Source organism: Mycolicibacterium sp. SMGY-1XX (assembly GCF_059132455.1).
The window spans coordinates 804,607-917,180 of sequence record NZ_CP101139.1 but is presented as its reverse complement, the minus strand read 5'-3'; the positions used below and the strand labels follow the sequence as shown (position 1 = coordinate 917,180).

General features: G+C 67.1%; 116 protein-coding genes, 4 tRNA genes and 2 pseudogenes (2 of these 122 only partly in view). 52 read left to right on the top strand and 70 right to left on the bottom strand.

Annotation, left to right across the window (positions count from 1 at the left end; translation table 11 throughout):
* The 6 genes in view from NL241_RS04455 to NL241_RS04430 are tightly spaced (at most 8 nt apart) and all read left to right on the top strand, a layout consistent with a single transcriptional unit that may run on beyond the window.
* On the top strand, positions 1-19 hold the end of the coding sequence (locus tag NL241_RS04455) for an urease subunit beta (RefSeq protein ID WP_487696284.1). 674 nt of this gene lie to the left of the window's left edge; 19 of the gene's 693 nt are visible here — the last part of the coding sequence; the start codon falls outside the window, past its left edge; the stop codon is at positions 17-19.
* A 1-nt stretch (position 20) separates the two neighbouring features.
* The gene (ureC, locus tag NL241_RS04450; protein ID WP_494396878.1) at positions 21-1,736 is read left to right on the top strand and encodes an urease subunit alpha; all 1,716 of its coding nucleotides are present in this window, start codon (positions 21-23) and stop codon (positions 1,734-1,736) included.
* An 8-nt stretch (positions 1,737-1,744) separates the two neighbouring features.
* Positions 1,745-2,362, top strand: a complete 618-nt coding sequence (gene ureG / locus NL241_RS04445; RefSeq protein ID WP_494396877.1) for an urease accessory protein UreG — start codon at positions 1,745-1,747, stop codon at positions 2,360-2,362.
* Positions 2,359-3,147: an urease accessory protein UreD gene (locus NL241_RS04440; RefSeq protein ID WP_494396876.1), complete on the top strand. Its 789-nt coding sequence runs from the start codon at positions 2,359-2,361 to the stop codon at positions 3,145-3,147. Before ureG ends, NL241_RS04440 begins: the two co-directional genes overlap by 4 nt.
* Complete coding sequence (locus tag NL241_RS04435) at positions 3,144-3,620, top strand: urease accessory protein UreE (protein WP_494396875.1); 477 nt, start codon at positions 3,144-3,146, stop codon at positions 3,618-3,620. The genes NL241_RS04440 and NL241_RS04435 overlap by 4 nt, the downstream gene beginning before the upstream one ends.
* Entirely contained in the window at positions 3,613-4,299 is a 687-nt protein-coding gene (locus tag NL241_RS04430) for an urease accessory protein UreF (protein ID WP_494396874.1), read from the top strand. Before NL241_RS04435 ends, NL241_RS04430 begins: the two co-directional genes overlap by 8 nt.
* 4 nt (positions 4,300-4,303) lie before the next feature.
* Here NL241_RS04430 and NL241_RS04425 read toward each other — a convergent pair whose 3' ends face one another.
* The 3 genes from NL241_RS04425 to NL241_RS04415 all read right to left on the bottom strand — a co-directional run bounded on the left by NL241_RS04425 (position 4,304) and on the right by NL241_RS04415 (position 8,113).
* Entirely contained in the window at positions 4,304-6,208 is a 1,905-nt protein-coding gene (locus NL241_RS04425) for an HNH endonuclease signature motif containing protein (RefSeq protein ID WP_494396873.1), read from the bottom strand.
* A gap of 216 nt (positions 6,209-6,424) precedes the next feature.
* Positions 6,425-7,339: an LLM class F420-dependent oxidoreductase gene (locus NL241_RS04420; RefSeq protein WP_494396872.1), complete on the bottom strand. Its 915-nt coding sequence runs from the start codon at positions 7,337-7,339 to the stop codon at positions 6,425-6,427.
* Between the two features lie 18 nt (positions 7,340-7,357).
* Positions 7,358-8,113: a helix-turn-helix domain-containing protein gene (locus NL241_RS04415; RefSeq protein ID WP_487696276.1), complete on the bottom strand. Its 756-nt coding sequence runs from the start codon at positions 8,111-8,113 to the stop codon at positions 7,358-7,360.
* A gap of 167 nt (positions 8,114-8,280) precedes the next feature.
* On the opposite strand from NL241_RS04415, the gene cynS reads away from it, so the two are divergent.
* Positions 8,281-8,727, top strand: a complete 447-nt coding sequence (cynS, locus tag NL241_RS04410; protein ID WP_487696275.1) for a cyanase — start codon at positions 8,281-8,283, stop codon at positions 8,725-8,727.
* A 14-nt stretch (positions 8,728-8,741) separates the two neighbouring features.
* Entirely contained in the window at positions 8,742-9,587 is an 846-nt protein-coding gene (locus NL241_RS04405) for a formate/nitrite transporter family protein (protein WP_487696274.1), read from the top strand.
* Here NL241_RS04405 and NL241_RS04400 read toward each other — a convergent pair.
* From NL241_RS04400 to NL241_RS04390, 3 genes are read right to left on the bottom strand one after another with little or no spacing between them, the layout of a single operon-like run.
* Positions 9,571-10,020: an SRPBCC family protein gene (locus NL241_RS04400; protein WP_487696273.1), complete on the bottom strand. Its 450-nt coding sequence runs from the start codon at positions 10,018-10,020 to the stop codon at positions 9,571-9,573. The two genes, NL241_RS04405 and NL241_RS04400, sit on opposite strands and share 17 nt — an antisense overlap.
* Before the next feature lie 46 nt (positions 10,021-10,066).
* Positions 10,067-11,152 carry a CaiB/BaiF CoA transferase family protein gene (locus tag NL241_RS04395; RefSeq protein ID WP_487696272.1) on the bottom strand — a complete coding sequence of 362 codons (1,086 nt, stop codon included), beginning with the start codon at positions 11,150-11,152 and terminating at the stop codon, positions 10,067-10,069.
* A gap of 8 nt (positions 11,153-11,160) precedes the next feature.
* A complete protein-coding gene (locus NL241_RS04390) occupies positions 11,161-11,601 on the bottom strand; it encodes an SRPBCC family protein (RefSeq protein WP_494396871.1) in 441 nt (146 codons plus the stop codon).
* Positions 11,602-11,670: 69 nt separating this feature from the next.
* Here NL241_RS04390 and NL241_RS04385 point away from each other — a divergent pair, with 69 nt between their 5' ends.
* Positions 11,671-12,024 (top strand): UBP-type zinc finger domain-containing protein, encoded by a 354-nt coding sequence (locus NL241_RS04385; RefSeq protein WP_487696270.1) that lies wholly within the window; start codon positions 11,671-11,673, stop codon positions 12,022-12,024.
* Here the strand turns inward: NL241_RS04385 and NL241_RS04380 are convergent.
* The 12 genes from NL241_RS04380 to NL241_RS04325 all read right to left on the bottom strand — a co-directional run bounded on the left by NL241_RS04380 (position 12,006) and on the right by NL241_RS04325 (position 23,210).
* Positions 12,006-12,317, bottom strand: coding sequence for a hypothetical protein (locus NL241_RS04380; RefSeq protein WP_487696269.1), 312 nt, complete (start codon positions 12,315-12,317; stop codon positions 12,006-12,008). The genes NL241_RS04385 and NL241_RS04380 overlap by 19 nt on opposite strands.
* A gap of 74 nt (positions 12,318-12,391) precedes the next feature.
* On the bottom strand, positions 12,392-12,772 hold the full coding sequence (locus NL241_RS04375; protein ID WP_487696268.1) for a nuclear transport factor 2 family protein: 381 nt from the start codon (positions 12,770-12,772) through the stop codon (positions 12,392-12,394).
* A 68-nt stretch (positions 12,773-12,840) separates the two neighbouring features.
* Positions 12,841-13,890 (bottom strand): substrate-binding domain-containing protein, encoded by a 1,050-nt coding sequence (locus NL241_RS04370; RefSeq protein WP_487696267.1) that lies wholly within the window; start codon positions 13,888-13,890, stop codon positions 12,841-12,843.
* Positions 13,891-13,945: 55 nt separating this feature from the next.
* A complete protein-coding gene (locus NL241_RS04365) occupies positions 13,946-14,995 on the bottom strand; it encodes a substrate-binding domain-containing protein (RefSeq protein ID WP_494396870.1) in 1,050 nt (349 codons plus the stop codon).
* 50 nt (positions 14,996-15,045) lie between these two features.
* Complete coding sequence (locus NL241_RS04360) at positions 15,046-16,077, bottom strand: ABC transporter permease (RefSeq protein ID WP_487696265.1); 1,032 nt, start codon at positions 16,075-16,077, stop codon at positions 15,046-15,048.
* Positions 16,074-17,606: a sugar ABC transporter ATP-binding protein gene (locus NL241_RS04355; protein ID WP_487696264.1), complete on the bottom strand. Its 1,533-nt coding sequence runs from the start codon at positions 17,604-17,606 to the stop codon at positions 16,074-16,076. The genes NL241_RS04360 and NL241_RS04355 overlap by 4 nt, the downstream gene beginning before the upstream one ends.
* Positions 17,603-18,640: a zinc-dependent alcohol dehydrogenase gene (locus tag NL241_RS04350; RefSeq protein WP_494396869.1), complete on the bottom strand. Its 1,038-nt coding sequence runs from the start codon at positions 18,638-18,640 to the stop codon at positions 17,603-17,605. The genes NL241_RS04355 and NL241_RS04350 overlap by 4 nt, the downstream gene beginning before the upstream one ends.
* Positions 18,634-19,401, bottom strand: coding sequence for an SDR family NAD(P)-dependent oxidoreductase (locus NL241_RS04345; RefSeq protein ID WP_487696262.1), 768 nt, complete (start codon positions 19,399-19,401; stop codon positions 18,634-18,636). The genes NL241_RS04350 and NL241_RS04345 overlap by 7 nt, the downstream gene beginning before the upstream one ends.
* Positions 19,401-20,420: an NAD(P)-dependent alcohol dehydrogenase gene (locus NL241_RS04340; RefSeq protein ID WP_487696261.1), complete on the bottom strand. Its 1,020-nt coding sequence runs from the start codon at positions 20,418-20,420 to the stop codon at positions 19,401-19,403. Before NL241_RS04340 ends, NL241_RS04345 begins: the two co-directional genes overlap by 1 nt.
* Complete coding sequence (locus NL241_RS04335) at positions 20,417-21,079, bottom strand: beta/alpha barrel domain-containing protein (RefSeq protein WP_487696260.1); 663 nt, start codon at positions 21,077-21,079, stop codon at positions 20,417-20,419. The genes NL241_RS04340 and NL241_RS04335 overlap by 4 nt, the downstream gene beginning before the upstream one ends.
* A complete protein-coding gene (locus NL241_RS04330; RefSeq protein WP_494396868.1) occupies positions 21,076-22,536 on the bottom strand; it encodes a xylulokinase in 1,461 nt (486 codons plus the stop codon). Before NL241_RS04330 ends, NL241_RS04335 begins: the two co-directional genes overlap by 4 nt.
* Before the next feature lie 35 nt (positions 22,537-22,571).
* Positions 22,572-23,210, bottom strand: a complete 639-nt coding sequence (locus NL241_RS04325) for an SIS domain-containing protein (protein WP_487696258.1) — start codon at positions 23,208-23,210, stop codon at positions 22,572-22,574.
* Between the two features lie 173 nt (positions 23,211-23,383).
* On the opposite strand from NL241_RS04325, the gene NL241_RS04320 reads away from it, so the two are divergent.
* Genes NL241_RS04320 through NL241_RS04305 form a run of 4 tightly spaced genes read left to right on the top strand, consistent with a single transcriptional unit; the run spans position 23,384 to position 26,196 of the window.
* Positions 23,384-24,304 carry a sugar-binding transcriptional regulator gene (locus NL241_RS04320; RefSeq protein ID WP_487696257.1) on the top strand — a complete coding sequence of 307 codons (921 nt, stop codon included), beginning with the start codon at positions 23,384-23,386 and terminating at the stop codon, positions 24,302-24,304.
* Positions 24,305-24,345: 41 nt separating this feature from the next.
* Positions 24,346-25,083: a GolD/DthD family dehydrogenase gene (locus NL241_RS04315; protein WP_494396867.1), complete on the top strand. Its 738-nt coding sequence runs from the start codon at positions 24,346-24,348 to the stop codon at positions 25,081-25,083.
* On the top strand, positions 25,084-25,263 hold the full coding sequence (locus tag NL241_RS04310) for a hypothetical protein (RefSeq protein ID WP_487696255.1): 180 nt from the start codon (positions 25,084-25,086) through the stop codon (positions 25,261-25,263).
* Between the two features lie 3 nt (positions 25,264-25,266).
* The gene (locus NL241_RS04305; protein WP_494396866.1) at positions 25,267-26,196 is read left to right on the top strand and encodes a cation diffusion facilitator family transporter; all 930 of its coding nucleotides are present in this window, start codon (positions 25,267-25,269) and stop codon (positions 26,194-26,196) included.
* An 11-nt stretch (positions 26,197-26,207) separates the two neighbouring features.
* Here NL241_RS04305 and NL241_RS04300 read toward each other — a convergent pair whose 3' ends face one another.
* Positions 26,208-26,489: a hypothetical protein gene (locus NL241_RS04300; protein ID WP_487696253.1), complete on the bottom strand. Its 282-nt coding sequence runs from the start codon at positions 26,487-26,489 to the stop codon at positions 26,208-26,210.
* Between the two features lie 70 nt (positions 26,490-26,559).
* A complete protein-coding gene (locus tag NL241_RS04295) occupies positions 26,560-27,156 on the bottom strand; it encodes a TetR/AcrR family transcriptional regulator (protein ID WP_494396865.1) in 597 nt (198 codons plus the stop codon).
* 65 nt (positions 27,157-27,221) lie between these two features.
* Between NL241_RS04295 and NL241_RS04290 the strand changes: the two genes are divergently transcribed.
* Positions 27,222-28,031: an SDR family oxidoreductase gene (locus NL241_RS04290; protein WP_494396864.1), complete on the top strand. Its 810-nt coding sequence runs from the start codon at positions 27,222-27,224 to the stop codon at positions 28,029-28,031.
* Positions 28,032-28,059: 28 nt separating this feature from the next.
* Here NL241_RS04290 and NL241_RS04285 read toward each other — a convergent pair.
* From NL241_RS04285 to NL241_RS04275, 3 genes are all read right to left on the bottom strand, one after another.
* A tRNA-Phe gene (locus NL241_RS04285) sits at positions 28,060-28,136 on the bottom strand.
* Between the two features lie 32 nt (positions 28,137-28,168).
* Positions 28,169-28,242: transfer RNA gene (locus tag NL241_RS04280), tRNA-Asp, on the bottom strand.
* A gap of 49 nt (positions 28,243-28,291) precedes the next feature.
* Positions 28,292-28,364, bottom strand: a tRNA-Glu gene (locus NL241_RS04275).
* A 166-nt stretch (positions 28,365-28,530) separates the two neighbouring features.
* On the opposite strand from NL241_RS04275, the gene NL241_RS04270 reads away from it, so the two are divergent.
* The 3 genes from NL241_RS04270 (at position 28,531) to NL241_RS04260 (ending at position 29,961) form a co-directional block, all read left to right on the top strand.
* A tRNA-Lys gene (locus NL241_RS04270) sits at positions 28,531-28,606 on the top strand.
* 115 nt (positions 28,607-28,721) lie between these two features.
* On the top strand, positions 28,722-29,081 hold the full coding sequence (locus NL241_RS04265; protein ID WP_487696250.1) for a DUF732 domain-containing protein: 360 nt from the start codon (positions 28,722-28,724) through the stop codon (positions 29,079-29,081).
* Between the two features lie 10 nt (positions 29,082-29,091).
* Complete coding sequence (locus tag NL241_RS04260) at positions 29,092-29,961, top strand: DNA-methyltransferase (RefSeq protein ID WP_494396863.1); 870 nt, start codon at positions 29,092-29,094, stop codon at positions 29,959-29,961.
* Here the strand turns inward: NL241_RS04260 and NL241_RS04255 are convergent.
* The gene (locus NL241_RS04255) at positions 29,951-31,051 is read right to left on the bottom strand and encodes a serine/threonine-protein kinase (protein ID WP_487696248.1); all 1,101 of its coding nucleotides are present in this window, start codon (positions 31,049-31,051) and stop codon (positions 29,951-29,953) included. The two genes, NL241_RS04260 and NL241_RS04255, sit on opposite strands and share 11 nt — an antisense overlap.
* Before the next feature lie 319 nt (positions 31,052-31,370).
* On the opposite strand from NL241_RS04255, the gene NL241_RS04250 reads away from it, so the two are divergent.
* Positions 31,371-31,646 carry a DUF2510 domain-containing protein gene (locus NL241_RS04250; RefSeq protein WP_494396862.1) on the top strand — a complete coding sequence of 92 codons (276 nt, stop codon included), beginning with the start codon at positions 31,371-31,373 and terminating at the stop codon, positions 31,644-31,646.
* Here NL241_RS04250 and NL241_RS04245 read toward each other — a convergent pair.
* Entirely contained in the window at positions 31,625-32,644 is a 1,020-nt protein-coding gene (locus NL241_RS04245; protein ID WP_487696246.1) for an oxygenase MpaB family protein, read from the bottom strand. The two genes, NL241_RS04250 and NL241_RS04245, sit on opposite strands and share 22 nt — an antisense overlap.
* Positions 32,645-32,707: 63 nt before the next feature.
* Here NL241_RS04245 and NL241_RS04240 point away from each other — a divergent pair, with 63 nt between their 5' ends.
* The 5 genes from NL241_RS04240 to phoU all read left to right on the top strand — a co-directional run bounded on the left by NL241_RS04240 (position 32,708) and on the right by phoU (position 38,677).
* Positions 32,708-33,292: a TetR/AcrR family transcriptional regulator gene (locus NL241_RS04240; RefSeq protein ID WP_487696245.1), complete on the top strand. Its 585-nt coding sequence runs from the start codon at positions 32,708-32,710 to the stop codon at positions 33,290-33,292.
* 177 nt (positions 33,293-33,469) lie between these two features.
* A complete protein-coding gene (locus NL241_RS04235; RefSeq protein WP_487696244.1) occupies positions 33,470-34,474 on the top strand; it encodes an acyl-ACP desaturase in 1,005 nt (334 codons plus the stop codon).
* Between the two features lie 31 nt (positions 34,475-34,505).
* Positions 34,506-35,654: a tRNA dihydrouridine synthase DusB gene (gene dusB, locus NL241_RS04230; RefSeq protein WP_494398238.1), complete on the top strand. Its 1,149-nt coding sequence runs from the start codon at positions 34,506-34,508 to the stop codon at positions 35,652-35,654.
* 194 nt (positions 35,655-35,848) lie between these two features.
* Positions 35,849-37,909, top strand: coding sequence for an LCP family protein (locus tag NL241_RS04225; protein WP_494396861.1), 2,061 nt, complete (start codon positions 35,849-35,851; stop codon positions 37,907-37,909).
* A 99-nt stretch (positions 37,910-38,008) separates the two neighbouring features.
* Entirely contained in the window at positions 38,009-38,677 is a 669-nt protein-coding gene (gene phoU, locus NL241_RS04220; protein WP_487696242.1) for a phosphate signaling complex protein PhoU, read from the top strand.
* Positions 38,678-38,744: 67 nt separating this feature from the next.
* Here phoU and pstB read toward each other — a convergent pair whose 3' ends face one another.
* The 6 genes from pstB to NL241_RS04190 all read right to left on the bottom strand — a co-directional run bounded on the left by pstB (position 38,745) and on the right by NL241_RS04190 (position 44,538).
* Positions 38,745-39,521, bottom strand: a complete 777-nt coding sequence (gene pstB / locus NL241_RS04215) for a phosphate ABC transporter ATP-binding protein PstB (RefSeq protein WP_487696241.1) — start codon at positions 39,519-39,521, stop codon at positions 38,745-38,747.
* Positions 39,522-39,533: 12 nt separating this feature from the next.
* Entirely contained in the window at positions 39,534-40,448 is a 915-nt protein-coding gene (gene pstA / locus NL241_RS04210) for a phosphate ABC transporter permease PstA (RefSeq protein ID WP_487696240.1), read from the bottom strand.
* Complete coding sequence (gene pstC, locus NL241_RS04205) at positions 40,445-41,494, bottom strand: phosphate ABC transporter permease subunit PstC (protein WP_487696239.1); 1,050 nt, start codon at positions 41,492-41,494, stop codon at positions 40,445-40,447. Before pstC ends, pstA begins: the two co-directional genes overlap by 4 nt.
* Before the next feature lie 52 nt (positions 41,495-41,546).
* Entirely contained in the window at positions 41,547-42,689 is a 1,143-nt protein-coding gene (pstS, locus tag NL241_RS04200; protein ID WP_487696238.1) for a phosphate ABC transporter substrate-binding protein PstS, read from the bottom strand.
* Between the two features lie 176 nt (positions 42,690-42,865).
* On the bottom strand, positions 42,866-43,753 hold the full coding sequence (mshD, locus tag NL241_RS04195; protein WP_494396860.1) for a mycothiol synthase: 888 nt from the start codon (positions 43,751-43,753) through the stop codon (positions 42,866-42,868).
* Complete coding sequence (locus NL241_RS04190; RefSeq protein ID WP_494396859.1) at positions 43,750-44,538, bottom strand: winged helix-turn-helix transcriptional regulator; 789 nt, start codon at positions 44,536-44,538, stop codon at positions 43,750-43,752. Before NL241_RS04190 ends, mshD begins: the two co-directional genes overlap by 4 nt.
* A gap of 169 nt (positions 44,539-44,707) precedes the next feature.
* On the opposite strand from NL241_RS04190, the gene lmeA reads away from it, so the two are divergent.
* From lmeA to NL241_RS04150, 8 genes are all read left to right on the top strand, one after another.
* Complete coding sequence (gene lmeA, locus NL241_RS04185; RefSeq protein ID WP_494396858.1) at positions 44,708-45,499, top strand: mannan chain length control protein LmeA; 792 nt, start codon at positions 44,708-44,710, stop codon at positions 45,497-45,499.
* Positions 45,496-45,918, top strand: a complete 423-nt coding sequence (locus NL241_RS04180) for a thioredoxin family protein (protein WP_487696235.1) — start codon at positions 45,496-45,498, stop codon at positions 45,916-45,918. Before lmeA ends, NL241_RS04180 begins: the two co-directional genes overlap by 4 nt.
* A gap of 17 nt (positions 45,919-45,935) precedes the next feature.
* The gene (locus NL241_RS04175; RefSeq protein WP_487696234.1) at positions 45,936-46,040 is read left to right on the top strand and encodes an Ms5788A family Cys-rich leader peptide; all 105 of its coding nucleotides are present in this window, start codon (positions 45,936-45,938) and stop codon (positions 46,038-46,040) included.
* Positions 46,041-46,078: 38 nt separating this feature from the next.
* A complete protein-coding gene (locus NL241_RS04170; RefSeq protein ID WP_494396857.1) occupies positions 46,079-46,612 on the top strand; it encodes a DUF4395 domain-containing protein in 534 nt (177 codons plus the stop codon).
* 36 nt (positions 46,613-46,648) lie between these two features.
* The gene (locus NL241_RS04165; protein ID WP_487696232.1) at positions 46,649-47,482 is read left to right on the top strand and encodes a sulfurtransferase; all 834 of its coding nucleotides are present in this window, start codon (positions 46,649-46,651) and stop codon (positions 47,480-47,482) included.
* Between the two features lie 2 nt (positions 47,483-47,484).
* Positions 47,485-47,787 (top strand): DUF1416 domain-containing protein, encoded by a 303-nt coding sequence (locus NL241_RS04160; RefSeq protein ID WP_487696231.1) that lies wholly within the window; start codon positions 47,485-47,487, stop codon positions 47,785-47,787.
* Between the two features lie 244 nt (positions 47,788-48,031).
* The gene (locus NL241_RS04155; protein WP_487696230.1) at positions 48,032-48,682 is read left to right on the top strand and encodes a heme-binding beta-barrel domain-containing protein; all 651 of its coding nucleotides are present in this window, start codon (positions 48,032-48,034) and stop codon (positions 48,680-48,682) included.
* A 140-nt stretch (positions 48,683-48,822) separates the two neighbouring features.
* A complete protein-coding gene (locus NL241_RS04150; RefSeq protein ID WP_487696229.1) occupies positions 48,823-48,966 on the top strand; it encodes a hypothetical protein in 144 nt (47 codons plus the stop codon).
* Here NL241_RS04150 and NL241_RS04145 read toward each other — a convergent pair.
* From NL241_RS04145 to NL241_RS04130, 4 genes are read right to left on the bottom strand one after another with little or no spacing between them, the layout of a single operon-like run.
* Positions 48,963-49,766 carry an ABC transporter substrate-binding protein gene (locus NL241_RS04145; protein WP_487696228.1) on the bottom strand — a complete coding sequence of 268 codons (804 nt, stop codon included), beginning with the start codon at positions 49,764-49,766 and terminating at the stop codon, positions 48,963-48,965. The two genes, NL241_RS04150 and NL241_RS04145, sit on opposite strands and share 4 nt — an antisense overlap.
* 28 nt (positions 49,767-49,794) lie before the next feature.
* A complete protein-coding gene (locus NL241_RS04140; RefSeq protein WP_494396856.1) occupies positions 49,795-50,544 on the bottom strand; it encodes an amino acid ABC transporter ATP-binding protein in 750 nt (249 codons plus the stop codon).
* The gene (locus NL241_RS04135; RefSeq protein WP_487696226.1) at positions 50,541-51,368 is read right to left on the bottom strand and encodes an amino acid ABC transporter permease; all 828 of its coding nucleotides are present in this window, start codon (positions 51,366-51,368) and stop codon (positions 50,541-50,543) included. Before NL241_RS04135 ends, NL241_RS04140 begins: the two co-directional genes overlap by 4 nt.
* The gene (locus NL241_RS04130; RefSeq protein ID WP_494396855.1) at positions 51,365-52,231 is read right to left on the bottom strand and encodes an ABC transporter substrate-binding protein; all 867 of its coding nucleotides are present in this window, start codon (positions 52,229-52,231) and stop codon (positions 51,365-51,367) included. Before NL241_RS04130 ends, NL241_RS04135 begins: the two co-directional genes overlap by 4 nt.
* A gap of 134 nt (positions 52,232-52,365) precedes the next feature.
* Between NL241_RS04130 and NL241_RS04125 the strand changes: the two genes are divergently transcribed.
* The gene (locus NL241_RS04125) at positions 52,366-52,701 is read left to right on the top strand and encodes a hypothetical protein (RefSeq protein WP_494396854.1); all 336 of its coding nucleotides are present in this window, start codon (positions 52,366-52,368) and stop codon (positions 52,699-52,701) included.
* 231 nt (positions 52,702-52,932) lie between these two features.
* Here the strand turns inward: NL241_RS04125 and NL241_RS04120 are convergent, their stop codons facing one another.
* The gene (locus NL241_RS04120) at positions 52,933-53,811 is read right to left on the bottom strand and encodes an aminodeoxychorismate lyase (protein WP_487696223.1); all 879 of its coding nucleotides are present in this window, start codon (positions 53,809-53,811) and stop codon (positions 52,933-52,935) included.
* 79 nt (positions 53,812-53,890) lie between these two features.
* On the opposite strand from NL241_RS04120, the pseudogene ygfZ reads away from it, so the two are divergent.
* Positions 53,891-54,972 (top strand): annotated as a pseudogene (gene ygfZ, locus NL241_RS04115) (CAF17-like 4Fe-4S cluster assembly/insertion protein YgfZ).
* A gap of 140 nt (positions 54,973-55,112) precedes the next feature.
* Positions 55,113-55,292 (top strand): DUF3073 domain-containing protein, encoded by a 180-nt coding sequence (locus NL241_RS04110; protein WP_487696221.1) that lies wholly within the window; start codon positions 55,113-55,115, stop codon positions 55,290-55,292.
* 45 nt (positions 55,293-55,337) lie between these two features.
* Here the strand turns inward: NL241_RS04110 and purM are convergent, their stop codons facing one another.
* Positions 55,338-56,411: a phosphoribosylformylglycinamidine cyclo-ligase gene (purM, locus tag NL241_RS04105; protein ID WP_487696220.1), complete on the bottom strand. Its 1,074-nt coding sequence runs from the start codon at positions 56,409-56,411 to the stop codon at positions 55,338-55,340.
* 157 nt (positions 56,412-56,568) lie between these two features.
* Between purM and NL241_RS04100 the strand changes: the two genes are divergently transcribed.
* The gene (locus NL241_RS04100; RefSeq protein WP_487696219.1) at positions 56,569-57,876 is read left to right on the top strand and encodes an NAD(P)H-binding protein; all 1,308 of its coding nucleotides are present in this window, start codon (positions 56,569-56,571) and stop codon (positions 57,874-57,876) included.
* Positions 57,877-57,887: 11 nt separating this feature from the next.
* Here the strand turns inward: NL241_RS04100 and purF are convergent, their stop codons facing one another.
* Entirely contained in the window at positions 57,888-59,423 is a 1,536-nt protein-coding gene (purF, locus tag NL241_RS04095) for an amidophosphoribosyltransferase (RefSeq protein WP_487696218.1), read from the bottom strand.
* A gap of 337 nt (positions 59,424-59,760) precedes the next feature.
* Between purF and NL241_RS04090 the strand changes: the two genes are divergently transcribed.
* Complete coding sequence (locus NL241_RS04090; RefSeq protein ID WP_494396853.1) at positions 59,761-61,053, top strand: DoxX family protein; 1,293 nt, start codon at positions 59,761-59,763, stop codon at positions 61,051-61,053.
* Here the strand turns inward: NL241_RS04090 and NL241_RS04085 are convergent.
* Positions 60,998-61,435 (bottom strand): sterol carrier family protein, encoded by a 438-nt coding sequence (locus tag NL241_RS04085; RefSeq protein ID WP_487696216.1) that lies wholly within the window; start codon positions 61,433-61,435, stop codon positions 60,998-61,000. The two genes, NL241_RS04090 and NL241_RS04085, sit on opposite strands and share 56 nt — an antisense overlap.
* 65 nt (positions 61,436-61,500) lie before the next feature.
* Between NL241_RS04085 and NL241_RS04080 the strand changes: the two genes are divergently transcribed.
* Positions 61,501-61,941: a PPOX class F420-dependent oxidoreductase gene (locus NL241_RS04080; protein ID WP_487696215.1), complete on the top strand. Its 441-nt coding sequence runs from the start codon at positions 61,501-61,503 to the stop codon at positions 61,939-61,941.
* Here the strand turns inward: NL241_RS04080 and NL241_RS04075 are convergent.
* From NL241_RS04075 to NL241_RS04050, 6 genes are read right to left on the bottom strand one after another with little or no spacing between them, the layout of a single operon-like run.
* On the bottom strand, positions 61,928-62,557 hold the full coding sequence (locus NL241_RS04075) for an Rv0804 family intramembrane glutamic endopeptidase (protein ID WP_494396852.1): 630 nt from the start codon (positions 62,555-62,557) through the stop codon (positions 61,928-61,930). The genes NL241_RS04080 and NL241_RS04075 overlap by 14 nt on opposite strands.
* Positions 62,541-64,271, bottom strand: coding sequence for an alpha/beta hydrolase (locus NL241_RS04070; protein WP_487696211.1), 1,731 nt, complete (start codon positions 64,269-64,271; stop codon positions 62,541-62,543). The genes NL241_RS04075 and NL241_RS04070 overlap by 17 nt, the downstream gene beginning before the upstream one ends.
* 10 nt (positions 64,272-64,281) lie before the next feature.
* A complete protein-coding gene (purL, locus tag NL241_RS04065) occupies positions 64,282-66,588 on the bottom strand; it encodes a phosphoribosylformylglycinamidine synthase subunit PurL (protein WP_494396851.1) in 2,307 nt (768 codons plus the stop codon).
* Positions 66,589-66,597: 9 nt separating this feature from the next.
* A complete protein-coding gene (locus NL241_RS04060; RefSeq protein ID WP_487696210.1) occupies positions 66,598-67,800 on the bottom strand; it encodes a cation:proton antiporter domain-containing protein in 1,203 nt (400 codons plus the stop codon).
* Positions 67,801-67,828: 28 nt separating this feature from the next.
* Complete coding sequence (locus NL241_RS04055) at positions 67,829-68,191, bottom strand: VOC family protein (RefSeq protein ID WP_494396850.1); 363 nt, start codon at positions 68,189-68,191, stop codon at positions 67,829-67,831.
* Positions 68,192-68,206: 15 nt separating this feature from the next.
* Entirely contained in the window at positions 68,207-69,481 is a 1,275-nt protein-coding gene (locus NL241_RS04050) for a M18 family aminopeptidase (protein WP_494396849.1), read from the bottom strand.
* A gap of 51 nt (positions 69,482-69,532) precedes the next feature.
* Here NL241_RS04050 and NL241_RS04045 point away from each other — a divergent pair, with 51 nt between their 5' ends.
* Together NL241_RS04045 and NL241_RS04040 are read left to right on the top strand one after the other, a co-directional pair.
* Complete coding sequence (locus NL241_RS04045; protein ID WP_494396848.1) at positions 69,533-70,555, top strand: Dyp-type peroxidase; 1,023 nt, start codon at positions 69,533-69,535, stop codon at positions 70,553-70,555.
* Positions 70,552-71,352: a family 1 encapsulin nanocompartment shell protein gene (locus tag NL241_RS04040; RefSeq protein WP_494396847.1), complete on the top strand. Its 801-nt coding sequence runs from the start codon at positions 70,552-70,554 to the stop codon at positions 71,350-71,352. The genes NL241_RS04045 and NL241_RS04040 overlap by 4 nt, the downstream gene beginning before the upstream one ends.
* A 16-nt stretch (positions 71,353-71,368) precedes the next feature.
* Here NL241_RS04040 and purQ read toward each other — a convergent pair whose 3' ends face one another.
* The 3 genes from purQ to NL241_RS04025 are packed head-to-tail and all read right to left on the bottom strand — an operon-like array spanning position 71,369 to position 73,008.
* A complete protein-coding gene (gene purQ / locus NL241_RS04035; protein WP_487696205.1) occupies positions 71,369-72,043 on the bottom strand; it encodes a phosphoribosylformylglycinamidine synthase subunit PurQ in 675 nt (224 codons plus the stop codon).
* Positions 72,040-72,279: a phosphoribosylformylglycinamidine synthase subunit PurS gene (gene purS / locus NL241_RS04030; protein WP_487696204.1), complete on the bottom strand. Its 240-nt coding sequence runs from the start codon at positions 72,277-72,279 to the stop codon at positions 72,040-72,042. Before purS ends, purQ begins: the two co-directional genes overlap by 4 nt.
* A gap of 54 nt (positions 72,280-72,333) precedes the next feature.
* A complete protein-coding gene (locus tag NL241_RS04025) occupies positions 72,334-73,008 on the bottom strand; it encodes an ATPase (RefSeq protein ID WP_494396846.1) in 675 nt (224 codons plus the stop codon).
* 38 nt (positions 73,009-73,046) lie between these two features.
* Between NL241_RS04025 and NL241_RS04020 the strand changes: the two genes are divergently transcribed.
* A complete protein-coding gene (locus NL241_RS04020; RefSeq protein ID WP_487696202.1) occupies positions 73,047-73,685 on the top strand; it encodes an MBL fold metallo-hydrolase in 639 nt (212 codons plus the stop codon).
* Positions 73,682-74,281, top strand: coding sequence for a hypothetical protein (locus NL241_RS04015; RefSeq protein WP_494396845.1), 600 nt, complete (start codon positions 73,682-73,684; stop codon positions 74,279-74,281). Before NL241_RS04020 ends, NL241_RS04015 begins: the two co-directional genes overlap by 4 nt.
* 45 nt (positions 74,282-74,326) lie before the next feature.
* Here NL241_RS04015 and NL241_RS04010 read toward each other — a convergent pair whose 3' ends face one another.
* The 6 genes from NL241_RS04010 to NL241_RS03985 all read right to left on the bottom strand — a co-directional run bounded on the left by NL241_RS04010 (position 74,327) and on the right by NL241_RS03985 (position 80,836).
* The gene (locus tag NL241_RS04010) at positions 74,327-75,967 is read right to left on the bottom strand and encodes an FAD-binding dehydrogenase (protein WP_494396844.1); all 1,641 of its coding nucleotides are present in this window, start codon (positions 75,965-75,967) and stop codon (positions 74,327-74,329) included.
* A gap of 17 nt (positions 75,968-75,984) precedes the next feature.
* On the bottom strand, positions 75,985-76,689 hold the full coding sequence (locus NL241_RS04005; RefSeq protein WP_487696199.1) for a DUF2334 domain-containing protein: 705 nt from the start codon (positions 76,687-76,689) through the stop codon (positions 75,985-75,987).
* Positions 76,690-76,768: 79 nt separating this feature from the next.
* Positions 76,769-77,257: a glutathione peroxidase gene (locus NL241_RS04000; RefSeq protein ID WP_487696198.1), complete on the bottom strand. Its 489-nt coding sequence runs from the start codon at positions 77,255-77,257 to the stop codon at positions 76,769-76,771.
* Positions 77,258-77,268: 11 nt separating this feature from the next.
* Positions 77,269-77,832, bottom strand: a complete 564-nt coding sequence (locus NL241_RS03995) for a TetR/AcrR family transcriptional regulator (RefSeq protein ID WP_487696197.1) — start codon at positions 77,830-77,832, stop codon at positions 77,269-77,271.
* A gap of 20 nt (positions 77,833-77,852) precedes the next feature.
* Positions 77,853-79,946 (bottom strand): S9 family peptidase, encoded by a 2,094-nt coding sequence (locus NL241_RS03990; protein ID WP_494396843.1) that lies wholly within the window; start codon positions 79,944-79,946, stop codon positions 77,853-77,855.
* Complete coding sequence (locus NL241_RS03985; RefSeq protein WP_494396842.1) at positions 79,943-80,836, bottom strand: phosphoribosylaminoimidazolesuccinocarboxamide synthase; 894 nt, start codon at positions 80,834-80,836, stop codon at positions 79,943-79,945. Before NL241_RS03985 ends, NL241_RS03990 begins: the two co-directional genes overlap by 4 nt.
* Before the next feature lie 52 nt (positions 80,837-80,888).
* Here NL241_RS03985 and NL241_RS03980 point away from each other — a divergent pair, with 52 nt between their 5' ends.
* Positions 80,889-81,515, top strand: coding sequence for a hypothetical protein (locus tag NL241_RS03980; protein WP_487696194.1), 627 nt, complete (start codon positions 80,889-80,891; stop codon positions 81,513-81,515).
* Positions 81,516-81,611: 96 nt separating this feature from the next.
* Entirely contained in the window at positions 81,612-82,475 is an 864-nt protein-coding gene (locus NL241_RS03975) for a DUF559 domain-containing protein (protein ID WP_487696193.1), read from the top strand.
* 28 nt (positions 82,476-82,503) lie between these two features.
* Here the strand turns inward: NL241_RS03975 and NL241_RS03970 are convergent, their stop codons facing one another.
* Together NL241_RS03970 and purB are read right to left on the bottom strand one after the other, a co-directional pair.
* A complete protein-coding gene (locus NL241_RS03970) occupies positions 82,504-83,709 on the bottom strand; it encodes a cytochrome P450 (RefSeq protein ID WP_494396841.1) in 1,206 nt (401 codons plus the stop codon).
* A gap of 5 nt (positions 83,710-83,714) precedes the next feature.
* Positions 83,715-85,133 (bottom strand): adenylosuccinate lyase, encoded by a 1,419-nt coding sequence (purB, locus tag NL241_RS03965; protein WP_487696192.1) that lies wholly within the window; start codon positions 85,131-85,133, stop codon positions 83,715-83,717.
* A gap of 40 nt (positions 85,134-85,173) precedes the next feature.
* Between purB and relZ the strand changes: the two genes are divergently transcribed.
* Positions 85,174-86,880 carry a bifunctional ribonuclease/(p)ppGpp synthase gene (gene relZ / locus NL241_RS03960; RefSeq protein ID WP_487696191.1) on the top strand — a complete coding sequence of 569 codons (1,707 nt, stop codon included), beginning with the start codon at positions 85,174-85,176 and terminating at the stop codon, positions 86,878-86,880.
* Between the two features lie 9 nt (positions 86,881-86,889).
* Here the strand turns inward: relZ and NL241_RS03955 are convergent, their stop codons facing one another.
* The gene (locus NL241_RS03955) at positions 86,890-88,317 is read right to left on the bottom strand and encodes an APC family permease (protein WP_487696190.1); all 1,428 of its coding nucleotides are present in this window, start codon (positions 88,315-88,317) and stop codon (positions 86,890-86,892) included.
* A 155-nt stretch (positions 88,318-88,472) separates the two neighbouring features.
* Complete coding sequence (locus NL241_RS03950) at positions 88,473-89,093, bottom strand: TetR/AcrR family transcriptional regulator (protein ID WP_487696299.1); 621 nt, start codon at positions 89,091-89,093, stop codon at positions 88,473-88,475.
* A 94-nt stretch (positions 89,094-89,187) separates the two neighbouring features.
* On the opposite strand from NL241_RS03950, the gene NL241_RS03945 reads away from it, so the two are divergent.
* Positions 89,188-90,093, top strand: a complete 906-nt coding sequence (locus NL241_RS03945) for an alpha/beta hydrolase-fold protein (RefSeq protein ID WP_487696189.1) — start codon at positions 89,188-89,190, stop codon at positions 90,091-90,093.
* 102 nt (positions 90,094-90,195) lie between these two features.
* Positions 90,196-91,493: pseudogene (locus NL241_RS03940) on the top strand (amidohydrolase family protein).
* Between the two features lie 51 nt (positions 91,494-91,544).
* Here NL241_RS03940 and NL241_RS03935 read toward each other — a convergent pair.
* A complete protein-coding gene (locus NL241_RS03935) occupies positions 91,545-92,774 on the bottom strand; it encodes a cytochrome P450 (RefSeq protein WP_494396840.1) in 1,230 nt (409 codons plus the stop codon).
* Positions 92,775-92,832: 58 nt separating this feature from the next.
* The gene (locus tag NL241_RS03930; RefSeq protein WP_494396839.1) at positions 92,833-93,831 is read right to left on the bottom strand and encodes an LLM class F420-dependent oxidoreductase; all 999 of its coding nucleotides are present in this window, start codon (positions 93,829-93,831) and stop codon (positions 92,833-92,835) included.
* 68 nt (positions 93,832-93,899) lie between these two features.
* Here NL241_RS03930 and NL241_RS03925 point away from each other — a divergent pair, with 68 nt between their 5' ends.
* On the top strand, positions 93,900-95,387 hold the full coding sequence (locus NL241_RS03925) for an acyl-CoA carboxylase subunit beta (RefSeq protein ID WP_494396838.1): 1,488 nt from the start codon (positions 93,900-93,902) through the stop codon (positions 95,385-95,387).
* On the opposite strand, the gene NL241_RS03920 is transcribed toward NL241_RS03925, so the two are convergent.
* Both NL241_RS03920 and NL241_RS03915 read right to left on the bottom strand, forming a co-directional pair.
* On the bottom strand, positions 95,388-96,656 hold the full coding sequence (locus NL241_RS03920; protein WP_494396837.1) for an HNH endonuclease signature motif containing protein: 1,269 nt from the start codon (positions 96,654-96,656) through the stop codon (positions 95,388-95,390).
* Between the two features lie 51 nt (positions 96,657-96,707).
* Entirely contained in the window at positions 96,708-97,937 is a 1,230-nt protein-coding gene (locus tag NL241_RS03915; protein WP_494396836.1) for an amidohydrolase family protein, read from the bottom strand.
* A 58-nt stretch (positions 97,938-97,995) separates the two neighbouring features.
* Between NL241_RS03915 and NL241_RS03910 the strand changes: the two genes are divergently transcribed.
* Positions 97,996-98,757 (top strand): SDR family NAD(P)-dependent oxidoreductase, encoded by a 762-nt coding sequence (locus NL241_RS03910; protein WP_494396835.1) that lies wholly within the window; start codon positions 97,996-97,998, stop codon positions 98,755-98,757.
* Positions 98,758-98,775: 18 nt separating this feature from the next.
* On the opposite strand, the gene NL241_RS03905 is transcribed toward NL241_RS03910, so the two are convergent.
* Genes NL241_RS03905 through NL241_RS03895 form a run of 3 tightly spaced genes read right to left on the bottom strand, consistent with a single transcriptional unit; the run spans position 98,776 to position 101,113 of the window.
* Positions 98,776-99,648 carry an LLM class flavin-dependent oxidoreductase gene (locus NL241_RS03905; protein ID WP_494396834.1) on the bottom strand — a complete coding sequence of 291 codons (873 nt, stop codon included), beginning with the start codon at positions 99,646-99,648 and terminating at the stop codon, positions 98,776-98,778.
* Positions 99,649-99,692: 44 nt separating this feature from the next.
* Complete coding sequence (locus NL241_RS03900) at positions 99,693-100,739, bottom strand: TIGR03857 family LLM class F420-dependent oxidoreductase (protein WP_494396833.1); 1,047 nt, start codon at positions 100,737-100,739, stop codon at positions 99,693-99,695.
* Complete coding sequence (locus tag NL241_RS03895; RefSeq protein ID WP_494396832.1) at positions 100,736-101,113, bottom strand: ester cyclase; 378 nt, start codon at positions 101,111-101,113, stop codon at positions 100,736-100,738. Before NL241_RS03895 ends, NL241_RS03900 begins: the two co-directional genes overlap by 4 nt.
* 65 nt (positions 101,114-101,178) lie before the next feature.
* Here NL241_RS03895 and NL241_RS03890 point away from each other — a divergent pair, with 65 nt between their 5' ends.
* On the top strand, positions 101,179-101,808 hold the full coding sequence (locus tag NL241_RS03890; RefSeq protein WP_487694366.1) for a TetR/AcrR family transcriptional regulator: 630 nt from the start codon (positions 101,179-101,181) through the stop codon (positions 101,806-101,808).
* Here the strand turns inward: NL241_RS03890 and NL241_RS03885 are convergent.
* Positions 101,795-103,396 carry a flavin-containing monooxygenase gene (locus NL241_RS03885; protein ID WP_494396831.1) on the bottom strand — a complete coding sequence of 534 codons (1,602 nt, stop codon included), beginning with the start codon at positions 103,394-103,396 and terminating at the stop codon, positions 101,795-101,797. The two genes, NL241_RS03890 and NL241_RS03885, sit on opposite strands and share 14 nt — an antisense overlap.
* On the bottom strand, positions 103,393-103,836 hold the full coding sequence (locus NL241_RS03880; protein ID WP_494396830.1) for a nuclear transport factor 2 family protein: 444 nt from the start codon (positions 103,834-103,836) through the stop codon (positions 103,393-103,395). The genes NL241_RS03885 and NL241_RS03880 overlap by 4 nt, the downstream gene beginning before the upstream one ends.
* Before the next feature lie 89 nt (positions 103,837-103,925).
* Here NL241_RS03880 and NL241_RS03875 point away from each other — a divergent pair, with 89 nt between their 5' ends.
* Positions 103,926-104,924: an aromatic ring-hydroxylating oxygenase subunit alpha gene (locus NL241_RS03875; protein ID WP_494396829.1), complete on the top strand. Its 999-nt coding sequence runs from the start codon at positions 103,926-103,928 to the stop codon at positions 104,922-104,924.
* Positions 104,921-105,517: a cysteine hydrolase family protein gene (locus NL241_RS03870; protein ID WP_494396828.1), complete on the top strand. Its 597-nt coding sequence runs from the start codon at positions 104,921-104,923 to the stop codon at positions 105,515-105,517. The genes NL241_RS03875 and NL241_RS03870 overlap by 4 nt, the downstream gene beginning before the upstream one ends.
* On the opposite strand, the gene malQ is transcribed toward NL241_RS03870, so the two are convergent.
* From malQ to NL241_RS03855, 3 genes are all read right to left on the bottom strand, one after another.
* Complete coding sequence (gene malQ / locus NL241_RS03865) at positions 105,464-107,494, bottom strand: 4-alpha-glucanotransferase (protein ID WP_494396827.1); 2,031 nt, start codon at positions 107,492-107,494, stop codon at positions 105,464-105,466. The two genes, NL241_RS03870 and malQ, sit on opposite strands and share 54 nt — an antisense overlap.
* Positions 107,495-107,587: 93 nt before the next feature.
* On the bottom strand, positions 107,588-108,793 hold the full coding sequence (locus tag NL241_RS03860; RefSeq protein ID WP_494396826.1) for a cytochrome P450: 1,206 nt from the start codon (positions 108,791-108,793) through the stop codon (positions 107,588-107,590).
* Positions 108,790-110,271, bottom strand: coding sequence for an aldehyde dehydrogenase family protein (locus tag NL241_RS03855; protein WP_494396825.1), 1,482 nt, complete (start codon positions 110,269-110,271; stop codon positions 108,790-108,792). The genes NL241_RS03860 and NL241_RS03855 overlap by 4 nt, the downstream gene beginning before the upstream one ends.
* Before the next feature lie 315 nt (positions 110,272-110,586).
* Here NL241_RS03855 and NL241_RS03850 point away from each other — a divergent pair, with 315 nt between their 5' ends.
* On the top strand, positions 110,587-112,574 hold the 5' portion of the coding sequence (locus NL241_RS03850) for a DUF8189 domain-containing protein (RefSeq protein ID WP_494396824.1). It continues 652 nt past the right edge of the window; the window shows 1,988 of its 2,640 coding nt (coding positions 1-1,988); it begins with the start codon at positions 110,587-110,589; its stop codon lies beyond the right edge, outside the window.

Sequence of the window (112,574 nt, the reverse complement as noted above, 5' to 3'; positions counted from 1 at the left end):
CGACTCGAAGGGCTCCTGACATGGCCTACCGCATCAGCCGGGCCCGCTACGCCGAGCTGTACGGCCCCACCACCGGCGACCGGGTGCGCCTGGCCGACACCGACCTGCTGGCCCGCGTCGAGCACGACAGCACGGTGTACGGCGACGAGGCGGTGTTCGGCGGCGGCAAGACCATGCGTGAAGGCATGGCCGTGCACGGTGACATCACCAACGCTGACGGTGCACTGGACTTCGTGATCACCAACGCCCTGATCATCGACGCGGTGCTCGGAATTCGCAAGGCCGACATCGGAATTCGCGACGGTAAGATCGCCGGGATCGGCAAGGCCGGAAACCCCCGCACCATGGACGGCGTCGACCCCGGCATGGTGATCGGCGCCGGCACCGACATCCGCTCCGGTGAGGGCATGATCGCCACCGCGGGCGCCATCGACGTACACGTGCACTTCGACAGCGCCGGCCTGGTCGAAGAAGCCATCTCCAGCGGGGTCACCACCATGATCGGCGGCGGCCTGGGGCCGGTGACCGTCGGGATCACCTCATCGGGTCCGAACAACCTGGCGCGCATGCTCTCTGCGGCCGAAGCGTTCCCGATGAACTTCGGGTTCATCGCCAACGGCAGCTCCTCGAGCACCGCGCCGCTGATCGAGCAGGGCCTGGCGGGCGCCATCGGCTACAAGATCCACGAGGACTGGGGCGCCACCCCCGCGGCCATCAAGGCATCCCTGGACGCCGGCGACGAGCTGGATCTGCAGGTGCAGATCCACACCGACACCCTCAACGAGTCCGGGTTCTTCGAGGACACCATGCGTGCCATCGGCGGCCGGGCCATCCACACCTATCACGCCGAAGGCGCCGGCGGCGGCCACGCTCCCGACATCATGCGGGTGGTAGGTGAGCCGTATTGCCTGCCGTCATCGACCAATCCGACGAACCCGTACACGCTCAACACCTTCGACGAGCATCTGGACATGGTGATGGTGTGTCATCACCTCAATCCCCGGATTCCCGAAGATGTGGCGTTCGCGGAGTCGCGGATCCGGCGCGAGACCATCGCCGCCGAGGACGTGCTGCATGATCTGGGTGCCATCTCGGCGATGGGGTCCGATTCCCAGGGCATGGGCCGCATCGGCGAAACCATCGCCCGCACCTGGCAATTGGCCTCACACATGCGGGCCACCCGCGGAGCGCTTTCCGCCGATGAGGGCACCGGTGCCGACAACGCCCGCATCCTGCGCTACGTCGCCAAACTGACCATCAACCCCGCGCGGCTGTTCGGCATCGACCATGTGGTCGGGTCACTGGAGCCGGGCAAACTGGCCGATATCGTGCTGTGGGAGCCGAAGTTCTTCGGCATCCGCCCCGAGGTGGTGTTCAAGGGTGGCTTTCCGGCCTGGTCGGTGATGGGTGAGGCCAACGCCTCCTTGATGACGTGTGAGCCGCTGAAGTATCGCCCGCAGTGGGCCGCCTTCGGCAAGACCCCCGCCGATGTGTCGGTGAACTTCGTGGCCCAGGCGGCCGCGTCGTCGGATCTTTCGGCCAAGCTTGGCCTTTCGACACCGCTGGTGGGATGCCGCGGTGCCCGTGCACTGACCAAAGCCGATCTGCTGCACAACGATTACCTGCCGTCGATCACCATCGACCCGGACACCTACCGCGTCGAGGTGGACGGCCAGCTGTGCGACAGCGTGCCCATGCAGAGCGTTCCGCTGGGCCGGCGCTACTCGATCAAGTAGGAGTTCTCATGTCTGTGATACGCATCGGCATCGGCGGACCCGTCGGTTCCGGCAAGACCCGGCTCGTCGAGTCCCTGGTCCCCGAACTGACGACGGCGGGGTTCAGCGTCGCGGTGATCACCAATGATTTGGTGACCGACGAGGATGCCCAGCGCGTCCGGCGCAGCGGCGTCATCGATCCCGCCCGGGTGTTGGCCGTGGAGACCGGCGCCTGCCCACACACCGCGATCCGCGAGGACCCGTCGGCGAATCTTGCTGCCATTCACCGGCTGTGTGCACAGTTCGACGACCTGGACCTGATCTTGGTGGAATCCGGCGGCGACAATCTGGCCGCCACCTTCACCTCCGATCTGGTGGATTTCTGGATCTTCGTCATCGACACCGGCGCCGGTGACGACATCCCCCGCAAGAACGGGATCGGGCTGCTCCAGGCAGACCTGCTGGTGGTCAACAAGATCGACCTCGCCCCGATGGTCGGCGCCGACCTGGACCGGATGCGGGCCGACTGTGCCGTGGCCCGGCCCGTCAAGCCGACGGTGTTCACCGATCTACGCTCAGGCCAGGGCCTTCAGGATGTGGTGTCACAGCTGCTGACGGGGGCGATGCTGGAACCGGCCACACGATGATCGCCGCCGGCACACTCGCGCTGCGGGTGGTCGTGGACGGGACCGGGCGTACCCGTGCCGCCGAGATGCAGCAGCGGTACCCGCAGCGGATGACGGCGCCGCTGTACCACGATGAGGCGTTCCCGGACGCGGCGATGGTCTGCGTGCAGAGCCCCAGCGGTGGCACCTTCTCCGACGACGACCTGACCACCACCGTGCACGCCGAATCCGGATCTCACCTGCGGATGACCACCCAGGCCGCCACCCAGGTGTTCGCCGGGCGCGGACTCGGCTCGCGCCACCGGATCGAGTTCCGTGTCGACGGGGATGCCGTGCTCGAGTATCTGCCGAAAACGCTCATCCCCCATACCGGTTCGCGCTTCACACAGCTGATGGATGTCGGCGTCGATGCGCGGGGATGTTATCTGGGGTGGGAGGCGTTGGCGGCGGGCCGGATCGGCCATGGTGAGCGGTTCCGTTACCGCAGTTACGACAGCACGGTCCGGGTGTCGGTATCCGGACGGACCGTCGCCCGCGACCTCGTGATGCTCGAACCACCGTCGGCGGCGCGGCTGGTGGACGCCGATTACCTGGCAACGTTGATGGTGGTGGCGCCGTCCGCCGACACCGCCGCGCTACTCGACGACGTGCGCGGTGTACTTTCCGGGGCTCCGGTTCACGGCGGCGCCAGCGAGTTGCCCTCTGCCGTTGGCGTGCTGGCCCGGATCACCACCGATCACGCACCGGATCTGCACCGCACGCAGCAGATGCTGCTCAACGCCGTCCGAGAAAGGGTTGTGCCGTGAACGCTGAAACCATCCTGGGCGCCATCGACGACCCTCAGTTCGCCGGCCGACGTAGGCATCACGTCGACATCGGCTGGGGTGACGCCGCCAAGCCACGGCAGCTGGTCACCGCCGACAGCGGTCTGCAGGTCCGGATTCTGATGCCGCGCGGCACCTTTCTGGTTGATGGCGCGGTGATTGCCGACGACGGTGATCAGGTGGTGGTGGTCCGCCGGCCCGCCGAGCCCGCTGTCACCGTACGGTTCGACCAGAACGACCCACGCAGCATGCTGCTGCTGGGTTATGTGCTGGGCAATCAGCACGCGCCGGTCGACATCGATCGCGACTCGGTGGCTGCGCCGTTGTTCACCAGTGCCCATGCCGCCGAGCATCTTCTGGCCGACCTCGGCGTCACCGGCAAGGTCGCCGATGTGCCACTGGCCGCCCGCGGTTGGTCGCGGACCTCGGCCGGCCACTCCCACTCCCATGACTGACCGCCCGGCTGCACTCGCGCTGTGGATGCAACTGCACGACAGCGCGTTTCCCGCCGGCCGGATGGTGCACAGCAACGGCTTCGAGGAATGGCTGGCGCAGCGCCCCTCTGCGGGCGCTGCCGAGATCGAAGCGGCTGCGCTGGACTACCTGTCCTACGGGGTCGCTTCCCTCGATGCCACGGTGACGGCGGCGGCGTGGCGCGCCGCTCCCGCGCTGGTGTCGCTGTGTGATCTCGATGCGTTGCTGTCGTCGTACAAGTTGTCCGGCAATGCCCGCGCAGCGTCTGAATCTGCCGGCGTGCAGTTGGCGGTGACGGCGCAACAGGTCGGGTTGTGTACCGCCGACGGGTATCTCGCTGCGGTGGTCAGTGGTTCGACCGCCGGGAATCTCGCGGTGGTGGAGGGGGCGGTGCAGGCTCAGATCGGCGTCGAAGTGCATACCGCCGTGCTGGGTTCGCTGCGGTCGGCGTTGTCGTCGGTACTGAGCGCCGCTGTGCGGTTGGGTCGACTGGGGCCGCTGGAGGCGCAGCGCATCCAGGTCCGCAAGGTTGATGCCGTGGTCACTCTCGCTGCCGAGGCGTGCGCGCGACCGATCTCCGAAATCACCAGCACCACAATTCAGCTCGAGATCGCCGGTATGCGTCACGAGGCCCGATCGCAGCGGCTGTTCGCCAGCTGACCCGTCAGAATGGCGGTGGCTCATCGGAGTCGGCGAGGTGGGTATGCTCCTCGAAGAAGAGGCGGTGGCCCCAGTCGTCTTTGGGGATGGCCGCGCGGTGCGTGGGGGTGCCACCGCTGGCGCGGTGGGCAGCGTTGAGTGCGCGCTCTGCGGCGATGCGGTAGGCGCGGTCCTTGGCTTTACTGCGTTTTCGTTTCGGCATCTTCACCGACTTGTCGGCGGCCGCCTCTTTTCTCGGGCTGCCCCGCTGCACCGGCGCCGAAGTGGTGTTCACGCCCGGGAACAGGATTCGGCTCAGCGGGATGCTGGTGTAGGTGTGGCCGGTGGGGGTGGTGAAGAGGACGGTGCCATCTGGCTGTTGGACTTCCGACCAGCCGTCGCGGAAGGTTTTGATCAGGTGGTGATGGCGGCAGTGGCCCTTGAGGTTGGAGGCATGCGTGGCTCCGCCGTCACCCCAGGGGATGGTGTGGTCGAGGTCGGCGTCGCGGATGGGGCGGTCGCACCCCGGGACCCGGCAGGTCAGGTCGCGGGCTTGTACGAATTCGCGGTCCGCGGCGCGGATGCGGTAGCTCTCGGTCGGGTCGACCGCCGGGGCCTTGATGTGCCGGGCTTCGGCGCCGGCGGCGATCAGGGCTGCGATCAACGCATTCGGCACCACCCCGTAGCCGGGGATGAACCCCGGCGCCGGGCCCGTCTTGGGAGCTGTTGGGGCGGGCTCTGACTCGGACTCACCAGGCTCGGCGACCGGCAGCTCGGCTTCTCTGTCGGCAGGAGCCTCGCAGTGTCGCGGAGCCGACCACCGCGGCTCCTGGTCCGAGTCGGACTGCGCCGGTTGCCCGTCCGGTGTGCCGGGATCGTCGCCAGAACTCGGCGCGGCTGCATCCTCGGACTGGTCGACTTCCGCAGCCGCAGTCTTCTCGTCCACCTCAGGCTCGGCGTCGGGCTCCGCAGCGGCTGCGTCCTCGGGCTGGCTGACAGCAGGCTTGGTGTCCTTGGTGGGGTATGTGATGGTGACGTTCGTAGGGCCGACGGGGAACACCCCCTCGCCGTGGATCAACGGATCGGGTTGGCTTTCGAGCAGGGCGCCCTCGGCGTAGATGTGCACCACGAACCGCGACGCCACCCCGTCGTCGGCGGCCGCGGGGCAGATCTCGGAGCCGCACAGGCATTTCAGGTGATCGGCATCAGCGCCCAAAGCTTCGGCGGCATCGGCGAGCCGCTGATCCAGCGTGCGGGGATCATTGGGGCACACCGCTTTGGCCATGGTGCGCAGTTTGCCCATCAGCAGGGCGCCGCCGGGTTTGGTCAACCGCAACGTGAGGGTGGTGATGCCGGCCTTGTCATCGGTGTGCTCCACCGTGACCCCACGCCCGCGCACGGTGTTACGCACCCGCCGCACCGCATCCGGGTCGAAGCGTTCGACCCACACATCGACGGCGTTCTTCAACTTGTAGTACGACAGCCCACTCCACCCGCACGTGGTGGCGGCCTCGACGCACGCGGAATCGATGGCGGCCAGAGCCTGGTCGTCGACCACCAAAAAGGTGCGTTCCACCACGGTGGCCATCACCCGCGCGGAGATTTCCCCGCGATGGAACAGGGCGGCGAGTTGGGGGAAGCGTTCCCGCATCGCCGCGCCGACTTGTAGATCGTTGAACGCCCAGCGCGCCGAGATGCCGAAGGCGATCCCCATCTGGGCCACCACATCGTCTTCGGCGTCGATGGCACACAAACCGGCGTCCTCGTCGGCGTCGGCCAGGAACACCGCTGCCCACTCGGCCAGCGCCGCCAACCGCTGTGCTTCCGCGGCGGCGGCCACCCGAGCCCAGCCCACCGCGGCATCGACGACCGGGGCGGCAGCACTGCCACCTCGCAACTCATCGATCATCGTCGGCAACTGGGGGAACATGCCCCGACCATACCGACCGGGTCCGACAAAAACGGGCGCGGCGGAAACGGTCAGAACACAAGCAGCGGAACTACTTTCACGTCGCTGAAAAGTCGCTCCCAGGCGGGCAACCCCGCACTACAACCCCGCGACCACCGCCCAGTCCGCCCCGGCATCACCGAATCCACGATCACCATGACGTCGCTGAAAAGTCGCTCCCAGGCGGGCACCCCCGCACTACAACCCGGCGACCACCGCCCAGTTCGCCTCGGCATCACCGGATTCACGCCGCAGCGGACTCACCGCGATATCGGTGGCGCCGGCGTCCAGATAACGCCGCAACTGGCGCGTCACCTCCTCAGCGGTCCCGATCGCCGCCAGATCGGCGGCCCGGTCAACACCCTCCCGTGCGATCACCTTCTGATAGGACGGAATGGTCTCGTAGAAGGCCAATTGCTCTGCCGCCCAGGCTCGTCCGGCCGAGACGTCATCGGTCACCAGAACAGGCACCATCGCTATGACCCGGGGAGTCGGGCGGCCGGCAGCGGCGGCGGCGGCATTGATGGTGGGCACGATGAACTCACCCACGGTGCGCGGCCCCGCCAGATACGGCAGCGTGCCGTCGGCCAGCTCGCCGGTGACCTGCAGAGCCTTGGGCCCCATGGCGGCCACGTAGATGGGGATCGGGGTGCCGCCGGCCACGGACACCGGCCACTGCGGGCTCGAGGCGATCTCACTGCCGTGGAAGTCCACGGCGCCGGTGTTGAACACGGACCGCAGCACGGTGAGGTGTTCGCGCAACCGCGTGACGGTGTTGGACCACGCGGTCCCGAACACCGCCTTCTCCACATCGGGCGCTCCGAGACCGAGCCCGAGACTGAACTGCCCGTGAGAGGCGGCCTGAGCGGTCTGGGCCGCCGCAGAGATCAGCAGCGGATGCCGGGGGTTGATCGGCACCACGGACGTCCCGACACCCAAGCCGGGGATGGCAGCCCCGATCAGTCCCGCCAGCGCTATCGCGTCGACGTCGGCCATCTGCGCAAGCCAGAGCTGGCGCACTCCGGCGTCGTAGGCGCGTCTGGCCTGCGCAATCGCGTCATCGACGGCGTTGTCGGCGGATGGGTTCAGATTGAGAACGACTCCAGTCGGCATACTTGGGAGCAACCGGGGTCACAGAGACGCTATTTCCGCAGACTCCGGATGATTCGAAACCTTGCGCAACCATTCACTGGGCGACAGGCCGAGCTGACGGCGGAAAGCCCTGGTGAAGGTGCCGGCGTCGCTGAACCCGCTGGCATGGCAGGCATGGCGCACGGTGGATCCGCTTCGCAGCAGCATGCAGGCCAGCTCCAGGCGTTTGCGCCGGATCTCGGTGGCCGGCGACCGGCCGTCCTCGGACAGCAGCTGCTGTACCAGACGAAGCGACAGGTGGGATTCACCGGCCAGCACCGCCGGGGTGAATTCCGGATCGCGGAATCTCAGGCTGACATGGGCCAACAGCCGCGCCCGCAGTTCCGCGCGTGACGGTGCACTTCCGAAATCACGCTTGCGGACCGCCATCTGCTCGGTGACGTCGGTGAACGACAACAGCTTGGCTCCGCCGTCGCCGAGAGGCCGGATGGACCAGGTGACCGGGATCGGACGTCCGACGCGGGTGAAGAACAACTCGGGATGGGAACCGACGTGCGATCCCCGGTGGTCGACGATCGGACAGTTGTGCGAGGCATAACGCGACCCGTCCGGCCGCCACTGATGCAGGGTGTCGTGACTCGGAGCACCGATCACGTCACCGACCGAGGCGTAATCGAGCACGCTGACGGCCGCCTTGTTGGCCAAGGCCACCGTGCCGTCCGCCTCGATGACCCACAACGGTGTGGGAGCGGCGTCGACGACAGCGGACAGCAATTCCGCGTCGACAGTCCCCATGGGATCCGACGCTAGGAGCGTCGAGTTGCGCGGCGTTTCCCCCGCCGTAACGCCCTGGTTAACCCGAGGCACTCGTGCGCGAAATGCCGGATGGCGTGCGCGTCCTGCCGTTGTCGCGATCCATCTCGACGCGATCCGATGGAAACCACCACGTAAAGGAGAGATTCATGGCTTACGACCCCACCACGCCGGCGACAGCAGAGATCGAAGCCCGCCGGATCGCCACCGGCACCAGCTGGCAGAAGCTGGCCGACCACATCGACCGGCCGCTCGTCTGGACCACCGCCGCCCTGCTGGGCAGCCATCCCGTACCCGCCAAAGAGGCAACGGCCGTGGGCGAATTGCTCGGACTCAGCGACGAGACGGTCGCGGCGATCCAGCGTCAGCCCTACCGGACTGCGGATGCGTCGCTGCAGAGCGACCCCACCATCTACCGGTTCGTCGAACTGATCAACGTCTACGGTCCCGCTTTCAAAGCGCTGATCCACGAAGAGTTCGGCGACGGAATCATGAGCGCCATCAACTGCAACGTGAACTTCGAACGCCGGGCCGATGCCGCCGGCGACCGTGTGGTCGTGACGATCGACGGCAAATTCCTGCCCTACCAGTGGTGACCGGAGAAACTCAGATGTCGTACGTAACTCCGAAAGAACTCGCCAAACGCATCATCGACGCCGGGGAGACCAAGGTCTTCATGTCGACGCGGGACACCTTGATCCGTGCCTACATGGCCGGGGCCATCCTCGCGCTGGCCGCCGCCTTCGCCGTCACCATCACGGTCAACACCGGCGAACCACTACTCGGGGCAGTGCTGTTCCCGGTCGGCTTCTGCATCCTGCACCTACTGGGATTCGACCTGCTCACAGCCGTCTTCACACTGGTGCCGCTGGCGTGGCTGGACAAGCGGCCCGGTGTGACAATCCGTGGGCTGCTGCGCAATTGGGGCCTGGTTTTCCTGGGCAACTTTGCCGGCGCATTCACCGTCGCGGTGCTGATGGCCATCTACTTCACCTACGGATTCTCCGTCGCCCCCGACGCGGTGGGGCAGGCCATCGGCGAGATCGGTCACGGCCGCACGGTGGGTTACGCCGAACACGGTGCAGCGGGCATGCTGACCCTGTTCGTCCGTGCGGTGTTGTGCAACTGGATGGTGTCCACCGGCGTCGTCGGCGCCATGATGTCAGACAGCCTGCCCGGCAAGGTGATTGCGATGTGGATGCCGATCATGGTGTTCTTCTACCTCGGGTTCGAGCACTCGATCGTCAACATGTTCCTGTTCCCGTCGGGGCTGCTGCTCGGTGGCGACTTCACCGTCGTGGACTATCTGGTTTGGAACGAGATCCCCACCGTGCTCGGCAATCTGGTGGGCGGCCTGACGTTCGTGGGCCTGGTCATCTACGCCACCCACGGCAAGACACAACCGCCACGCAGTCGCGGCAAGGAGTTCCTGCCAGCGGTCAAACAACCCGCTTGACGCCGAGGACCCTGTCCCGCAGTCCACGGGTGGCCGAGTCCAGCACCGCCTTGCTGGCTCGTTTCACCAGGAAATGCGGGATAGGGGCCGCGGGTTCCACGGTGATGTCGATGCGGACATTCGTGGCTTCGGTGAGGCGGTCGGGTTGGAGGGTGTACTCGACGTGCTGGGCGTACTGCTGGGAGGTGCGCTCCGCATCCCACACCAACCAGTTTGGCCCCCAATGGTATTCGAGCACTTCCTCGTCAAGCAGGCCGAGCACCCGCACCGCCACCCGGACATGGTGCGGGCGGCCGTCGTCATAACGGTCGATCACCTCGGCGCGCTTGTGCACCGCCGACCATGACGGGATGGAGTCGACATCGGCCAGCGCCGCCAGGATGTCCTCCGGCGGCGCTTCGATCACGATCTCTCGCGAAGCCCGTATCGCCACCCCTCCAACCTAGTGACGGGCGGGTGTCTTCGCAGCAAATTCGGCGCTACCAGCCGATGTCGTCCAGTGCCGTGGTGTCCTGCGGCGGGGAGCCCGGTGGTCCCGCGGGGGTTCGGGAGAACCGCGGCGCCGCTGCGGCCTGCTGCACACCGTCGACGTCCACCAAGGTCCCGCGGGCGAGCAGATGCTCATTGCCGGCCGCTTCGGTCCAGCTCAGCACGGGCGTCACGCAGGAATCGGTGCCTGCGAAGATCGCCGTCCATTCGGCCCGCGTCTTCGACGCGAAGCGGTCGGTGAACGCGGCCCGCATCTCGTCGTACCGATCCAGTTCGAACTGCCCGGGCACCTCGCCGTCGGCGAAGCCCAGTCCGGCCAGCAACTGTGCGAAGAACTGCGGTTCGATGGCGCCGACGGCCATGTGCCCACCATCAGCGGTTTCGTAGACCCGGTAGAAAGGGGCGCCGCCGTCGAGCAGGAAGGACTCGCGCTGATCCTTCAGCGCACCCGTCGACTTCATGGTCCACATCATCTGGGACAGCACACTGACCCCGTCCACCATGGCCGCGTCGATCACCTGTCCGCGTCCGGACCGCTCCCGTTCGTAGAGCGCGGCCACGATTCCCAGCAGCACGAGCATCGACCCGCCGCCGAAGTCGGCCACCAGGTTCAGCGGCGCCACCGGCGGGCGGTCTGCGAAACCGATGGCCGACAGCGCCCCCGTCTGCGACAGGTAGTTGATGTCATGGCCGGCCGACTGTGCCATCGGGCCGTCCTGTCCCCAGCCGGTGATCCGGGCGAAGATCAGCCGGGGATTGACCAGCGTGCACTCGGAGGGACCGATACCGAGGCGCTCACAGGTACCCGGACGGAAACAGTCCAGCAGCACATCGGCTTTCGCGGCCAGCTCCAACAGCACCTCGGGCCGGCTCTTGACGTCCAGATCGACGATCCGCTTACCGCGATGCAACAGGTCGACGTTCTCGGCCGGCATGGTCAACCCGCCCGGCCGCCGCACCCGCACCACGTCGGCACCGAGGTCGGCCAGCACCATGGCGGCATGCGGTCCCGGCCCGATTCCGCCCAGTTCGATGACCCTGACCCCGGACAGCGGTCCCGAATTGACCTGAGTCACGGGTTATCTCAGCCCTTCTTGAGCTTGATCACCTGTTTCTTCAGACCGTCGGTGGCCGTCTCCATGGCACCTTTCATCGTGCGCTTGATGACGAAGCCCGGCATGGGGATCGACGGGTCGACGGAGATGTCGAAACGCACCGTGGTCTTGTCTCCGTCGGGGGTCAGCGTGTACGAGGCATCCTGGGACTTGAGCGCCCCGGCGCTGATCAACGTCCAGCTGGGCCCGGTGTCCGACCAGGTGTACTCGATGATCTGCTCATCGGTGATGCCGGCGGCCTTGACCTTCATCTTGACTCGCTTGGGCCGGCCGTCGTCGTGGGACTCCAGCACCTCACAGCTCTGGAACTGCGGCGACCAGCTCGGGGTGTTCTCGACGTCGGCGATGACGTCCAGGATCTCCTCGGGGGTTGCCTCGATGACCACTTCGCGCGAATCTGTGACTGCCATGGCCGGAAGACTAGCGAGCCGGACCGAGACCGGGTCACGTTTCCTCGATCGACAGTAGGCTCGACAGCCATGAGCACCGATGTCGATCCGGCCGCCCCACCCAGCGGTACCGGATGCCTGGAGTGTGACCAGGTGGGGGGTTGGTGGGTGCATCTGCGCCGGTGTGCCGCGTGCGGACACATCGGTTGCTGCGACGACTCCCCCGAGAAGCACGCGAGTGCGCACTGGACCGAAACCGGCCATCCCATCATCCAGTCGTTCGAGCCCGGTGAGGACTGGTTCTGGAACTACCGGGACAACGACTACTACGACGGACCGAAGCTCGCCGCTCCCGACTCCCGGCCCGCCGACGAGACCGTGCCCGGCCCACGCGGGCGGGTGCCGTCGGACTGGTACGAGCAGCTTCAACAGCGCAGGGGCTGAGCCGGGCACGCATGCAGCCGGATCTCGGCGCACACCGCTTCGATGGCCGCCCCGCGCACCACGATCCGTTTCTTGCGGAACACCTTCGGACTGGTGGCCGTGAAGGTCACCGGATGCTGAGCCTGCGCGATCCGGTTCTGGCCGTGCAACTCTCGGATGGCCACCGAGTCGTCGAAACGCCTGCCCAGGTCGTCGTCGGTGAAGTAGGCCGTGTAGCAGACGGTGAACAGCCAACTGTCGTCGTCCCGCAACTCGCGACGTACGATCTGGTGGTCGCTGCCGATGGTCGCCATCACCGCCTCCTCGACCGGCGTTCACTGACCTGTTGATCGTCGGCCGCGGCGGCCACGGACTCACGCGTAGTCCGCTACGCGTTCTCCTCCATGGCCTTGGCGAACTCCACACTCATCTTCTCCGCGAACGCAGTGACCGCCTTCAAAGGCCGCAACATCACCGTGAACTCGTCGATCAGCCCATCCGCTCCGGTGTGCAGGAAATCGCAGCCGTTGATCTCCAGCTCACCGACGCGGGCGGTGAAGATCAACGCATGGTTGTTGTCGTCGCCGAACTCCCGCACATAGGTCAGGTCCTCGAAGACCCGCGAAACGGCCTGCAGAATCACGCCCAGGGTGTCGCGGCCGATGTAGGGCTTGTGCGCGATGGGGCTGCGGAAGACGACGTCCGGTGCACACATCGCCGGAATGGCAGCAAAATCGCCGGCTTCGACGGCGGCACGAAAAGGATGCATGCCTCACTAAACCAGACGGGCCGGCCACCCGAAGGTGACCGGCCCGCTGCGGGGTATTCAGTTGGCTGTCAGGGCTGCTTCTGACCCGGGATGCCCTCGTAGGCGATATCGCCGGTCTCGAGGTTCTTGTTGGTCATCTCGACCAGACCGTCGAGGAACTGCTGCCGCTCGGTGACGACGTGCTGGATCGCGACGTCGACGTTCTCCTGGGTGATGGCCGGCATGATGTAGACGGGCTTGGTGTCGACCTCTTCGCCCTTGGCCAGCTTGTGGGCCACGGCCAGGCCGGCCGAGAGCTCCACGGTGCCGTTCTGCAGCGAGGTACCGATGAACTCACCGCTCTTGACGGCGTTCAGGCCGTCCTCGATACCGTCGATGCCGACGATCGGAACGTCGGTGCGGCCGGCTTCCTTGAGCGCCTGCAGCGCGCCGAGGCCCATGTCGTCGTTCTGCGACACCACACCGTTGATCTGCGGGCCGAAGCTCGAGATCCAGTTCTTCATCTTGTTGACGGCTTCGTCGCGCTTCCAGTTCGCGGTGTCCTTGGCGAGCACCTTGATGTCCGGGTACTTGGCGAGCACGTTGTCGATACCCTTGCCGCGGTTGATCTCACCGGAGCCACCGAGTGGGCCCTGCAGGATCACGATGTTGCCGCGACCACCGAGCTTGTCGGCCATCATCTGCATTTCCTGCTCACCGGCGGCCACGTCGTCGGGCTGCACGCTGCCGGCCAGCTGATCGCTGTTGAGCTCGGCGTTGACCGCCAGCAGCGGAATGCCCTTCTCCTTGGCCGCGGCGATCTGCGGCGCCAGCGAATCAGCCTGCACCGGCACCACGATGATGGCGTCGACGCCCTGGTTGATCAGCGAATCGACCTGGGAGGCCTGGGTGGACACATCGTCGTTGGCGGAGTTCCACACCAGCTCGATGTTGTTGGCCTCGGCGTAGGTGTCCATGCCCTCCTTGCCCTCGGTGATGAAGGAGCTCATGTTGTACACCGTGACGCCGATGCGGGTGGTGTCGCTGTTGGCCGATTCGTCACCGGCGCCACAGGCGGTCAGGCCCAGGCCCAGCACGCCGGCGCCAGCGATCGCGCCGATCTTGGTGAACAGTTTCATTCGATCTCTTTCTTTCTGGTGTGTGTCGCGAAATACGTTGTGAGAGAGGGGGGTACTACGGAGCCTTCTGGCCGGGGATGCCCTCGTAGGCGATATCGCCGGTCTCGAGGTTCTTGTTGGTCAGCTCGGTCAGGCCGGCCAGGAAGTCGGCCCGCTTGGTGACGACGTGCTCGATCGCCACGTCGACGTTCTCCTGGGTGATGGCCGGCATGATGTAGACGGGCTCGGTGTTGACCTCTTCGCCCTTGGCGAGTGCGTTGGCCACGGCCAGGCCGGCCGAGAGCTCCACGGTGCCGTTCTGCAGGGACGTGCCGATGAACTCGCCGCTCTTGACGGCGTTCAGGCCGTCCTCGATGCCGTCGATGCCGACGATCGGAACGTCGGAGCGACCCGACTCCTTGAGCGCCTGCAGCGCGCCGAGGCCCATGTCGTCGTTCTCGGCCACCACACCGTTGATCTGCGGGCCGAAGCCGGAGATCCAGTTCTTCATCTTGTTGACGGCCTCATCGCGCTTCCAGTTCGCGGTGTCCATGGCCAGCACCTTGATGTCCGGGTACTTGGCGAGCACGTTGTTGATGCCCTTGGTGCGGTCGATCTCACCGGACTGGCCCAGCGGACCCTGCAGGACGACGATGTTGCCCCGACCGCCGAGCTTGTCGGCCATCATCTGCATTTCCTGCTCGCCGGCGGCCACGTCATCGGGCTGCACGTTGCCGGCGACGTCGGGGCTGTTGAGCGCGGCGTTCACCGGAACCAGCGGAATGCCCTTCTCCTTGGCAGAGGCAACCTGCGGGCCCAGCGAATCGGCCTGCACGGGAACGACGATGATCGCGTCGACGCCCTGGTTGATGAAGGAGTCGACCTGGCTGGCCTGCGTCGACACGTCCAGGTTGGCCGAGTTCCAGACCAACTCGATGTTGTTGTCCTTGGCGTACTGATCCATGCCCTCTTTGCCGGCGGTGATGAACGAACTCATGTCGTACACCGAAACGCCGATCCGGGTGGTGTCGCTGTTGGCAGCCTCGTCACCAGCCCCGCATGCCGTCAACCCGAGCCCCAGCGCAGCGGCCGAGGCAATGGCGAACATCTTTGTTCCCAGTCTCATGTGCCTTATCTCCCATTACTTTTGGTGGTTGGTTTACTTCGAATACCAGGTCAAGTTCGTCGCTTGGAGGACCACACGTCGATGGCGACGGCGGCGACGATCAGGACACCCTTGATCACGTCCTGCCAGTAGGCCGGCACCACGAGGATGTCCAGGCCGTTGTTCAGGGTCTGGATCATCAACAGGCCCAACGCAGTTCCCCAGATGGAACCGCGGCCACCCATGAGGCTGGCACCACCGATGACCACGGCGGCGATGGCGTCCAGCTCGTAGCCCTGACCGAGGTTCGGCGGGCCGGAGATGACGCGGGAGGCCAGCATGACACCGGACAGCCCCGCCAGCAGACCGGACAGCGCGTAGACGCTGAACAGCACGTTCTTGGCGTTGATACCGGCGATTTCAGCGGCGTTGCGGTTACCGCCGACGGCGTAGACGCGCATGCCGTAGGTGGTCCGCTTCATGATGATGGCCAGCGCGATGATGCCGATGATCATCAGCAGCACCGGGATCTGCAGGCCGAAGATCTTGGTGTTGGCGATCGAGCCGAATTCCGCGGGCAGGCCGTTGATCGGGGCACCGCCACCGATCACGTACGCCGCGCCGGAACCTGCCGTCAATGTGCCCAGTGTCGCGATGAAGGGTGGAACGTTCAAACGCGAGACCATGATGCCGTTCAGGCAGCCGACGGCGAGACCCACCGCCATCGCCACCAGCACCGTCATCCAGACCTGGCCCGGGTTGGCCTTGGCCGTGGCTGCACCGGCCATGGCCGATACCGCGATCACGCTGCCCACCGACAGATCGATACCGCCGGTGAGGATCACCAGGGTCTGCCCCAACGCGATCAGAGCGAACGGCGCCGCGGCGACCAGGATCGTGATCAGGTTTTCCACGGTGGAGAACCGGGCACTGCGGTAGCTGAAGTAGAAGATCACCAGCAGCAGGATGATGAACATGGCGTAGCGCAAAGCCATGGCGCCCAACCAGTCCCGGGAGAACAACTTCACGGGTTCACCGGTGATCGGTGAGGCCACCGTGGTGGCGCCCCCCGACTCCGGAGTCGTCTCTTCCTTGGTTGTCATGATGCTGCCTCCTGGTTGTTCGTGTCCGGTTTGGCTTCCAGCGCGGTCGCCAGCCGGAACACCGACTCCTGGACCTCGGGATGGTCGAGTGCGTCTCGGTCGAGCTCGCCGACGAGTTCACCGCCGCGCATGACGAATGCGCGGTGGGACAACCCGACGACTTCCGGCATGTCCGAGGACGCCATGAGCACGGCCATGCCTTGTTCTGCGAATTCGGTGATGATGCGGTAGATCTCGCTGCGGGCACCGACGTCGACACCGCGGGTGGGCTCGTCGAGCAACAGCACGTTGACGGTGCCGGTGAGCCAACGCGCCAGCACGACCTTCTGCTGGTTACCGCCGGACAGCGTGCCCACTTCCTGCGACAGCCCGTTGCTGCGCAGGCGCACCGACTTCATCACGTCGGAGATCTGCTTGGTGCGTGACTTGCCCTTGAGCCAGCCGCCCACCGAGAAGGCGGAAAGCCTCGGCAGCGAGCCGTTGTCGAGCACACTCATCGACAGCACCACACCGGAGAGCTTGCGATCCTCGGGCACCATCGCCATGCCCTCGGTGATGGCCGCGGCGGGGGCGTTGCGCTTGACCAGCTTGCCGCGCACCAGGATCTCGCCCGACGAGGTGTGCCGGGCGCCGAAGATCGCCTCCAGCAGCTCGGTGCGGCCCGCGCCGACCAGGCCGGCCAGACCGACGATCTCGCCGGCGCGGACGTTGAACGACACCGGTCCGGTGGCGCCTTCGACCTCGAGGTTCTTGACCTCGAGCACCACCTCGTCGGTGGGCTCGGGACGGTCGGGGAACAGCGCTTCGAGCTCACGGCCGATCATGGCGGTCACGATGTCGTCATCGGAGACGTCGCCGATCATCTTGTCCAGAATGAGGCCGCCGTCGCGCAGCACCACCACGCGGTCGGCGATGGCCCGGATCTCGGCCATCTTGTGGGTGGTGTACACCATCGACACGCCGTGCTCCTTGAGCTGGCGCACGATCTTGTAGAGTCCTTCGACTTCACGCTCGGAGATGGCCGAGGTGGGCTCGTCGAGCATCACCACCTGAGCGCCGGTGCGGGCCGCCTTGACGATCTCCACGATCTGGCGCAGGCCGACGGGCAGGCTGCCCATCCGCGCCGACGGATCGATCGCCACGCCGAATACCGCCAGCGCGTCGCGCGCCTCGTCGATCATGGCCTTGCGGTTCAGGAACGGCCCGGTCTTGATCTCCCGTCCCACGAACAGGTTCTCGTACACGGACATGTCCTCGATGGACGCCAGCTCCTGCGGCACGATGGCCACCCCGTGCTTCACGGCGTCCTTGGTGTTACCCCCGGTGAGGACGGCCCCCTTGACGGTGACGGTGCCGTGGTCCGCGGTGTACTGGCCGCTGATGATCTTCATCAGCGTCGACTTGCCCGCGCCGTTCTCGCCGGCCAGTGCGGTGACCGTGCCGGGCTCCAGGTTGAGGGTGATGCCCTTGAGCACCGGCACCCCGCCGAAACCCTTCTCGATGTCGGTGCATTCCAGTAGCGCTGTCATGGTTGACTCCCCACCGTCACGAGCACTTTCACGTTCTCCGGGTCGGCCGATGCGGCGAACGCCTGTGCGGACTGCTCGATTCCGAATTCGGCACTGATGATCTCGTCAATGGGCACCGCACCGGAGGACAGCAGTTCGATGGCGGCGTTGAAGTCCTCGCGGACGAACATCAGGTTGCCGATCAGGGCCAGTTCACGATCCTGGATCAGGCCCAGCGGAACGGGCGTGGCTCCTTCGGCGACGCCGACGATCATCACCGCGCCGCCCTTGTCCACCAGGTCGACGGCCTGGGCCACCGAGGACTCGCGGGACACGCAGTCGATCACGACGGCCGCCGGACCACCCATCATCGCCAGCGCGGTGTCCACCGCGCCGGGCTCGGCGGGATCGAATGTGCCTGCGGCACCCAGTCGTTCGGCACGGGCGCGCTTGGATTCGAGCAGGTCCGCGACGAATACCCTGGCACCGGCATGGCGGGCCGCCAGCAGCACGAACAACCCGATGGGGCCGGCGCCGATCACCACGACCGGCCGGTCCTTCAGATCACCCACCGCTTCAACGGCGCGGCGCACGGTGTGCACCGGGGTGGCCAGCGGCTCGACCAGGATGGCGTGGTGGTCGTCGAGGTCGTCGGCCAGCGGGATCAGGCGGTCGATAGCGACGGTGAACGAGTCGGCCAGCGCGCCAGGGGTCTGGCAGCCCAGCACCAGCAGGTCTTTGCAGATGTTGTAGCGCCCGGCCTTGCACTGGGTGCAGTGGCCACAGGCCAGATTCGGTTCCACCACAACGCGTTTGCCGACCCAGGACTCGTCGACACCATCGCCCACGGCGTCGACGACGCCAACGGCTTCGTGGCCGGGACGGTACGGCAGGTCGATGAACGGGTGGCGGCCACACGCGGCATGCAGATCCGAACCGCAGATGCCGACGATGCTGGTCCGCACCCGCGCCTCACCGGCGGCGGGTACTGCTTCGTCGACGGTCTCGATGGTGATGTCATCGAGAGCGCTGACGACGATCCTCCTGTTCACCATGCCGTGTAGCCTCCGTCAGCCACCAGCACCGACCCGGTGATGAACGACGAGGCGTCACTGGCCAGGAACACCACGGACGGCGCGATCTCCTCGGGCAGGGCGTAACGCAACATCGGGGTGTCGTCGATCCAGTGCTGCTTGAACTCCGGCTTGTCCACCGGGGCCATCTCGGTCTTGCAGTAACCCGGCGCCAGCGCGTTCACCCGGATGCCCAGCGGACCCCATTCGGCGGCAAGCGATTTGGTGAGGTGGTGCACGGCAGCCTTGGAGGCGTTGTAGGCCGGCTGCATCTGCGGGCGGTTGACGATCATGCCCGACATGGAGCCGATGTTGATGATCGAACCGCTGCCACGCTCACGCATGTGCTTGCCCGCTTCCAGCGAGCAGGCCCACAGCGCCTTGACGTTGAGATCGAACACGGCGTCCCACTCGGATTCCTTCACGGTCCACGATTCGCCGTGGTAGCAGGTACCCGCGTTGTTGACCAGGATGTCGAGATGCCCGAGCGCGGAGATGGCGTCCGCGGTCATCCGCTCGACATCGGCGGCCTGGGTGATGTCAGCGGTGATGGCGTGCAGCGTCAGGCCTTCGGAAGCCGCTTCGGCGACGGTCTTCTCGTTGCGTTCGACACTGCGGCCGGAGATCGCCACCTGCGCGCCGGCCTGGGCCAGCCCGAACGCGAAGGCGCGGCCGAGGCCCTGGTTGCCACCGGTCACCAATGCGGTGCGACCGGTCAGATCGAAGGGGTTCTTCTGTGTCATCAGGGGTTCACAATCGACTTGAGGCTGGCAGGGTCGGTGTCACTGTCGAGGGCATCGGCAACGTGTTCGAGGTCGTAGCGGCCGGTGACCATCGCGTCGAGGTCGACGGCGCCAGACTGTACGAGATGAATTGCCGCAGGCCAAGTGTCGGTGTAGCGGAAGACGCCGGTGACGGTGATCTCGAGGTTCGCGATGTGGCTGACCGGCAGCGCGTACTCGTCGGCACCCATACCGACCAGCACGACGCGTCCGGCCGGGCCGACGGCCTTGATGCCACTGACGACGGCGGCCGGCACCCCGGTGGCGTCGACGAACGCGTCCACCGGCTCGATGGCCGAGACGTCGACAGCGGTCGGGTCGAGCACCTCGGTGGCACCGAACTTGAGGGCCTTCTCGCGGCGCGAGGGCACCAGATCGGTGACGACGATGCGGGACGCCCCGAAGGCGCGGGCGGCCTGCGCGCAGATGACGCCGATGGGCCCGGCGCCGGCGATCAGGATGGACGACCCGGGAACGATGCCCGCCTTGCGCATGGTGGTGATGGCCACCGACAGCGGTTCGAGCAACGCGGCGGCGTCATCGGACATGGAATCCGGTACGGCGTAGGCGAAATCCTCGTCGATGATGACGTAGCGGCAGAACGCGCCGTCGATCGGCGGGGTGGCGTAGAACTTCATCTCCGGGCACAGGTTGTAGCGGCCGGCCTTGCACTGCTTGCAGCGACGGCAGGGGTGCTGCGGCTCCACCGCGACCCGCTGGCCGACGCGGCCGGGGTCCACACCCTCGCCGACGGCGGCGATGCGGCCCGACAGCTCGTGCCCCAGGATCATCGGGTCGTTGACGATGAAGTCGCCGATGCGGCCGTGCCGGTAGTAGTGCACGTCCGAGCCGCACACACCCACCGCGGCGACCTCGACCAGCACCTGATCGGGGCCCGGGACCGGGACGGGACGCTCCTCGATGACGAGGCTGCCCGGCCCCGTCATGACGCTGGCGCGCATGGTTTCAGTAGTTGTCATTTCGCTCCTTTTTCTACGGCTGCCGGGCCGGCGAGCAGGGCTCGCCCGACGACGATCGAACTCGCCCCAGCGGTGATGCACAGTTCGGCTACGGATTCGGTGACCCCACCGTCGACCGCGACCGGGAGGTCGCCGGCGCAGGCGGACACCACGGCCAATCGGCCCAGGGCACAACGGTCTTTGGTGCCCGGTTCGATGAGCATGACCAGCACCCCGTCCGGCGCGGACGGCCACTCGGGGGTTGATGAGTCATCGAGCCCGTCCCATTCCCGCCACAGGGCGACCCAGGCTTGCGACCCGGCGGCCCGGACCGCTGCCGCGCGCTCGGCGGAAAACGCCGCCCACGGCAGGAACACCACCCCGGGACGCACGGCCAGCACCGACTGCAGGATGGTGTCGACGAAATCCGGCGACCCGATGAGGTGAACGCCGATTCGCCCCGGTTCGACGGTGTCGGCGATCCGGTTGAGCTCGGCGAGGCTGACACCGGCGGGCAGTCCCTCCGACTCGGCCATCACATCGACGTGCACATCCAGCCCGGCCTCCGAGAGCGCCTGGGCGGCATCGATTCTGACGTCCGGGGCGGCGGCGTACACCGAACCGGCGAGCTGTCCGGGGAAGCGCTCGTGCCACGGGGCCAGCAACTGCGTCGCCATCATGCGCCCGTCCCGTCGATCAGTGGCGAATCCGCCACGACGGACCACCGCGCGCGCAGTGCGTCGATGTTCCGGCCGGTTTTGCGGGGAGTGGCCGCACCGAGCACGGGCGGCTGCCAGCGTTTGGCGATGTCGACCAACGAGTCGATGCCGCCACCGGCAGCCACCGCGGCGGCCTGCACACACGCTCCACGGGCGGTGGCCTCGTCGGCGTCGAGGGTGATCACTTCTTCTCCGGAGAGATCGGCCAGCAGCTGACGGGTGGCCTTCGACCGCGCTCCGCCACCGACAGCGGTGATACCGCTGGAGAACTCGACGCCGGCGGCACGCAGATGGTCGCGACCGCTCAGCAGCGACAGCAGCGGTCCCTCGACAAAGGCCCGGGCCAGCTCCTCGCGGGTGGTGTGCGAGGTGATGTCGACGAAAGTGCCTCGCGCATCGGGCCGGTCGGGCTTGCGCTCACCGTCGAGGAACGGCACCAGCACCGGCCCCTGGGTGTCCCCGGCGGCCAGCGCCAGCTGCTCGAGCCCGGCCAGATCGGTACCGAGCAGACGCGCGGCCAGGTCACCGACGCGCGCGGCGTTGAGGGTGCTGACCAGCGGGAGGAAACCGCCGGTCAGATCGGCAACCCCGTCGACCATGCCGGTCGGATCGAACACCGGACTGCGCGACGACGTCGCCACCACACCGGAGGTGCCGATCCCGAAATACTGATCGCCGTCGGTCAGGCCGAGGCCGAGGTAACCGGCGTGCTGGTCACCGCCACCGGGCGCCACCACAACACCGGGCGGCAGCCCCAGCTCATCGGCAGCCGCGGTGCGCACCGTACCGGCGGCCTGCGTGGGGCCCAGCACCGTCGGAAGTTTCGGGGCCCAATCACGGGCGCCCGCAGCAAGATTGAGGTACTCGGTGATCCATTCACCGGCCGTGGCATCAAAATAGCCGGTGCCCGAGGCGTCGGAGCGATCCGTGACGCGGGCGCCGGTCAGCCAGTAGGTCAGGTAGTCGTGCGGCAGCAGGATGCTGGACGTCCGGTCCAGCAGTTGTGGCTCGTGGTCGGCCACCCAGGCCAGCTTGGCGATGGTGAAGGCGGCGGTGGGCAGTGACCCGATCCGCAGCACCCAGCGCCGTGAGCCGATGCGCTCGGTCAGCTTCGCCAGATTGGGCGCCCCGGTGGTGTCGTTCCACAGTTTGGCCGCGCGCAGCGGCTGACCCGCGGCGTCCAGCAGAACCAGGCCGTGACACTGAGCCGCCACCGAAATGGCCTTGACCGTCACCGGTTCCGAACAGCTGGCCAAGGCGGCGCGGGTGGCAGCGACGAAGGCCGTCACCCAGTCGATCGGGTGCTGCTCACTGCTGGGCGGGAAGGCCGGCGGATGCGGGGCGGAGCCGGTGCCGAACAGTCGGCCGGTGTCGGCGTCACGCACCTCGACCTTGCAGGACTGCGTTGACGAATCCACACCCAAGACAACATCTTTGGGACACGAGCCGGTCGTCATACTTTCACCACCGGGGCGGACTCGTCGCCGGGCTGCACACCGCGATGTCCGACCCCACCGGCGGGGTGGCTGTCCACCACGTCCTGCAACGTGTGACCACGCATCGCCATGGTCACCACCGACAGCGCGTCGCCCCAGGCGCCGACGGCCAGTGTGCTGGCCATGGCGATCATGTCGCCGGGGTCGGCGTCCGGTGGGGTGTTGGGCAGAGCGACGACCATGGTGGCCGCCAGCGCGAACGGGGACTGACCGTTCTCGGTGACCGCGACGACGTCGACGCCGCGCTGCACAAAACGTTCGACCAGGCTGGTCAGTTCACCGGACCGGCCCGTCTTGGAGATCGCCAGCACCAGATCCGACCCGGTGACCGCCCCCATTCCGCCGTGCAGGGCGTCCATCGCGGGCAGGTAGACCGACGGCGTGCCGCAGACCGACAGCAGGTGGGCCAGGCGCTCGGCCATGATGCCCGAGGTTCCCGACCCGGTGGTCACGACCTTGCCCGGCGTGGCCAGCACACGACGTGCCACCTCCACCACACCCGTCTCCACGGCACCCACGAGCGCCGACAGCGCCCGGGACTCCCGGGACAGCACATCGCCGGCCAACCCGGCCAACTCTGTGTCGTCCATGCTCATTTGATCTCTCCGATACTCAGATGATCTTGTGATCCAGATCATGCAGGGCTTATGCTCACATGTCAATACGCATGCACATATGAGCAGAGCCGGGTGACGTGCGTCAATTTCGACGCATAAACTGCGTCGATTGGAAGCAGAAGTCGACGGCGATCTGCGAGGGAGGGGCATCTATGGGGCCGGATGAGCTGTTCCAACGCGCCGTCATCGCCCGCCGGTACTACCTCGAAGGCCGGACCAGAATCCAGATCGCCGAGGAGTTCGGGATCTCCCGCTTCAAGGTGGCCCGCGAACTCGACGAGGCACTGGCCTCCGGAATGGTCGAGATCACCATCCACAACCCGGGCTCCATCGACGTCGAGTTGTCGACCGAACTGCAGCGCCGGTTCGACCTCGAGCACGCCTATGTGGTGCTGACCGACGAGAACAATCCGGCAGAGCGCGTCGAGGCCGTCGCCAAAGCGACGGCCCAACTGCTGCAATCGATTCTGCGGCCCGAAGACGTCATCGGAGTGGACTGCGGGCGCACCCTGACCAAGATCGCCGACCACATCACGACGCTGCCGCGCGCCGACGTGGTGCAGTTGACCGGGATGGCGGGCACGCTCACCTCCAACGGCGTCGACCTGGTACGCCGGATCACCGAGATCAGCGGCGGACGGTCCTGGCCGATGTACGCCCCGCTGGTGGTCTCCGACGCCCGAACCGCCGAAAGCCTCACCGGGACCCAGCAGATCCAGGAAACCCTGGCCCGCCACAACAAGGTCACCTGTGCCGTCGTCTCCGTCGGCGCCTGGTCCCCCGGTGCGTCGCAGGTCTACGAGCTGCTGACGCCGGAGGAAACCCGCGAGCTGGAGCGCTCCGGCGTGTGCGCCGAGACGTGTGCGCTGCTGCTGGACCGCGACGGCGTACGAGTACCCGGCCTCGACGAGCGCCGAATGGGCGTCGACGAGACCACCTTGCGGGCGATACCCACCGTGATTGCGCTGGCCACCGGGCCGGCCAAGATCGCCGCCACCCGATCGGTCCTGATGTCGGGACTGGTCAAGTCGATGGTCACCGACTCCGAGATCGCCTCGGCGATCCTGGCGTGACCCGTCGATAGAAACCGCTGGAACAACAGATTGGTACACACATGTCCGAGCACGCCGTAGATCTCGACTTCCGCCTCGACGGCCGGGTCGCCGTCGTCACCGGGGGCGCCTCGGGTATCGGCGCCGCCATCGCCGCCGCACTGGCCGCCAAGGGCGCCACCATCGCCGTCGCCGACCTTGCTGACCCGACGGATGGCAGCCGCGGATTCCATTGCAACGTCGCCGATCCCGAGTCGGTCAAGCAGACCGTCGACGCCGTGGTCGAGGCCTTCGGCAAGATCGACATCCTGGTCAACAGCGCCGGCATCGCCCGGCTGGCCCCGGCCGAGGAGCTGTCGCAGAAGTTCTGGGACGACACCATCGCCGTCAACCTCTCCGGCACCTTCCAGATGAGCCAGGCCGTCGGTAAGCACATGCTCGCCGCGGGCCGCGGGGTGATCATCAACCTGGCCTCGCAGGCCGCCACCGTCGCCATCGACGAACACGTCGCCTACTGCGCCTCCAAATTCGGCGTCGTCGGTATCACCAAGGTGCTGGCAGGAGAATGGGCCGGCCGCGGTGTGCGGGTCAACAGCATCTCCCCCACCGTCGTGTTGACCGACCTCGGCATCAAAGCCTGGGACAACCCCAAGGGTGATGCGCTGAAGAAGCTGATCCCGACCGGGCGGTTCGCCTACCCCGATGAGATCGCCGCCGCCGCGGTGTATCTGGCCTCCGACGCAGCGGGCATGGTCAACGGCGCCGATCTGGTGATCGACGGCGGGTACACCATCAAATAGTTGGGTACTCCCGCCCGCATGGACAAGGACAAGCCCGAGACACGTACCGCCGACGTCGATGCCCCCGCAGAAAACGATGTGGTGAGCGATCCCGGCAAAGGCGCCGGAGATCGTGTGGACTGGGCCGACGAAGGCGGTGCCACCGCCGACGGTCCTGCGACCGACCCCGAAGACACGTAACAGGTGAGCGCCCCCGCCGGGGAGAGCACGCGCACCGTTCTGATCGCGTTCGGTGCGAATCTACTTGTGGCCGGCGCCAAGTCGGCAGCCGCGCAGATCTCCGGGTCGGCGTCCATGGTCGCCGAGGCGGCGCACTCGTGGGCCGACACCGGCAATCAGGTTTTCCTGCTGATCGCCAACCGCCGCAGCGCCCGTCCTGCGGACCGGACCCGGCCGATGGGGTACGGCCGCGAGGCGTACGTGTGGTCGCTGCTGGCCGCGGTGGGGCTGTTCGTCATGGGTGCGGCCGTGTCGATCTGGCACGGGATCACCGAGTTGTTGCACGAGCCGGGCGGTCACGAAGACTATCTGGTGGCCTACGTCGTGCTGGCCATCGCGTTCGTGTTCGAAGGCGCCTCGCTGCTGCAGGCGGTGCGGCAACTCCGCAGGGAAGCAAGCACATTCGATCGTGATCTGCTGGAGTACGCGCTCGACACCTCCGATCCGACCACCCGCGCGGTGTTCGCCGAGGACAGCGCCGCGCTGATCGGCATCGTGATCGCCGCAGCCGGGATCGGGTTGCACCAGCTCACCGGGATCGCCGCCTTCGACGCCGTCGGATCGATTCTGGTGGGGGTTCTACTGGGTGTGATCGCCGTGGTGCTCATCGACCGTAATCGCCGCTTCCTGACAGGCGAATCCGGCTCCGCGGAACTGCACGACGCCGCGGTCACCACGCTCGAACAGCTACCCGATGTCCAGAAAGTCCGTTTCCTGCGGCTGGAATTCATCGGGCCCAAGCAGATCTTCCTGGTGGCCAGCGTCGATCTGATGGGCGACGATGTCGAATCGCACGTCGCGCGCCGGCTCCGGGCCGCAGAGCGCGAACTGGAGCGCAATCCCTACGTGGCCGACGCGCTGCTCACCGTCGCCGATCCCGACAGCGAGGACTGACGCCACCGGGCTCAGCCGTGCGGCGCCTCTTTGATCTGGGTGTCCTCGTTGCCCAGGATCTGGCAGTAACCTTGCGCCGCAACACGAGTGGCGGTGATCTCGAGATTCGACGGGTCGGTGCCGTTCTCATCCTTGAGCATCTTGCTGACCGACTCGTTCTGGTCCTTCTCCTCAGCAGTCAAGAAGTCCTTGCACTTCGTGTCGCCACCCTGGTTGATCACGCCGCTCGAACAGCCGCTGAGCAGCGCGGCAGCAGCCAGACCTGACACCGCGAACATCGACAAGCGCTTCATTGCACACCTTCCGGTCACGTTCCGGACCCTCTTGTTTCCGCAACCACAGGTGTCCAAACCTCCGACAGTGTCACGTCCGCGGCTTCAGGCCGTTGAGCAGCACGTCGACCAGCCCCTCGCCAGGTGGCGCAGTTCCGGTGTCAGCGGTGCGGGCCAGCATCCGGTACAGCGCCACGCCGATGATCGCATCGGCAACCGCCTCGAGGTCGGCGTCGGCGCGCACCTGCCCCGCGGTGATCGCCTTGCGCAGCCGTTGCTTCAGCGCGTCGTGCTGAGGGCCGGTGAGCTGGCGGTACAACGCGTCACCCTCGTGGGGGTCCGCCGCGGCCGCGGCGGCGAGCGCACGCACCAGTTCGGCATTGCGGGGATGGGCGACGAAGGTGGCGATGCGGCGTAGCCACAGCCTCAGGTCCTCGGCCACATCGCCGGTGTCGGGCACGTCGGCGGAGCCGACCAGCCTGGCGGCGTCCATGACCGCCTCGGCCACCAGGGGCGCCTTGGACGGCCAGCGGCGGTACAGCGTCTGCTTGCCCACCCCGGCCGCGGCCGCTATCCGGTCCATCGACACCTCGGCGTAACCGCCGTCGGCCAGCAGCGTGCGGGTGGTCTCGAGGATGGCCTCGTGCAGGGCCTGATCACGCGGCCGGCCCCGACGCCGTTCGGTCATGCCGGAAGCCTAGTGGTGTACCGTCGCATTAACGAGACATAACGTCTCGATAATGGAGGTTGAGGGTGTCCCGAGATGTGCTCGTCGTCATCGGCGTCGGCGGTATGGGCCTGGCCATCGCCCGCCGCATCGGTCCGGGAAAGGCACTGCTGCTGGCGGACTTCGACAACCCGACGCTCGAATCCGCCGCGTCGGCGCTGCGGGCCGACGGCCACGATGTGCACACCCGCCACGTCGACGTCGCGGACCCCGATTCGGTCAGGGAGCTGGCGCAGGCAGCCGACGCCCTGGGACCCGTCGCCCAGGTTGCCCACACCGCGGGCCTGTCGCCGTCGCAGGGCGACACCCGTCGCATCCTGGCCGTCGACCTGCGCGGGGTGGCACTGGTGCTCGACGAGTTCGGCACCGTCATCGCCCCCGGCGGCGCAGGCGTCGTCGTCGCGAGCATGGCCGGGCACCTGACTGCGCCCCTGACCGCCGACCAGGAGCACGCGCTGGCGCACACTCCGGCCGCGGAGCTGTCGTCGCTGGAGTTCCTGCGCACTGCCCTAGAGCCGGCTCATGCCTACTCGATCGCCAAGCGCGGTAACCACATTCGCGTCCGGGCCGCCAGCGGGGCCTGGGGCCGTCGCAAGGCGCGCATCAACTCCATCAGCCCGGGCATCATCTCCACGCCGATGGGTCAGCAGGAGCTCGCCTCGCCGCAGGGCGACCGAATGCGGACCATGCTGGCAGCATCGCCGGCCGGCCGCGTCGGCACACCCGACGACATCGCCGCTGCCGCGGAATTCCTCCTCGGCCCGGCGTCGACCTACATCAGCGGAACCGACCTGCTGGTCGACGGGGGCGTGGTGGCCGCGCTCGGCGGTCGATGATCCACGGCGGTCGATGATCACGCCGATATGGTGGCCAGGGCCGGGATCGAACCGGCGACCTTCCGCTTTTCAGGCGGACGCTCGTACCAACTGAGCTACCTGGCCGGAAGGCACACGTGCCTTACGTCGCAAACTTGCGACCCTGACGGGACTCGAACCCGCGACCTCCGCCGTGACAGGGCGGCGCGCTAACCAACTGCGCCACAGGGCCTTGCTCATCCTGCATGTACAACCTTTGCTCCGACGTCACCGTCGTTGCGTACCCCCAACGGGATTCGAACCCGTGCTACCGCCGTGAAAGGGCGGCGTCCTAGGCCACTAGACGATGGGGGCCTAATCCGAATCTCTCCGGGGCACTCGCAGCGCCTTCGCGTTGGGAGCTTCGATAGCTTAGGGCACAGGTAGCCGAATCCTCAAACTCGCTGTCCAAAGACCACGAACCCGCTCACCGGAGACGTTGTTCAAGGCGGTCGCGAGTAGGCGCTATCCTGATGCCCGCGCCCCTATAGCTCAGTTGGTAGAGCTACGGACTTTTAATCCGCAGGTCCCAGGTTCGAGCCCTGGTGGGGGCACCACGCAGGCCCGCCAGGCGGTTGGTAACAACTGTCACAGACCTGCCGATACTCATCGCGAATGAATGTGTTCGGACCGCTATGGTCATGGACAGCGCCCGAGAAGCGAGGAGCCACGATGTTCAGCCGCCTGATCACCCGATCCGCCGCGACGGCGATCGCCGCAGCCGCCTGTGGCAGCGCGTTGGTGCTCGGCACGGGCAGCGCCACGGCCAACACCCCGCAGGACGACCAGTTCACCAAGATCGTCTCGGCCCTGAACATCCCCGTCGAATCCCCGGAGAAGGCCGTCAAACTCGGCCACGACATCTGCACCCTCCTGACGCAGAACGGCGCCGCCGGCCCGAACCCGGTCCCGGTGGTCCGTGGCGTGGTGACCACCCTGACCAACAACGGACTCGAGAAGGGTCAGGCCGTCAGCGTCATGCGCGCGGCCGTCAGCCTGTACTGCCCGCAGTACGGCACCATCGTGCGGTAGCCCACCACCCGTGGCGAGCAACCAGCTTCTGCTCGGAGACAATCTGGACGTCCTGCGCGCCGAGGTCGGTGACGGCTCTGCGGACCTGATCTACGCCGATCCCCCGTTCAACTCCAATCGCGACTACGCGACGTTCACCGACACCTGGCGCTGGACGCCCGAGACCGAAGGTGACTACGCCACCGTCCTCGCCGACGCCCCGGATACCCAAGCGCGTGTCATCGAGGCCGTCCACGGACTGCTGGGCCCCGGCCCGGCCCTGGCCTATCTGGTGCACCTGATACCGCGGCTGCGGGAACTGCACCGCGCACTCAAACCGACCGGCTCGCTGTACCTGCACTGCGATCCCACGATGAGTCACTACGCGAAGGTTCTGCTGGACGCGATCTTCGCCGAGGACCGCACCGGGTTCCTCAACGAGATCGTGTGGAGCTACCGGACCGGGGGCACCAGCAAGCGATGGTTCGGCCGCAAACACGACATCCTGCTGCTGTACGTGAAAGACGCTGCCGCGCACACCTTCCACGCCGGCAAGGAGAAGTCGTACCTGACCCACAAATACGGCTTCAAGAACGTCGAGATCTTCCAGGAACCCGCACCGGACTCGCGCTACTACACCATGGTCGGCCTTCGCGACGTGTGGAACCTCGATGCGCTCCGCGGTAACCAGCCCGAAGCGGTGGGCTACCCGACCCAGAAACCACTGGCCTTGCTTCACCGCGTCATCGCCGCCTCGAGCAACGAGGGAGACGTCGTACTGGACCCTTATTGCGGTTGCGGCACAACGCTTGTGGCAGCAGAGCAGCTCAACCGTTCCTGGGTGGGCATCGACATCTCTTCCACCGCAATAGAACTGACCCGCACCCGCGTCAAGGGCTAGTTGCCACGGTGACCACCGGCTCCGGAGCCAGCGAGGTGGTCAACGGGTTGGACTGGTCCTGGGAGCGCTGGGTCGCCGCGCCCAGGATGAACGCGCCGGCCCCCACGATGAGCGCCACCAGAAACGACACCACGAACGCGATCAGCAGCACGGTGCGTCCCGAACGCCTGTTCCGCGCCATCGGAACGGGAACCGGAACGGGCACGACACTCGGGGGCAGCGGGTTGCTGCGCACCGCCGTCGGTGGCCGTATCGGAGGAATCGGTCCCGTCACCGGGTCACCGCCGACATTGTTCAGCTCGGCGCGCATGACCTCGGCGCTGTGGAACCGCGCGGACGCCTCGCGCGTCATCGCCCGGTCGATCAGAGCCGACAGCTGCGGATCGACATCGGGGCGCAGCACCGACAACGGGGGCGGTGGATTCTCGGTGATCGCCTGGGCCAGCGCGACGAGGTTCTCCTCCGGAAACGCCCGTCGCCCGGTCAACGCCTCGTAGCCCACCACACCGACGGCGTAGAGGTCGTCGTCCACCGTGGCGTCGCGGCCCGCGAGCCGCTCCGGGCTCATGTAGGCCATGGTGCCCATGATCTGGCCGGTTTCGGTGCGGTGGGTGTCCGGCCCCTTCGCCAGGCCGAAGTCGGCGACCTGCGCCTGCCCCGCCGCGGAGAACAGGATGTTGGCCGGTTTGATGTCGCGGTGCAGGATGCCCATCGCGTGAGCGGTGGCCAGCGCCTTGAGCACGTCGTCGAGCATCGTCCGGACATGATCGGGCGGCACCGGACCCTGGGCGATCAGATCCGCGAGGCTGCGCCCGGGCAGCCGTTCCATGACGATGAAGGGGGTGCCGTTGTGCTGGCCGCTGCCGTACACCGTGACGATGTTGGGGTGCCGTAACGCCGCTGCCGACGCAGCCTCGACCCAGAACCGGCGCAGATAGTCCGGATGGGAGTTGTAGCCGGGGTAGAGCAGCTTGATGGCCACGGGCTGGCCGGTCTGCACGTCCCAGCCTTCCCGCACCTCGGCCATGCCACCGCGGCCGAGGATGCCCCGCAGCTCGTAGCGGCCGCCGAGCAGTTCGGGGGCGAGCATGGGTCTACCGTAGCCGGTCAAGGTGTCGTGGCCTTCACACCGCGGTATCCAGTCCCCGCCCAGGCGCACTCAGGGATGTGGATGCCGACGATCCCATGCTCGCGCCGCCCACGCTGTGCCGCGCAGCATCAGCAGGGCATATCCCACAGCCAGCGGAGGACCGACCAGCCATGCTGTGACCATCGCCGACATGGGCCTCACCTCGTCGCTCGTGTGCTCCCATCACATCACGCACGGATGGGGATCCCGGTTCAACGCGCCGGGGGCGGCGACGTCGAAACCCGATCGGTGCATACGCCGCGGACGTATGATCGGTGCGATGCCACTGCTGCACGCGCCGAGGCCGTACTGGCGCCGCCACCCGCTGGTGACGGTGTGCGGATTACTCTGCGCGGCTTGGCTTTTGGCGAACGGTTGGTGCGTCACCCTGGCGGCGCTGACGATGATCATCCTGGCGGTCCGGTTGCGACGGCGGCGCCGGGCCCGCGCCATCCGCCACGCGGGCCTGCGGGCCCGGGCCGATCTGGAGCACCGCTTCGCGATGAGCGGCGACCCGCGCGGCATCTACGGCCGTTACCCGCCCGTCTTCTCCTGACCCGTGTAGTGCATCCCGTTGCTGCGGTGCTCCACCGGCGGCAGGTTGCGCGCCGGGGTGTGCACCAGCGGCGCATCCGCGGGCAGCCGCCCGGTGGCGCGGTCCCATGCCGACCGGGCGCGCGGATGCATGCGGAAGCGCTTGGGAACGACGGTGAACACGAGGCCCACCAGCTTGCCGAAGCGACGGTGCCACTTCTCGTCGCGTTCCGACCAGCTGTAGCCCATCAGTCGTCGCACCGCCGGGTCGTACAGTCCGACGGTGAACCAGACGAAGAACGGTTTGACCACGAATCGACGCTGCAGGGCCCACAACCAATCCGGCATGGCGGCGGCGAATGGCGGCTTGGGCAGCTCGTCGAGATTGAGCACCTCACGGGCGGCCCAGTTGTTCTCCAGCACCTCGGTGGTCATGTGCTCCCAGTAGCGCTGGAAATCCTCCCAGGTGTCCGGGACGGGCCGCATGCTCATGCCGTACATCCGGTACCACTGCTTGTGCTCCTCGAAGAGCTGCCGCTTGTCGGCCTCGGAGATACCGCGCCAGCACAACCGTTCCGCGACGATCAGCGTGCCGACGAAGAAGGTCGAATGCGCCCAGTAGAAGACGTCGGGGTTCAGTGCGGAGTAGCGCCGGCCCTGGGCGTCGACCCCCTTGATGCCCACGTGGTAGTCGCGGACCTCGGCGCCGGTCATCGGCGCGCGGTCGCCATCGAACACCACCCCGCCGATCGGGTACAGCGAACGCAGCAGCCGGGGCCAGCGTTCGGTGAAGAAGATGGAGTGTTCTTCGACGGCCGCTCCGAGCTGCGGATGCATGTTCTGCATCGAGCCGGCCCACGGCCCCTGCAGCATGCCGCGCCAGTCCCCGAAGTACTTCCAGGTGAGCGTGCCGGGCCCGAGCGGTCGCGGCGGGGCGCCGTATCCGGCGGCCGAAACCGGACAGCCTGTTGCTGCCGCTTCACTGGTCAGCGAAGATGCCCCGGAAGTATCTTGAGTCACCAATGGAGTGTCCCGTCGGTAGAGCGAAGTGACTACGCGAGTTGTCAGAAGTTTAGGAGTGAAGTGACTTCCGGTCAAAGTCGTGGCCGTTGGTCCGGTGTCCCACTGGAAGACCGCCAGGCTCGCCGGCGTGACGAACTGGTCGACGCCGGCATCGAACTGTTGGGCGGCGAAGGTGGACCCGCGCTGACGGTCCGAGCGGTCTGCCGCCGCGCCAGCCTGACCGAACGCTATTTCTACGAGAGCTTCGGCGACCGCGACGAGTTCGTCCGCGCGGTGTACGACGCGGTGTGCGCCAAGGCGATGTCGACGCTGGTCTCCGCCACCACGCCACGCGAAGCCGTGGAACGCTTCGTCGCCCTCATGGTCGACGACCCCATCCGCGGCCGCGTACTGCTGCTGGCGCCGGAGGTCGAGCCGGTGCTGACCCGCTCCGGAGCGGAGTGGATGCCCAACTTCATCGACCTCCTGCAGCGCAAGCTCACCCAGATCACCGATCCGGTGATCGCCCACATGGCCGCCACCAGCCTCATCGGCGGCCTGACCGCGCTGTTCACCGCGTACCTCGAGCACCGGCTGGGCGCCACGCGCGAACAGTTCATCGACTTCTGCGTCGACACCATCATGAGCCGGGCCAGCCTGTCCTGACCGGGACTGGCGTCGGCCTCGACCGGGTACCCCGACACAGAACATCGGTTCCGATGGGCGCTCTCACACATCACGATCGAGCGCGCATTCGGACACACCAGGCGGGGGAACTTGAATGGTACTGAGGTACACAGATATATTGACTGCAACCAACAGGTACAGATAACCGGAGGACGCATGTCGCAAGACCTGACCGACCTGCAGCTTCTGCATGAACTCGAGCCCGTCGTCGAGCAGAAGATCAATCGACACATGGCGATGCGCAAGGACTGGAACCCGCACGACTACATCCCCTGGCAGGAGGGCAAGAACTGGTACGCCCTCGGCGGCCAGGACTGGGAGCCCGGCCAGTCGAAGCTCTCCGAAGTCGCGCAGACCGCGATGGTGCAGAACCTGCTCACCGAGGACAACCTGCCGTCGTACCACCGCGAGATCGCGATGAACTTCAGCATGGACGGACCCTGGGGTTACTGGGTCAACCGCTGGACCGCCGAGGAGAACCGGCACGGCATCGCCCTGCGCGACTACCTGGTCGTCACCCGCGCCATCGACCCCGTCGAACTCGAGGTCACCCGCATGGAACAGGTGACCCGCGGCTTCTCCCCGGGCCAGAACCAGCAGGGCGACCTGTTCGCCGAGAGCCTGTTCGACTCGGTGATGTACGTGTCGTTCCAGGAGCTGGCCACCCGCGTCTCGCACCGCAACACCGGCAAGGAATGCCACGACCCGATCGCCGACCAGCTGCTGGCGCGGGTCTCGGCGGACGAGAACCTGCACATGATCTTCTACCGCGACGTCTCGGCCGCCGGCCTGGACATCGCCCCCAACCAGGCGATGAAGTCGCTGCACCGGGTGCTGCGCAACTTCAAGATGCCCGGTTACACGGTGCCGGCGTTCCGCCGCAAGGCCGTCATCATCGCCGTCGGCGGTGTGTACGACCCGCGTATCCACCTCGACGACGTGGTGATGCCCATCCTGAAGAAGTGGCGCATCTTCGAACGCGAGGACTTCACCGGCGAAGCGGCCGCCCTGCGCGACGACCTCGGCCTGCTGATCGAGGAACTCGAGGACGCCTGCCAGAAGTTCGAGGTGGCCAAGCAGCGCCGTCTCGAGCGCGAACGCCAGGTGGCCGAGAAGAAGGCCATGAAGAACCTCCTGGTGACCACTTCCTCCACAGCGTGAGGCTTCGACTGCATTGACCAGTACCACCGCGATGGCCCGACCCGCACTGCGGATCGGGCCATTCACGCTGCCCAGTCCCGTCGTCCTGGCGCCGATGGCGGGTGTGACGAATGTCGCCTTCCGGACGTTGTGCCGTGAACTCGAACAGCAACGCGTCGGGACCGTCAGCGGTCTGTACGTCTGCGAGATGGTGACGGCGCGCGCCCTCGTCGAACGCCACCCCGTGACGATGCACATGACGACGTTCGCCCCCGAGGAATCGCCGCGCTCGTTGCAGCTCTACACCGTCGATCCGAAGTACACCTACGAGGCGGCCCGCATGGTGGTCACCGAGAACCTCGCCGACCACATCGACATGAACTTCGGGTGCCCGGTTCCCAAGGTGACCCGGCGCGGCGGAGGTGCCGCACTGCCCTACAAACGCCGGCTGTTCGAACAGATCGTCCGGGCCGCCGTCAGCGCCACCGAGGGCACCGACGTCCCGGTCACGGTGAAGTTCCGGATCGGCATCGACGACCAGCACCACACCCATCTGGATGCCGGGCGCATCGCCGAGCAGGAGGGCGCCGCCGCGGTGGCCCTGCATGCGCGCACCGCCGCCCAGCGCTACTCCGGCGCCGCCGACTGGGAGCAGATCGCCCAGCTCAAGCAGCATGTGCAGACCATCCCCGTGCTCGGCAACGGCGACATCTTCGACGCGAACGACGCCCTGACCATGATGGCCGGCACCGGCTGCGACGGCGTGGTGATCGGCCGCGGCTGCCTCGGGCGGCCATGGCTGTTCGCCGAACTCTCGGCGGCGTTCACCGGTTCGCCGATGCCCACTCCCCCGACGCTGGGCGAGGTCGCCGACATCATCCGCCGCCACGGAGAGCTCCTGGCCGAACATTTCGGCGAGGACAAAGGCATGCGCGACATCCGCAAGCACGTGGCGTGGTACCTGCACGGCTTCCCCGTCGGTTCCGATCTCCGCCGGGCGCTGGCCCTGGTCAAGACCCGTGAGGAACTCAGCACCCTGCTCGACGGACTCGAAGCAGATGTTCCGTTCCCGCCTGCGGCCAGCGGACCGCGTGGACGACAGGGCTCGCCGTCGTCGGTGACACTGCCGGAGGGTTGGCTCGACGACCCGGAGGACTGCACGGTCCCCGCGGGCGCCGACGCTATGCACTCCGGAGGCTGAATCGAGACTTACTCGACATAGGTCTTCTCAGTTTGCGTCAGTAACATGTGTACGTTCCGCGCACTCGAGTAGCGAAGTTCCCACTTGTGCTGCTAAAGACTAAGGAACCTTTGACGCGACACAACGCCGTGGACCGCGTCTGACCCGATCCCGGGTATGACAGACCTCATCAGAGCCGGAGGCCCGATACGGACATGAGTGACGGCGACAACGCCACTCCTGGCCAGCACCGGGCGTCGGAACCTGACGGGGACAATCAGTGGATTACCCGATCTTCGCAGCCGACGCCAGGCGCCGCGCCGTGGGAGCGCGCATCGGATTCAGAAACCACTGACGACGGCCCGGAAGGCAACCACACCGACGGCGTCACCGTCGCGGACCTCTTCGCCAAACTGACCGGGGGTGTCCCGGAGTCGCTGCGCCGGTCACACCTGCGCGACGACGAGCCCGGATCCGACGCGGACGACGCCTCCGAGCCTGCCGTCAACGATCCCCCCACGCTGCCCACGATGTCGGCCTACGCGTCGGAGATCCCCGACCTCGCGGCCCTCGGTCCGAGGCGCGACACCGACGGCAACGCTGCCGAGGAGACCACGGTCCTGCCCGCCGTCGTCGACCATCTGCCCGCGGTACCTGCCGCCAAAGACATCGCGCTGGTGGCTCCCCCGCACCGACGGCGCCGATCGGCTCTGCTGGCCGGGCGCGCCGTCGCCGCCTTGATCGCCGTGCTGGCCCTGGCGCTGACGGGCGGCGCATGGCAATGGAACTCCTCGAAGAACAACAACCTCAACAACGTCGCCGCGCTCGATTTGGACTCCCGCGACATCGTCGACCCCAACGCCCAGTTCGGTGACGAGAACTTCCTCATCGTCGGCACCGACAGCCGGTTCGGCCAGAACCAGGAGATGGGCGCAGGCACCACCGAGGATGCGGGCGGCACCCGCTCGGACACCGTGATGCTGGTGAACATCCCCGCCAGCCGCGATCGTGTGGTGGCGGTGTCCTTCCCCCGCGACCTGGCCATCACACCGATGGAGTGCGAGCCGTGGAACCCCGAGACGGGTGAGTACGGGCCGCTCTACGACGAGGAGTCGGGCACCTACGGGCCTGACATGTGGTACACCGAGACCAAGCTGAACTCCGCGTATTCATACGGCGGCCCCAAATGCCTGGTGAAGGTCATCCAGAAGATCTCGGGCCTGTCGATCAACCGCTTCATGGCCATCGACTTCGCCGGGTTCGCGAAGATGGTCGACGCCCTGGGTGGTGTCGAGGTGTGTTCCACCATTCCGCTCGAGGACTACGAGCTGGGCACCGTCCTGGCCAACGCCGGCCGGCAGACCGTCGACGGGCACACCGCCCTCAACTATGTGCGCGCGCGCCAGGTGACCACCGAGTTCAACGGTGACTACGGCCGGATCAAACGCCAGCAGCTGTTCCTGTCCTCGCTGCTGCGTTCGCTCATCTCCAAGGAGACGTTCTTCTCGCTGACGAAGCTCAACAACGTCGTCAACATGTTCATCAACGACAGCTACGTCGACAACATCGGCACCAAGGATCTGGTCGATCTCGGCCAGTCCCTGCAGGGTGTCGCCGCCGGACGCATCACCTTCATCACCGTGCCCACCACGGGCTACGCCGACGAGTACGGCAACGAACAGCCCCGCACCGACGATATCCGCGCCCTGTTCAGCGCCATCATCAACGACGAGCCGCTGCCCGGCGAGAACGACCAGAACGAGACCACCACTCCGGTCACCTCCAGCGAGACCAGTACCTCCGAAACGACAACACCCACCACGGAGACCTCCGCACCCGAGGAACCGTCGACGCGGATGGTGGACGCAGTGACGCTGGATCCCAGCGAGGTGAGCGTCCACGTCGCCAACTCCACCGGCCAGACCGGGCTGGGGTCCTCGGCCAGCAGCGCGTTCCAGCAGTTCGGTTTCACCGTCGACGCGCCCGACGATCACCCGATCAGCCTGGAACGCACCACCGTGATGTACTCCCCCGGCAACGAGCAGGCAGCCGCCACCGTGGCGTCCGCGCTCGGTATCCCGGCCGTGGAGCAGATGACCGGTCTGGGTGACACCGTGCAGGTGGTGCTCGGTCCCGATTTCTCCTCGGTGTCTGCGCCGGAGGCCGCCGGTTCGGGGATCAGCATGGAAGTCACCCAGGGTGAGACTTCTGGCGAACCCACCGAGCTGCCGGAGGATCTGACGGTCACCAACGGCGCCGACACCACATGCGAATAGCGACAGCAAACTCCTCGCGCTGAGGGGTCCCGCGCCATTCACCCGTCGTTCACCTGGTACATCATGCCTTTTGGGTGCGCATCAACGTAGGCTTGGCACATGCGTACCGCTTACCAGGAGCAACTTGCGACTCTGGCTGCGCAACTCGGCGAGATGTGCGGTCTGGCCGGAGTTGCCATGGAAAGAGCCACCCAATCTCTACTGCAGGCCGACTTGGTTCTCTCCGAGCAGGTCATCACCGACCACGAGCAGATCACGGCACTGAGCGCCCAGGCCGAGGAGCGGGCTTTCCACATCCTCGCCCTGCAGGCACCGGTGGCCGGTGATTTGCGCTCGATCGTCAGTGCCATCCAGATCGTCGCCGATATCGACCGGATGGGCGCACTGGCACTGCACGTCGCCAAGATCGCCCGGCGCAGGCACCCGCAGCACGCCCTGCCCGAGGAAGTGAACGGCTACTTCGCCGAGATGGGCCGCGTGGCCGTCGAACTGGGTCACAGCGCTCAAGAGGTGCTCAAGACCGGTGACCCCGAGAAGGCCGCCAGGATCCGCGAAGAAGACGACGCGATGGACGACCTGCACAAACACCTGTTCACCGTCCTGATGGACCGCGAGTGGAAGCACGGTGTGGCCGCGGCCGTGGACGTCACCCTGCTGGGCCGTTTCTACGAGCGTTTCGCCGACCACGCCGTCGAGATCGCCCGCCGGGTCATCTTCCAGACCACCGGCGAGCTACCGGTCGAAGCCGACCTGTACTCGACGCACTGAATCCAGCCCGATAGAGAAATCCCCTGAAACCTCGCAGGTTTCAGGGGATTTCGTTTTCTCAGAGCGGTTATCCGAAACGACCGGAGATGTAGTCCTCGGTGGCTTTCTGCGTCGGGTTGGAGAAGATCTTCTCGGTGTCGTCCACCTCGACGAGCTGACCCGGCTTACCGGTGGCCTCGAGGTTGAAGAACGCGGTCTGATCGCTGACCCGAGCGGCCTGCTGCATGTTGTGCGTGACGATCACGATGGTGAAGTCCTGCTTCAGCTCCGAGATCAGGTCCTCGATCGCCAGCGTCGAGATGGGGTCGAGCGCCGAGCACGGTTCGTCCATCAGCAACACGTCGGGCTGCACGGCGATGGCGCGGGCGATGCACAGACGCTGCTGCTGGCCACCGGACAGGCCGCCGCCGGGCTTGTCGAGACGGTCCTTGACCTCGTTCCACAAATTGGCGCCCTTGAGCGAGCGCTCCGCGGTCTCGTCGAGCGTCTTCTTGTTACGCACGCCCTGCAGTTTGAGGCCCGCGACCACGTTGTCGCGAATCGACATGGTGGGGAACGGGTTCGGCCGCTGGAACACCATGCCGATGGTCTTGCGCACACCCACCGGGTCCACGCCGGAGCCGTAGATGTCGTCGCCGTCGAGCAGCACCGAACCCTTGACGTGGGCGCCCGGGATCACCTCGTGCATACGGTTCAGCGTGCGCAGCACCGTCGACTTACCGCAGCCCGACGGGCCGATGAACGCGGTCACGCTGCGCGGCGGCACCGCCAGCGAGACGTTCTGCACGGCGTGGAACGAGCCGTAGTAGATGTTGACGTCTTTGAGGTCGAGACGCTTGGCCATTTTCAGATACTCCTAGACCTTTTTGGGGGCAAAGAACTTGGCGATGAATCGCGCACCGACATTGAGCACGGCGATGATGACGATCAGGGTGAAGGCGGCACCCCAGAGGCGGTCGGTGGGAACCGGGTTCGCGCCGGCGCCGGCCGAGGTCTGGTCGAACATCATGCCGGGCAGCGAGCCCATGAAACCGCTGAACATGTCGAAGTTGATGGCCTGGGCGTAGCCCACCAGGATCAGCAGCGGGGCGGTCTCACCCATGACGCGGGCCAGGGCCAACAGAATGCCGGTGACGATGCCCGACAGCGCGGTGGGGATCACGATGGCCGCGATGGTCTTCCACTTCGGCACGCCCAGGGCGTAACTGGCTTCGCGCAGGTCCATCGGCACGATGCGCAGCATCTCCTCGGTGGAACGCACGATCACCGGGATCATCAGCAGCACCAGGGCCAGCGACACCGCGAACCCGGACCGCTGGAAACCGAAGGTCGCCACCCACAGGGCATAGATGAACAGCGCAGCCACGATCGAGGGCACACCGGTCAGGATGTCGACCATGAAGGTGGTGACCTTGCCCAGTCGCGTCCCGCCGCCGTACTCGACGAGGTAGATGCCGACGAAGACACCGACCGGGATGGAGATGATGGCGCAGACGAGCGCCTGCAGCAGCGAGCCGACGATGGCGTGGTACGCGCCGCCGCCCGCGGCGAACGCGGTCATACCCGCCTGGGAGTTCAGCCACCAGGTGCTCGAGGTGACCGCCCCGATGCCCTTGACGATCACCGTCAGCAGCACCCAGACCAGCGGCACCAGCGCCACCAGCACCGAGGCCGTCACCAGGACGGTGGCCAGGTTGTTGGTGAACTTGCGGCGGCCGCTGACGGCTTGGAACGTCGGCGACTTCAGCGGCCGATCAAGCGTCGAGGTCATGATGCGGACCTGTCCTTTCCGGAAACCGCGGCGCGGGCCAGCGAGTTGACCACGAAGGTCAGGATGAACAGCACCAGACCCGCGGCGATGTAGGCGCCCGCCTTGTACTGGTCGTTGAATTCGGAGGCGGCGGAGGCGATCTTGCTGGCGAAGGTGTAGCCACCGTCGAACAGCGACCAGCCGAAGGCTGTCTGCGTACCGCGCAGGATGATCAGCAGGGCGATGGTCTCACCGAGCGCGCGGCCCAGACCGAGCATCGCACCACTGATGTAGCCGGACATACCGAACGGCAGCACCGTGGTGCGCACGACCTCCCAGCGGGTGGCGCCCAGCGCCAGTGCCGCTTCGATCTGGCCGCGCGGCGTCTGGACGAACACCTCGCGGGTGACGGCGGTGATGATCGGCAGGATCATCACCGCGAGCACGATGCCCGCGGTGAAGATGGTGCCGCCGCCGGCCACCGACGCGTTACCGGTATCGAACAGGAACAGCCAGCTGAGGCTCTCGTTGAGCCAGACCGCGAACGGACGCAGCGCCGGGGCCAGCACGTAGAGCCCCCACACGCCGTAGATGATCGACGGCACCGCGGCCAGCAGATCCACCATGTAGGCGAGCGGTCCCTTGACCCGGGCGTGCGCGTACTGCGTCAGATAGATGGCGATGCCCAACGCGACGGGCATCGCCAGCACGAGCGCGAACACCGAGACGAACACCGTCACCTGGAGCAGGTCCAGGATGCCGAAGTGCATCGCCGAGGTGTCGGTGGTGACCCAGTTGCCACCGAAGAGGAAGAAGTTCTCCTCGTTCCGGGCGAGTGCCGGGATGGCGCGCCACAGCAGGAAGAAAGCGATCGCCGCGATGATGACGACGATCAGGACGCCGGAGCCCTCCGCCAATGCGCGGAAGATGCGGTCGCCGGGGCGGACCTTCGTGCCCTTGGACGGATCCGTGGAGATGGGCTCGGGCTCCGGGAAGGGCGTGGCCATGGCCTCGCCCGAACCCGCGTTCAGCGGATTTGGTGTTGTCACTTCGACCCTATCGGTCATTCGTCTTCGCACCCAATCTTCTCTTCAATCCTGCTGTGGCGCTACCGAAGACCTAGGCCGTCGAGCCGATGGCGTCGATGGAGGTCAGGAGGCGCTCCTTGAAGGCGTCGGGCAGCGGCACGTAGCCCGCGTCGGAGAGGCCGGCCTGGCCGTCGTTGGCTGCCACGGTCAGGAACGACTTGACCGCGGCGGCGGTGTCGGCGTCGTAACCGTTGGAGCACACGATCTCGTAGGTGGCCAGCACCAGCGGGTAGGCACCCGACTCGGTGGTGCCGTAGATCGAGTTCAGATCGAGCACCAGATCGTTGCCCTCACCGGCGAAGGTGGCCGCGTCGATGGCCTTGCCCGCGGTCTCGTCGGTCAGCTCGACCGCGCCGCTGCCGGTGTCGATCTGCGCGAAGGGCGTGCCGGCCTGCTCGGCGAAGCCCTTCTCGACGTAGCCGATCGCACCGGGAGTGGCCTGCACGGCCTGCACGACGCCGGCCGACTTCTGCGCGCCCTCGCCGGCGCCACCCTGGAACTCGCTGCCGTCGCCCTTGGTCCACGCCTGCGGGGCGGCTGCGGTCAGGTACTTCTGGAAGTTGTCGGTGGTGCCCGAGGAATCCGAGCGGAAGATCGGCGTGATCGGGCTGTCGGGCAGGGTGGTGCCCTCGTTCAGCGCAGCGATGGCCGGGTCGTTCCAGTTGCTGATCTGGCCCTGGAAGATCTTGGCCAGGGTGTCACCGTTGAGCACCAGCTTGTCGACGCCCTCGATGTTGTAGGCCATCGCGATGGGGCCGAACACCAGCGGCAGGTGCCACGCCGGGTTGCCACCGCAACGCTCGGCGGCGGCGGCGATCTGATCGTCCTTCAGCGCCGAGTCCGAGCCGGCGAAATCGACGTTCTTGGCGATGAACTGCTCGCGGCCGGCGCCGGAACCGGTGGGGTTGTAGGACAGGTTCTTGCCCTGGCAAGCCTGGCCCCAGACCTGGTTGAACAGCGCGACCGCGTTCTGCTGGGCGGTCGAGCCCTCGGCGGTCACCTCGTTCTTGCCGCCGCAGTCGGCGGAACCGGCGGCGGCGGTGCCACTGGCCGAGCCGGACGTGCCGGACGTGCCGGTGTTGTTGTCGCTACCGCACGCAGTCAGGGTCAGACCGGCGATGGCCGTCGCCGATACGGTCGTCAGGAATGCCTTGCCGAAGAAGTTGCGCTTCACCTATCCCGCTTTCTCATGAGCACGCCCGTCCTTCAGGACCGGGCATCCAGTGCTTTTCCTCCGGGGAAGTTATGCGGCACTAATGGACGGCATCCTCATGTGAGGTGAACGCAGGGTGAACAGCTGAGTGAACGAGGCGTTTCACCCAGCTGTGAGTCGTCTGAGGGTGGGCGATCTCACGCCCGGTAAGCGGTGTCGGAACTGTACACGGTGAAGCCCAGACGCTCGTAGGTACGCACCGCGGCGGTGTTGTCGGATTCGACGTAGAGCATCACCGCGGGGTCGGTGACGTCGGCCAGTTGCCGCGCCAGATACTGCAAACCCGCGACCGTCAGGGTGTGTCCCAGGCGCTTGCCTTGCGCGGCGGGGTCGACGCCGACGACGTAGACCTCACCGATCCTCTCGGCGCCGTCGTGCACTTTGGTCCAGTGGAACCCCAACAGTTGCCCGCCGTTGGCGGCATCGGCGCTGTAGGCCAGGAACAGGCCATCGGGGTCGAACCATGCCTCGGCTTTGCGTTCGGCGATATCGGCGTCGGTCCAGCCGCCCTGTTCGGGGTGCCAGGCGAACGCCGCGTTGTTGACCCTGAGCAGTTCGGCGTCATCTGCCGGCCCGGCGTAGGACCGCAGCTGCACTCCGGCTGGGACCTCGACGTCAGGAACGTCATGCAGCGAACGTCGCATCTGTAGCAGTTCGCGTACCGGTGTCAGCTTCAGCGCAGCGGCGACGGCCTTCGCGGCAGGCAACGTTCCGTGTGCCCAGAAGCTGCGGTCGCCGCCGGTTTCTTCGAGCGTGGCGGTGATCAGGGCGGACCCGATACCGCGGCGGCGCGAGCGGGGCCCGACCACCAGTTCAGCCATCTCGTCGGTGAGATTCAGGTAACCCTGGACTTCGCCGGCATCGTCGGTGGCGACCAGATGCCTGGTGCGCTGGTGGGCGAGTTCACGCAGAACCTGCTCACCGACCGGCGCGACACCATCGAATTCCGTTGCGGCGTCGATGATCTGCCGTACCGCCTGCTGCTCCGACGCGGAGAGCCCGGAGCGCCACTGGACTCGGGTCACTTGCGCAGCTGCTCGGCCAACGAGCCGCTGACGTCCTCGGGCGAGTCGTCGAAGCCGTCGTCGTCATCGAGATCGTCGTCATCGAGCTCTGCGTCCGCCGGCGTCGGCGGCCGTCCGCGTGCGGGCCGCACCGCCTTGTAGCCGACGTTGCGCACCGTCCCGATGAGCGATTCGTACTCCGGCCCCAGCTTTGCGCGCAGCCGTCGCACGTGGACGTCGACGGTACGGGTACCGCCGAAGAAGTCGTAGCCCCACACCTCCTGCAGCAACTGCGCACGGGTGAACACCCGCCCGGCATGCTGCGCGAGATATTTGAGCAGTTCGAATTCCTTGTAGGTGAGATCGAGCGGTCGGCCGCGCAACCTCGCGGTGTAGGTGCCCTCGTCGATCACCAGCTCACCGAGGCTGACCTTGCCCGCGCTCTCCTGGTTCGCCATGCCGCCGCGCCGGCCGACGAGCAGCCGAAGCCGCGCATCGATCTCGGCGGGGCCGGTACTCGGCAGCAGGATCTCGTCGAGTCCCCACTCCACATTGACCGCAACGAGACCACCCTCGTTGACCACGGCGACGACGGGCACCGACGTACCCGTCGACCCGAGAAGCCGGCACAGGCCGCGCGCGGCGGCCAGATCGGTACGCGCGTCGACAATCGCAACGTCCGCCGTCCCCGCCTCCAACAACGAGGAAACCTCCGTCGGCGCTGACCGCACGCTGTGAGCCAGCAGAGACAACGACGGCAGAACTGACTCTGGATGCGGGTCGACCGTGAGTAACAGTAAGTCCAACTGACCCTCCAGCAACCGGAAGAACATCTCCCAGATTCATGGCCGACACATCGCTGTTACCGACCGAGATCACCTAACGATAGCGCCCAACCTGCTATTTGGCCGGGTGGGAGCGGCCCGGCCCCTATCCGCCGGTTCGCCGGCCACCGCCTGGGCCACAATGTTCGGCGTGCGCAAACTGCTGATCGGCCTCGGTGCGACGGTCGTGTCCGTCATCGTCGGAGCCGTCGGCGTCGACTTCGGTGCCGCCATCTACGCCGAGTACCGACTGTCCCGCACCGTGCGTACCGCGGCGCAGCTGAGCTGGGACCCGTCGGTGGCCATCCTCGGATTCCCGTTCATCCCCCAGGCCGCGCAGCGCCACTACGAGGAAGTGGAGATCAAGGCCCACGACGTCGCGCACCCCGAAGTCGACAAGGCCGCGCTGGAGGCCACCCTGCATTCGATCGACCTCACCGAGTCGTCCTGGCTGATCGACCCGGATGCCGAACTGCCTGTCGGCAAGGTGGAGAGCCGGATCATCATCGACTCCTCCCACCTGGGCAGGTTCATGGGGATCAAAGACCTCATGGTGGAAGCCCCGCCCGTGGAGACCAACGACGCCACCGGCGGCACCACCGAATCGGGGATCTCCGGCAGCGAGGGCCTGGTGTTCACCGGCACCCCGACCGCGGCCGACTTCGGCGAGCGGGTCAGCGTCTCGGTCGACCTGTCGATCAGCGACCAGACCACGTTGGTGTTCACGCCGACCGGCGTCCTGACCGGCCCGGGCACAGCGGACCAGGAGGTGCCGGAGGACAAGGTGCAGGCTGTGTTGTCTGCGTTCCGCTCCACCCTGCCCAATCAGAAACTGCCGTTCGGAGTGGCACCGACGGCGCAGGGTGCGCGGGGATCCGACATCATCATCGAGGGGATCGCGGACGGAGTAACCATCACGCCGCAGGGGTTCAGACAGTCATGAACCCCGCGCTGTACTCCGCGATCGCGATCGTCGCCGCTCTTGCCGCAGCCGTTGTGGTCGGCTGGCTGATCAACCGGCGCTCGGGGGTACTGCGTGAGACCGCCGACACCGTCGCCGCGGTGGACGTCAGCGACCTGGGCCTGTCCCGTACCGGGCCGACGATCGTGCACTTCAGCGCGGTCTGGTGTGGTCCGTGCGCCGGGGTCCGGCGAACGGTCGAGCAGGTGTGTGCCGAGAGTCCGGAAGTGGCCCATGTCGAGATCGACATGGACGCCAATCCTGCTGCGGCGCGGCGCCTGTCGGTGCTGTCCTTGCCCACGACGTTCGTCTTCGACGCGCAGGGCCGGCAGCGGTACCGCAGCGCCGGGGTGCCCAAGGCCGCTGACCTGCGGTCGGCCCTTGCACCGCTATTGGCCTGATCAGGGTGTCATTGGGTATGGTGTGCCTCGTGTCAACCCGCCAGGAGCTCGTGCTCACCAAGCGCCGCGCAGTGGATCTGTGCCGCGTGGCGGGTTGTTGCTGTTGTTGTTGTAGCTGCTGAGTCGCTGCGCCGTTTTCGCGCCGCCCTCGGAGCAGGCCATGTGCACTGCCCGCGCCAGCCATCCAACACAACAGGAGCTATTTCACGTGTCAACCGATACCAAACGGGGTGCTGAGAACACCGTCGGCGGTGACGTCGTCGATGTGCGTGGCCCCCGCTTCGTCGCCTGGGTGACCACCGCCGTGTTGATCGCCGTCTTGGTGCTCTCGGCCGTCAGCACGGCGGCGGCAGCAGTTGTGTTGGGGTTGCAGGCAGTCGTCTTCGCGGTCGGGGCCTGGCGTGGCCCGAAGCAGCATCCGTACGGCCGCATCTTCGCCGCGGTCCAGAAGATTCAAGCTCCGCGGCTGGGCCCGGTCACCGAGAAGGAACCGGTTCCGCCGCTGAAGTTCGCCCAGCTCGTCGGGTTCGTGTTCGCCGTCGTGGGCACCGCCGGCTTCGCGCTCGGCGCGCCCCTGCTGGGCACCATCGCGACGGCGTTCGCGCTGTTCGCGGCTTTTCTCAACGCAGCCTTCGGCGTCTGCCTGGGCTGCCAGCTGTACCCCGTCGTCGCGCGTGTGCGACGCACTGCTTAGCACCTCGTATCCCCACTGATCGAAAGGACCACCTACATGGCACGCTCCGACGTCCTGGTCACTGCTGACTGGGCCGAGAGCAATCTCGATGCGCCGAACACCGTCTTCGTCGAGGTCGACGAAGACACCAGCGCCTACGACGGCGGGCACATCGCCGGCGCGGTCAAGCTGGACTGGAAGGCCGATCTGCAGGATCCGGTGCGCCGCGACTTCGTCGACGCCCAGCAGTTCTCCAAGCTGCTGTCCGAGCGCGGCATCGGCAATGACGACACCGTGATCCTCTACGGCGGCAACAACAACTGGTTCGCCGCCTACGCGTACTGGTACTTCAAGCTCTACGGCCACCAGAACGTCAAGCTGCTCGACGGCGGCCGCAAGAAGTGGGAGCTCGACGGACGCCCGCTGTCCACCGACACCGTGAACCGTCCCGAGACCAGCTACTCGGCCAAGGATGCCGACAACTCGCTGCGTGCCTTCCGCGACGAGGTGATCGCCGCGATCGGCACCAAGAACCTGGTCGACGTGCGTTCCCCCGACGAGTTCTCCGGCAAGATCCTCGCCCCGGCGCACCTGCCGCAGGAGGGCAGCCAGCGCCCGGGCCACATCCCCACCGCGATCAGCGTGCCGTGGAGCAAGGCGGCCAACGAGGACGGCACCTTCAAGTCCGACGAGGATTTGGCCAAGCTGTACGGCGAAGCCGGTCTGGACGGCGAGAAGGAAACCATTGCTTACTGCCGCATCGGGGAGCGCTCGTCGCACACCTGGTTTGTGCTGCGGGAACTGCTCGGGCACAAGAACGTCAAGAACTATGACGGCAGTTGGACGGAATACGGCTCTCTCGTGGGAGCCCCGATCGAGTTGGGAAGTTAGATATGTGCTCAGCGCCCAAGCAAGGACAGACCCTGCCGGCCAGCGTCGACCTCGAGAAGGAGACGGTGATCACCGGACGGGTCGTTGACGGCACCGGCCAGTCGGTCGGCGGCGCCTTCGTCCGGCTGCTGGACTCCTCGGACGAGTTCACCGCCGAGGTCGTCGCATCGGCCACCGGCGATTTCCGCTTCTTCGCCGCTCCCGGCACGTGGCGGGTGCGTGCCCTGTCGTCGGCCGGTAACGGCGACGCGGTGGTCGCGCCGTCCGGTGCCGGGATCCACGAAGTCGACGTCAAGGTCGCCTGACTCCGGTCGCTTAGGAAGCCTGAGCTCCACCCCCTTCCGGCGAGCGTGCGTGTTTGCCCTTCGGCACGCCGAAAAATGTGTGCAATCACGCACGCTCGCGGTAGGGACCCGGAGCCTCACAGGCTCGGATAGGAACTAGACTCGACACCGTGGTGCTGTTCTACGAGCTTGCTCTCGTCTTGTGTACCGTCGTGATCACCTGGTTCGCGCTCTACGCGCTGTACCGGCTCATCACCGACGAGTCGTGACTGACTCTGAACCCGAAGCAGGTTCAGGCGACCGCGCGGTAGCCGCCGCGGCCAAGCGCGCCAAGGAGACCGCGGCACGCAACATCCCCGCCTTCGCCGATCTGCCGTTGCCCGCCGATACCGCGAATCTGCGCGAGGGTGCGAACCTCAACGACGCTCTGCTGGCCCTGCTGCCTCTGGTGGGTGTCTGGCGTGGCGAAGGGGAAGGCCGCGGCGCCGGAGGCGACTACCGGTTCGGTCAGCAGATCGTGGTGTCGCACGACGGTGGCGACTACCTGATCTGGGAGGCCCGGTCCTGGCGTCTGGACGACGACGGCGCCTACGAATCCGTCGGTCTGCGAGAGAGCGGCTTCTGGCGCTTCGTGAACGATCCCGCCGACCCGGGTGAATCCCAGGCCATCGAACTGCTGCTGGCCCACTCCGCCGGCTACGTGGAACTCTTCTACGGCCACCCTCGCAACCAGGCGTCCTGGGAGCTGGTCACCGACGCTCTGGCGCGCAGCAAGTCCGGCATGCTCGTAGGCGGCGCCAAGCGGCTCTACGGCATCGTCGAGGGCGGCGACCTGGCCTACGTCGAGGAACGCGTCGACGCCGACGGCGGGTTGGTTCCGCATCTGTCCGCCCGGCTCAGCCGATTCGCCGGCTGAGGTTCGTCATCAAGCTCTCGCCTCGCGCCCTGCTGTGCGCGCTCGTCCTCACAATCTCACTGACGGCCTGCGGGTCCGCGCCGAAACCGGCAGACGATCCTGGGCAGACACCATCCGAACACGGCTCCTACGCGCACTGCTTGGCCGAACACGGGATCGAGCAGCCACCCGCGCCGGCACTGGGACCGGCTCCCGGTCCCGCCGCGCCGCCGGCCGGTGTTGATCCGGTCTCGTGGGAGCAGGCCCTGCAGGCATGCGCCGAGCTGGCGCCCGGCCCCGGCTAACCGAGCACCGGGGGTACCTCCCCGTCGGCCAGCCAGCGGGCCTCGAGTGCGTCGAGCATGCCTTCGGTGCGTAGTTCGTCGACAGCCTGCGACACACATGGAGTCAGCCGACTGTCCTTGTCGAGCATGATGCCGAATTGTTCAACGACGTCCGAGCCCGCCGGCAGCGTTCCGATGATGATCCCGCCGTCGAGTTCGTCCTGCACCGCCACCGCGGTCGGCAGGTCGAGCACCAGCGCGTCGATCTGACCTGCGCGCAACGCCATCTTGGCGTCGATGTTGGTGTTGTACATCTCGATCGATGTGCTGCCACCCACCGCCCGCGCCGCGGTGGAGCTGGTGGTGCCCACTTGGGCGCCCAGCTTCACCGAGCGCAGATCCTCCAGGGTGGTGGCCGTGGCGGCGGCGGAGGTCCGCACCGTCACCACCGCCTGTGACACGTCGTAGTACGGCGACGAGAAGTCCACGAGTTCGCGGCGCTGGTCGGTGATGGAGAACTCGGAGAGGTTGGCGTCGAACGCTTTTGGGCCGGGCGCCATGGCGGTGTTGAACGGCACCCGCACCCACCGGACTTCGTCGGCGGTGTATCCCAGCTTGTCCGCGACGGCGTAGGCCACCGCGGATTCGAAACCCTCACCGTTGGCGGGATTGTCACCGATGTACCACGGTGGATACGCCGGCTGGTCGGTCCCGACGGTGAACACGCCTTTGTACAGCGTGGGCAGATCGGCTTTGTCGCAGTTCAGCGGCGGGGCCGTGGCAGCGGGGGCAGCGCACCCGGACAGCACAAGCACCAGCACGGCTGCACCCGACCCACCGAAACGCATGTCAGTCCCGTCCCACCCCGCCCAACCGGGCCAGGAACTGCCGGGTGCGCTCCTGCCGCGGCGCACCCAGAACCTGGTCCGGCGGGCCGGACTCGAGGATCCGGCCACCGTCGAGGAAGCACACGACGTCGGCCACCTGACGCGCGAAACCCATTTCGTGTGTTGCCATTACGATCGTGCGGCCAGAGGTGGCCAACTCCCCCAGCAGGTCGAGCACCTCCCCCACCAGCTCAGGGTCCAGGGCACTGGTCACCTCATCGAGGAGCAGCACGCGGGGGTCATAGGCCAACGCCCTGGCGATCGCCACCCGCTGTTGCTGTCCACCCGAGAGCCGGTCCGGGTAGGTATCGGCGCGGTCGGCGAGTCCGACCCGAGCCAACAGTTCCCGGCCGCGGTCCTCGGCGTCGCGGCGGCTGCGGCGATGCACCACCCGCGGCGCGAGCGTGACGTTGTTCAGCACGGTCATGTGAGGAAAGAGATTGAACGACTGGAACACCATCGCCATCGACTGGCGCACGTTGTCGGCGTCGATCCTCGGGTCGCTGATATCGCGGCCGTCGAGCAGGATCTGCCCGTCGTCGATCTCCTCCAGGAGGTCGATGCACCGCAGCAACGTCGATTTTCCCGAACCGGATGCGCCGATCAGCACCACCACCTGGTGCTCGCCGACGTCGAGGTCGATGCCGTCGAGAACCGCTCTGTCGCCGTAGTTCTTCACCACCCCACGCAGGCTCAACACGGGTTCGGTCATAGTGCGCCCTGCCGTCGGGCCGCCCGGCGCGTCGCCCAGTCGGCCAGCCGGGCCGACGGCACCGCGAGTGCGACGAACAGCAGGCCGGCCACCACGTAGGGCGTGAAGTTGTACGACGTCGCCACTTGGATCTGCGCGGCTCGCACGGCGTCGACGGCGCCGAGCACCGAGATCAGGCCGCAGTCTTTCTGCAGGGCCACAAAGTCGTTCAACAGCGCAGGTGTGACCCGCCGCGCCGCCTGCGGCAGCACCACCAACCGCATGGTGCGGGGGTAGTTCAGGCCCAGCGACCGGGCGGCCGCGATCTGCGACGGGTGCACCGAGTCGATGCCCGCCCGGAACACCTCGGCGACAAGCGCCGAGTACACCAGCACCAGGGCCAGGCCACCCAGCAGCACGGGACTGTTGGGGATGCCTTCCAGCCGCAGCCCCGGCAGGCCGAAGCCGATCAGGTATAGGCAGATCAACAGCGGCAGACCGCGGAACAGGTCGACGTAACCGATGACGAACGCGCGCACCGGAAACCACACCGGTCCACGCAGGTTGCGCAGTACGGCCAGCAGCAAACCCAACGCCAGGATCAGGATCTCGCACACCACCAGCACCCGGACGTTGAGCCACAAGCCGTCGAGCACCGCAGGCAGGCTGTCCCAGCCGATCTGCAGGTCGAAAAACGAATCACGTACCCGCGGCCAGCCCGGCGACGACACCACCGTCACACCGATCACCACAGCGAACGCCAGCGTCGATGCCAGCGCCACCAGCGTCGAGCGCCGCGCGCGGGAGCGGTGGTAGGCGCGGCGCTGCTCCGCCAGCGCGGTCACGTCAGTACGGGTGCGCTACCGGCTTCGTCGAGCCATGTCTTCTGCAGTTCGGCCAGTGTGCCGTCGGAGCGCAGTTCGTCGACAGCAGAGGTGACACACACCGTCAACGGGCTGCCCTTGTCGAGGACGATCCCGAACTGTTCCGGCTTGTCGGTGGTGGCAGGCAGCTGCCCGACGATCACGCCGTCGTCGAGCTCGGCCTGCACCGCAAATGCAGTCGGCAGGTCGAGCACCACCGCGTCGATCTGCCCGCTGGTGAGCGCGGCTTTGGCGTCATCGTTGTTGTTGTAGACGCTGACGGGCTGGCTCGGCGCCAACGCCTCGGCGGCGGTGTAGCTGGTGGTGCCCACCTGCGCGCCGATCTTCAGGGCGCGCAGGCCGTCGAGGGTCTTGGCCTCAGCCGCAGGCGACGAGCGCACGGTCACGACGGCCTGGGTGACGTCGTAGTAGGGCGAGGAGAAGTCGACGGCCTGCTTGCGCTCATCGGTGATGGAGAACTCCGACAGGTTGGCGTCGAAGGTCTTGGCGCCCGGGGCGATCGCGGCGTTGAACGGCACCCGCACCCAGGTCACCTCGTCCTTGCCGAAGCCCAGTTTCTCGGCGACGGCGTAGGCCACGGCCGATTCGAAGCCTTCGCCGTTGGCGGGGTCGTCGTCGACGAACCACGGCGGGTAGGCCGGCTGGTCGGTGCCGAAGGTCAGGCGGCCCGCTTCCAGAGTGGTCAGCGAATCCTTGGCGCAGCTGTCGGCGGCGCGGCTGGATTCTGGTGCCGATTGTTCATCTGCCGGCGCACATCCCGCGCCTACGAGCGCCAGGCTCCCCATTACCCCCGCCAACAGCCAGCTTCTCGACCGATTTCGCATCGCCGCATCATCGCCTACCGGCGTGCGCCGCGCCAGCGATCCGCTCATAGCTTGCTGATATTCGGGGTCTACGGGGCGCAAAGGAACGACCCATACCGTCGCGGGGGCGTTCACCCCCTACGAAGGAGAGCCTCATGTCTTTGCCCGCTTGGCCGGCCGTCGCAGCAGCAGCGGCTGCGGTCGCGGTGGTCGGTCTCACCGCGGCGTGTTCCGCTGAAACGGCGGCCGCAGCGCCGAACCAGCCCGACGACGCCTTCATGCAGTGCCTCACCGACAACGGTGTGCCCGCACCACCCGAAGGCGGCCCGGGTGGGCACGGTCCCGGCGGTGAACGGCCGGGGGGTCCGCCGCCCGGCGAGCGACCGCACGAGGGTGGCATCCCGCCGGCACCGCCGGACATCGATCAAGGAGTGTGGGATTCGGCCATGCAGGCCTGTCATTCCCTGGCGCCCGCGCCGCCCTCACCATAGAGAAAAAATGGGCGACCCCCGAGCCATAGTTCCTGGTTGGACAAACCAAGGGCTCGGGGGTCGGGTGGCTGCTCGGAATTCGCCAGCGCTCGCAGGTGATTCCTCAGCCTGGTGCTGCTAGCTAGCAGCCACCTCACATGTCCATAAGTCACTCAAAATCTCGGACCACCTCCCTTCTTGTGTACCGACGAAAGTACCCGCGAATTCAACAACCGACAACCGATTTAGCGCTCAGCGATCGCTGATGATCGCAGCGTCCACCAAACCCGCGACGTCGGCGGCCAGTGCGGTGTTCCGTAACGGCTCACCGTCGAGGGTGTGCACCTTTGCCGCGAGGGTGATGGCCGAGATGAGCCAAACCCCTTGCGCCTCAAGCAGATCCGCGGGACGTAACGCCCGGTAGTCGCAGTCGAACCCCTTGGCCCTGGCGACCTCGAAGAGCGCCTGCTGCGTGGTCCCACGCAGGATCGGATACCACGGCGGGGGTGTCAGCAGGCACGTCTGCCCCTCCGCCCCATCTACTCGGTCGGTGGCGATCACCACGGTGGAACGGGGTCCTTCGAGGATGAAGCCGTCTGAGCTGACGAAGACGACGTCGTCGGCGCCCTGGTCGGCAGCATGCCGCAACGCCGCCATGTTCACCGCGTAGGACAGCGTCTTGGCACCGGCCAGCAGCCACGGCATCGTATCCGCGCCGGCGACGGACAGACCCCGGTCCAGCGACAGCGCTGACACGCCGTCGCGGCGCGCGGCGGTGATGCGCCCGGGCAGTGGGCTCACACTCACGTAGGCCGTCGGCGGTGAACCGCTTTCGCGACCCCGGGTGTAGACCAGCCGCAACGCCGCTTCGTCGTCGGTGCCGGCGGCCCAGGACCGCGCCGCGATGTCGATGGCGGAGCGCCAGGCCGCCAGATCCGGCTCCGGCAGCGCAAGCGCTTTCGCCGAGCCGGTCAACCGCCGCAGATGCGACTCCACCAGGCAGGCCCGCCCGTGGCGTACCAGCAGCGTCTCGAACACTCCGTCGCCGCGCACCGCGGCCAGGTCATCGGCGTGCAGCAACGGCGTGTCGGGGTCACGCACCGTGCCGTCGAGAGTCACCACTACAGCCATGGCTTCATAGCGTAATCCGGTGCCGGCCGGGTCGGCGCGAGCGGGAATAACCGGCCCCGGCGGACCGTAGAGTTGAGATGTGTCTGCCGTACCCGCCCCAGAATCCGGACCCGACGCCGGCGCCGTGTGGCATTACGGCGACCCCCTCGGCGAACAACGTGCCGCCGACTCGGCCGCGGTGATCGTCGACCGCTCCCATCGTGCGGTGCTGACCCTCACCGGCAAGGACCGACAGAGCTGGCTGCACAGCATCTCCTCGCAGCATGTCAGCGCGTTGCCCGACGGTGCGACGGTGGAGAACCTCAGCCTCGACGGCCAGGGCCGGGTGGAGGACCACTGGCTGCAGACCGAGCTCGGCGGGGTCACCTATCTGGACACCGAGTCGTGGCGTGGGCAGCCGCTCCTGGAGTTCCTGCGCAAGATGGTGTTCTGGGCGGAGGTCACGGTGGAGCCCGCGGATCTGGCCGTGTTGACCCTGATGGGTCCTGACGCGGGCGCCGACGCCGTGCTCCAGGCCCTCGGGACCGATGCCCTGCCCCCGCACTCGTCGGCGCAGGCGCTGGCGAGCGGTGGTCTGATCCGCCAGACCCGCGCGGGGGAGCCGGAGTACGACCTCCTGGTGCCTCGCGCCGAGGCCGCGGCGTGGCTGGATCGGCTGGAGCAAGCCGGCGTTCGGCGTGCGGGTGTGTGGACCTATGAGGCCCGCCGTGTGGCTGCTGTGCGCCCCCGCCTCGGGGTGGACACCGATGAGCGCACCATTCCGCACGAGGTCCGCTGGATCGGCGGGCCCGGCGAGGGAGCCGTGCACCTCGACAAGGGCTGCTACCGGGGGCAGGAGACCGTTGCCAGGGTCCACAACCTGGGTAAACCCCCTCGGATGTTGGTGCTGCTGCACCTCGACGGCTCGACCGAACGTCCCGTCACCGGCGATCCCCTGCTGGCCGGCGGCCGCGCGGTCGGCCGGGTCGGCACCGTGATAGACCATGTCGATCTCGGTGCGGTGGCCCTTGCCCTGGTGAAGCGGGGGCTGCCGGCTGACACCGAGCTGACAACCGGGGGCGACGTCGAGGTCGCCGCCGTTGTCGACGTTGACTCGCTGCCCCCGCCGACGTCGCCGGGGCCGGCCGGGTAGCCATTGATCGGCTGCGTGGCCTGGCATGACAGCCTGTGACACTCACCGCCGACGGGCCTGCCAGCGCAGCCGGTCGGGGCACGGTAAAGTGAACCCAGGACAATAAACACACAGATCGGAGCCGCTCACATTGTTGGGCCGCTCCGTTATTGCGCGAGGGGGTTCCCCCATGGGCCGCGGCCGGGCGAAGGCAAAGCAGACCAAGGTTGCTCGAGAGTTGAAGTACAGCTCTCCGCAAACCGACTTTGAGCGGCTCCGTAAGGAGCTGTCGGGCTCGGAGGCGGACGACAACACCGACGATGACCTCGTCGACGATCGCTGGAGCGACGAAGACGCCTGGCGGCGCTGAACCCGAGGGTTCAGCGCTGCTCCCCTGACGCACGGGCCACCGCGCTCAGAACCGTGGGTGCTGACCCGCGAGAGTGGCGCGGGGTCCGTCCTTCGTTCCCTTGTTGACGGTTCCCAACGTCCAGCACGTCAGGTGCCGTGCGGTGAGGATGGCCAGCGCGCGATCGGTGTCCTCCGGCGCGACGACGGCCACCATGCCGACACCCATGTTGAACGTCTTCTCCATCTCGACTCGTTCGATGCGGCCACGCTGAGCGATCAGGCCGAAGATGGGTGCCGGCGTCCAGGTGCCGCGGTCCAGTTCGGCGACCAGCCCGTGCGGGATCACCCTTTCCAGGTTGCCCACCAGGCCACCGCCGGTGACGTGGCAGAACGTGCGCACCTGGGTCTCGGCGGCCAGGGCCAGGCAGTCCTTGGCGTAGATGCGGGTGGGCTCCAGTAGTTCTTCACCCAGGGTGCGGCCGAACTCCTCGACATGACCAGCCAGGTTCATCCGGTCGATCTCGAGCAGCACCTTGCGGGCCAGCGAGTAGCCGTTGGAGTGCAGGCCGGAGGCCCCCATGGCGATCACGACGTCACCGGGCCGTACCCGTTCGGGCCCCAGCACGTTGTCGGCTTCCACCACGCCGACGCCGGTGGCCGACAAGTCGTAGTGGTCGGGTGCCATCAGCCCGGGGTGTTCAGCGGTCTCGCCGCCCAGCAGCGCGCACCCCGCCTGCACGCAGCCCTCGGCGATACCGGAGACGATGGCCTGTACCCGCTCGGGGACCACCTGGCCGACGGCGATGTAGTCCTGCAGGAACAGCGGCTCGGCGCCGCACACCACGAGGTCGTCGACCACCATGGCCACGAGGTCGAGTCCCACGGTGTCGTGCTTGTCCATCGCCTGCGCGACGGCGAGCTTGGTGCCCACACCGTCGGTCGAGGAGGCCAGCAACGGTTCGCGGTAGTCGCCCCGGAGGGCAAACAGGCCGGCGAAGCCGCCGAGTCCGCCTCGTACCTCGGGCCGGGTCGCTTTCTTCGCCAGTGGCTTGAACAGTTCGACGGCCCGGTCACCGGCCTCGATATCGACTCCAGCCGATGCGTAAGAGATACCTTGTTCTTCAGCGCGATCGGTCATCGGACCTCAATCTACCGGTCGCGGGTCCCCGCCGGTATCGGCCGGGCCCCGTACCGCGCGAGCGCGGGTGCCCCCGTGCGCCACGTCGACCTGGACTCGTGGACAACACACGCTCGTCGCCGGGTTTCACCAGCCGCTTTCGCGGCTATGCAGCACCGTGAACTCAGCGCAGGTCCAATGTCTCGTGACAGGCTCCACCGGATACATCGGCGGTCGCCTGATCCCGTCGCTGCTGGAGCGTGGCCACAAGGTGCGGGCCATGGCACGCACCCCGAAGAAGCTCGACGACGTGCCGTGGCGCGGGGACGTCGAGGTGGTCGAGGGTGACCTCACCAAGCCGGATTCGCTTCGGCAGGTGTTCGGTGGTGTCGACGTCCTGTTCTACCTCGCCCATTCCATGGGCACCTCGCAGGATTTTGTCGAGGAGGAGCGCCGCACCGCCACCAACGTCGTGCAGGCAGCCAAGGACGCCGGGGTGCGGCGCATCGTGTACCTCAGCGGCCTGCACCCGGCCGGCGTGGAGTTGTCGCGCCATCTGCAGTCCCGGACGGCCGTCGGTGACATCCTGCTGGAATCCGGGATCGAGACCATCGTGCTGCAGGCCGGTGTGGTGATCGGCTCGGGCTCGGCGTCGTTCGAGATGATCCGCCACCTGACCGAACTGCTCCCCGTCATGACCACTCCCAAGTGGGTGCACAACAAGATCCAGCCGATCGCCGTCCGGGATGTGCTGCACTACCTGGCCGAGGCGGCGACGGCCGCGGTCCCGCAGTCGCGCACCTGGGACATCGGCGGGCCCGATGTTCTCGAGTACGGCGAGATGATGCAGATCTACGCCGACGTGTCCGGCCTGCGCCGCCGGGCCATCATCGTCCTGCCGTTCCTGACGCCGACGATCGCCAGCTGGTGGGTGGGACTGGTGACCCCGATACCGCCGGGGCTGGCGCAGCCGCTGGTGGAATCGCTCGAGTGTGATGCCGTGGCCGACGAACACGACATCGATGACGTCATTCCGCCTCCGTCGGGCGGGCTCACGCCCTACCGCGAGTCGGTGGAACTCGCCCTCGAGTACAGCGAACAGCGCGGAGGCGAACCGTCCTGGACACCGCCGAGCCCGGCCGCACCGCGACCCAATGACCCGGACTGGTCCGGTGATCTGCTGTTGAGCGACTCCGTGGCCGACAGCACCGACCGCAGTCCCGACGCGGTATGGCAGGCCTTGACGCACCGCGGCCGCCGCTGGCAGGTCCAGTCCGAGAACCGCGGAGTGGACGCCCGACTGCTCGACCGCGGCCGGCTACCCGGGGTTGCGGCGCTGAACGTGCAGGTCAGTGCGCGCGACGACGGACGCACCGGTTACACGCAGACGGCGACGTTCTGTCCTCGCGGGCTGCCCGGGCGCCTGTACGCCGTCACCGCCTGGCAGATCCGGCGGAAGCTCTTGCGGCGCAACCTCTTCAGCTAGGACGACTTCAGCTAGGGACGACGAAGCGCCGAGGCGTTGTCGTTCTCCGACTGCACCGCACCGGCACGGGCGGCGTTGGACAGCATGTGCTCGATGACGTTCTTGCCGAGTGCGGTCTCACTGGGCAGCTCGATCGGATAGTTGCCGTCGAAGCAGGCCGCGCACAACCGTGAGGCGGGCTGTTCGGTGGCGCTGATCATGCCGTCGATGGAGATATAGCCCAGGGTGTCCGCACCGATGGCGTGGCGCACGGCGTCGATCATCTCGCCCTGCGAACCCTCGGCGTTGGCGGCGTTGGCGATCAGCTCGGCCGGCGAGGCGAAGTCGATGCCGTAGAAGCACGGCCATTTCACCGGCGGCGAGGCGATCCGTACGTGCACCTCGAGCGCACCGGCTTCGCGCAGCATCCGGATCAGGGCGCGCTGGGTGTTCCCCCGCACGATGGAGTCGTCGACGACGATGAGTCGCTTGCCGCGGATCATCTCGCGCAGCGGGTTGAGTTTGAGCCGGATACCCAGCTGGCGAATGGTCTGCGACGGCTGGATGAAGGTGCGCCCGACGTAGGCGTTCTTCATCAGACCCTGACCGAACGGGATGCCGGACTCCTGGGCGTAGCCGACCGCCGCCGGTGTGCCGGATTCGGGGACACCGATCACCAGGTCGGCGTCGATGGGCTGCTCGCGGGCGAGCCTGCGACCGATGTCGACGCGGGTGGAGTGCACCGAGCGACCGCCGATGGTGCTGTCGGGACGGGCCAGGTAGACGTATTCGAAGACGCACCCCTTGGGGGTGGGGTTGGCGAAGCGGGTGGAGCGCACCCCGTCGGCGTCGATGGCCAGCAGTTCCCCGGGTTCGATGTCGCGCACGAAAGAGGCGCCGACGATGTCGAGGGCGGCGGTCTCCGACGCCACCACCCAGCCGCGGTCCAGCCGGCCGAGCGCCAGCGGGCGGACACCGTGCGGGTCGCGCGCCGCGTAGAGGGTGTTCTCGTCCATGAACGTCAGGCAGAAGGCGCCGCGCACCGTGGGGAGCAGTTCGAGGGCGGCCTGCTCCAGACTGGAGTCGGCCGCACCGTGGGCCAACAACGCACCCAGGATGTCGGAGTCGGTGGTGGCCGAGGCAACCGCAGTGGCGCCCATCAAGCCCGCTTCGCGGGCACGTGCCGCGAGTTCGGTGGTGTTGACCAGGTTGCCGTTGTGCCCCAGGGCCACACCCGTGCCCGCGGCGGTGTTGCGGAACACCGGCTGGGCGTTTTCCCAGGTGGTCGAGCCCGTGGTGGAGTAACGGCAGTGGCCGACGGCGACATGGCCGGGCATGGCGGCCAGCGTCTGCTCGTCGAAGACCTGGCTGACCAGCCCGAGGTCCTTGAACACCAACACCTGGGAGCCGTCGGCAACGGCGATGCCCGCCGCTTCCTGCCCGCGATGCTGCAGCGCATACAAGCCGTAGTAGGTGAGCTTGGCGACCTCTTCGCCAGGGGCCCAGACTCCGAAGACACCGCATTCCTCGGCGGGGGCATTCTCGAGTTCGATCGGTTCAGCGGTCACGTGGGGGCTGCTCCTGGGAAGCGTTCGGGTGACCCGACCAGTCTACGGTCTCCTGCGGGCGCAGAGGTACCACGGACGAGGCGGTTTGCGGTGGGTCCAACGACGGCGCGGCGAGCCGCATTCCCGGTGCGGTCTCCGGCGGCGGGGTCCCACCCGACGAAATTCCCGGGGTGCGCACGCGAATATGGTTGTGCCGCAATGGGTCCGAAGTGCTTTCGGCCGCCGGTTTCGGCGGTTCGGCGTTGGGATGATCAGGCCGGTCCCCCGGCCCCCGCACCGGTTGCGGGTCGTACAACTGATCCGGTGGTGATGTGTGTCACGCGTCGATACTGTCGAATTGACCGGCAGCGCAGTCCGGTGGAGCCCGTTGACGCGGGTTGCGTTCCGCTTCACGGTCATCTATTTCGGGCTGTTCTGCCTGCTCTTCGCTCAGATTTTGTACATGTTCACCGGGGTGATCGGCCTCGTGCTGCCGGACAACGCGGTGTGGTGGCAGATGCTGACGTTGGCCCCGCTCTGGGCGTGGGTCGGCCGGTCGGTGTTCGGCGTCGACGCCACCCTGCACCCCGACTCCCACAGCGGCGATCAGGCCGCCATCTGGGTGATGATGTTCGTCCTGCTGGTGGTCGCGGCCGTCGCCACCGCGGTGTGGACGGCGCTGGACCGACGTGTCGAGTACACCCGGCTGCATGCGTGGTTCCTGGTGTTCGCCCGGTTGTGCCTGGGTGGCCAGATGCTGTTCTACGGGATGGCCAAGCTGATTCCCACCCAGATGCCCGAGCCGCCGCTGTCGGCGCTGCTGCAACCCTTCGGTGAGTTCAGCCCGGCGTCGGTGCTGTGGCTTCAGGTCGGCAGTTCCCACCCGTACGAGATGCTGCTCGGCGCCGCCGAGGTGGCCGGGGGCCTGCTGCTGTTCCTGCCCCGGACCGCGACACTAGGTGCGTTGATCAGCCTGGCCAGCATGGCCCAGGTGTTCGTGCTGAACATGACCTTCGACGTTCCGGTGAAGATCCTGTCCTCGCACCTGCTGATGCTCAGTGCGGTTGTCCTGGCCCCGCAACTGCGCCGGCTCGCCGACGTCCTGGTGTTCGCCCGGTTCGCGGCGCCCGTGGCACAGCCGGCCCTGTTCGACTCCCCGCGCCGTAACCGGGTCGCCGCCGCGGTGCAGGTGGCGATCGGCGGATGGATGCTGGCCGGCGCGGCCGTGGGCGGCTGGACCGCGTGGAACACCTACGGCGGCGGCGCACCCGAACCAGATCTCTACGGAATGTGGACGGTCACCGACTTCGAGCGGGACGGCGTTCGGGTCCCTCCGCTGATCACCGACGAGAACCGCTGGCAGAGGATCGTTTTCGACGCTCCCGGGGCAGCCACCGTGCAGCACATGGACGGCAGCCTGCAGCCCGCCGGCGCCGAGGTGGATCTTGATGCCGGCACCCTCGCCGTGTCGGGCCCCGACGCTCCGCCGGCCGAATTCACCGTCGGCCGCCCCGCCCCCGACCGGCTGACTCTGGACGGCACCATCGCGGGCACACCGGTCCGCATGGCCTTACAGCTGGAGGATCCGCAGCGGTTCACCCTGCTGAATCGGGGTTTCCACTGGGTGCAGGACTATCCGTTCTTTCGCTGAGCGGTACCAGGGGAAGCCACGCACCTATCTCCGCGGCTCGTGACCCCGACAACGACAACACCCCCGCCGCGGCGGCGTCGTCCACCGACATCAGGCCGGTGGCCAACAGCAGCCAGGTTCGGGGGTCCGTCTCGACGACGTTGGGCGGCGTTCCCCGCGTGTGACGCGGGCCGGCGATGCACTGCACCGCGACGAACGGCGGAACGCGCACCTCCACCGACGCGCCGGGAGCCGCGGCGGCCAGGCTGCGGGCGGTGAGACGCACCGCGTCGGCGGTCAGCGTCCGCTGCGGCGCGGGCGTGGCCTCGTCGCGCAACCAGTCCTCGACGGCCAGCACGGCGGCGCGGGTCTTCACGGGGTCGGCGGTGTTGCGGGCGGCCATACCTCAGTATCGGCCCCCACCAATGAAAGAAAGCCACCGCACGTTGAGACGCCTACCGTGGTGCCATGGCCTTCAAACCCCACGAAATCGCCTACCTCAACGACGCCGACCTCGGCCGGCTCGCCACCGTCCAACCCGACGGCACCGTGCAGAACAGTCCCGTCGGCTTCAGCTTCAACGAGCAGCTCGGCACCATCGACATCTACGGCTACCAGATGTCCCGCAGCCAGAAGTTCCGCAACATCAAGACCAACCCGTCCGTGGCGTTCGTCGTCGACGACATCGCGTCCCGTGATCCCTGGCGGGTGCGTTGCCTGGAGATCCGCGGCACGGCCGAACAAGCCGAGACCGATTCGGCGGGAACCGAAGACAACGGCGACAGTCTCGACACCGCCATCATCCGGATCACGCCGCGACGCATCATCAGCTTCGGTATCGACGACACCGACACCCCGCCGCACCTGCTCAAGGCCGACAGCCGCGACGTGCCGACTACCGCCGACTGAGGTCGCGGGACTGCACCAGCAGCGCCGCCACGGCACCGGCCTCGTTGATCGCCAGGTGCGCCAATGCCGGCGCGAGCAGGCTTCCGGTGCGCTCGGCCAGCAGTGCGAACACCCAGCCGGCGATTCCGGTGACGAGCACGGTCGCGGCCACCGGCTCACCGGCGCCGCGTGCGTCGACGACATGACTCAACCCGAAGGCGCAGGCTTGCAGCAACTTGCCCCACCGCGGGCCGAACGCGGCTGCGGCCGCGGTGCCGAGCGCTCCGCGGTATGCGGTCTCCTCGGCCCAGATGGTGCCCAGGGGAATCTCCACCGCCAGCCACTTCCACGCGGGGTTGGGTAAAGCGCGCTGCCGCATCGCCGTTCGCACCGCGGGCACCGCTGTGGTGGCCACGACGCCTGCGGCCACCACGGCAGAAGTGGCAGTGCCGGCGCGCAATCCGCGGGCGTGTAGGCCGGGCCGCGCTCCGGCGCCGACCGCGAGTGCGGTGCCCAGGCCGGCCTGGATCAGTGGGTGCCGCCGGCCAGGGATCTGCAGGCCGGCGGTGCCGCTCCAGGCCACCAGACCGGCCGCGAGAGCCAGCGCCCGCAGTTGGTCCTCAGTACTCCGGACCATCGGCGGCCGCCGTCTCCTCGAGTGCGCCGCGGATCCGTTCGGTGTCCGCCGGCGTCCACCCCGGCGGCGGCGCCACCGCGGCCCAGCCGTCCAACACAGATTGTCCGTAGTTGTGCCCGTGCCCGCCCGGCACCCCGGACGCGTTCGTCATATCGGCACTGACCTGCCAGAACGTGACGATGGGATACCACCGCATGGATGCTGTGCGGTCCCGGCCCGGCGGTTCGCGCAACCAATCCGGGCGGGAGAACAGCAGATCCGGTGACCACCACACGATGGGGTCGGACGGATGCTGCAGGAACAGCACCCGGGTGCCCTCCCAGGGCGCCTCGGTGTCCCGGTGGATCTCGGCCGGGTCGTTGGCCGGTGAGAAGCGCACCGTGCGGCCGTTGTCATATCGCGGGTGCACTTCGGGCGTGCCGGGGTCGCGGCGCACGATCAGCGCGTCCCACAGTGGGCTGGCGTTCGGCGGCCCCACCCAGAGCACGGAATCGAAGCCCATCCGCGAGACGTCCGGCAGGAACCCGAATGCCGCCTGCCCCGCCATCGAGCCCAGACTCTCGCCGTAGAGCACCAGTTTCGGCCGGTCGTCCGGAGGCAGGTCCACCCACCGCTCGTGGACGGCGTGGATCAGCATCCGGCCGGAATCCATCGAGGTCTGCTGGTCGCCGAGGAACGAGATCCAACTGGGCAGGTAGGAGTACTGCAACGCCACCATCGCGGTATCGCCGTTGTACATCAACTCCAGCGCGCGGGCCGCCACCGGATTCACCCAGCCGGTGCCCGTCGTCGGGATGATCACCAGCAGTTCACGATCGAAGGCACCGGTGCGTTCCAGCTCGGACAGCAACACCGCCATGCGGGCTTCCGCGGTCTCGGCGGTCTGCAACCCGGCGTACACCCGTACCGGTTCCAAGGCCGGCCTACCGTTGACCTCCTCCAGCTCCTCGGCGTCGGGACCGCTGGCCACGAAGTTTCGGCCCTGGAACCCCAGCGTGTCCCAGGCGGCGAAAGATTCTGGGCTGCCTGATTTCTCAGGAGCCACCGGCTGCTCGATCCCCTCGCCGGTGGTGAAGTCCTGAGGCTGGAACACCCGGTTGGCGCCCGCCAGGAACCCGCGCAACAGCACACCGTTGATCAGCGTGATCACCAGCACCGCCATCACCGCGGTTCCGATGAACAGGGCCACCTCGTCATTGAGACGCCAGCGCCGGATCAGGAAGCGCGCCAACACCTTGATGGCATCCAGCAGTATCCGCGCCACCCCGACCAACAGGGCACAGACCAGGACCGCCAACAGCACCGTGCGGTAATAGCCCAGCGTCGCAGGGCCTTCGATCCCCATCAGTGCCGAAACCTGACGTTGCCAGGCAGCCGCGGGCACGATGGTCAGAAGGCACGCCGCCACCGCTGCGGCCACGGTGGCCGTCTTCAGCAGGGTCAGCACCCGCTTCGACGGCGGCCACCATGGTTTCCGGCGTAACACCATGCGCCGGAAGAGTTTTCCCAGCGCCACACCGATGCCGTACCCGATGGCGGCGTTGATACCGCCGATCAGGCCGGCGAACAACCAGTCCCGCGGCAGCAGTGACGGCGTGAGCGACAGGCAGAAGAACAGCGCACCCACCGCGACGCCGGTGAAGTCGAGCCGGACCAGTCCCCACGCCCATTCCAACAGGGGGTGACGGTCACGCGACTCCCCCGCGACCGTCATCGGCGCGGGCTCACCCGAACAACTTCGGCAGCACACCTTCCCAGGTGCTGCGCAGCTCGGTCAGCGGGATGCTGAACTGGCCCTGGACCTCGACGGCATCCGAACCCTGATCCACCACGCCGACGCGGACGGCCGGGAGAGCGCGCGCCTCGCACATCGAGACGAATCGGCTCTCCTCGGTGCGCGGCACCGCAACCAGCACCCGGCCCGAGGACTCCGAGAAGAGGAAGACGAACGGGGCCCCCTCTTCCTGCCAGCCTTCGGGCAGCAGGATCCGGCAACCGGTTTCACCGGCCAGCGCGCCTTCGACGACGGCCTGCATCAGGCCACCCTCGGAGAGGTCATGCGCCGCGGACACCAGGCCGTCGCGGGAGGCGGCGGCCAGCACCTCGGCCAGCAACTTCTCGCGCTCCAGGTCCACCTTCGGCGGTACCCCACCGAGGTGCCCGGCGCTGACCTGAGCCCAGATCGAGCCGTCGAACTCGTCGCGGGTGTCACCCAGCAGGATCAAGGTCTCGCCCGGCTCGGTGCCGAAACCGGTCGGGATCCGGCGGGCCACGTCGTCGATCACCCCGAGGACACCGACCACCGGCGTCGGCAGGATCGCCGTGGACCCGGTCTGGTTGTAGAAGCTGACGTTGCCTCCGGTCACCGGAATGCCCAGTGCCGCACAGCCATCGGCGAGTCCTCGCACCGCCTGGGCGAACTGCCACATCACGCCCGGATCTTCCGGCGATCCGAAGTTCAGGCAGTTGGTCACCGCCACCGGCACCGCGCCCGTCACGCCGACATTGCGGTAGGCCTCGGCCAGCGCCAGCTGCGCGCCGGTGTACGGGTCCAGCTGGGTGTAGCGGCCGGAGGCATCGGTGGACAAGGCGATACCGCGGCCGGTCTGCTCGTCGATGCGCAGCACACCACCGTCGGCATGCTCGGCGAGCACGGTGTTACCGCGGACGTAACGGTCGTACTGCTCGGTGATGAACGCGCGACTGCACAGGTGCGGACTGCCCAGCATCGAGAGCACCGTCGCACGCAGTTCGTCACCGGTCTGCGGGCGGGGCAGCGAGGCCGTGGTGTCGGCGATCAGTGCGTCCTGAGTGTCGGGGCGCTGCACCGGCCGCTGGTAGACGGGGCCTTCGTGGGCCACCGTGCGTGGAGGCACATCGACGACGGTCTCGCCGTGCCAGGTGATGTGCAGGCGGTCACCGTCGGTGACCTCGCCGATGACCGACGCCAGCACCTCCCACTTTCGACAGATCGCCATGAACGCGTCCACGTTCTCGGGTGCGACGACGGCGCACATCCGTTCCTGGGACTCACTGGAGAGAATCTCGGCGGGGGTCATGTACTTGGCTCGCAGCGGCACCTTGTCCAACTCGATGGCCATGCCGCCGTCGCCGGCGGCTGCGAGTTCAGAAGTGGCACAGGACAAACCGGCACCACCGAGGTCCTGGATGCCGATCACCACGCCGGCGGCGTACAACTCGAGACAGCACTCGATGAGCACCTTCTCCATGAACGGGTCGCCCACCTGCACGCTGGGGAGCTTCTTGCGGCCGGCACCGGACTCGTCGCCGCCGAAGGTGTCCGACGCCAGCACCGACACACCACCGATGCCGTCGAGGCCGGTCCGGGCACCGAACAGGATGATCTTGTTCCCGGCACCGGAAGCGAACGCAAGGTGCAGATCCTCTTTGCGCAGCACCCCGACACACAGCGCGTTCACCAGGGGGTTGCCCGCATACGACTCGTCGAAGATGGTTTCGCCGCCGATGTTGGGCAGACCGAGCGAGTTGCCGTAGCCGCCGACACCGCGCACCACACCGTCGAGCACGCGGCGGGTGTCGGGCGCGTCGGCCGCGCCGAAGCGCAGCTGGTCCATCACGGCCACCGGGCGCGCGCCCATCGCCATGATGTCGCGGACGATGCCGCCGACGCCGGTGGCCGCCCCCTGGTAGGGCTCCACGTACGACGGGTGGTTGTGCGATTCGACCTTGAACGTGACGGCCCAGCCGTCCCCGATGTCGACAACGCCGGCGTTCTCGCCGATGCCGGCGAGCATGCCGGCGCGCATCTCATCGGTGGTGGTCTCCCCGAAGTAGCGCAGGTGCACCTTGGAGGACTTGTAGGAGCAGTGCTCGCTCCACATCACCGAGTACATGGCCAGCTCGGCGTCGGTGGGGCGGCGGCCGAGGATCTCGCGGATGCGCTCGTACTCGTCATCCTTGAGGCCCAGTTCGCGGAAGGGCTGCGGCTGTTCGGGGGTGGCGACGGCCCGCCCCACGGTATCGATCTCTTGGGTGAGCTCAGACGTCACCGCAACAGTTTATTCGTTCTGGGTGCGGGCGAATGCCCGCGCCGCCGCGGGGGCGCCGAATCCGTGCAACAACACGCTGCCGAGCACCACCGCGACCATGATCAACAGGATGGTGTTCTCGTCGTCACCGCCGAGCAGATTGAACGCCAGCAGGCCGAACACGATCGAGGAGGCGCCGCGGGGCCCCAACCAGCCCAGCAACAACCGCTCTGACCAGGAGAACTTCGATCGCACCATGGCCAGCGCGACGGGCAGCATGCGCACCAGGGTCAGCGCCAGCAGACAGAACACCACGATGCCGGCGGTCAGGTCGGCCCGCCAGTATGCGATCAACGCCACACCGCCCAACACGAACCACATGGCCGCACTGAGCAGGAAACCGATGTCCTCGAGCAGTTCGAGTTCGCGTTCGGCGTCCCGGGACTTGCGGACCACGTGGTAGCCGATACCGCACAGGAACGCCGCGACGAAGCCGTTGGCATCGAGGCCGAGGCTCAGGGTGTAGGCCAGCGCCGGGGCCAGGACCACGATGATGCGCCGCGACTGTCCGGTCATCAGGCCCATGCGGTCGGCGGTGTTGGCCGCCGCGGCCAGCCCGGCGCCGACACACAACCCGAGGACGATGGCGATGACGGCATGCGGGACGGCCGCGCCGAGTTCCGCCCAGAAGGAGCCGGCGCTGTCCTGGTTGTCGGCGACCGCCAGGGCGAAGACGAAGATCGGCGAGACGATGCCGTCGTTGTAGCCGGCCTCGACGTTGAGCAGGTTGCGGACGCGCGAGGGCACCTGGTGGTCGTGGACGATCCGCGGGGCCGGCGCGAAATCGATGGGCACCACGATGCAGGCGATGAGCAGCACCACGGCCACCGACATTCCGGGCAACAGCCACAGCCCCAGCAGCACCGCCAGCGCCAGGCTCAGCGGCAGGGCAACGAACAGCAGACGGGTCGCCGAACGGGGGTACGCCCCGAGCAGTCCGGAGCGGATGGCGTTCGCATCGACGAAAAGCAGGACCGCCAGGATGATCTCGGCGACGTGCTGGGCGGTTTCTGAGTTCAGGGTGTCGGCGAGCGTGCCATGCGTGGTGTACTCCACCACCGCTCCGGCAACCACCAGGAACAGCGGCGCGGTGATACGCCACCTCTCCAGCCGCGTGGCCGACAGCGCCCATCCGGCCAGGACGACCGAGACGATGACGATCGACAGGAGCACGGCTGGAATCTAACCAGCCGCGGCGGGTTCAGTCCGTGGCTGCGGCAACACAGAAGGCGTTGCCGTCCGGGTCGGCGAAGACCACCCACTGGAACTCCTCGCCGAAATCATGACGACCGGTCTCCACCGCTCCCAGCGACACCAGTCGTTCCACCTCCTGCTCGAGGTCGGGTGCCGCGAGATCGAGGTGGACCCGGTTCTTGCCCGGCGTCGGGTCGTCCACGTGCTGGAACCCCAGGTTCGGGCCGCTGTCCTGAACCACCACGACGAACTCCCCGGGAACCACCGGGTTGACCGCACCGTCGACGACGGTGCCCCACCATTGGGCGAGACGGTCCGGGTCGGTGCAGTCGAACGTGATCATCTCCACGGCCAGGCTTCGTGATGTCATGACGCCCACGCTAAGTCAGGCCGGTGACAGAAACGCCCGTAATGCCGCGGCGTACGCGGCGACGTCGTGGGCGCCCATGAGTTCGCGCGCCGAGTGCATGGCCAGCTGCGCGGCACCGACGTCGACGGTCGGGATCCCGGTGCGCGCCGAGGTCATCGGGCCGATGGTGGACCCGCAGGGCAGATCCGCGCGATGTTCGTACCGCTGCAACGGCACCCCGGCCTGGCGGCAGGCCAACTCGAAGGCCGCGGCGGTGCGCCCGTCGGTGGCATAACGCAGATTCGGCTGCACCTTCAGCACGGGCCCGCCGTTGATCTCGATCAGGTGGCCGGGTTCGTGGCGCTCCGGGTAATTCGGGTGCGTCGCGTGCGCCATGTCGCCGGAGGCGACGATCGACCCGGTGAGCACCCGCAGGAAGTCCTCGCGGTTGCCTCCGGCCGCCAGCACGATGCGCTCCAGCGTGGTGATCAGCAGGTCCGACTGGGCACCGTGATCCGACGTCGAGCCCACTTCCTCGTGGTCGAACAACGCCAGCACCGGGATGACCCAAGCCGAGTCCGCCGCCAGCAGCGCTTCCAGCCCGGCATAACAGGTGCCCTGGTTGTCCAGCCGAGGTGCGCTGACGAACTCGGCTTGCGCTGTCCCTGGACCCCACACCGCCGAGGCCGTGAGGTCGTGGGTCATCAGATCGAAGGCCAGCACGTCGCCCGGATCGATGTCGGCTTGCTGCGCCACGTGGTCGACGAACGAGACCGGCCGATCACCGGTCCCCCACACCGCGTTGACATGTCGCTGCGGGTCCAGGCTCACGCCCTTGCGGTCATCGGATAGATGGATCGCCAATTGGGGCACCCGCAACAGCGGGTGATCGATGCGGATCAGCTTGTGCGCGATGCCCGTCGGGCTGGCGGTGTCCCGGACCGACAGCCGCCCGCTGACACCGAGATCACGGTCCAGCCACGAGTTGAGCCAGGCGCCGCCGTAGGGCTGCAACGCCACCACCGACCAGCCGGCCACCGCGCGGTCCGGATGTTGTTTGACGCGCAGGTTCGGACTGTCGGTGTGCCCGCCGACCACCCGGAACGGCCGACCGGTGGCACCCGTACTGTCCCAGGCGATCAGGGACCCGGCGCGCAACACGAAATAGCGTCCGCTGCCGGGCCAGGCATCGGCTTCGGCCAGTTCGGTGTAGCCGGCGGCGCGCAGGCGAGCGGCCGCTGTCTCGCAGACGTGGTACGGCGACGGCGACGCATCGATGAACTCACACAAGCTATGGGGGCTAGCAGGCATATTCACCATCTTTGTCGTTACGGGCGCGGGGTTTGCCGTTAGGGTCACTTCGTGCCTGACCCGCAACCCCAGTCGATCCTGGCGCCGTTGACGCCTGCGGCCATCTTCCTGGTGGCCACGATCGCCGATGGCGGCGCCGAAACCGTGCACGACGCCCTACCCGATCTGTCGGGTCTGGTGCGTGCGGTCGGGTTCCGCGATCCCACGAAGAACTTGTCGATGATCACCTCGATCGGCTCGCAGGCCTGGGACCGCCTGTTCGCCGGACCCCGGCCGGCCGAGCTGCATCCGTTCATCGAGATCAACGGACCCCGCCATCGTGCGCCCGCCACCCCGGGCGACCTGTTGTTCCACATCCGCGCCGAATCCCTGGACTTCTGTTTCGAACTCGCCGGGCATGTCGCCCGGGCGATGGCCGGAGCCATCACCGTCGTCGACGAGGTGCACGGATTCCGGTTCTTCGACAACCGCGACCTGATGGGTTTCGTCGACGGCACGGAGAACCCCGATGGGCGGATAGCGGTGAACGCCACTGCGATCGGTGCCGAGGATCCTGATTTCGCCGGCGGTTGTTATGTCCACGTCCAGAAGTACGTGCATGACATGGGCGCGTGGAATGCGTTGTCGGTCACCGAGCAGGAGCGTGTGATCGGCCGCACCAAACTCGAAGACATCGAACTCGACGACGACGTCAAGCCGGCCGACTCACACGTGGCGCTCAACGTGATCGCCGACGCCGACGGCAACGAGCTCAAGATCGTCCGCCACAACATGCCTTTCGGGGAGATCGGCAAGGGCGAGTTCGGTACGTACTACATCGGCTACTCGCGCACCCCGACGGTCACCGAACGCATGCTGGACAACATGTTCCTCGGTGACCCGCCCGGTAACACCGACCGCATCCTGGACTTCTCCACCGCACTCACCGGTGGCCTGTTCTTCAGTCCCTCCGCAGATTTTCTCGACGACCCGCCTGCGCTTCCGGACTCCGCGCAGGCTCTCGGAATTGTAGAAGCACCTCCCTCACATCAAGGCTCTCTGGCCATCGGCAGTCTGAAAGGACAACCGCAATGAACAATCTCTACCGCGAACTGGCGCCGATCACCGCGGCCGCGTGGGCGGAGATCGAACTCGAGGCGTCGCGAACCTTCAAGCGGCACATCGCCGGTCGGCGGGTTGTCGACGTCAGCGAGCCCGGTGGACCGGTGACCGCGGCAGTCAGCACCGGCCATCTGCTCGACGCCCCGGCCCCCAGCGACGGAGTGCTGGCGCACCTGCGGGAGAGCCGCCCGCTGGTGCGGTTGCGAGTTCCGTTCACGGTCAACCGGATCGACATCGACGATGTGGAACGCGGGTCACAGGACTCGGACTGGGATCCCGTCAAGGACGCCGCCAAGAAGCTGGCGTTCGTCGAGGACCGCGCGATCTTCGAGGGCTACGACGCCGCGGGTATCGGCGGGATCCGCAAGTGCAGCTCGAATCCGCCGCTTTCGCTGCCGGAGGACCCCCGGGAGATCCCGGATGTGATCGCCCAGGCGCTGTCCGAACTGCGGCTCGCCGGTGTCGACGGCCCGTACGCGGTTCTGTTGTCCGCGGACACCTACACCAAGGTCGCCGAGACCACCGCGCACGGGTATCCGATCCTCGAGCACATCAACCGGCTGATCGACGGTGACATCATCTGGGCCCCCGCGATCGACGGTGCGTTCGTATTGTCCACGCGCGGAGGTGATTTCGACCTGCAGTTGGGCACCGACGTGTCCATCGGGTATCTGTCGCACGATGCGAACACGGTGCAGCTGTACCTGGAGGAGACGCTGACGTTCCTCTGCTACACCGCCGAGGCGTCGGTGGCGCTGAGCTGCCCCTGAGTTCCGGCTGCGGAGCTCAGGCGGTGAGCACCGCGTCGAGAGCGGAGAAGAAGATCCCCAGGCCGTCATCGGAGGGTCCGGTGAGCGCCTCGGTGGCGTGCTCGGGGTGCGGCATCAGGCCCACGACGCGGCCGTTGGCCGAGCTGATGCCCGCGATGTCGCGCTGGGAGCCGTTGAGGTTGTCGACATACCGGAACACCACGCGGCCCTCGCCCTCGAGTTCGTCGAGCACCTCATCGGAGGCGACGTAGCGGCCCTCGCCGGACTTCAACGGCACCAGGATCTCGGCGCCCGGGTCGTACCGGGAGGTCCACGCGGAGTTCGTGCCGTCAACGCGCAGCCAGATGTCGCGGCACACGAAGTGCAGGCCCTCGTTGCGGGTCAGCGCACCCGGCAGCAGTCCTGTCTCACACAGCACCTGGAAGCCGTTGCAGATGCCGAGCACCGGCATGCCGCGCTCGGCAGCGGCCACCACCTCACCCATCACGGGGGCGAATCGGGCGATGGCCCCGGCGCGCAGATAGTCACCGTAGGAGAAGCCGCCGGGCACGATCACCGCGTCGACACCCTTGAGGTCGGCGTCGGCGTGCCACAGACTCACCGGCTCGGCACCGGCGAGCCGCACCGCGCGGGCGGCGTCGACGTCGTCGAGGGTGCCGGGGAAGGTGATGATCCCGACGCGAGCGCTCATGAAGGCTCCCGGCTGACGGTCCAGTCTTCGATCACGGTGTTGGCCAACAGCGATTCGGCGATCTCGGCCAGGGCTTCGTCGCCTACGCTGTCGTCGACTTCGAGTTCGAAGCGCTTGCCTTGCCGCACATCTGAGATGCCGCCGTGTCCGAGCCGGCCCAAGGCACCGACGATCGCCTGGCCCTGCGGGTCGAGAATCTCGGCCTTGGGCATCACATGGACAACTACCCGGGCCACGTGCGGCTCCTCACTTCAAAAGACACTGCTGGATGCGTGTGGTCGGGCACAAGTCTATCCACACGAGGACAGGTAGGCCGCGCAGAGCGCCTCCGTCATGACTGCGAGCACCTGCCGGTCGGGTGGGGCCGACCAGGGAATCGGCGGCGCCCCCGGCGGCGGTGGTGTGGCCCAGAACACCAGCTCGGCGATGCTGCTGCTCTGCGGGTGCGCCACCAGGTACTGGTGCACCAGCTGCGGGCCGGTGAGCACGGCCGCCAGTGCCCCGTCACGGTCGGTGGTCACCGACGGCGACAACGGCGGCGCGATCACCTGACAGGCCCGCAACGCCGCCTTGGCCTGCTCGAACGCCGCGGTGACCAGCTGACCGCCGTACGATGTCTCGCCTCGCCAGTGGATGATCTGGGCCCGCATCTGCCACTGTCCGGGCGGGGCCTGCACTTCGGCCCTGGCCGCCACCGCGTAGGTGCGGGGATCGTCGGCCGGCAGCGGGATGGAGCACAGCTCCTCGGCGTAGAACCGCGGCCTGAGCACCGGAGCGGCCAGGCCGGCCAGCGGCGGCCACGTCACGGTCGTGTTCGGCGACGGCGGCGCCGGCCATGCGGTGTCCGGTATCCGATCGCACGTCGGCGGGCAGGTCTCCGGCAAGCCCGCAGCCACCGGCGCCACCACCAGGCCCCCTCCCACGAGCACCCCTGCCAGCACCGCGGCCAAGATCACGCGGACCATCGCACCCCCCTCGGTACCCCTGGCGCACAATCGTAGGCATGGAACTGACGCATTTCGGCCATTCGTGCCTTCTGGCGAGCTTTCCGCAGACCACCGTGCTGTTCGACCCGGGCACGTTCTCTCACGGGTTCGAGGGCATCACCGGGCTCTCGGCGATCCTCATCACCCACCAGCATCCCGACCACGCCGACCCCGAACGGTTACCGGCCCTGGTGGAGGCCAACCCACAGGCCGCGCTCTACGCCGACCCGCAGACCGCGGCACAGCTCGGCGGCGCGTGGACGGCCGTCAACGTCGGCGACGAACTGTCCATCGGCGAACTCACCGTCCGCGGCGTGGGGGGCAGGCATGCGGTGATCCACCCGGATCTGCCTGTGATCGACAACATCTCGTACCTGGTCGGCGACGGAGAGCATGCCGCCAAGCTGATGCACCCCGGCGACGCGCTGTTCGTGCCCGACGAGCCCGTGGACGTGCTGGCCACCCCTGCGGCCGCGCCGTGGATGAAGATCTCCGAGGCCGTCGACTATCTGCGGGCCGTCGCGCCCACCCACGCCGTGCCCATCCACCACGGCATCGTCGCCCCCGAAGCACGGGGCATCTACTTCGGTCGGCTCAGCGAGATGACCGACACCGACTTCCGCGTGCTGGAGGAAGAAACGTCCACTCCGCTATGACCCGGGTGGCGTTCACCGGCCACATCGCCGGGTTCGGGAGTCTGGCCGGTATCCGCATGGTCGTCGGGATCTGGCAGGAGTCACCGTTCGGCAGCTTCTCCGATGTCATGGTGCAAACCCCCGACGGTGTCCGCACACTGCTCGCACCGTCGGCCGAGGTCGCCGAATTCATCTCCGCCACTTATTCTTTCGACTATATGCACACCGGTGAAGTGTCCACCGAGTTGACGTCGGACCGGCTGGCGGTCACCGCTGCGACCCTGGATGTCAGCGTGGCGATCGGCGGGCCCGCCCGTTTCGACGGCCTGTTGCGCCTGGTACCGGGATTCCTGGCGACCACGCCGGTGTGGCTGCGGCTCATCGATCCGGTGGCGGCGCGGTTGGTGCCCGGGGTGCACACCGCCGGCACCGCCGGGCAGGGCCGCCGCGAGTACTACGGGGTGCGACGGACGCGGCGCATCGTCGGGGTTTCCGGGCGCTACGAGTCGACGCCCCTGGGCGGTCTGGCGGATCTGTCACCGCCGGTCCAGTTCGGCTTCTCCTCGGCCCCCGCCGCCCCGCAACTGGTGTCCGTCACCACCACCATCGACCTGTGATTTGGGCGCGCTCATAACCGCTGAGCGGTTATGAGCGCGCCCAAATCACGCGATGTCGCGGGCCGCGCCCCGGCCTGCTGCGCGGCCGGAGAAGATGCAGCCGCCGAGGAAGGTGCCTTCCAGCGCGCGGTAGCCGTGCACGCCGCCGCCGCCGAAGCCGGCGACCTCACCGGCGGCATACAGGCCCGGGATCGGGGAACCACCGTCGGCGAGCACTCGGGAGTCGAGGTCGGTTTCCAACCCGCCCAACGTCTTTCGCGTCAGGATGTGCAGCTTGACCGCGATCAGCGGACCCGCTTTGGGGTCGGTGAGCCGGTGCGGTGCGACCACCCGGGTGATCCGGTCGGCCAGATACGCCCGCGCTCCGCGGATCGCGGTGATCTGACCGTCTTTGGTGTAACGGTTGGCCACCTCGCGGTCGCGCGCGGTCACCTCGGCTTCCACCGCCGCGAAGTCGAGCTGCTCCACCTCCGGCAGCTCGTTCATCTTCGTCACCAGTTCCCGAAGCGACCCGGCACTGACAAAATCGACTCCGCGGTCGACGAACGCCTGAACCGGCGCCGGCGGTCCGGGTCGCACCCGCTGCAGCACCTTGCGGATGTCCCGTTCGGTGAGATCCGGGTTCTGTTCCTGCCCGGAGAGACTGAACTCCTTCTCGATGATCCGGGCGTTGAGGATGAACCAGGTGTAGTCATGCCCAGACCGCACGATGTGCTCCAGGGTGCCCAGGGTGTCGAAACCCGGATACAGCGGACCCGGCAGGCGCTTACCGGCGGCGTCCAGCCATAGTGACGACGGACCCGGCAGGATGCGGATGCCATGGTGGGGCCAGATCGGGTCGTAGTTGGTGATGCCCTCGGTGTAGTGCCACATCCGGTCCCGGTTGATCACCCGCGCGCCGATCGACTCGGTGATCTCGATCATCCGCCCGTCGACGTGCGCGGGCACCCCGGCCAACAGCTGATCCGGTACCCGCCCCATCCTCGGTGGCCAGTTCTTGCGGATCAAGTCCAGGTTGGCGCCTATCCCGCCGCTGGTGACGATCACCGCGGACGCACGGAATTCGAACTCGCCCACACTGTTTCGGGTTGACGCTTCACCACGCGCCGCTGACGACGGTTCCAGCACGGTGCCGCGGACACCGACCACGGCGCCGTTGTCGACGATCAGCTCGTCGACTTGGTGCCGGTACGCAAAGCGCACCCCGGTGTTGTCCTTCAGACGACGGGCGAATACGTCGACGAGTCCGGGCCCGGTGCCCCAGGTGATGTGGAACCTCGGCACCGAGTTCCCGTGCCCACGGGCGTCGTATCCGCCGCGTTCGGCCCACCCGACGAGCGGGAAGATCTGGTGCCCGCGTTCGCGCAGCCAACTGCGCTTCTCGCCGGCCGCGAAGTCGACGTAGGCGTGTGCCCATTGGCGGGGCCAGTAGTCCTCGGGGCGGTCGAAGCCGGCGGTGCCGAGCCAGTCCTGCAGCGCCAGTTCGTGGCTGTCCCGGATGCCGAGCCGCCGTTGTTCGGGGCTGTCGACGAGGAACAGTCCGCCGAAACTCCAGAACGCCTGCCCACCCAGGTTGGCGGCGTTCTCCTGGTCGACGAGCAGCACCTGCTTGCCTCGTTCGGCCAGCTCGCAGGCTGCCACCAAACCGGCGATACCGGCCCCGACCACGATGACGTCAGCGTCCATGACGCCAACGCTACTGACTACGCGGCGCCGAGCAGTGCAGGACGCGGCGACCACTGGTAGACGGTGGGGACGCAGCCGTGCATCAGTGCCAGGTCCACCGCGTCGAGCACGGCCTGGCGTGGTCCCGGCTTACGCAGCTGGCGGGCCGAGACGGCCAGCCGCACGATCCCGCCGCGCCGAGCGGTGCGCTCAGCCGACAGCACCAGCGTCCGGCACCACCACGGTTCGGTGAGGAAGCCGGCGCCGATGCCCAGCACGCGGGTGCGCAAGGTGGTGTCGCGCACCAGATCGGTGATCCCCGACAGCCCCGCCAGCAGCCGGAAGCCGTTGCGGGGCAACGCTAGCACCGCACCAGGCGATACCGACCAGCCCGGTGCGGCGAACAGCCGGGTACGCAATCCCATGTGGTCGAGCACCCGGTCGGCGGCCATCAGTCGCAGGTTGGCTTCATGGGCTTGCAGCACCGCGAATTCGCTGCGGCGGTGTTTGGTGGCGGCTTCGTCGTAGCCGTGCAGCACTATGGCGTCGCCACCGGCGCGCCGCTCGGTCAGCCAGTCGACGGTGGGTCTGTCGGCGTCGAGACGGTAGTCGCCCTTCAAGCGGGGCGCGACGAACCACGACAGCGGCACCGAACGGCTGGCCAGCTGCTCACGCAGCGCGACGATATCGGGCAGCGTGCGGTTGTCGATCCCGGAAACCGAGACGATCAGTTGCCCAGCCATGCCCGCAGTCTGGCAACCTCAGATGACCAGAGGGTGTCAGACACCCGGCGCCCAGGTGGCGTCTGTTGGTCCAGCCCGGCTAGTTCGGCAGGACGGCCTCGATGGCGCTGATCACCTCGGGATCGTCGGGCGTGGTCCGGGGCCGGAACCGGTTGGTCACCGTCGCACCCGGCGCGAGCAGGAATTTCTCGAAGTTCCACTGCACGTCACCGGCCTCGCCCGAGGCGTCGGCGGTCTTGGTGAGCTCAGCGTAGAGCGGGTGCCGTCCGGCGCCGTTGACGTCGGTCTTCTCCAGCAGCGGGAACGTCACGCCGTAGGTGGTGGAGCAGAACGTCTGGATCTCCTCGGCGGTGCCGGGCTCCTGGCCCATGAACTGATTGCACGGCACCCCGATCACCGTCAACCCGCGATCTGCATAGTCACGTGCCAGCTGTTCCAGTGCGCTGTACTGCGGGGTGAGGCCACATTTGGAGGCGACGTTGACCAGCAGGATCGCGCGGTCGGCGTAGTCGGCCAGGGACGTGGGCTCGCCGCTCAACGTCGTCAACGGAATATCGGTCAGGCTCATGAACCACGAACCTACCCGTCGAACAACATCCGTCCCATTCGCTCGGCCAGATCCATCGGATCGGCGGCGGCGATATCGGGGGTGAAGGCGTTGTTGAGCCAGAGCATCGAAAAGCCGTGCACCATCGACCAGGCCGCCAGTTCGGCGTCGGCGGGATTCTTGCGCGCCTTGGGACTCGTCAGGGTCGACACCCCGCGGGACAGCTCGGCAGCCGCGGCCGTCTGCGCGGCGACCAGCTCGGCATCGGCGACATCCAGCAGCGAGGCATCGAACATGACGGCGAAGTGCCCGGGGTTTCGCAGCGCGAAGTCGACGTATGCCAGTGCGGCATCGAGGAACTGGGGTCGGGCCGCCTCCAGGGCTGCGGCCAGTTTGGTGAAGCCTTCGGCGGCCAGTGCGGTGAACAGCCCACGGCGGTCGGTGAAGTGGTGCGCGGGTGCGGCGTGTGACACTCCCGCCGCCCTGGCCAGCTCCCGCAGCGACAGTCGCTCGGCGCCGCGTTCGGCGACCAGCCGCGCGGCCTCGGCGAGGATGACCGCGCGCAGGTCACCGTGGTGATATGTCGCCCGGCTCATCACCTCAGTCTAGTCACTGACTAGTTGTCGGAGACTCCCGCAGTGGTCAACAGCCACGCGTACTGGAACGCGACTTCCTTCCACCGCTCGTAGCGTCCGCTGATCCCGCCGTGTCCGGCGGTCATCTGGGTCTTCAACAGCACCGGGTTCGCATCGGTCTTGGTATACCTCAGAGCCGCAACCCATTTGGCCGGTTCCACGTAGTACACCCTGGTGTCGTTGAGCGACGTCATCGCCAGGATCGGTGGGTAATCCACCGCGGCCACGTTCTCGTAGGGCGAATACGACTTCATGTAGGCGTAGACGTCACTGTCCTCGATCGGGTTGCCCCACTCGTCCCACTCGGTGACGGTCAACGGCAGCGACGGGTCCAGGATCGTGGTCAGGGCGTCGACGAACGGCACCTGGGCGAGGATGCCCGCGAAGGCCTGCGGGGCCAGGTTCGCGACCGCACCCATCAGCAGACCGCCGGCGCTGCCGCCCAGTGCCACCAGATTCTCCGGGCGGGTGATACCGGCCTGAACCAGATGCTCTGCGACGGCGATGAAGTCGGTGAAGGTGTTGCGCTTCTCCAGCAGCTTGCCGTGCTCGTACCACAGCCGGCCCATCTCGCCGCCCCCTCGGACATGGGCGACGACGAAGACCATGCCGCGGTCCAGCAGCGACAGCCGCGCGATGGAGAACCGCGGATCCTCACACGACTCGTAGGCGCCGTACCCGTAGATCAGCGTGGGCGCAGGCATTTCGGTCCCGACCCGGCTGATCACCGACACCGGCACCTGGGTGCCGTCGGGGGCCACCGCCCAGTCGCGGCGCTCGGTGTAGTCCTCGGGCCGGTAGTCACCCAGGACGGGCTGCTCGCGCAGCAGTGTCCGCTCGCCGGTGGCCAGGTCGAGGTCGTACACGCGCACCGGGATGACGAACGAGGTGGCGGCGATCCGCAGGCGGGGCGCCTCCCAGTTCGGGTTCCCGCCCAGGCCCGCCGACATCAGCTCGGATTCGAAGGACAGTTCCTCGGGTTGCGCGTATTCGCCATCGACAATGGGCCACAACTGGATTCGGGGCAGCGCTTCACGCCGGTAACTCACCACGACGTGGCCGGCGAAGGCATCCATACCTTCGAGCCGGACGTCCTCACGGTGCGGGATCAGGGTCCGCTGCGCGGTCGGGTCACTGACCGGCGCCTCGGTCAGGGTGAAGTTCACCGCGCCGTCGTTGTGCAGGATGAGGAAGCGGTCCTCGCCACCCACCACCACGTGGTCGATCGAGTACTCGACCCCTTCGCGGCGCGGCAGGACGCTGGTGAATTCCGCTTCGGCGTCGGTGGCGTCGGCATAGAACACCTCGGAGGTGATCGCCGAGCCCGTCGCGATCACGACGTACTTGTTGCTGCGGGTGCGGCCCATCCCGACCCAGTACTTCTCGTCGGGTTCGTGGAAGACCTTCTGCGCGGGCAACCCGCTGCCCAGCCGGTGCCGCCACACGGTGTCGGGACGCCAGGCGTCGTCCACCGTCGTGTAGTAGAGGGTTTCACTGTCCGCGGACCAGGTGACCCCGGCCGCGATGCCGGTGATTTCGTCCGGGTACAGCTCGCCGGTGCGTAAATCCTTGAATCGCAACGTGTAACGCTCGTCGCCGAGCACGTCGACCGAGTACGCCAGGATGTTGCCGTCCAGGCTGACGCTGGCGGCGCCCAGTGAGAAGAACTCGTGCCCTTCGGCTTCGACGTTCTCGTCGAGCAGGATGAACTCGCCGGGAACCTCGGTGAACTCGTCGAGGGTCGGCGGTGTCCAGTCTTGCGCATGCTGGACGGGGCAGCGGCAGTGCACCCCGTACTGCTTGCCCTCGAAGCTGCGGCCGTAGTACCAGTAGTCGCCGCGACGGGTCGGCACCGAGAGGTCGGTTTCCTTGGTTCGGGCCTTGATCTCGTCGAAGATCTTCTGCCGCAACGGTTCCTGGTCTGCGGTCATGGCGTCGACGTAGGTGTTCTCGTCCTCGAGGTAGTTGATCACCTCGGGGTCGGTCTTCTCCCGCAGCCACTCGTAGGGGTCGATGAACACGTCACCGTGGAACTCCCGGCGGGTTTCGACTCTTTTGGCTACAGGTGGGTTCACGAGGCGGGTCCGATCCAGTCGGCGAAGCTCAGTCCGGAAATGCGTTCGTAGGCTTCGATGTAGCGGCTGCGGGTGGCGTCGACGATCTCCGACGGCAGACGTGGTGGCGGTTCGGACCCCGTGCGGTCCCATCCGGAGTCCGGTCCGGTGAGCCAGTTGCGGACGAACTGCTTGTCGAAGCTGGGTTGCACCACACCTTGGGCGTAGGTGTCGGCGGGCCAGTACCGCGACGAGTCCGGGGTGAACACCTCGTCGGCCAGGCGCAGGTTGCCGTCGGCGTCGACACCGAACTCGAATTTGGTGTCGGCGATGATGATGCCCTTCGTCAGTGCATGATCGGCGGCCTGCGCGTAGATCCGCAGGGTGTTGTCGCGCAACTGCTCGGCCCGCTCCGCACCCACCTTCGAGATCACCTGATCGAAGGTGATGTTCTCGTCGTGGTCGCCGAGGTCGGCCTTGCTGGCTGGGGTGAACAGCGGCTGGTCGAAGCGGCTCGCCTCGCCGAGGCCCGGCGGCAATGCGATACCGCAGACCGATCCGGTGGCCCGGTAGTCCAGCAGGCCCGAGCCGGTGAGGTAGCCGCGCGCCACGCATTCGATCGGCAACATCTCCAGCTGCTGCACCACCAGGGCGCGGCCCAGCACGTCGGCCGGGATCCGCGGGTCGTCGGGCGGGCCCGCCAGGTGGTTCGGCGCGTCGACCAGATCGAAGAAGAACACGCTCATCGCGGTCAGGATCCGACCCTTGTCGGGGATCTCGCTGTCGAGGATGTAGTCGAACGCCGAGATGCGGTCAGAGGCCACGAACAGCAGGTGCTCGTCGTCGATGCGGTACAGCTCGCGGACCTTCCCGCTGGCTATGTGCTGGTAGTCGGACAGAGCAGGACGCATCCGGCCAGCCTAATGGCCACATGATCCCGGGCGACGTGCTGGGATCGACGGCATGAGTTCGCGTTCGCGGTTCCTGCCCTACGCCACCACACCTCGGCGGCTTCTCTTCCAGCTGATCAGTGATGTGCTGGTGCTGATCTGGACGGTCATCTGGGTCATGGTCGGGATGGCCGTACACGCCGCCATCGACACCATCGCGGCAGTGGGCCGTCAGGTCGAGACCGGCGCCAACGGCATCGCCGACAATCTGGACTCCGCGGGCGAGAGCGTCTCCGGTGTGCCGTGGATCGGCGATGACCTGCGCAGTCCCCTGGAGGCGGCGGGCGAGGCGGCGCTGGATCTGGCGGGCGCAGGTCACAACCTCGACAGCACCGCGAGCTGGTTGGCGTGGGTGTTGGCGCTGGCGGTGGCGTCGCCGCCCATCCTGGCGATCGCGATGCCGTGGCTGTTCCTGCGGATCCGGTTCTTCCGGCGCAAGTGGACGGCGCTGACGCTGGCGTCGACGCCGGCCGGTGAGCAGCTGCTGGCGATGCGCGCCCTGGCCAACCGCCCGCTGCGCAAGCTGGCGTCGGTGAGCATGGATCCGGTGGGTGCCTGGCGCCGCGACGACGTGGTCACGATCCGCGGCCTGGCCGCCCTCGAGCTGCGCGCCACGGGCATCCGCTCCCCCTGGAAGTAGCGCGGGATTTGGGCGCGTTCGTAACCGCTCAGCGGTTACGAACGCGCCCAAATCGCGAGTTTGGAACCGAACCGACCCTCGTCGAGACAAACAGGTGTGCTCGATGATCACTTGCGCCGCCAGGACGGCGTCATCACCCTCAAACAGGCGCTCGAATGCGGGCTGAGCTTCAGCGCGGTATCGCGTCGGGTCCAGTCCGGGCATTGGCAGCGCTACGCCAAGGGCGTCTACTGGGTCAACGACCAGCCGTTCACCACCTCGGCCTGGATTCGGGCCACAGTTTGGTCGTATGGGGATCAGGCCGTCGCCACCGGTGTGTCGGCCGCCTGGTGGCACGGCCTGACGTCGGATGTACCCGCCTCGGTCGAGGTGACGGTCCCGCGGAACAGTCATGGACGGCGCCGCCCGCAAACCCGCGTGCGTCGGCGTGACCTCGAACCGGCCGACATCGTGGATCTCCGCGGTCTGCGGGTCACCACGTTGGAGCTGACGGCCATCGAAGCGGCGGTGAGACGCGACGGCGGCCCTGCCCTCATGGACACGGCGCTGGCGCAACACACCGAACTGCGCAAGCTCTGGACTTCGCACGTCAGGAACAAGGGCCGACACGGCTCACCTCGCGCCCGCATCTACCTGCAAGCAGCCGGCGACGGCGGTAGATCGAAGGCCGAGCGACTGTTCCTCGACCTGCTCAAGAGACACCACATCACCGGGTGGATCGCCAACCATCCTGTCGGCGGTTACGTCGTCGACGTGGCGTTCGCCGGTCACAAGGTCGCCGTGGAGATCGACGGTTGGGCATTCCACAGTGACACAGACACCTTCGGCAAGGATCGCAAGCGTCAGAACGCCCTGATCTTGATGGGCTGGCGAGTACTTCGATTCACGTGGCGCGACCTCACCGAGCACCCGGACCGCGTCATCACCGAGGTGCAGGCAGCGATTTCGGCGCGCTCATAACCGCTCAGCGGTTATGAGCGCGCCCAAATCACGAGAGACGCACGAAGAGGTGACGGAGGCCGGTGTGCCGGTTGCTGCGGGTCCACTCGAGAGAGTCCACCGAGATCGACGAGAACCGTGCCAGCAGCTCCTCGAACAACACCCGCAACTCCAGCCGGGCCAGGTTGGCGCCGAGGCAGTAATGCACACCGAAGCCAAAGCCCAGGTGCGGGTTGGGCTTTCGTGTGATATCGAATTGATCGGCATCGGGGAACACCAACGGATCCCGGTTCGCCGAGGCTTCCCACACCACCACCTTGTCGCCGGGCGACATAGCGCACCCGCCCAACGTCACCGGCTCAGTCACGGTGCGGCGCTTGGACGGTGACGGCGCGGTCCAGCGCACCATCTCCTCGATGGCACCGGGTAACAGCGCCGGATTCGACCGCAACAGTGACCATTGCGCCGGGAACGACGCCAAGGCAAGCAGCCCACCGGCGACGGCATTACGCGTGGTCTCGGCGCCGGCCGAGAACAGCAGACTGAAGAACAGATACAGCTCGAGATCCGACAGAGAATCCTCGAGGGCCACCACCGACAGCATGTCGTCGGCGGGCGCCGCGCGTTTGGCGGCAATCAATTCCATGCCGTAGGTGTACATCCGCGATGCCGCGTCCTCGGGCGACAACTGGCTCACAGCCGCCGACCGGGATCCGCCGAAGTCGAACTGCGGCTCGATCGCCTCGAACAGCCAATGCCGTTCGGAGTCAGGGATTCCCAACAGGATACAGATCATCTGCATGGGCAACTCGGCGGCCACCGACACCAGGAAATCGACCGACACACCCGGCGTGACACCATCGAGCAGGCAAGCAGCCCGAGCACGCAGGTCGGACTCGACCCGCCCGATCATCCGCGGCGTCAACCCCGAGCTCACCAGCCGGCGGATCTGCGCGTGCCGCGGATCATCCATCATGTTGAGCACCTGGCCGGCGATCGACAGGTCCTGCAACAGCGTTCCGCCGAAGGGCCGCCAACCGCCGGTCACCGACGAGAACACCACCGGATCACGCAGCACGGCAAGGGTTTCGGCGTGCGTGGCGACCGACCAGAATCCCTCGCCGTCGGGCGTGTGCTCGGTCGGCGGATGCCAGTACACCGGCGCGACCGAGCGGTGCTCGGCGAAGACCTCGTGGGGGAACCCGGATGCGAACAGATCCAGATCGGTCAGATCCACCCCCGCGAGCGCCCCCATGGCGGTCAGAGAATCGCGCCGGGGGTGTACTTGGCGGCGTCCGGGTAGCGCTCCACCAGACCCGATACCGCAGCAACCACGGCATCCACCTGATCGCCGGCCGCGCCGACGAACGCGCCCTTGTCGGCCAGCGCGGCATCCAGCGCGGCGCGATCCAGCGGCAGCCGCGAGTCGGCGGCCAAGCGGTCGAGCAGGTCCGGTTCCCGTCCCTGCTCCCGCATGGCCAGCGCGACCGCCACAGCGTGCTCCTTGATCACTTCGTGTGCGGTCTCGCGGCCCACCCCGGCCCGCACCGCGGCGATCAAGATCCTGGTGGTCGCCAGGAAAGGCAGGTACCGGTCGAGCTCACGCTGGATCACGGCGGGGTAGGCACCGAACTCGTCGAGCACCGTCAGGAAGGTCTCGGTCTGCCCGTCCAGCGCGTAGAACGCGTCCGGCAGCGCGACGCGGCGCACCACCGAGCAGAACACGTCGCCCTCATTCCATTGCGCCCCAGCCAATTCCGCTGCCATCGACGCGTAACCGCGCAGCACCACCTGCAGTCCGTTGACACGTTCACACGAGCGGGTGTTCATCTTGTGCGGCATCGCCGACGACCCCACCTGCCCGGGCGCGAACCCTTCGGTCACCAGTTCGTGTCCGGCCATCAGGCGCACGGTGTGCGCGAACGACGACGGGCCGGCGCCCAACTGCACCAGGGCGGAGACCACATCGTGGTCCAGTGAACGCGGGTACACCTGTCCGACGCTGTGGAACACCGCGGAGAAGCCGAGGAACCCGGCCACCCGCGACTCCAACTCCGCCAGACGCGACGTGTCGCCGTCGAACAGGTCCAACATGTCCTGCGCGGTGCCCATGGGCCCCTTGATCCCACGCAGCGGATACCGGTCGATCAGTTCCCGCACCCGCTGCAGAGCCACCAGAGTCTCTTCGGCCGCCGAGGCGAACCGCTTCCCCAGCGTGGTGGCCTGGGCGGCGACGTTGTGGGACCGCCCCGCCATCACCAGTTCCCGGTACTCGACCGCACGTGAAGCCAAGCGGGCGGCCACCGCCACCCCGTGGGCGAACACCAACTCCAGCGACCGGCGGATCTGCAGCTGTTCGACGTTCTCGGTGAGGTCGCGGCTGGTCATGCCCTTGTGCACATGCTCGTGGCCGGCCAGTGCGTTGAACTCCTCGATCCGCGCCTTCACGTCGTGGCGGGTCACCCGCTCGCGGGCGGCGATGGAGGCCAGGTCGACGTCTTCGAGCACCCGTTCGTAGTCGTCCACGACTCCGGCGGGCACCGCCACACCCAGTTCGGACTGTGCCCGCAGAACTGCCAGCCAGAGCCGCCTCTCGGCGACGATCTTGGCCTCCGGCGACCAGATCGCCGTCATCTCCGCGCTTGCATACCTCGAGGCCAGGACGTTCGGAATACTCACGAACACACAGCTTACGGCCCTCATGCAGCACACTGAGGCCATGTACTTCGTCGGCCTCGATCTCGCCTCGGGACACCGTAAGCCCAGCGGGATAGCCGTCATCGATGACGGCGGCAAGCTCCTGCACGTCGGCCGCGCCACCGATGACGCCAGCATCCGCGCCGCACTGCAGCCCTATGTCGAAGACGAGTGTGTGGTCGCCATCGACGCTCCGCTGGTGGTGCAGAACGCCACCGGTCAGCGGCCCGCCGAGAAGGCGCTCAACGCGGACTTCGGCAGATTCCAGGCCGGCGCCCACCCCGCGAACAAGACGAAACCCGAGTACGCCGGGACGCCGCGCGCCGCGCAGATCGCCGAGGATCTGGACCTCGACATCGACCCCGCGTCGACGTCGGGCCGTCGCGCCATCGAGGTGTACCCGCATGCGGCGACGGTCGCGCTGTTCCGGCTCGGCCGCACGCTGAAATACAAGTCGAAGACCGGTCGCGGCGTGGCGCAGCTGCGGTCGGAGTTCCTGCGGTTGATGGATCACATCGAGGGGTTGGCCCAAGCGCACCCGCCGCTGCGCGTCGCCGATTCGCCGGTCTGGCACGAGTTGCGTGACGGGGTCGAGAACGCCACCAGCAAGAGCGATCTGCGCCGTGCCGAAGATCCCGTCGACGCCGTGCTGTGCGCCTACATCGCTCGATTCGCCCACGCACTTCCCCACGAGGTGACCGTGTACGGCGACCTGGCGGGCGGCTACATCGTCACGCCGACACTGCCGTCGGACCTGGAGCCCACCCCGCCGGAGACCACCCCGGGTGCGGTGCACGACGCCATCGCCACGTACGCCCAGCGCAGGCCCGCGCTGCGGACCAGCACGGCGCATTACCTGGATCTGGTGACCGCCCTGCTCGACGACGCCGGTATCAACTACCTGAGCGCGACGGCCAGGACCAAGACGGTGGCCAGTTTCGCGGCCAAGGCCGATCGCAGTGTCGACGGCCGCAGGCTCTACTCCGACCCGCTGAACGAGATCACCGATCAGATCGGACTGCGGGTCATCACGTATGTCCGCGACGACGTGGCGACCGTCGCCACGTTGCTGGCCGACGGTATGCGGCTGCTCGACGACCGCGACATGGGACTCGAGACCGCCAGCGCGGGCCGGTGGGGCTATGCCAGCCGGCATCTGCTGGTGGCCGTCGAGGGCGAGCAGCAGCCGGCGTCGATCCAGATCCGCACCGTCCTGCAGCACGCGTGGGCGGAGTTCGAGCACGATATCCGCTACAAGGGTTCGGTCCCCGAAGACGACGCCCCCGACCTGGATCGCCGCTTCACGCTGGCCGCCGGTCTGCTGGAACTCGCCGATCGCGAATTCTCGGCCATCCGTGACCGGTTGCGGTCCACCGAGCCGGTCGAACCCGTGCTGGCCTCGGTCGACCCGGGTATCGCGACGCCGGTGCTGGCCACCTACCTCGGCAACCGGTTCCGTGACGCGGGCTGGTCACGCACCGACCACTACAGCTGGATCTCTGGTCTGCTGCTCGAACTCGGCATCGATTCTCTGGAGCAGTTGGACCAGCTGCTCGACCGGGTGGACACCGACGCCGTCAACACCGCATTCGACTACCGGTTCCCCCCGGGCGCGGTGCGCCGCCTCGATGACGTGCTGCTCGCTGAGTTCGGCGAGCGCTACATCGGTCTGCAGGGCAACGCTCACCGGGTCGCCCAGCTGCAGGCCAGGGCGGCGAAGCTGCGCTGATCCCGGAGCTCAGTCCGGGGCGTCGGCCAGGTGTGTCGGATCGGTGATGCCGGGACCCTTGAGGCCGGACTGTTTGTTGATCAGCGTGGTGACGAAGAACAGCGCGATCCCGATGATCACCAGGATGCCCGCGACCAGGTACTGCGCGGCGGGCCGCCCGGACAGCGGGGTCACCAGATACACCGACGCCAGGAACCCGATGATGGGCAGGACGGTCGGCGTCTTGAAGTGGTTGCCGTCGGCTCTGACGTCCTTGCGCAGCACCAGCACCGCCACGTTGACCACCGCGAACACCGTCAGCAGCAGTAGTGAGGTGGTGCCGCCGAGGATCGAGACCGCACTGCTGCTGGCAAAGCCCGACACGTAGAGAATCAGCCCGAATGCGATCACGGTGGTGAACACGATCGCCACCCACGGGGTGTGCCGCTTGGGATGCACCGTGCCCAGCACCGGGGGCAGCACGTGCTGGCGGGCCATGCCGTAGATGAGCCGGCTGGCCATCAGCATGTTGATCAACGCCGTGTTGGACACCGCGAACATGGTGATGAAGGGGAAGATCTCGTCGATCGGCAGCCCCGGCGCGGCGGCTTCCACCACGTCGACCAGCGGGGTGGAGCTCTCTTTGAGGTCACCGATCGGGACCAGCGCGACGGCGATGATCGACACCAGGATGTAGACCACACCGGCGATCGACAGGCCGCTCAACAACACCTTCGGGAAGATCCGCACGGGATCCTTGGTCTCCTCGGCCATGTTCACCGAGTCCTCGAACCCCACCATCGCGAAGAACGCCAGCGACGTCGCGGCCGTCACGGCCATGAAAGTGCTTCGGTCGCCTTCACTTTCGAACAGGATGATGCGCGAGAAGTCGATGTTGTCGCCGCCCTGGGTGAACGCCCACAATCCCACGAAGATCACCATCATCAGGCCGGTGATCTCGATGATGGTCAGCCCCACGTTCAGTTTGACGCTCTCACTGACACCGCGCAGATTAATGGCCGCCAGCGCCGCCATGAACAGCAGCGCGATGGCTGCCACGCCCACCTTGCCCCAGTCCAGACCGAATCCCTTGATGAGATTGGAGGCGAACGCCTGCGATGCCGTGGACGCCGACGTGATTCCGGAACACATCACGATGAACGCGATCAAGAAGGTGACGAAATGAATGCCAAAAGCCTTGTGCGCGTAGAGCGCTGCTCCGGCCGCCTGCGGGTATTTGGTGACGAGCTCCAGGTAGGAGAACGCCGTGATGGTGGCGATGATGAATGCGACCAGAAACGGCAGCCACGCCGCGCCGCCCACTTCACCGGCCACTTGACCGGTCAGCGCGTAAACCCCGGTACCCAGGATGTCGCCCACCACGAACAGCAGCAGCAGTCCCGGGCCCATCACCCGTTTGAGCTTGGGTTGTTCTTCTTTCGTCTCCGACTGCGCCATGTCGCCTCCTACAAGGGGTGGGGTGCGCCTTTCATCATCGGTCAGCGCAGAGGGGTGTGCCTGCTCAATCGAGCAAACCGGCCCGATCAGTCGAATGCGGCGTCAGCCGCAGCGGTCAGATTCATGACGGCATAGGTAACCAACCCTGCCGAAAGTCAAACCCGGATCGCTCGTTTGTCGTAGGGAGCGAAGACGTCGATGACGTCCACCAGGGTGGCTCGCGCGGTTTCACGTGGGCTCCCGGCGCCGTCGACCAGGGCCGACACCACCGCACCGTCCACGGCACAGACCAGCGCCGCCAGCATCTCGGCGCGGGCGTAGCGGCCGGAACGCTCAACCACCTCACCCACCGCCTCGGCGCGCTGTTGCAGGATCCGCCGCTGCACTGCGCGAAGGGCGGGTTGGCGCGCGCAGGCGATGTAGCGCTCATAGCGGGAGACCAGTTGGTCCCCACCGGGGGTGTCGCCGACGAGCAGTTCGACCAGGGCTTCCGCGGTGGCTTCGGGTCCGCGCCTGCGCCTGGACAGCCCCTCGATGCGGCCGCGCATGTTGGCGGCCTCCACCATGCCGATGTGTTCCACGGCGGCGACGATGAGGTCGTCCAGAGAGGAGAAGTAGTAGGTGGTCGACGCCAGCGGCAGCCCCGCGCGGTTGGCGACGGCGCGGTGGCGGACCGCCTCGAAACCGCCTTCGCACAGCAGTTCGGCGGCGGCGCGCACGAGCGCGTACCGCCGACGTTCTCCTTTGGGAGTGACCGCTGCTGTCACGCCTAGCATGCTGCCAGCCACCCCGGTCACGCTGGACGTTTTCGACCAAAACCGGTACTTGCATTTAACCGGCGCGCAGGATTGCACAGCCGGCAATGGCAAGATGGCCGCCATGCCAGAGCTGAGTCGGCGCGCCATCCTGCGGCTGGGGACCGGTGTCGCCGCCGGTGCCGTGGGCGCTTACACCCTCGGTGCTCTCGCCCCGGCCGGTCCTACGCCCGCCGCACCCCCGGTCTCGATGACGGGCGTCGGTGTCCCGTTGGCTCCGCCGGTGCCGCTGGAACCTGCGGCCGGGCCTGCGCCGACGATGGTCACCGGCTCATTCGTGTCGGCGGCCCGCGGCGGGGTGAACACCAACTGGGCGATCGCCCGCCCGCCGGGGCAGACCGCCCCGCTGCGACCGCTGATCGCGCTGCACGGCAAGGGCAGCGACGCGGCGACCGTCATGGCCGGAGGTGTCGAACAAGGTCTGGCCCAGGCTGTCGCGGCGGGACTGCCGCCGTTCGCGGTGGTGGCCGTCGACGGCGGCGGAAGCTATTGGCACAAGCGCACTTCCGGTGAGGATTCCGGCGCCATGGTGCTCGACGAGCTCCTGCCGATGCTGGCCGCGCAGGGCCTGGACACCACCAGGGTCGGGTTCATCGGCTGGTCGATGGGTGGGTACGGGGCGCTGCTGCTGGGCGGTCGCCTCGGGCCCGCCCGCACCGCGGCGATCTGCGCGGTCAGCCCCGCACTGTGGCTGTCGTCGGGGGCGGCCGCGCCGGGGGCCTTCGACAGCGCCGACGACTACGCGGCCAACTCGGTATGGGGGCTGCCGGCGCTGGCATCCATCCCCATCCGGATCGACTGCGGAAACAGCGACCCGTTCTACACCGCGACGCAGGAGTACATCGCCGCGCTGCCCACTCCGCCGGCAGGCGGGTTCTCCCCGGGCGGCCACGACGGTGCGTACTGGAGTTCGCAGTTGCCGGCCGAACTGACTTGGATCGCACCGCTTCTGGCTGCCTGACCGGCTCATCACGGCGAGACAGTCGCGCAACACTGTCGCCAATAGGTGTAACGCGCGACTATGGTGAACCCATACCGTAAGCGCTTCGGGAAGGGACTTGCCGTGCACAAGGATGAGATGGTCTTGATTTCGGTGGATGATCACATCATCGAGCCGCCGGATATGTTCAAAGGGCATCTGCCGGAGCGCTACCGCGATGAGGCGCCGCGGTTGGTGCACAATCCGGATGGTTCCGATACCTGGCAGTTCCGGGACACGGTGATCCCGAATGTGGCGCTCAATGCGGTGGCCGGGCGGCCCAAAGAGGAGTACGGGCTGGAGCCGCAGGGTCTCGATGAGATCCGCAAGGGCTGTTATGACGCCGCCGAGCGGGTCAAGGACATGAATGCCGGTGGGGTGTTGGCGACGATGAATTTCCCGTCGTTTCCGGGGTTCGCGGCGCGTCTTTTTGCCACCGAGGATGCCGAGTTTTCGTTGGCGTTGGTGCAGGCCTACAACGACTGGCATATCGATGAGTGGTGTGGGGCGCATCCGGGGCGGTTCATCCCGATGGCGATCCCGGCGATCTGGGATCCGGGGTTGTGTGCCGCGGAGGTGCGGCGGGTGGCCGACAAGGGGGTGCATTCGTTGACGTTCACCGAGAATCCGTCGACGCTGGGGTATCCGTCGTTTCATGATCTGGAGTACTGGCGGCCGTTGTGGCAGGCGTTGGTGGATACCGAGACGGTGATGAATGTGCACATCGGCTCGTCGGGGCGGTTGGCGATCACCGCTCCGGATGCGCCGATGGATGTGATGATCACGTTGCAGCCGATGAACATCGTGCAGGCGGCGGCGGATTTGTTGTGGTCAGCGCCCATCAAGGAGTTCCCGACGCTCAAGATCGCCTTGAGTGAGGGTGGGACGGGCTGGATTCCGTATTTTCTGGATCGGGTGGATCGCACCTATGAGATGCATTCGACGTGGACGCATCAGGATTTCGGGGGAAGTTGCCGTCGGAGGTCTTTCGGGAGCATTTCATGACGTGTTTCATCTCCGATCCGGTGGGGGTGAAGAACCGGCATCTGATCGGGATCGACAACATCTGCTGGGAGATGGATTACCCGCACAGCGATTCGATGTGGCCCGGTGCCCCGGAGGAATTGATGGCGGTGTTCGAGACCTATGAGGTCCCCGATGAGGAGATCAACAAGATCACCCACGAAAACGCGATGCGGCTCTATCACTTCGACCCGTTCACCCACATCCCCCGCGAGCAGGCCACCGTCGGGGCGTTACGCAAAGCCGCCGAAGGACACGACGTCTCCATCCAAGCCCTGTCCCACCACCGCGACGGCAACAAAACCAGCCCGGCTGACTGGGCCGCCCGCCTCGACGACGCCACCGCCGGCCAGCGATAGTCGGGATTTCGGCGCGCTCATAACCGCTGAGCGGTTATGAGCGCGCCGAAATCACCGTAGTGCGTAGCGGATCGGCAGGTGTTTGAGCCCGCCGACGAAGATCGTCGCCATGTGCTGCGGCGCGCCGGCCAACTCCACCGACTCCAGCCGCGGCAGCAAGGCGCTGAAGAAGCTGTTGACCTCCATCCGCGCCAGCGCGGCACCCAGACAGAAGTGCACGCCATACCCGAAAGAGATGTGCCTGTTGGGATCGCGGGCGATGTCGAACGTGAACGGCGCGTCGAAGACGTCCTCGTCGCGGTTACCCGACACGTAGGACAGCAACACCGATTCGCCGGCACCGATGCGGACCTCGCCAATGTCGTAGTCGCGCTGCGCGGTTCGCATGAACTCCTTGACCGGTGTGGTCCATCGGATCATCTCTTCGACCGCCAGCGGCATCAGACTCATATCGGCTGTCAACCGCGCCAGCTGCTCCGGGTGTTCGACGAGGGCGTGCATGCCGCCTGCGATGCTGGCACTGGTGGTGTCGTGTCCGGCCGCGGCGATGATGGCGTAGTAGGACACGGTGTCGATGTCGGACAACGGTTCTCCGTTGATCCGGGCGTTGGCGATCGTCGACGCCAGGTCGTCGGTTGGGTGCTCACGGCGCGACGCGGTCAGTGCGGTGAAGTACTGGAACATCTCCAGCAGCGCTGTCATCTGCTCGCCCTCGTCACGTTTGAACTCGTCGTCGTCGCTGCCGAACAGTTCCTGGGTGAGTTTGAGCATCAGCGGGAAGTCGGCTTCGGGCACACCCAGTAGCGTCATGATCATGTACAGCGGATAGTTGACCGCCACCTGCTGCACGAAATCGCATTCCGGACCCTGGGACACCATGTGATCGACGAATCTCGCAGCCAGCTCGTCGGCACGGGCCTTCAAGGCGCGCATGGCCTTTGGCCGAAACCAGTTGGTGCCGATGGCCCGTAGGTCGCGGTGGTCGGGGTCGTCCATGTGAATGAGGGTGCGGATCCCGACACCCGCCTGCAGTTCGTCGTTCTTCCTGGTCACGAGCACCGGCCGGGGCGCGTTGGTGAAGACGTCGTTGGCGCGCTCGATCTCCATGATGTCGGCGTGTTTGGTGATCGCCCAGAACGGCGCATATTCGGGCACGTCCACCCGCGACACCGGCGCCGTGGCGCGCAGCTGCGCCAAACCGGCATGCAGCCGCGCCTCGTCGGTATAGGCCTGCGGGTCGGCCAGCATTGCGCCCGGTGATTCGATGGTTGGGTTGCTCATGACAGCTCCTCGCTTGCGGTTGACACGCCGCTCCCCGTGACCACAGCAGAAAAGCCCCTCATCGGCGCACCTCCGCAAGAATCTCGGCGACAACCTCATCTGGCAGTTCCGGGGCAAAGCTGGGCAGCACCCGGTCGATCACCCCGGCGCAGCGGTCCCGCAACCGCGCGGCGATCTCGTCGGATGGACCCACCACGGCGAACGCGTCGAGCACCTCGTCTGTGATCAGCTCCCCCATGCCGTCCCAGTCCCCGCGCCGCGACAGCCGGTGCAACTGCTCGTGCAGCTCACCCCAGCCGTGCAGATCCAGCACCCCGCGATACGCCGGGGTGGAACCGTAGAACGCGATCTGCTTGCGTACCGCCGCGGCCCCGGCGTCACCGACCACCACGAACACCGGGCAGGACACCTCCACGTCGTGGCGCCGCCGCCCGCTGGCCTCCAGTCCACGCGCCAACGCGGGCGTCGTCACCTCCAGCAGGTGGCGACGCGTGGTGAACGCGTGCGCCAGCAGACCGTCGGCCACCTCACCGCACACCGCTGTCATCACCGGACCGACCGCCGCCACAAAGACTTTGGGGTCGACGTGGCCGGATGGTTCAGGGGTGAACATCGGCGTCATCAGGGTGTGGGTGTAGAACTCACCACGGAAGTCCAACCGTGAACCCTGCCGCCACGAGGTCCAGATCGCCCGCACGGCAAGGACGAACTCACGCATGCGCCGGGCCGGGTGGCTCCACGGCATGGAGAACCGCCGTTCGATGTGCGGCCGGACCTGAGTGCCCAGCCCCAGCAGGAACCGGCCACCCGAGAACGCCTGCAGGTCCCAGGCCACGGTGGCCACCGTCATCGGGTTTCGGGCGAAGGCGACGGCGATGCTGGTGCCCAGCTCGATGCGGGAGGTGTGTTCGGCGGCCAGCGCCAGCGGCAGGAACGGGTCGTGGTTGACCTCCCCCACCCAGCATCCGTCAGCGCCGTCGCGCTCCACCGCGGACGCGCTGTCCGCGACACGACCGAGGGGCCCCGGCAATCCGCGGTCGATCTTCAGCCGCGACATGTCGGAGACGCTACAGTAAGCAATTCAGTACGGTCAACGACGCGCCAAACCTCCACCAAAGGACTGAGATGACAAAGGTTCCGGATTGGCAGGAGACGCTCGATGATCTCGGTCGGCGTCGCGACCGGACACTGGCGATGGGCGGTCCCGAACGGGTGGCCCGCCACCATGACACGGGCAAACTCGACGCCCGCGCCCGCATCGACCACCTGCTCGATGCCGGGACGTTCCGGGAGCTGGGCATGCAGGTGGGCGGGGACATCGCCGCCGACGGCATCGTGACCGGATCGGGCATGATCAACGGCGTGCCGGTGATGGTGGGCGCCGAAGACTTCACCACCCTGGCGGGAAGCATCGGTCCCGGCGGCAACGCGAAGCGTTACCGGATCGCCGAACTGGCGGTGCGCGACAAGATCCCCTTGGTGATGCTGTTGGAAGGTGCGGGTTTTCGTCCCACCGGCGGCCACTACGGCCGTACCCCCACCGATCTGCTGGCCCAGGCCCGCTGTTCGGGCAAGGTGCCGACGGTGGCGGGACTGTTGGGGCCGTCAGCGGGGCACGGCGCGCTCGTCGCTCCGGTGTGCGATTTCCGGATCATGACTCGGCAGGGAGCCATCTTCACGGCCGGACCACCGGTGGTGAAAGAGTCCACGGGCGAGGAGATCTCCAAAGAAGACCTGGGTGGCCCGGAGGTCGCCCTGCCCAGCGGTGTCATCCACAACGTCGCCGACGACGATGCGGCGCTACTGGACGACATCCGTAAATATCTGTCGTACTTCCCGCCCAGCGCCTGGTCCTATCCCCCGTCGTTACCGGCCTGCGGGCCGCGTCCCACCCCCGAACTACTCGACATCGTGTCCCGCGACAACCGACGGGTCTACGACATGCGCGCGGTGCTCGACGTGGTGTTCGACCGCCCCGACTGGTTCGAGGTCCAACCCAAGTACGGGCCCGCCATCATCTGCGCGCTGGCACATCTGGGCGGGCATCCCGTCGCCGTGGTGGCCAATCAGCCGAAGGTGCTGGCCGGTTCCATCGACGCCAATGCCGCAGACAAGGCCGCACATTTCATCATGGTCGCCGACTCTTTCCATCTACCGATCGTGTTCCTGGCCGACAATCCCGGCATGCTGCCGGGCAGCCGTTCCGAACGCAGCGGGGTGTTGCGCGCGGGTGGGCGGATGTTCGCCGCTCAGACCGCGGCGACCACGCTGAAACTGCATCTGACCCTGCGCAAGGCATACGGGTTCGGTTCGATGGTGATGTCGCTGTTGGGTTTTGACGATCAGGTGGCCACCTACGCCTATCCCGGCGCGACCATGGGCGCGATGAGCGCCGCGGCGCTGAGCAAGGCGTCCCATGCCGGTGAGGACCTGTCGGCCAAGCTGCGCGACGCGGAGTTGCAGGCGTCCTACCGGTCCGCCCAGAACCTCGGCTTCGATGAGCTGATCGACCCGCGCGAGACCCGAGACGCCCTGCTGTCGGCGCTCAGCCGCGGTCTCTACAGCCGCCAGTCCTCGCCGGAGCCGGTGAGTCGCACCGTCATTCTGCCGTAGCTAGTTGGCGGTGGAGGGTGGTGGTTGGTAGGGGGTGTACCACCACCAGTCGCAGCGTTCCCCGGTGGGCCCGGGTGGCGGTGGGACATCAGGTCGCGCTGTTGTGGGTGGTCGGGCCAGTGATCCTGCCGTCATCCGGCGGCCGGTGACGTCGGTGACGACAAGCCGGTCGGCGGGTCCGGTGAGGGTGATGCGGCCGCGGTGATGCATGCGGTGGTGGAAAGGGCACACCAGCACCAGATTCCACAGCTCGGTAGGGCCGCCGTCCTCCCAGTGCGTGAGGTGGTGAGCATGCAAGCCTCGGGTGGCGCCGCAGCCGGGCACCACGCAGGTGCCGTGGTCACGGCGCTCCAGTGCCCGGCGCAGTCGACGGCTGATCGTCCTCGTTTCACGACCCGACCCGATCGGTTGACCGTTGCGTTCGAACCACACCTCGCAGGTCGAATCACAGAGCAGGTAGCGGCGGTCGTCGTCGGACAGCAGCGGACCCAGATGCAAAGCCGCGAGACGGGATTCGACGTCCACGTGCACCACGACGGTGGTGCGATGCCCGTGCGGGCGGGCCGCCACGTCGGCATCCCAGCCGGCGCGCACCAGGCACATGAACCCGTCCACCGGGGTGGGGAACGGCGGAGTGGTTTCTGATTCGTCGGTGTGGTCGCGTTTCCAGTCTGCGACCAGCTTGTCCTGATGGGAACGTAGCGCGGCGTCGAACTCGGCAGCCTCCCCCGTCGGCAAGGTGATGTGCCACGTGGTGGAATCGTCGTCGGAAGTCTGGGTGAGCGACCGCGGGGCCTCCGGCTCCGGCTTGGGCTCGACTTCGGCGTCAGATTCAGGTGCCGGGCGGGGTTCCAACTTGATGGCTTTACGGAGTTGTTCGACGGTGGCGTACTTCGCGAACTGCGCGTAGTGCGCATCGGAGCCGTCACCGGCTTTGGTGGCGATGACACCGACCTGATCCAACGACAGCCACCCCTCCCGCATCGCCGTGGTGCATTGCGGCAACTCCTCGCTGCGCCGGGCGATGGTGGTGAGGGTCTTCGCGGTGTGCGGGGATACCCCGGTCTTGCCCGCCACCAACGACTCGACCGAGCGGAAACCGGTGTTGCCCGCCAACCCATAACGGTCGATCTCGGCGACGATCTTCACGATCTCACCGTCGATCGCATTGCGCTGACCCGACAACTCCCCGAGCCTGTCGAACAACACCTCGAACCGCTGCTTGGGACTGATCCCGGCATCGGCGAAAGATGTTGCGGTCGTGGACATAACACTTATCCAAGCAGAGCGGTACGACAGAAGGCCCGCCCGCGAAGGCCCTCAACGAGAGGATTCAGCAAGCGGCGGCTGCAGCGCGGCAGGATCGGGGTTGGCGATAGGCAGCCCCATGAAGCGCCGCGCGTTGTCGCCCATGAAGTCGTAGGTGCGTCGAATGTCCATGCCTTCGGCGTACTTCCAGAATCCCCTGGGCTCGGCGAGCCCTTCCGGGTGCGGGTAGTCCGACCCGAACAGCACCCGGTCCCAGCCGACGGTCTCGACGACATCGGAGACGCAGCCCTCCCAGAACGGGCTCACCCAGATGTTGCGCCGGAACACCTCGTGCGGGTGTTCGGGGAAGTTCTGCGGCATCTTCTTGTAGAGGTCGGCGAAGTCATGGAACAGCGGGAAGATCCAGCTGCTGCCGTTCTCCACACTCGCGATGCGGAGTTTGGGGAAGCGGGTCAGTGTGCCGTGGCAGATCAGGCTGGTGATCATGTCGGAGATCTCGCGGTGCCCCAGCACCATCCAGCGGAAGGCGCTCTGCGCCATGAAGTTCTGGGTGTGCGGCGGCTCCCAAGTGTTCACGTAGTCACTCAGTGGCGGGTAGCTGGCGTGCAGCACGATCGGCAGGCCGGCCGCTTCGACGTCACGCCAGAACGGGTCGAACTCCGGTAACGCGGGTGAGCGCCAGCCGTGCAGGCCGTTGACGGGTCCGGGTTTGATCAAGGCCACGCGGGCGCCGTTGTCGAGGAGGTAGTCGAGTTCACGCTGCGCGGCGTCGACTTCCGAGAGGTTGATGATCGGTGTCGAGAACACCCGGTTCTGATAGGCGAAGGTCCAGTGCTCGGCCATCCACTGGTTCAGCGCGTGGATGATCGCCAGCGTCAGCGCGGGGTCGTCGGCCGACGAGTGCTCCACCAAGCTGGCCAGCGTCGGGTAGTTCAGCGCCTCGGCGACGCCCTGTCGGTCCAACTCCTTCACCCGTTCCTCGGGTGAGCGGGTGGCGGGCGGCGCGGCGATGGCCGGGCCTTGCATCTCCCGCAACGTCAGCCCTTCGACGTTCTCGCCGGCGAAGAATTTCTCGTGCGCACCGGGGGCGGCCACGCGCTCGAAGGTGGGGTTGGGGATGAAGTCGGTGACCCTGTTGTTGATGATGATCCGGGTCTGGCGACCGATCTGCGCATATTGCACGGCATGGCGGTAACGCTGTGGCAGGTACTTGGTCAGCGCGTCGACGGTCTCGTACATGTGCTGGTCGGCATCGAAGATCGGCGCGTCGATGAACTGCATATCGACAAGATACCCTTCCGGTAAGCCTTTCGATAGACGCCTGGGTTAGGGTGACGCCATGTCTGACAGGCTGGCCGGGAAGGTCATCGTCGTCGCAGGTGCGGGCGGAATCGGTGATGAGCTGACGCGTCGTTACGCCGCCGAGGGCGCGCGGGTGGTGGTCGGTGATCTGAACACCGAGCACGCGGCCGCACTGGCCGAGCAGATCAGCGCAGACGGGGCCGAGGTGGTGGGCACCCACCTCGACGGCGCCGATGATGACTCGGTAGCCACCCTGGTGTCGCTGGCCATGTCGAAGTTCGGACAGCTCAACGGCTTCCACGCCAATTACGCGAACTTCGCCGACGGGTTGTCCACGGCCGGAGTGGATCTGCCGCTCGAGGATTTCGACGCGGTCATGTCCACCAACGCACGCGGGTACTTCCTGTGCTCACGGCACGCGGTGCCGGCGCTGGTGTCCTCGGGTGGCGGCTCGATGGTCTACACGTCGTCGGCGCAGGCCCACTCCGCCAGCCCGGTCCGGGTGGCCTACGGCATGAGCAAGGCCGCGGTGCACGCGCTGATGCGCACCGTCGCGGCCCGCTACGGATCGAAGATGGTGCGCGCCAACGTGATCGCGCCGGGGCTGATCCTGCACGAGAACCTGCCGGATCTGCCGGAGTCGGTGGCCGCCTCAGCCAAGGCCATGGCCGCCATCAAGCACCGCTTCGGTGAACCGGGGGACATCGCCGCCATGGGTGCATTCCTGATGTCCGACGATGCCGGCTTCATCACCGGTCAGGTGCTCGCCGTCGACGGCGGCGTGACCATGCGGCCCTAGAGGAGCATGCGACGAGCGTCACTGGCGCCCCTGCTGAAGCAGCGGTTGAACGTGAGTGCCGACGAACTCCACGAACTCCTCGACGCGGACGTTGAGCGGCGGCTGCAACACCACCGTGTCGCTGCCGGCGTCGACCCACCGCCGCACGGCAGCAACGATTTCCGTGGCGCTTCCACTGGCGTGGATATCCGCGGACGCATCGAGATTCCAGCGTGCGATCTCCTGCTCGATCTGCTGCGCCGCATCAGAACCAATAGCGGACAGTACGTAGGTGATGATGGAATGCGGGCCGGCGGGGGCGATCTGACCGATCGCCTCGCGTACCTGATCCGGAGTGGTGCCCTGAGTCAGAACTGTGCCATTCGCCAATTCTCCGCTGAGCGCCAACGTGCGCGGACCCACGGCTGCAGCGAGGATCTCGACATGCGTCGTCGGCGGCCAGTCCAGCGTCACGTCCTCGAGAGTCACGTACGTGCCGTGGAAGCTGACGGTCTCGCCACGCAGCAGTGCGCTCAAACAGGTGAGGTATTCCCGCATCAGCGTCATCGGTGAACTCATTTTGGCGCCTACCTGTTTCATCCAGTCCTGCACACCGTGGCCGAGGCCGATGCGCACCCGGCCGGGGAAAGCCCGGTGCAGGGTCGCGATCTCCATCGCAGTCAGCGCCACGTTGCGCAACGGCACCGGCAGCACGCCCACCCCGACCGTCAGCCGTTCACTGTTGGCCAACGCGATCGCGGCGCCGGAGACACCGCCGGCCAGGAAGCAGTCCTCCCACAGCCACAGCTCGTCGAGACCAGCGGTATCGGCGGCCCGTGCGGTCGCGCCGATCCCTTCCGGTGCGAACTGCGGCAGATACACACATCCGAGACGTACAGGTGAAGTGGCCAAGGGTCGCCGTCCGATCAGTGAGTGGGGTGAAAATGCGTCCGAGCTCAGCTGACCGTCGTCCGGTACTGCGCCACGATCGGGGCCAACTCGTCAGGGGTGGCGCCGTGCATGATCACCGCGTCGGCGCCGTAGTCGAACTCCTTGCGCACCCGGTCGACGCACTGCGCCGCGGTGCCGGTGGCCGACGGCTCCAGCCATTCGTCCGGGATCAACGTCGCGATGTGTTCGATCTGCCCGGCGGTGGCCTTGTGGTCGATGCCGCCGGCAATGGACTGCACCACGGTATCCTCACGAAACCGTTGCAGCACAGCAGGATCCCAGTTGTTGGTGCTCACCAGCAGATCGCCGTAGCCCTGCAGATAGGTGGCCAGACGGGCCACGGTCTTCTTCAGCCGCAACTCCTCGGGCAGGTGGTCGCCAACGGTGGCGAAACACGACCAGACCCGCACCTTGTCCGGATCGCGCCCGGCTTGCTCGGCGGCGTCCTTGACGGTCTTGACACTGCGCTGCAGCGTCTCGGGGGTGAAGTAGGTGTGCAGGATGACGTCGTCGAAAGCACGGCCACCGAGGGCCAGCGTCTGCGGCCCGAAGGCCACGATGGCCAACCGGATGTCCTCGTTGAAATCGGGATCCAGGAACAGCACCTGATACTTCCCGATGGGCCCGTCATGGTTGAAGATCAGCTCGCCCTGCCACAGTCGGCGCATCACGTGCGCGAAGTCCTCCATTTGCGCGGTGGTCACCGCCGGGACCCCGAAGGCCGAGTACATCGCGGCGATACCGCGCCCGATACCGAGGGTGAACCGGCCGCGGGACAGCCGGTGCATGGTGGTGGCCCAGGATCCGGTGATCAGGGGGTGTCGGGTGTTGTGATTGGTTGCCGCCGTGGCGATCTGCATGCGGCTGGTCACCGCACAGGCCGCACCCACCAGGGACGAGGCCTCCTTGACGTTCCACCGCTCCGAGATGAAGGCCGTTCCGAAACCCAGCGCTTCACCGTCGCGCGCCTCGTCCATCAGCGTGGCGGGCCCCTCTCCCCCGGCACCCGCCAGTAGGTAGTAGCCGAGTTCGTCGAGCACACGATCCGTCACGTCCAGACTCCTTGTTTGTACCCACAGTTGTAGACCTCGGCGATCTGTCCATCGACCACCCGGAACACCTCCATGCTGGCGATCGACGTTGGTGCGCCGTCCGTCGGAGTCATGGTGGACTCGTAGACGATGGTGACGTGCTCTCCGTCATCGCCGGCCACCACGACGTTGAGCGTGAATTGGATGTCGTCGAACGCCTGGCACAGGTCGACGATCCGCGCCACGGCCTGTGCGCGGGTCAAGACGTGCGACTCGCCGACATCGTGCCGAATCACGTTGTCGGCGAACAATTCCGGGGCCAGTGCGAAGTCACGACGGTTCCACACCTGCAGGTTGTACAGCTCCACAACCTCACGCGCCGAGCGTGACGTCATCGTTGGCCTCCCGGCAATGTGGCACTCGACCACCAAGTTAATTGTCGGCCGTTTAATATGCAAGGGTGCCCACTCCTGTCCGGGGGCTGACGCAACCAGAACGCGTGGAAACGTCGGCCCGTCGCCTGCTCGAGGCCGCCGCTGCGCTGATCGTCGAAAAAGGCTGGGAAGCAACAACGGCCGCCGAGATCAGCCGTCGCGCCGGTTACAGCAGGGCGATGGTGCACGCCAGATACGGCAGCAAGGACGCGATCCTCGAGGCCTTCCTGCACGAATACGTCAGCCGCCTCGACCCCGATCCCCACCCCGGGGCCACCGGGATGCAGCAGGTCCTCGCTCATTTCGACCGCATCCATGATCTCTACGTCACCGACCGCGAGGTACTGCGCGCGATGTTCGTGGCCACGTTCGAAGCCGTGAAGACCACCTCCCCGCTGCGCGATCGCGTGGCCGGGCATCTGCGTGAGGGTGCCGCCAAGGTCGAACACGCTCTCCGCGCCGGGATCTCCGACGGCTCCGTCCGCGGCGACATCGATGTCGCCGCAGTGGTGAACGACATCACCTCGGCGATGTTCGGGATCGGGTTCCAGTGGGTGGTGCTCACCGAGCATGACCTCGAAACCGCGCTGACCACGGCCCGCTCCCGGGTCATCAGGGAGTATGGACAACGGAAGCGGGGAACTAGGCCAATTTGAATCCGGTGTATCCGCCGTCGGCGATCTCGTCGCACCGGCGGCGGTATTCGGGAATGCCCGCGGTGTAGCCCATGTACATGCGTTTCTTCCCGGGAACATTGGCGCCGTTGTACCAGGAGTTGCAACTCGGGTGTACCAGCACGGTGGGCGCCACCAACGAGGCGGCGTGCTCCATCCACTCCCGTTGAGCGTCCGGCAGCGCCTCGATGGTCCGATATCCATGGACCCGTAGATAGTCGATACACCTGGTGATCCACTCGATGTGCTGCTCCAGTGCGGTGACGAAGTTCGTCGCTGCAGAAGGGCTTCCTGGCCCCTGCACGGTGAACAGATTGGGAAAGCCCGCGACGGCCAGGCCGAGATAGGACAGCGGGCCTTCGTCGGCCCAGAACTCCCTCAACGACAGCGCCTCTCGACCCCGGATGTCGATACGGGTCAATGCACCGGTCATCGCGTCGAATCCGGTGGCGTAGATGATGACGTCGAGGCCGAAGTGCCCCTGCGCGGTGCGGATACCGGTCGCCGTCACCTCCTCGATCCCGCCTTTGCGGAGGTCGACAAGGGTGGCGTTGTGGCGGTTGAAGGTCTGGTGGTAGCCCTGGTCGATGATGGGGCGCTTGCATCCGAACGGGTGGGTGGGCACCAGCGCCGCGGCGGTCTCGGGGTCCTCGACAATCCGTGCGACCGCCTCACCGTACAACGCAGCGGCCATCCGGTTGGCTTCGATGTCGAAGAAGATGTCACCCCAGTTGAGCGCACCCAGGATCCCGCGCTCGTCGACGGCCCGCAGCTGGTCCTCGCGTGAGGCGGATTTGATCGGTGGGCTGACGAGCATGTCGAGCAGCACCGAGAACGCGCTCAGTCGCGCCGCCCCCACCGGGTGCTGCCGTTGCGCCGCCCGGATCGCGGCGTAGTCGGCCTTCATGGACTCCAGCTCACCAGGTGCGAAGGCCCGCACCGTCCAGGGCAGCGTGTAGGCCGGGGAACGCTGGAAGACGTACAGGTGCTCGGCTTCCCGCGCCACCACCGGGATCAGTTGCACGCCGGTGGATCCGGTGCCGATGACACCCACCCGCGTGCCACGCAGATCGACACCGTCGGGCCACCGGCTGGTGAACAACGACAAGCCCCCGAACGAGCCGATGCCCGCGATGTCGGGTTCCAGGGGCGCGGACAGGATGCCGGACGCGGCCACCACGAACTGCGCGGTGAAGGTCCGCCCCGTCTCGGTGCCGATGGTCCACGTGCCGTCACCGAACACCAACGACACGACGCGGGTGTTGAAGGTGATGTCGCGGCGCAGGTCCAGCCGGTCGGCGACGAAGTTCAAGTACGCCTCGATCTCAGGCTGGGCGGGCATGGTCTCGGTCCACACCCACTCCTGCTGGATCTCCTCGGAGAAGCTGTAGGAGTACTCGATGCTCTCGATATCGCAGCGGGCCCCCGGGTAGCGGTTGTGCAGCCACGTGCCACCGACACCTTCGGCGGCTTCGACGGCGATGACGCGCAGACCCGCCTCACGCAGTAGGTGCAGTGCGTACAGGCCGGAGAACCCTGCCCCGATCACCAGGACATCGAGTTCGGTCACGTGGGCCCCGTGAATCGGAGCAACGTCCGGGTCAGGTGCAGACTCGTGATCAACCAGGTGTCGGAGCGCTTTTCGTAGGTTTCGTGATAGTGGCCGGCGCCGTGCAGTTGGCTGCCGTTGCCGAAAACCAGCAGGTCCTCCATCGCCCAGATGCCGGTGGCGGTGGTCGGCGAGGTCAGCGCGAGCTCCGGGGTGTGGCAATGGTGCACGGTGGCGGCATCTTTGACGCCACCCCACACGACGGGCTCGAACTGCTCGAGCCCTGTCAGTGGCGGCATGGTCTGTGGGTCCTGTCCGCCGGTCGACACGGCAAGGTCGAGACGCACCACCACATCGGGTGCGAACAACGCCCGCCAGGCCTCGACGTCCTTGGTGTCCAGGTATCGGCAGTACCGGGCTTTGAGCACCCGCAACGCCTCCAACTCGTCTGGTGTTGTCACCCGGGAACCTCCAACCCCGCGTTACTGTCGAAACAGTTACTGTAATGTATTCCGTTGCCATCGGATCGCGGTTCGAGGAGGTCGGGGCGGTGAAGGTACCATTCACCTGGAAGGTCACCGGGTGGTTCATGATCGGCTGGTCACCGGAGTTCCCGTCCGGCCAGACCCGGCCGCTGAAGTACTTCGGCGAAGACCTGGTCGCCTACCGCGACGAATCTGGAGAGTTGCATGTGATGGAGGCGCACTGCAAACACCTCGGCGCCCACCTGGGCCACGGCGGCACCGTGGTCGACGATTGTCTGGAGTGCCCCTTCCATGGCTGGCGCTGGGGCCCCGACGGCACCAATCGCCACATCCCGTACCAACCGGACCGGCCCAACCGGGGCCTGCATCTTCGGGTGTATCCCGTTGTAGAGCAACATGATTGCGTCTTCCTCTGGCATCAGCCCGACGGCAGGCCACCACAGTGGGAACTACCTGACATCTTCCTGAAGTTTCCGCAGTTCGAGACCGACCCCGACAAGTACTACCGGCCGTATCCTGAGTTTTCCCGGCTCGCGCAGAACGAGCCCGTCCACCCCCAGATCGTCGCCGAGAACGGCCCGGACAGTGCGCATTTCCGCTATGTGCACGGGGCGACCGTCACACCGGTCTGCCTGGACTGGTCAGTGGTGGACGAGGAGTGGCGGTTCCTGACTGGCTGGCCGGATGTGCGCAGCGACGACCCCGACCAGATGGCGCTGCGCATCCACAGTCATTTCTCCGGACTGGGCTTCGCGATGAGCGCGTTCGAGGGGTCGTCGAACCACCGGTTGATCTTCGCCTGCACACCGGTCGACGACCAGGTGTCCAACCTCTTTTACTCGATCTGGTGGCCACGGCAGGGCGGCGACCAGTCCGACGTCCCACCCGAGGAGGTTCGCGCCCGAGTGGAGAAGCAGTACCTGGTGACAGTGTGGGACGACCTGGACATCTGGCGCTACCAGAAGTACATCGAGCACCCGTCGCTGTCGAAGACAGACGCCAAACCGTATATGGCACTGCGGCAATGGGCCACCCAGTTCTACGAGGTTGCGGCGGTCACATGAATGTCGACCCCTCGTGCACCGCCGTCGTCACCCAGGAGTTGCAGGGTGCCGTCGTCGGCCGGGAGGCCGGCCTGCCCGCGCTCGCGGACGAGGCCCGCCGCCGCGCCCTGCCCAATATCGAACGCCTGTTACCCGTGGCGCGGCGGGCCGGCGCTCAAGTGGTCCACTGCCTGGTGCAGCGGCGACCTGATGGCAAAGGATCCAACACCAACGCCAAGCTGTTCGCCGTCGGGCGGCGTGGTGTTGCGATCACCCCGGGCACCTCGGGTGCGGCACTGCTCCCCCAATTCGGCCCGGAGACAGACGATCTGGTGTTACACCGGTGGCACGGCCTGGGGCCGATGGGCGGCACCGACCTGGACGCGATCCTGCGTAACCTCGGCGTGCGCACCATCGTGCCGGTGGGAGTATCACTGAACGTCGCGATCCCCAACCTGGTGATGGACGCGGTGAACGCCGCCTATCGTGTGGTGCTGCCGCGTGATGCCGTGGCCGGCGTGCCCGCCGACTACGGCGAGGCCGTCATCGACAACACGCTGTCACTGCTGGCCGAGATCACCACCACCGCCGCCCTCGTCGCTGCCTGGCAGTGACGCCCGGAACGCGGCGATGACTTCGACTACCCGGGAGTCGGCACGCAACTGCTCCAGCGTCTGCGGCAACGGGATCCGCCAGTTCGGATACTCATCGACGGTCCCCGGGAGGTTGGGCTGGCGCGGCTCACCGATGACATCGTAGGGCGAGATCAGTTTCAGCCTGCTGGGCGTGGCCGCCAGGAACCGGTGCATCGCGGTGATGATCGCCGGATCGTCCGCTTCCGCCGTCAACAGGCCCTCGTCCTGCAGCAGCTGTACCCACTCGGCGCGCTCCTTGTCGGCGTTGGCCTGTTCGGCCGGTACATCGTCGAGCAGGCCGAGATCGGCACGCACCCGCACATGCTCACCCTGCAGAAACCCTGCGGCCGTGGGCAAGTCATGCGTGGACAGGCTGGCGGCAGCTCGCTCCGGCCATTTGGCCGGCGCCAGCAGCGGCTCGCCGGGCACGGACTGGTCACGGGTGAACCACGACACCGCGCAGCCGAGCATCCCGTTGTCGGCAAGCGCCGCGGTGACCTCCGGCTCGACGGTGCCCAGATCCTCCCCCACCACTGTGGCTTCGGCCCGGTGCGCTTCCAGCGCCAGGACCGCCAACATGGTGTCGGCGTCGTAGTACACGTAGGTGCCGCGCTCGGGGCCGTCGCCCGGGGGGACCCACCACAGCCGCCACAGTCCGGCGACATGATCGATCCGCAGGCCATCGGCATGTGCCAGCACGGCGCGCAACATGTCCCGCAGCGCGGCATACCCGGTGGTGGCCAGGCGGTCCGGGCGCCATGGCGGCAACCCCCAGTCCTGTCCTCGAGGGGTGAAGTTGTCCGGCGGCGCCCCGATGCTCACACCGGTGGCCAGCACGTCGGCCAGCGCCCACGCGTCGGCGCCGTCGGCATCCACGCCCACCGCGAGGTCGTGCAACACCCCCAGCGCCATGCCGGCATCGCGCGCGCTCTTGCGTACAGCCAGGAGCTGTTCGGCGCACTGCCGCTGCACCCACGCGTGGAATCCGACCCGGGGTGCCAGCTCACGGCGGGCGGCGGCCACGGCCGCCCCCGACACGTCACGCAGTTCCTCGGGCCAGCGACTCCACCGCCCACCGTGCCGCTCGGCCAGAGCGCAGTAGGTGGCCCAGTCCCGCAGGCCCGCCGAGGCGTTCGAGTCCGCGAGCACCGCGGGGCGGCCTTCTGCCCGCCACAGCAGTTCCAGCGCAGCGCGTTTGGCCGCCCACACCAGGTCGTGTTCGATGCGGTGGGTGCTCGCCGACACGCGCAGGGCGTCGACTTCCGCGCGGGTGTCCGGATCCGCACGACGGTAGGCGTCCAGGTCTTCGATACGCAGCGCCAGCGGATTGGCGAAGCGCCGGCTGGACGGGGTGTACGGGGACGGCTGCACGGGGTGGGTCGGTCCGGGCGCGTGCAGCGGGTTGAGCAGAACCGCGCCTGCGCCGTGCTCGGCAGCGGTCCAGTTGACGAACTCACGAAGATCACCGAGGTCACCGTGACCCCAGGAGCGCGCCGACCGCAACGCGTAGAGCTGCAGCATCCAGCCCCATGTCGGCGGCGAGGCCGGCACCTTCGGTGGGGCGACCACCAGGGCGGCCTCCTGGTCGTCGTGGGTCTGCAGGCGATACCAGCCCAGCGGGAGGTCCGCGGGTATCTCGTTGAGCACCTCGAGCTCGGTGCCGTCTTCATGGATCAGGACCCGCGCTCCCGGCACCCGCCTCGGTCGCCCGTCCGCCCGCACCGCGATCGTGGGAGGCACTGCGCCGACGCTCTTGCGCTGCGCCACCTCGGCAAGCTCACGGCGGCGGTCGCTGTCGGTGCCCGCCTCCACGTCCAGCAGGCCGAGCACCCGGATCACGACGTCGGCGTCGACGTCCACCGGCTCCCGCCGCTCGTTCTGATAGGACGTGGCCACCCCGTGCGCGGCGGCAAGCCGGCGAAGATCGTCCGGGGCCGGTGTGGGTGCGGCTGTCACCGTGACCGCACAGCAGGAACGGTGGGCATACGTCGGTGCGAAGGAGCGAACACCTCGCTTCTATACCCGGGTGGCACCGTCTCACACGGGTTGTCAGCGCAGCACGCGCACCGGCACGTTGCTCCAGCCGGCCACGTTCTGCATGTTCACCCTCCGGCAGCCCGCCCAGTCCACCTCGTAGCACGGCATGAAGTCCAGCAACTTGTCCAGTGCGATGGCACTTTCCATCCGTGCCAGCGCTGCGCCCAGGCAACTGTGGATGCCGTAGCCCAGCCCGAGATTCTGCGCCTGGGTGCGGTCCCGGTCGATATCGAAGCGATCGGGATCGGTCCACGCCTCGGGATCGCGGTTGGCCGAACCGCCCACCAGGAACACCGGCTTGCCCGCCGGAATCGTCACACCGTGCAGTGTGGTCTCCCGCAGCGAGCAGCGCACGTTGTACTGCGCGGGGGCCTCGTAGCGCAACAGTTCCTCGACGGCCAGCGGGATCTTGCTGCGGTCGTCGCGCAGTTTCTGCCACTGGTCGGGGAACTGCGCGAACACCACCGCGGCATTGCCCAGCAGTTTGGTCACCGTCTCGGCGCCCGCCCCACCGAGCAGCGTCGCGAACTCGGTGATCTCGACATTGCTCAACGGCTCCATCTCACCGTTGTCCCGTTCGATCTCGGCGGTGATCAGCTTGCTCAGCAGATCGTCGCCGAGTTCACCCCGACGCTGTTTCGTCAGTTTGTAGTAATAGACGGCCATCTCGACGGCGGACTGCAGGCCTGCCTCGGACATCTCCACCTGTCCGGAGTCGCGGTGCAGCAGGTCGTCGATCCACAGCCGGATCCGCTGACTGTCCCCGTCGGGCACGCCTTGCATGGTGGTGATCACCTCGACCGGGAACAGCGCCGAGAAGTCCTGAACCACGTCGAATCCGTCCGGGTCGACGGCCGCGAGGTACTTGTCGATCAGCGCGGCCACCATCGGCCGTTGCGCCTGGATGGCGCGCGGGGTGAACACCTTGTTCAGCAGGCTGCGCATGTGCCGATGACGGGGCGGGTCCATCGCGATGATCGAACCATGCTCTGTCACATGACCTTTGCGCACCTGCGCCAGGTCAACGCCGCGGGCCGACGAGTAGGTGCTGAAGTCTTTGAAGGCGGCAGCGACATCCCGGTGCCGGGTCAGGGCGTAGAAGTCGTACTGCTGGCTGTAATAGACCGGCGCCTCGGCGCGCATCCGGCGGTACGTCTCGTAGGGTCCGTTGAAGAAGTCCTCCGAGAACGGATCGAACACCACTGTCGAGACTGTCATCGCCGCCCTTTCAGGCGGCGGTGGGTCCTCGCCCGCGCCAGCCGCAGCGTCATATCGGCATACAGTTTCACCGGCCTGCCGAACGGTGGCGCGGCGTGGGCCGTGAGGCTGAAGGGCAGATCCGATCCCACCACCGAGCGGTGATGGCTGAACGCGTCGAAGCCCGCCTTGCCGTGGTAGGCCCCCATGCCGCTGCGTCCGACACCACCGAACGGCGCCGCCGACGGGATCATCTGCGCGGCAAAGTCATTGCGCGCGACACCGCCGCTTCGCGAGTTCTGGACGAACCGGCGGAACTCCTGGCCGTCGGGTCCGAACCAGTAGGCCACCAGCGGCGAGGGCCGTTCGTTGACGTACTCGATCACCTCGGTCAGCGCGGAGTAGGTCTTCACCTCCAGTACCGGGCCGAAGATCTCCTCCTCGGCGATGCGCATCGACGGGTCGACACCCCGAACCAGGGTTGGTGCGATCTTGCGGCCGGCCCGGTCCGGCAGCAGTTCACCGTCGGGTTCCACGGCGTCGACGGTGGCGCCTTGGGCGCGCGCGTCGTCGAGGAGGCCGAGCACCCGGTCGTAGTTGGCGTCGTCGACGCTCGAGCAGTAGTCGGTATTGGTCACGACCGTCGGGAACATCGCCGCCCACGTCTGCTTCACCACGTCGACGAACACCTCGGCCCGGTCGGCGGGGACGAACACGTAATCCGGGCAGACGCAGACCTGTCCGCCGTTGACCATCCGGGCCGCCGCGATGCGTGCCGCCGCCGTCGCAACATCGGCGTCGGGCGCCACCACCACCGGGTTCTTGCCGCCCAGCTCCAGGGTGACGGGCACCAGGTTCTGTGCGGCAGCCCGCTGGACCAGTGCACCGATGGACGGGGAACCGGTGAAGAAGAGGTGGTCGAACGCGGTCGTGGCGAAGGCCGCTGCCACCTCACGTCCGCCGGTGGTGACGTGCAGCTCGGCCGGGTCGAAGTACGTCGGCGCCAGCTCACTCATCAGCTGCGCGGTATGCCCGGTGATCTCCGACATCTTGATCATCACCCGGTTTCCGGCCGCGAACGCCGCCGCGGCGGGCAGCACCACGAGGTTCAGCGGGAAGTTCCACGGCCCGATGATGCCCACCACGCCCAGCGGAGTGGGTTCGACGTCCGCGCGCAGTCCGGCCAGACGCGCGGCACGCAGCAGCTTCTGTGGCCGCATCCACTGCGCCACATGTGATCTGGTGTATTCGATCACCGGGATCATTCCCACCACTTCGGTGAACAACGACGCCGCGCGCGAGCGGGTGCCGAAGTCGCTGGCCATGGCATCGGCGAAGGCGTCGGTGTTGTCCAGGACTAGCGCCAGCAGACGGTCGATGCGGTGGCGCCGGGTGGCGGCCTCGGGTGGGCCGTCGGTGAGGAAAGCCCGCCGCTGCAACTCGAGGACCCGCCGCAGCGCGGCGCCAGGATCGACCAGGGTGGCCTCCCCGACACTCATGGCCGACTCCCCAAGTTCACACGGCAACTCCACAGCCATACTGTAACGCTAACAGTAGAGTGGACGGCAGTGTTGGCCAAACGCGGCGTGGTCAGCAGGCCCACCTGGAGATCGAGTAGGGAACTACGCGAGTCGACGCGCTCCTGGATCGGGACACTCGGTGTGTCACGACCGCCGGCGTGATCAGGCGCAAGAGATTTCGCGGTGTTCAGCCGCGTCAGCGATGAGTGTCAGTGGCTGCGGCGCAGCAACGAAAGCGCACTCGCCCTTGCGCGTGAACAACCAGAACACCGAATCGCCAAGGAGGCGATTGCCATGACGAAGCGCGACAGCACGCCAGATTCCGAAGCTCCCGCATCGGAGATGCCGTTGCCCGGTTCGTTCGACAGCCATGTAGATACAGGCGACATGCCCACTCCGTCCATGATGGACGCGACGCAGGACGATGACATGCCCCGGCCCGGCCGCGGGCAGCGGTCGATGAAAACGACCGGTGAGCCCGGTGATTCAGCCGTCCCGTCCATGGCGCCTCCGACGACCATGGCGGGCAACGGGCAAAGACCCGGGCAGCCCCGATTCGGCCCGCCAGGTGGCACGGCCGCCGCGCACCCGTCCTATCGGCCAGGTGTCGTCGAGGTGCAATTCCGGGAAGGAGTGAGTCCGCAGATCGGTCCCGCCGACGCCGAGACCCCTTCGATCCGAAGCGCTGACGAGGGCCGGCTCGACGAGATGAACCAGATCCTGCGCCGGCACGGTCTCCTGCAGGCCGAACCGACGTTCTTGACTTCGCCCGATGAAGCGTCGGCGGCACAGGCCGTGGCACGGCAACAGGGTATCGACGCACCCCATCTCGGCCATTTCATGACGTTGCACTTCCCGGACCACACGGACACCCGTGCGATCGCCGCCCAGCTCGCCGCCTTGCCCGAGGTGGAGCGGGCAGTGCCGGTACCCGTCGCTCTGCCCCCGACGGTCACCGCCGAGACGTCCATGACGGGAGCGCTGACCGCACCGCCGGTCGCCACTCCGTTGACCGAACCCTTGATCGGCAACAGCGGTCAGGTGGTCGTCGATCCCAACACCGGTCTGGAGAATCAGTGGTATCTGTTCCGGTGTGGCGTGAACAATGCCTGGGCACGATCCACCGCCAAGGACGTCGTGGTTGCCGACATCGACTGGGGTTACCGCACATCCCATCAGGACCTAGCAGGCAAGGTGGAACGCACCTACAACGCATTCGACGGCACCACCGATGTCACACACGGCCCCAGCATCTTTCACGGAACAGGTGTGCTCGGGCACACCGGCGCCGCGGTGAATGACGCCGGCATGGCGGGGGTGGGTTTCGAGGCTCCGCTGTGGGCCATCCAATCCGACTCCGGCACGGGCGCCAGCCTCGGAGGCGAACCGTGGGCACGGGGTATCGACTGGGTACGCACCACCGACAGCGGAGGTCGCCGCAAGGTCGTCATACTCGAAGTCCAGACCGGAGCATTCGGGAACTACGAACAGGTTCCCTCGGTCAACGCGGCAATCAGGACCGCCATCGCTGCCGGCGTCGTGGTCTGTGTCGCGGCAGGAAACGGCGACCGCGACGCGGGCGTGGACGACTCCGGAAACGCGATCCCGGAGACGGGCTCGATTCTGGTGGGTGCGACCGCCTATCACGACACCGAGAACAAACGCGCGTGGTTCAGCAACTACGGCCCGCGGATCGTCGTCGCCGCACCCGGCGACGGTGATCATGATCTGACCTGCGACTCTGCTTCAGATCAGGCTTATTCCAACAGTTTCGGCGGTACCTCGGGCGCAACTCCCAAGGTGGCCGGTGTGGCAGCGTTGATGCTGGCGGCCAACCCTGGTCTGAGTCCCGCCGAAATCCGGCGGATCCTGAATGTCACCGGGACACCGCTCACCGAGGATCCCGGTAAACCGGTCGGCACATTTCTCGACGCCGGCGCGGCGGTGCGGCAGGCGGCTGCCGGAGCGGTCAGCCGGCTGGAAGTATTTGCCCGCGGCGCGGACAAAGCGCTGTGGCACAGGTGGCAGACCGCGCCGAACAACGGCTGGTCCGGCTGGGAATCCCTCGGCGGCTGGATCGACCGACTCGCCGTGGGCCGCAACGGGGACGGCAGAATCGAAGCGTTCGCCCGCGGCGCCGACAGTGCCGTCTGGCACACCTGGCAGACCTCCCCAGGCGGAAGCTGGTCCGGCTGGGAATCCCTCGGCGGCTGGATCGACCTGATCGACATCGGCCACAACGCCGACGGCCGGCTCGAGATCTTCGCGCGTGGAGCGGACAA

What these genes read in the sequence shown, in the direction of transcription:
- NL241_RS04055 (WP_494396850.1), bottom strand. Translation starts at nt 68,191, where the DNA reads ATGACATCACGAAGCCTGGCCGTGGAGATGATCACGTTCGACTGCACC.
- purQ (WP_487696205.1), bottom strand. Translation starts at nt 72,043, where the DNA reads ATGAGCGCTCGCGTCGGGATCATCACCTTCCCCGGCACCCTCGACGAC.
- NL241_RS04355 (WP_487696264.1), bottom strand. Translation starts at nt 17,606, where the DNA reads ATGACAGCGCTACTGGAATGCACCGACATCGAGAAGGGTTTCGGCGGG.
- NL241_RS04325 (WP_487696258.1), bottom strand. Translation starts at nt 23,210, where the DNA reads ATGAGCATGGACGACACAGAGTTGGCCGGGTTGGCCGGCGATGTGCTG.
- NL241_RS03935 (WP_494396840.1), bottom strand. Translation starts at nt 92,774, where the DNA reads ATGAGCAACCCAACCATCGAATCACCGGGCGCAATGCTGGCCGACCCG.
- NL241_RS03920 (WP_494396837.1), bottom strand. Translation starts at nt 96,656, where the DNA reads ATGTCCACGACCGCAACATCTTTCGCCGATGCCGGGATCAGTCCCAAG.
- NL241_RS04320 (WP_487696257.1), top strand. Translation starts at nt 23,384, where the DNA reads ATGGGGCCGGATGAGCTGTTCCAACGCGCCGTCATCGCCCGCCGGTAC.
- NL241_RS04255 (WP_487696248.1), bottom strand. Translation starts at nt 31,051, where the DNA reads ATGCTCGCCCCCGAACTGCTCGGCGGCCGCTACGAGCTGCGGGGCATC.
- NL241_RS04335 (WP_487696260.1), bottom strand. Translation starts at nt 21,079, where the DNA reads ATGATGGCGACGCAGTTGCTGGCCCCGTGGCACGAGCGCTTCCCCGGA.
- NL241_RS03895 (WP_494396832.1), bottom strand. Translation starts at nt 101,113, where the DNA reads ATGACGTCACGCTCGGCGCGTGAGGTTGTGGAGCTGTACAACCTGCAG.
- NL241_RS04295 (WP_494396865.1), bottom strand. Translation starts at nt 27,156, where the DNA reads ATGACCGAACGGCGTCGGGGCCGGCCGCGTGATCAGGCCCTGCACGAG.
- NL241_RS04080 (WP_487696215.1), top strand. Translation starts at nt 61,501, where the DNA reads ATGGCCTTCAAACCCCACGAAATCGCCTACCTCAACGACGCCGACCTC.
- NL241_RS03945 (WP_487696189.1), top strand. Translation starts at nt 89,188, where the DNA reads ATGGCCGCCATGCCAGAGCTGAGTCGGCGCGCCATCCTGCGGCTGGGG.
- NL241_RS04130 (WP_494396855.1), bottom strand. Translation starts at nt 52,231, where the DNA reads ATGCGAAATCGGTCGAGAAGCTGGCTGTTGGCGGGGGTAATGGGGAGC.
- NL241_RS04265 (WP_487696250.1), top strand. Translation starts at nt 28,722, where the DNA reads ATGTTCAGCCGCCTGATCACCCGATCCGCCGCGACGGCGATCGCCGCA.
- NL241_RS04365 (WP_494396870.1), bottom strand. Translation starts at nt 14,995, where the DNA reads ATGAGACTGGGAACAAAGATGTTCGCCATTGCCTCGGCCGCTGCGCTG.
- NL241_RS04345 (WP_487696262.1), bottom strand. Translation starts at nt 19,401, where the DNA reads ATGACACAGAAGAACCCCTTCGATCTGACCGGTCGCACCGCATTGGTG.
- NL241_RS04175 (WP_487696234.1), top strand. Translation starts at nt 45,936, where the DNA reads ATGGTGTGCCTCGTGTCAACCCGCCAGGAGCTCGTGCTCACCAAGCGC.
- NL241_RS04170 (WP_494396857.1), top strand. Translation starts at nt 46,079, where the DNA reads ATGTGCACTGCCCGCGCCAGCCATCCAACACAACAGGAGCTATTTCAC.
- dusB (WP_494398238.1), top strand. Translation starts at nt 34,506, where the DNA reads ATGGCCCGACCCGCACTGCGGATCGGGCCATTCACGCTGCCCAGTCCC.
- NL241_RS04005 (WP_487696199.1), bottom strand. Translation starts at nt 76,689, where the DNA reads ATGGCTGGGCAACTGATCGTCTCGGTTTCCGGGATCGACAACCGCACG.
- pstB (WP_487696241.1), bottom strand. Translation starts at nt 39,521, where the DNA reads ATGGCCAAGCGTCTCGACCTCAAAGACGTCAACATCTACTACGGCTCG.
- NL241_RS04075 (WP_494396852.1), bottom strand. Translation starts at nt 62,557, where the DNA reads ATGGTCCGGAGTACTGAGGACCAACTGCGGGCGCTGGCTCTCGCGGCC.
- pstC (WP_487696239.1), bottom strand. Translation starts at nt 41,494, where the DNA reads ATGACCGATAGGGTCGAAGTGACAACACCAAATCCGCTGAACGCGGGT.
- NL241_RS04020 (WP_487696202.1), top strand. Translation starts at nt 73,047, where the DNA reads ATGGAACTGACGCATTTCGGCCATTCGTGCCTTCTGGCGAGCTTTCCG.
- ureC (WP_494396878.1), top strand. Translation starts at nt 21, where the DNA reads ATGGCCTACCGCATCAGCCGGGCCCGCTACGCCGAGCTGTACGGCCCC.
- NL241_RS03970 (WP_494396841.1), bottom strand. Translation starts at nt 83,709, where the DNA reads ATGGGGGCGCTCGCGGGGGTGGATCTGACCGATCTGGATCTGTTCGCA.
- NL241_RS04120 (WP_487696223.1), bottom strand. Translation starts at nt 53,811, where the DNA reads ATGGCTGTAGTGGTGACTCTCGACGGCACGGTGCGTGACCCCGACACG.
- NL241_RS03925 (WP_494396838.1), top strand. Translation starts at nt 93,900, where the DNA reads ATGACAAAGGTTCCGGATTGGCAGGAGACGCTCGATGATCTCGGTCGG.
- phoU (WP_487696242.1), top strand. Translation starts at nt 38,009, where the DNA reads ATGCGTACCGCTTACCAGGAGCAACTTGCGACTCTGGCTGCGCAACTC.
- NL241_RS04425 (WP_494396873.1), bottom strand. Translation starts at nt 6,208, where the DNA reads ATGTTCCCCCAGTTGCCGACGATGATCGATGAGTTGCGAGGTGGCAGT.
- NL241_RS04370 (WP_487696267.1), bottom strand. Translation starts at nt 13,890, where the DNA reads ATGAAACTGTTCACCAAGATCGGCGCGATCGCTGGCGCCGGCGTGCTG.
- NL241_RS04405 (WP_487696274.1), top strand. Translation starts at nt 8,742, where the DNA reads ATGTCGTACGTAACTCCGAAAGAACTCGCCAAACGCATCATCGACGCC.
- NL241_RS03955 (WP_487696190.1), bottom strand. Translation starts at nt 88,317, where the DNA reads ATGGCGCAGTCGGAGACGAAAGAAGAACAACCCAAGCTCAAACGGGTG.
- purM (WP_487696220.1), bottom strand. Translation starts at nt 56,411, where the DNA reads ATGACCGATCGCGCTGAAGAACAAGGTATCTCTTACGCATCGGCTGGA.
- NL241_RS03870 (WP_494396828.1), top strand. Translation starts at nt 104,921, where the DNA reads ATGAATGTCGACCCCTCGTGCACCGCCGTCGTCACCCAGGAGTTGCAG.
- pstA (WP_487696240.1), bottom strand. Translation starts at nt 40,448, where the DNA reads ATGACCTCGACGCTTGATCGGCCGCTGAAGTCGCCGACGTTCCAAGCC.
- NL241_RS04420 (WP_494396872.1), bottom strand. Translation starts at nt 7,339, where the DNA reads ATGCCGACTGGAGTCGTTCTCAATCTGAACCCATCCGCCGACAACGCC.
- NL241_RS04430 (WP_494396874.1), top strand. Translation starts at nt 3,613, where the DNA reads ATGACTGACCGCCCGGCTGCACTCGCGCTGTGGATGCAACTGCACGAC.
- NL241_RS04110 (WP_487696221.1), top strand. Translation starts at nt 55,113, where the DNA reads ATGGGCCGCGGCCGGGCGAAGGCAAAGCAGACCAAGGTTGCTCGAGAG.
- NL241_RS04010 (WP_494396844.1), bottom strand. Translation starts at nt 75,967, where the DNA reads ATGGACGCTGACGTCATCGTGGTCGGGGCCGGTATCGCCGGTTTGGTG.
- NL241_RS04250 (WP_494396862.1), top strand. Translation starts at nt 31,371, where the DNA reads ATGCCACTGCTGCACGCGCCGAGGCCGTACTGGCGCCGCCACCCGCTG.
- NL241_RS04315 (WP_494396867.1), top strand. Translation starts at nt 24,346, where the DNA reads ATGTCCGAGCACGCCGTAGATCTCGACTTCCGCCTCGACGGCCGGGTC.
- NL241_RS04340 (WP_487696261.1), bottom strand. Translation starts at nt 20,420, where the DNA reads ATGACAACTACTGAAACCATGCGCGCCAGCGTCATGACGGGGCCGGGC.
- NL241_RS04300 (WP_487696253.1), bottom strand. Translation starts at nt 26,489, where the DNA reads ATGAAGCGCTTGTCGATGTTCGCGGTGTCAGGTCTGGCTGCTGCCGCG.
- NL241_RS04070 (WP_487696211.1), bottom strand. Translation starts at nt 64,271, where the DNA reads ATGACGGTCGCGGGGGAGTCGCGTGACCGTCACCCCCTGTTGGAATGG.
- NL241_RS03980 (WP_487696194.1), top strand. Translation starts at nt 80,889, where the DNA reads ATGAGTTCGCGTTCGCGGTTCCTGCCCTACGCCACCACACCTCGGCGG.
- NL241_RS03915 (WP_494396836.1), bottom strand. Translation starts at nt 97,937, where the DNA reads ATGCAGTTCATCGACGCGCCGATCTTCGATGCCGACCAGCACATGTAC.
- ureG (WP_494396877.1), top strand. Translation starts at nt 1,745, where the DNA reads ATGTCTGTGATACGCATCGGCATCGGCGGACCCGTCGGTTCCGGCAAG.
- NL241_RS03930 (WP_494396839.1), bottom strand. Translation starts at nt 93,831, where the DNA reads ATGTCGCGGCTGAAGATCGACCGCGGATTGCCGGGGCCCCTCGGTCGT.
- NL241_RS04225 (WP_494396861.1), top strand. Translation starts at nt 35,849, where the DNA reads ATGAGTGACGGCGACAACGCCACTCCTGGCCAGCACCGGGCGTCGGAA.
- relZ (WP_487696191.1), top strand. Translation starts at nt 85,174, where the DNA reads ATGTACTTCGTCGGCCTCGATCTCGCCTCGGGACACCGTAAGCCCAGC.
- NL241_RS03985 (WP_494396842.1), bottom strand. Translation starts at nt 80,836, where the DNA reads ATGCGTCCTGCTCTGTCCGACTACCAGCACATAGCCAGCGGGAAGGTC.
- NL241_RS04440 (WP_494396876.1), top strand. Translation starts at nt 2,359, where the DNA reads ATGATCGCCGCCGGCACACTCGCGCTGCGGGTGGTCGTGGACGGGACC.
- NL241_RS04380 (WP_487696269.1), bottom strand. Translation starts at nt 12,317, where the DNA reads ATGGCGACCATCGGCAGCGACCACCAGATCGTACGTCGCGAGTTGCGG.
- NL241_RS03860 (WP_494396826.1), bottom strand. Translation starts at nt 108,793, where the DNA reads ATGACAGTCTCGACAGTGGTGTTCGATCCGTTCTCGGAGGACTTCTTC.
- NL241_RS03950 (WP_487696299.1), bottom strand. Translation starts at nt 89,093, where the DNA reads ATGCTAGGCGTGACAGCAGCGGTCACTCCCAAAGGAGAACGTCGGCGG.
- NL241_RS04000 (WP_487696198.1), bottom strand. Translation starts at nt 77,257, where the DNA reads ATGAGCCTGACCGATATTCCGTTGACGACGTTGAGCGGCGAGCCCACG.
- NL241_RS04025 (WP_494396846.1), bottom strand. Translation starts at nt 73,008, where the DNA reads ATGGTCCGCGTGATCTTGGCCGCGGTGCTGGCAGGGGTGCTCGTGGGA.
- NL241_RS04235 (WP_487696244.1), top strand. Translation starts at nt 33,470, where the DNA reads ATGTCGCAAGACCTGACCGACCTGCAGCTTCTGCATGAACTCGAGCCC.
- NL241_RS04085 (WP_487696216.1), bottom strand. Translation starts at nt 61,435, where the DNA reads ATGGCCGCCCGCAACACCGCCGACCCCGTGAAGACCCGCGCCGCCGTG.
- NL241_RS04015 (WP_494396845.1), top strand. Translation starts at nt 73,682, where the DNA reads ATGACCCGGGTGGCGTTCACCGGCCACATCGCCGGGTTCGGGAGTCTG.
- NL241_RS04050 (WP_494396849.1), bottom strand. Translation starts at nt 69,481, where the DNA reads ATGCCTGCTAGCCCCCATAGCTTGTGTGAGTTCATCGATGCGTCGCCG.
- NL241_RS04385 (WP_487696270.1), top strand. Translation starts at nt 11,671, where the DNA reads ATGAGCACCGATGTCGATCCGGCCGCCCCACCCAGCGGTACCGGATGC.
- NL241_RS04350 (WP_494396869.1), bottom strand. Translation starts at nt 18,640, where the DNA reads ATGGTGAACAGGAGGATCGTCGTCAGCGCTCTCGATGACATCACCATC.
- cynS (WP_487696275.1), top strand. Translation starts at nt 8,281, where the DNA reads ATGGCTTACGACCCCACCACGCCGGCGACAGCAGAGATCGAAGCCCGC.
- NL241_RS04125 (WP_494396854.1), top strand. Translation starts at nt 52,366, where the DNA reads ATGTCTTTGCCCGCTTGGCCGGCCGTCGCAGCAGCAGCGGCTGCGGTC.
- NL241_RS04160 (WP_487696231.1), top strand. Translation starts at nt 47,485, where the DNA reads ATGTGCTCAGCGCCCAAGCAAGGACAGACCCTGCCGGCCAGCGTCGAC.
- NL241_RS04165 (WP_487696232.1), top strand. Translation starts at nt 46,649, where the DNA reads ATGGCACGCTCCGACGTCCTGGTCACTGCTGACTGGGCCGAGAGCAAT.
- NL241_RS03855 (WP_494396825.1), bottom strand. Translation starts at nt 110,271, where the DNA reads ATGAGTGTCGGGGAGGCCACCCTGGTCGATCCTGGCGCCGCGCTGCGG.
- NL241_RS04140 (WP_494396856.1), bottom strand. Translation starts at nt 50,544, where the DNA reads ATGACCGAACCCGTGTTGAGCCTGCGTGGGGTGGTGAAGAACTACGGC.
- NL241_RS03910 (WP_494396835.1), top strand. Translation starts at nt 97,996, where the DNA reads ATGTCTGACAGGCTGGCCGGGAAGGTCATCGTCGTCGCAGGTGCGGGC.
- NL241_RS04360 (WP_487696265.1), bottom strand. Translation starts at nt 16,077, where the DNA reads ATGACAACCAAGGAAGAGACGACTCCGGAGTCGGGGGGCGCCACCACG.
- NL241_RS04415 (WP_487696276.1), bottom strand. Translation starts at nt 8,113, where the DNA reads ATGGGGACTGTCGACGCGGAATTGCTGTCCGCTGTCGTCGACGCCGCT.
- NL241_RS04040 (WP_494396847.1), top strand. Translation starts at nt 70,552, where the DNA reads ATGAACAATCTCTACCGCGAACTGGCGCCGATCACCGCGGCCGCGTGG.
- NL241_RS04180 (WP_487696235.1), top strand. Translation starts at nt 45,496, where the DNA reads ATGAACCCCGCGCTGTACTCCGCGATCGCGATCGTCGCCGCTCTTGCC.
- NL241_RS04375 (WP_487696268.1), bottom strand. Translation starts at nt 12,772, where the DNA reads ATGCATCCTTTTCGTGCCGCCGTCGAAGCCGGCGATTTTGCTGCCATT.
- NL241_RS03995 (WP_487696197.1), bottom strand. Translation starts at nt 77,832, where the DNA reads ATGAGCCGGGCGACATATCACCACGGTGACCTGCGCGCGGTCATCCTC.
- NL241_RS04390 (WP_494396871.1), bottom strand. Translation starts at nt 11,601, where the DNA reads ATGGCAGTCACAGATTCGCGCGAAGTGGTCATCGAGGCAACCCCCGAG.